A 94,913-nucleotide genomic window follows, 5' to 3' on the forward strand; every position below is an offset into this window, starting at 1 on the left:
CTACGGGGCCCTGCGTCTGGAACCGAGCCGGGCCGCCCGCATCGACCGTCTGGCCATTTCACAGGAACACGGCAACGGCGTCTCGGTCACGGTCGGGGTGCATACGACCCATCACGATGGGCCGGTCACGGTCGCGATGGCCGGTCAGACCGCGACGGCGGATAGCCGGGAGGGGTTTTGTCAGCTGACAATCGCGGTCTCTGAACCGGTCCTGTGGTGGCCGGCGGGTCTCGGCGACCAGCACCTCTACGATCTGACCGTCACGGCAGGCGATGCCACCGCCGCGCGCCGCATCGGCCTGCGCCGGATGGAACTGGTCGCGGAACCCGACGCCGCCGGTCTGGGCTTCAAGATCCGCGTGAACGGACACGACACCTTCTGCAAGGGTGCCAACTGGATTCCCGCCGACGCGCTGCCGGGCCGGATCACAGAGGCGAAGACCCGCGACCTGCTGCAATCCGCCGTCGATGCGAACATGAACATGATCCGCATCTGGGGCGGCGGTCGATATGAGCCCGACAGCTTCTACGACGCCTGCGACGAACTTGGCCTGCTGGTCTGGCAGGACTTCATGTTCGCCTGCAACCTCTACCCCTCCGACCCCGCCTATCTGGCGAACGTGCGGGCCGAGGTGCACGACAACGTCGCCCGGATGCACCACCACGCCTGCCTCGCCCTGTGGTGCGGCGACAACGAACTGGTCGGCGCGCTGGGCTGGTATGACGTCAGCCGCAACGACCGCGACCGGTATCTGGTGAACTATGACCGCCTGAACCGCGCTATCGAGGATGCGCTGCGCGAGACGGACCCGGGGGCCAACTGGTGGCCGTCCAGCCCGTCCACCGGGCCATTGTCCTTCGGCGACGCATGGCATGACGATTCGTCCGGAGACATGCACTTCTGGTCGGTCTGGCATGAGGGGCGCGATTTCGACCACTACCGCGACGTCTCGCCCCGGTTCTGTTCCGAGTTCGGATTCCAGAGCTATCCGTCGATGGACGTGGTCCGCCAGTTCGCCGACCCGGCGGATTTCAACATCGCCGCCCCGGTGATGGAGGCGCACCAGAAGAACGACGGCGGCAACGCCCGCATCGCCGAGACGATGTTCCGCTATTTCCGCTTTCCGGTGGACTTCGAGAATTTCGTCTACGTTTCACAGGTCCAGCAGGCGCTGGCGATCAAGACCGCCGTCACCCACTGGCGCGGCCTGAAACCGCATTGCATGGGCACGCTGATCTGGCAATTGAACGACACCTGGCCGGTGTGTTCATGGGCCTCACTCGACTACGGCGGCGGGTGGAAGGTGCTGCACCACCTGTCCCGCGACTTCTATGCGCCCGTCACCGTGGTCGTGATGCCCGACGGCGAAGACTTGGTGCTGCGGGCCGTGAACGACCGGCGCGAGTCCGTGACGGTGAACGTCACCGCCTCGGCCTGCGCCATGGACGGGGCGACCCGCGATCTGGGGCAGGGCGGGGCAGAGGTGAGGGAAAGTGCAGTGGACCTGCTGCGCATCCCCAAGGCCGCGCTGGACCAGCAAGAGATGCTGTCCTTTGGCTGGACCGCCAGCGACGGCACCAAGGGCGGCGACGTCTTCGCGCCACGACCCTACAAGGCCTATGACCTGCTGCCTGCCAACGTGACTCATGAGATCAAGCGCGACGGCGACGCCCATGTGCTGCACCTGACCGCGCAGGCGATGGCCTTCTTCGTCACCGCAGAGGCCTCCGCCCCCGGCCGGTTCGACCGCAACGCCATCCACCTCGGCCCCGGCCATACCGCGACCCTGCGGTTCACGCCCCATGATGCCGCTGCCACCCCCACCTTCACGCTGCGCGACCTGCACAGCGCCACCCACATCACCTGAGGACCCCCAATGACCGACTTTTCCTACCAGCTCTACAGCTCCCGCAACTTCGGCCCGCTGAGCGAGACGCTCGGCATGCTGGCCGCCCTGGGCTATGCCCATGTCGAAGGCTACGGCCCGGTCTATGAGGATCTCGACGCCACGAAGAAGGCGCTGGACGAGACCGGCCTGACCATGCCGTCGGGGCATTTCGCCATGGACCTCGTCGCCGGTGACGCGACGCAGACGATGAAGATCGCCCGCGCGCTGGGCATCAAGAAGATCATCGTGCCCTTCCTGATGCCCGACCAGCGCCCCACGGATGCGGAGGGCTGGACCAACTTCGCCAAGCGCCTCTCTGCCGCCGGCAAGCCGCTGCAGGACGAAGGCTTCGACTTCGGCTGGCACAACCACGACTTCGAGTTCAAGGCGCTGCCCACGGGCGAGCTGCCCATCGACCTGATCCTCGCGCAGGACAACATCGGTTTCGAGTTCGACGTCGCCTGGGCCGCCGTCGCCGGCAAGGACCCGGCGGAGGTCATCGCGCAATACGGCGACCGCATCATCGCCGCCCACGTCAAGGACCGTGCGCCGAAGGGCGAGAACGCCGACGAGGATGGCTGGGCCGACGCGGGCCATGGCACGCTGGACTGGCCCGGGTACTTCAAGGCGCTGAATGCGGCCGGCTGCGACCTCTTCGTGATGGAGCACGACAAGCCCGCCGATGACAACCGCTTCGCCAGCCGCGCGCTGACCTACATGCAATCCCTGTAAGAAAGACGTCCCATGACCACCCTGAACGTCGGCCTGATCGGCTGCGGCAACATCTCGACCGCCTACCTGACGCTGGCGCCGACCTACAAGAACATCCGCTTCGTCGCCGTGTCGGACATGAACGAGGACGCGGCCTTGGCCAAGGCCAAGGAGTTCGGCCTGAAGGCCCGGACCGTCAGTGACCTGCTGGCCTCGGACGACATCGACATCATCGTCAACCTGACGATCCCCGATGCCCACTACGACGTGACCAAGCGCATCCTCGACGCAGGCAAGCACGCTTACACCGAAAAGCCGCTGGTCCTGACGCTGAAGCAGGCGAAGTCGCTGGCCGACCTTGCCGCGGCCAAGGGCCTGCGCATCGGATCGGCCCCCGATACCTTCCTCGGCGGGGCGCACCAGCAGGCGCGGGCGATCATCGACGACGGCGGCATCGGCACCGTCACCTCTGGCACCGCGCATTTCATGGGGCCGGGGATGGAGATGTGGCACCCCAACCCCGACTTCTTCTTCAAGCCCGGCGGCGGCCCGGTGCTGGACATGGGGCCCTATTACATCACCAACCTCGTGCAGCTGCTGGGGCCGGTGAAACGGGTCGCCGCCATGTCGAACAAGGCGCAGACCACCCGCACCATCACCTCCGAACCCCGCGCGGGCGAGACGCTGCCGGTGCAGGTCGCGACGACGATCCACGCGCTGCTGGCGTTCGAGAGCGGGGCCGTCATCACGCTGGGCACCAGCTGGGACGTGAAGGCGCACGATCACAACAACATGGAGCTTTACGGCACCGGCGGTGCGCTCTTCGTGCCGGACCCGAACCACTTCGGCGGCGTGCTGCGGCAGGCGGATGCCGCAGGCACCGTGACCGAGTTGGCCGAGTGGGAGCATCCCTTCAACGTCATCAACTGGGATCTGCACAAGCCGGTCCACCGGGCGAACTATCGCACTGCCGGACTGGCCGACATGGCCGCCGCCATCGTCGAAGGCCGCCCCCACCGCTGCGCGCTTGACCTTGCGGTGCATGTCACCGACGTCATGACCTCGATCTTGAAATCCGGCGAGACGGGCCAGTTCGTCGACATGACGACAACCTGCGCGCGGCCGGAGGCCCTTGGCCCCGACGCCGCCCGCGCCCTGCTGAAGGACGACGCATGACCTACCGCCCCGCCGACGACCGCTATGACAAGATGACCTACCGCCGCTGCGGCGCATCGGGGGTGAAGCTGCCCGCCGTGTCGCTTGGCCTGTGGCACAACTTCGGCGGGGACAGCCAACACGAGAACAAGCGCGCGATGTGCCGCACGGCCTTCGATCTGGGCATCACCCACTTCGATCTTGCCAACAACTACGGGCCCCCGCCGGGCAGCGCGGAGGATGCGTTTGGCGAAATCCTGAAGACCGATTTCGCGGGATACCGGGACGAGCTGATCATCAGCTCCAAGGCCGGTTACGGCATGTGGGCCGGGCCCTACGGCGAGTGGGGCAGCCGGAAGTACCTGATCGCCTCTTGCGACCAGTCATTGAAGCGGATGGGCCTCGACTACGTCGACATCTTCTATTCCCACCGCTTCGACCCCGACACCCCGCTGGAGGAGACGATGGGCGCGCTGGCCGACATCGTGAACTCCGGCAAGGCGCTCTACGCAGGCATCTCCAGCTACAACACGGAGAAAACGCGCGAGGCGGTCGCCATTCTGGACGACATGGGCGTGCCGATGCTGATCCACCAGCCGAGCTACAACATGTTCAATCGCTGGGTGGAGACCGACGGGCTGAAGGACACGCTGGCCGACCTCGGCATCGGGTCGATCGCCTTCACGCCGCTGGCGCAGGGGATGCTGACGACGAAATACCTGAACGGCATCCCCGCCGACAGCCGCGCGGCGCAGGACAAGTCGCTCGACAAGTCGCTGATCACCGACCGCGCGATCCAGTCGATCCGCGCCCTGAACGACATCGCGCAATCGCGCGGCCAGACGCTGGCGCAGATGGCGATTGCCTGGGTGCTGCGTGATGGCGGGATCACGACGGCTTTGATCGGGGCCAGCAAGCCTGCCCAGATCGAGGATTGCGCGGGGGCCGTGGGCAACCTCGACTTCACGCCAGAGGAACTCGCGGCCATCGACGAACACAGCGGCGATCAGGCGATCAACCTCTGGGCCAAGTCCAGCCAATCCGACAACGCACCGGAGTAACCGATGATCCGCAATCCGATCCTGCCCGGTTTTAACCCGGACCCGTCCATCTGCCGGGTGGGAGAGGACTACTACATCGCCACCTCCACCTTCGAATGGTATCCCGGCGTCCAGATCCACCACAGCCGCGACCTTGCGAACTGGACGCTGGTGGCGCGGCCGCTGAACCGGGCTGCGCTGCTGGACATGCGGGGCAATCCCGACAGCGGCGGCATCTGGGCGCCGTGTCTTTCCCACGCGGACGGGAAGTTCTGGCTGGTCTACACGGACGTGAAGCGGCTGGAGGGCGACTGGAAGGACGCCCACAACTACATCACCACCTGCGAGACGATCGACGGCGACTGGACCGATCCCTGGTACGTCAATTCCAGCGGCTTCGACCCGTCGCTGTTCCACGACGACGATGGGCGCAAGTGGTTCGTCAACATGCAGTGGAACCACAGGCAACAGGGCTCTGGCGTCAATCCCGCCAATGACCGCTTCGACGGCATCCTGTTGCAGGAATGGTCGCCGGATCGCGGGCTGTTCGGTCCCGTCACCAATATCTACGCCGGCACCGACCGGGGCCTGACCGAGGCGCCGCACCTCTTCAAGCGCAACGGCTGGTATTACCTGACCACGGCCGAGGGCGGCACCGGCTATGACCATGCCGTCACGCTGGCCCGGTCCCGCCGGATCGAGGGGCCCTACGAGGATCACCCGGAGAAGCACGTCATTTCCACCAGGGGCGTGCCGGGGCATCCGGTGCAGCGCACCGGGCATGGGCAGTATGTGGAAGCCCCCGATGGCACCGGCTGGCATACTTACCTGATGGGCCGTCCGCTGATGCACGATGGCAAACCCTTCTGCGCCACGGGGCGCGAGACCGGCATCGCCCGCGTCGTCTGGCGCGACGACTGGTTGTATCTGGAGGATGGTGGTCTGCTGCCGCCCGAAATGGTGGACGGCCCCGACCAGACCCCGCGCGGGCCGGTCGCTCATGACCGCTTCGACCGCCTGCCCGACGAGTTCCAGTGGCTTCGCACCCCGCACCCCGACCGCCTGTTCCGGGTGGCGGATGGCGCGCTGATCCTGACCGGGCGCGAAAGCATCGGCAGCTGGTTCGAGCAGTCGCTTGTCGCAAGGCGGCAGGAGGATGCGGGTTACGACGCCAGCACGACGCTGGATTTCGCGCCCGTCACCTACCAGCAGGCGGCGGGCCTCGTGACCTATTACAACCGACACAAGTTCCACGGTGCGTTTCTCACGTTCGAGGATGGCCAGCGCTGCCTGACCCTGATGTCATGCAACGGCGACTGGCCGGCGGGGCGGCTCGATCACCCCATAGCACCCGTGCCCGTGCCCGATGGCCCGATCACCCTGTCGGTCGAAGTGCGCGGCGCGACCCAGCAGTTCTTCTGGGATGCAGGGCAGGGGCGTCAGCCCCTCGGCCCGGCGCGAGAGGCGCATCACGTGTCGGACGAGGGCGCGCAGGGGGAACATGCGTCGTTCACCGGGGCCTTCGTCGGCATGATGGCGTTCGACACCTCGGGGCAGGCGGCGGAGGCGCGGTTTACAACCTTTGCCTATACGCCAGCGGCGCCGCAACGGGAAAAATGATTGACGTTCCTCATTCGCTCTCGCTATGCAAGGGCAGGGAGGACCGGATGACAAGACCGACGATCCACGACGTGGCACGCGAAGCGCAAGTCAGCCTTGCGACCGTCGATCGCGTGCTGAACAACCGGGGAGGCGTCGCGGCCAAATCCCTTGAAAAAGTGCAGCGGGCTGTCGACAAGACGGGTTATGTCCGCGACCAGTTCGCCGCCAACCTGTCGCGCGGGCGGGGCTACCGCTTTACCTTCCTGCTGCCCGCCGGACAGTCGTCGTTCGTCCGCAGTCTGACCACGGCCATCGATGCGGAATCCACCCGGATGCGCAAGGATCGGATCGTCGTTGATGTGCGGTCCTCAAAGACCTTCGATCCCGCCGCGCAAGTCGCCGCCCTGCGCCGGATCGACCCTGCCGAGACCGATTGCGCCGCCGTCATGGTGTCCGATGTCGCGCCGGTGCGGGCCGAACTGGCACGGTTGCGGGCCGCCGGTGTCCGCATCCTGTCGCTGGTGTCGGATGTCGGCGCGGGTCACCGCGACATCTATGTCGGCCCCGACAACGAGGTCGCGGGCCGCATGGCCGGCAGCTTCATGGGTCGCTTCATGCGCAACCCGACCGGCCCGGTTCTGGTGATCGCGGGCTCGCTCGCCGCACGCGACCACGCCCAGCGGCTGCTGGGCTTCCGGCAGGTTCTGGCGGCAGAGTTTCCGGGCCTGACCCTGCTGCCCGTCGTCGAGGGGTTCGATGATCCGCAACGGATCGCGACGCTCGCAACGCAGGCGATGACCGACGCGCCGCTGATGGGTCTTTATGCGATCGGTGCGGGCAATGCGGGGCTGCTGGCTGCCATGGGCCAGGCCAATGCGGTGTTTCGCCCCGTCACCATCCTTCACGAATTGACCGACACCACCCGCGCCGGTCTGCGCGACAACCTGTTCGACCTCGTGATCGATCAGGACCCCGCCCGTGCCGTGACGCGGGCGATGAGCATCATGCGCGATCTGGCGGACGGGCAGACCGTCACCCCGGATCGCGGCGATATCCCCCTCAACATCTTCATCAAAGAGAACGTCCAATGACCGAATTCTTCAAGGGCATCACCCCCGCCAAGTTCGAAGGTGCCGACAGCACCAACCCGCTGGCCTTCCGCCATTACAACCCGGACGAAATGATCATGGGCAAGCGGATGGAAGACCATTTGCGCTTTGCCGTCGCCTACTGGCACAGCTTCGTCTGGGAGGGCGGCGACCCCTTCGGCGGTCAGACCTTCGAGCGACCGTGGTTCCCCGCCGACACGATGGACCTGGCAAAGCAACGCGCCGATGCGGCCTTCGAGATGTTCCGTATCCTCGGCGTGCCCTACTTCTGTTTCCACGATCACGACGTCCGCCCGGAAGGCGCGACGCTGGCCGAGAGCCGCGACCGCCTGAACCAGATCGCCGATTACTTCGAGACGAAGATGGCCGACGGCGGGCCGAAGCTGCTCTGGGGCACGGCGAACATGTTCTCGAACCGCCGCTACATGAGCGGGGCCAGCACCAACCCCGATCCGGATGTCTTCGCCTATTGCGCCGCGACCGTGAAGGCCTGCATGGACGTGACGCACCGCCTGAATGGCGAGAACTATGTGTTGTGGGGCGGTCGCGAGGGCTACGAGACGTTGCTGAACACCGACCTCGATCGTGAATTGCAGCAAATGGGCCGGTTCCTGCAGATGGTCGTCGACTACAAGCACAAGATCGGCTTCAAGGGCGCGATCCTGATCGAGCCGAAGCCGCAGGAGCCGACGAAGCACCAGTACGACTACGACGTCGCCACGGTCTACGGCTTCCTCAAGCGGTTCGGGCTGGAGGACGAGGTGAAGGTGAACGTCGAGCAGGGCCATGCGATCCTCGCCGGTCATTCCTTCGAGCATGAGCTTGCCATGGCCCGCACCCTGGGCCTGTTCGGCAGCATCGACATGAACCGCAACGATTATCAGTCCGGATGGGACACCGACCAGTTCCCGAACAGCACGCCGGAGGCGGCGCTTGCCTATTACGAGGTTCTCAAGGCGGGCGGTTTCACCACCGGCGGCACGAACTTCGATGCCAAGCTGCGTCGTCAGTCGCTGGATGCGGAGGACCTGATCGCGGCCCACATCGGCGGCATGGACATTTGTGCGCGCGGGCTGAAGGCGGCGGCGAAGATGCTGGAGGACGATGCGCTGGAAGGTCCGCGCCGCGCGCGCTACGCTGGATGGGAGAAGGTCGATTATCTGGACGAGGGCCAGACGCTGGACGGCATCGCCGCCCGTGCCGAAGGTCTGGACCCGCAGCCCGTCTCGGGCCGGCAGGAGAAGCTGGAAAACATCGTCAACCGTTACGTCTGACACGAAAGTCTGGGAGGACTGCCCATGAAGACCATCAAGGGACCGGCGCTGTTTCTGGCGCAGTTCGCGGGGGACGAGGCCCCGTTCAACAGCTGGGACAGCATCACGAAGTGGGCCAAGGAGGTCGGCTATGACGGCGTGCAGGTCCCGAGCTGGGACGCGCGGCTGATCGACCTCGACAAGGCGGCGACGTCGCAGACCTACTGCGACGAATGGAAAGGTCAGGCGGCCGACAACGGGATCGAAGTGACGGAGCTGTCCACGCACCTCCAGGGGCAACTCGTTGCGGTGCACCCGGCCTATGACCTCGCCTTTGACGGCTTCGCTGACAAATCCGTCCACAACGACCCCAAGGCCCGGCAGGCCTGGGCGGTCGATCAGGTGAGGAAGGCGATCGATGCTTCCGCGAACCTTGGCCTGACGGCGCAGGCGACATTTTCGGGCGCCCTGGCCTGGCCTTACGTCTATCCCTGGCCGCAGCGGCCTGCGGGTCTGGTGGAAGCGGCTTTCGACGAACTGGCGAAGCGCTGGCGGCCGATTCTCGATCATGCGGACAGCAAGGGCGTCGACCTCTGCTACGAGATCCATCCGGGCGAGGACCTGCACGACGGCGTGACCTTCGAGATGTTCCTGGAGCGAACGGGCAACCATGCCCGCGCCAAGATGCTCTACGATCCGTCGCACTACGTGCTGCAGTGCCTCGACTATCTGGACAACATCGACATCTACAAGGACGTGATCGGCATGTTCCACGTCAAGGATGCGGAGTTCAATCCGACGGGGCGGCAGGGCGTCTACGGCGGCTATCAGTCGTGGGTGGACCGGGCGGGGCGGTTCCGGTCGCTTGGCGACGGTCAGGTCGATTTCGGTGCGGTCTTTTCCAAGATGGCGGCGAACGATTTCGACGGCTGGGCGGTGGTGGAATGGGAATGCGCGCTGAAGCACCCCGAGGACGGGGCCCGCGAAGGCGCGCAGTTCGTCCGCGACCATATCATCCGCGTGACGCCCCATGCCTTCGACGACTTCGCCGCCGGCGGGACCGATGATGCGATGAACCGCAGGATGCTCGGGCTTTCCTGATTTCGATCGCCGGACCGGGGCCAGCCCCGGACCCCGAGGTATTTTCGACGAGAAGAAGACTGAAAGGTTTTGCGATGACACGGATCAGGTTGGGCATGGTAGGCGGCGGCAAGGGCGCCTTCATCGGAGCGGTGCATCGCTATGCGTCGCGACTGGATGACCGTTACGAACTGGTGGCCGGCGCGCTGTCGTCGACACCCGAAAAGGCGCGGGAGTCCGGATTGGAACTGGGGCTGGCCGAGGATCGCATCTACGACAGCTTCGAGGCGATGGCCGAGGCGGAAGCATCGCGCGACGACGGGATCGAGGCGGTTGCCATCGTGACGCCGAACCACATGCACGCCCCGGCAGCCAAGGCGTTCCTGTCCCGTGGAATCCACGTGATCTGTGACAAGCCGTTGACGGCGACGCTGGAAGAGGCGCGGGAGCTGACCCGGGTCGCCGAAGAGGCGAAAGCGCTTTTCGTGCTGACCCACAACTATACCGGCTATCCCCTGATGCGCCACGCGCGGCAGATGGTGAAGGACGGCAAGCTGGGCACGATCCGTGTCGTGCAGGTCGAATACGCGCAGGACTGGCTGACCGAGGATGCCGATCCCGACAACAAGCAGGCAGACTGGCGCACCGATCCCGCCCGTTCCGGCGCCGGCGGATCGACCGGGGACATCGGCACCCACGCCTACAACCTGGCCTGCTTCGTGACCGGGCTGGAGCTGGAGAGCCTTGCCGCGGACCTGCAGTCCTTCGTCCCCGGCCGACGTGTCGATGACAACGGTCATGTGCTGCTTCGCTTCAAGGGCGGCGCGCGGGGGATGCTGTGGTGTTCTCAGGTGGCGCCCGGGAACGAAAACCGGCTGACGCTGCGGGTCTATGGCGACAAGGGCGGTCTGTCGTGGGGGCAGGAAAATCCGAACGTCATGGAATTCACGCCCTTCGGCGAACCGACCCGGATCCTGACGCGCAACGGGGCGTCCGGTGCCACCGATGGCGTGCGGATCCCGGGCGGGCACCCCGAAGGCTATCTGGAAGGGTTCGCCAACATCTACAGCGCGGCGGCGGATGCGATCGAGGCGGCACGGCGCGGGGCGCGTTCCGATGCGCTGTTTCCGACGGTGCAGGACGGTCTGGCCGGTGTCGTCTTCGTCGATGCCTGTGTCAGGTCGTCGGCGGCCGATGCGGCCTGGATGACCGTCTAGGCCGGGTCAGACGCACTTTTCACGCTCTGCCGCGAAAGCGGCAGAGATGTCGGACAGCTGGAACGGCTTCTCGATCAGCTGGAACGACTCGATTTCCGCGATTTCGTTGCGATTGTAACCGGACGCAAACACGACGTGCGTCCCTTTTTGGGCCAGTCGCAGCCCCAGCGCCAGACTGTTCTCTCCGTTTCCGAGATTCATGTCCAGAAGGGCATATTCGAAGGACATGCGATCGCATTTTTCCATCGCCGTGCGAAGATTGTGCGCCATCTCGACCTCGAACCCGAGCTCATGCTCCAGCCCGTCCGATACATCCAGCGCCACGATCACCTCATCTTCGACATAGAGCAGACTAGATTTCGAGGGTACTGGAATTGAAGAGTGATTCATGCGGGATCTCGATAAGCGCGGACACAGGTATGTTCAAAACGCACGACAGGCCGTCCGGTTCCCAATCAAATGTGACATTTCCATTGAGGCTGCCGGTGATGGTCGACCGGATCAGCTGCGTGCCGAAACCGTCGTCGCCGGCGGTCGTGGGCGTCGGGCCCCCCTGCTCTTTCCAGCGGAAGATGTACATGTCGGATTCGCCGTCGTCCTGACGCACCCATGACAGGCGCACCGCGCCGTCCGGCACGGAGAAAGCGCCATACTTGGCGGCATTGGTCGCAAGTTCGTGGATCGCCATGCCCAGCGACAGTGCGGCGCGGGCGTTGACGACGATTTCCGGCCCCTTCAACTGGATCCGGTCGGCGCCGTAGATCGCGGTCAACTCCGGATCCAGTATCTGCCGCAGGTTGGCGGACGACCAGTTCGACTGGGTCAGCAGCTTGTGGGTCTGGGCAAGGGCCTGAATGCGCTTGGACAGGGCCGAAAACACGTCGCGGTCGCTCGTCGCGTCGCGGCGGGCGCGCGACACCAGGGCTAGCACGTTGGCCAGCATGTTCTTTACCCTGTGCTGCAGTTCCTGCATCACCCGCCGCAGTTCGTACTGCATCTGGATCTGGTCGGTGATGTCCCGGACGTTCACGCCGACACCGGCCACGGCGCCATCGTGAAAGACCGGATACCAGTCGGTTTCCCAGACTCGGTCGTCCTGCGGCCTGTCGCGCATCCGGCCCCTGATCTGTCGGTTCTCGATCCGCGTCCGGTTTTCCAGAACGTCGCGGGCCATCGGCTCGATCTCGTCCCGCAAGCCCACCGCCATTGCGCCAAGGGGACGGCCGATCAAATCGTGGACCGAGGTTCCGCACAGGTCGGCCAGCCTGCGATTGGCCCTGACATAGCGCAGCTCGCCGTCGAGCATTCCCATCGCTTGCGGGCTGACCGCGTAGAGATCCTCGATCTCGGTCAGGCGCTGTTCGGACAGGCTGCGTTGTTCTTCGGCCTCGCGGGCGTAGCGACGCAGTTCGGTCACGTCGAAGATCGACAGGACCACGCCGCCGCCGATCGACGGGTCGCCGTCGAAGGGCACGATGCGCGCACGGTAGATGAGACCGTCGCGGCTTTCGTATTCGGACTCCATCATCTTGTCGGTCCGCATGACCTCTCGGCAATCGTCGAGGATCTGGGCCACATCCAGTTCGGACCCGATGTCGTCGAGCGGCCTGCCGATGTCGGAGGTCACGAACCGGAACTGGTTGCGAGCCTCGGGCGTGAAGCGGCGCAGGCGCAGGTCCTCGTCCAGAAAGACCGTGCTGATCTTGTTGCTCTTGATGAAGTTCGACATGTCCGCATTGGCGTCGCGGATTTCGGCGATCTTGGAATTCAACTCGTCGTTGGTGGTCGTCAGTTCCTCGTTCGCCGATTGCAACTCCTCGTTCATGGACATCATTTCCTCGTTGGAGCTCTTCAGCTCCTCGTTGGATGTCTCGAGCTCTTCCATGATCGTGCGCAACCGGTCGCGGGTCGCGTCGAGTTCGGCCTCCAGCTCTCGCGTGTAGCGGCGGGTTTCAGCGCCATCCGCCGCGAATGCGAGGACCGGGGCGTCGTCGTCGATGACCTGATCTTCAAGCACGACGAGGGTGTTCTGGTCCGCGATCCGGCGTCCGCTGATCCGCAGGCGACGCCGCTTGCCGTCGAGGTTGCCGTCGAAGACGATGCTTTGGGTCTGGTCCGCCCTCTGCTCGAACCGCAGCAACCGCGACATGGCGGGTTCCAGTTCCGGACGCACCATCTTGAGGACCGAGATTTCCGGCCGTCCGGCGCTGACCTGCAGGAACGCGGTCGCGGCCGTCGACGCGTAAACAAGGTCGTACTGCGGTGTCAGCACCATGTAGGGCGGCGTGAAATGGGCGACGACGTCGGCCGCATAGGGCTGTTGCGGCAGACTGTCGTCCTCCTGCGCCGGCGCACGGGATACGGAGTTGAACGTACGATCGGCCGGCCGCAGGTCGAGACGGGCCGCCGGACCCGGCCTGCGCTTGAAGATCCGCAGGTGCCGCGAAATCTCCTCGAACAACCCGTCGCCCTTGTTGATCGCCTCGCTGTTGCCCAGCACCAGCGTGCCGCCTTCGCGCAGGCCGTAGTGGAACGAATTCACGACGGCCGTCTGCAGCGGCTTCTCGAAGTAGATCAGGACATTGCGGCAGCAGATCAGGTCAAGCTGAGAGAACGGTGGATCCTTGATCAGACTCTGGTTCGAGAACCGGATCATGTTGCGCAGGGCGTCGGTCACGACGTAACCGTCGGCACGCGCACGGAAATAGCGCTGCAGGGTGGCGGATGACATCCGGCCTGCGATCTCGTCGCCGTATTCGCCGCGCCGGGCGGTGCGCAGGGCGTCCTCGTCGATGTCCGTGGCAAAGATCGACACACGGGGCCAGATGTTCTGACGCTCCATCACTTCCGACAGGATGATGGCGATGCTGTAGGCTTCCTCGCCGGTCGAACAACCGGCCACCCAGATCCGCAGGTCGCCCCCTGCGCCGACGGTTCCGACCAGATCGGGAATGAGGGTTTCGCGCAGTGCATCGAAGACATCGTCGTCGCGAAAGAAGCTGGTGACGTTGATCAGGATGCTGCTGAAAAGCTTCTCCGCCTCGTGCGAGTCGTTGATCAGGTGGTGCAGGTAGTCGGTCGATTTGGCGAGGCCGAGGATCGACATCCGTACGGCGATGCGTCGCAGCAGGGTGCCGGGCTTGTATTCGGAAAAATCGTGGCCGGTGCGGTTGCGGAGGTGCCGGGCGACCCGCTGGATCAGCTCGCCATCGGTGATGTTGCTGGAGGTCAGATCGCCGACGCGGTGAAAGAAGTCTTCCAGCGCGGGGACGATTTCCGCGACGGGCACGATCAGGTCGCAGGCGCCGCTGGCGATCGCGGCGCGGGGCATGCCGTTGTACTTGGCCTCTTCCGGACGCTGCACCAGCACGAGGCCGCCGTTGTTCTTGACGTCGCGCACCCCGTGGCTGCCGTCGCTGCCGGTCCCTGACAGGATGACGCCGACGGCATTCAGGCCGGAATGCCGGGCCAGCGATGTCAGGAACACGTCGATCGGTCGCCGGACGCCGCGGGGCTGGGCGAATTTCTCGGTCCGCAGGGTAAAGTCCTCGATCGTCAGCAAGTCGCCCGGCGCAATCAGGTAGATATGGCCCGGTTCGACCTTGCAGCCATCGTAGGCCGTGACGACCGGCGACCGGGTGCGACGGTTCAGCAGTTCCTCCATCAGGCTGTCGTGGTCCGGATCCAGATGCTGGACGATGACGAAGATCAGTCGATGTTCATCCGGCAACCGGTCCAGAAAGCCCTGGATTGCTTCCAGCCCTCCTGCGGACGCGCCGATCCCGACGATGATCTGATCATCACCGCCGGTAGAACTGGTATCGGTCGTCGTCATCAAAGGCTCCGTTTGCCGTATAGTCTTACGCTCGCAAATTAATGCGTATAGGCATGTGGTCGAGGGTTGTCAGAGGATGTCATGCCGAAGCTGAACATGGAAGAAGTGGCGCAGCGGTTGCACCAGTCCAACATCTCGTTGTCGATCGCCGATGCGACCCTCGAGGACATGCCTCTGGTCTACGCGAACCCGGCCTTCTGCAACGTGACCGGCTACGATGCTGATCAGATGCTGGGGCGGAACTGCCGGTTCCTGCAATCCGACCTTTACAACGAGTCCCCCCGCGAGGTTATCCGCACGGCCCTCAAGAAGGGGACTGCGGCGCAGGCCGTCTTTCAGAACCGGCGCCTCGATGGGACGCCGTTCAACAACCTGCTGATCATCGAACCGCTGCACAGCCGTGAAGGGACGCTTGCCTACGTCGTGGGGTCGCAGTTCGTCGTCAAGGAGGACACCCGTATCGCCGCCGCCGAGGCCCACGGCAACCAGATCGTGCGCGAGATCGACAAGCTGCTGGATCTGAACGAACGTCTTCGCGCCACCTCGCGGCAGGCGCTGGCCCGGTCGATGGCTGCGTCCGTTCGGCTGTGGATGGATCACTAGAGCTTGTAGGTCGGCAGCGACACGAAGGCTTCGCGCAGCGCATTCCCCCAGCCGGAGGAAATCTGGTGATAGACCGGATCGTCCGCCTCGACCCGCGCGCGCTTGTGGATCTCGAAAGAGTCCTTTTCATACAGCACGATGTCGAAGGGCAGTCCGACGGACAGGTTCGACTTCACCGTCGAATCGAAGGACACCAGCAGCAGCTTGACCGTATCCTCGAAGGTCATGTCGGCATCGTAGGCGCGCACGAGGATCGGCTTGCCGTATTTCGTCTCGCCGATCTGGAAAAACGGGGTTTCCTCCGTCACCTCGACGAAGTTGCCTTCGGGATAGACCATGAACACGGTCGGCACGCCGCCCTTGATCTGGCCGCCGACGATGACCGTCGCGCGGAAATGCTGGCCGGAGGTGTCGCCCAGCGGCGAGGAGTAGGCGATGACCTCTTGCAGGGTCGCACCGACGAGGCGGGCGACCTGGAACATCGTGGGTTCGCGCATGATGCTGGGGTCGCGGTCCGCAGCGGACTTGCTCCGCTCCTCCAGCAGGGAAATCAGCGACTGGGTGGTGGCGAGGTTGCCGGCGGTCATGATGGTGATCATGCGGTCGCCGGGCGCCTGCCACGTGAACATCTTGCGCGTCATCGAGAAGTTGTCGACGCCCGCGTTGGTGCGGGTGTCGGACATGAAGACAAGGCCGCGGTTCAGACGCAGGCCGACGCAATAGGTCATGAGACTTCTCTGATTTGGGTCAGGTCGCTTCTACTGCTGGACCTGCAGAGTGACAATCAGCGATTCGTCCCCCGGTCCCATCCGCACGCCCTGAATCGGCGCGGCATCCCGCGCATCCCGCCCGATAGCGATCCGGACATAGCGCATGTCGGGGCTGATCCCGTTGCTGACGTCGAAGCCGACCCAGCCCAGCGTGGGCAGATGCACCTCGGCCCAGGCGTGGCTGGCATCCTGATCGATGCGGTCGTCCAGCAGCAGATAGCCCGAGACGTAGCGTGCCGGCATCCCCGCCGCCCGCGCCGCCGCGATCATGATGTGCGCGTGGTCCTGACAGACTCCCGCCCCACCGGCGAGCGCCTCGTCCGCCGTCGTTTCTGTGTAGGTCTGGCCGGTGGCGTAGGGCACGGCGTTCAGGATGGCGGCAGAGGTCCCATGCAGGTCGCGCAGCGGATTGTCCGACGTCTTCAGCGGCCTGGCCAGCGCCCGGATCGCCTTGCTGGGTTCGGTCAGCCGGGTCTGCTGGGTGAAATGCCACAGCGGCGCAGCGCCATAGACCTTGCCCATGACGCCCGCCTTGTCCTGCGTGCGCACGGTGCCGCTGGCCGTGACCTTCAGCTCTGTGGCGCCGCGGGTCGTGTTCACCAGATCCATGATGTTGCCGTGGTGGTCGTCGCAGGTCAGCTCCACCACGCCGCCCTCGACCTCCAGCGACCAGTCCAGCACGGTCTGCATCACATTGGACTGCGGCCTCAGGTGCAGCCGCTGCAAGGCATAGCTGACCGGCTGATCGTAGGCATAGGTCGTGGTGTGGGTGATGCGCAGATCCAAGGCTCTATCCTAGTTGTAAAACTTGTAGTCGCGCTCGATCAGCAGGCCCAGCGCGTTGTTGTCGTGGATGAAGCCGGTGATGAACTCGTGCAGACCCTCGTCGAAGATCGACTTGATGTCGCGCTCGCGCAGGTTCTTCAGCATCTGGTCGGCGTGGTCGTGGCAGGCATGCCGCTCGCCGTACTCCTCGGCCAGATAGTTCAGGTTCTCGACCGTCGTCTTCATCGAGAAAACCAGCGACCGGGGCAGGCGGGGGTCGAGGATCAGGAACCGCGCGACGCTCGACGCGGTCATGTCTTCCTCGTCCAGCCAGCGGAAGGCCCGGTGCGCCGAGACCGAGCGCAGGATCGTTTCCCACTGCACGTTGTCCAGCGACGAGCCGACGAAACTGGTGGACGGCAGCAGCGTGTAATACTTGACGTCGATGATCCGCGCCACGTTGTCGGCGCGCTCGATGAAGGTGCCGATGCGGGCGAAGTCGTAGATGTCGTTGCGCAGCATCGTGCCATGCAACGCACCGCGCACCAGCGCCGATTGCGACCGGATCACATCCAGCACGCGGGGCAGGTCGGTTTCCTTGATCGGCCGCTTCAGCAGCTCCTGCATGGTCATCCAGTTGTCGTTCACCGCGGTCCAGACCTCGACCGTCAGCGCGGTCCGGACAAGGCGCGCGTTGTCCCGCGCCGATTTGATGACGGAATAGACCGAGGACGCGTTGTCCTTGTCGCGCAGCAGGTAGTCGATGACATTTGCGGCGGTGAAATCGTTGTGCTTCTTGCGGTAATGGTCACAGACACCGGCCGTCGTCACCACGGATTCCCATTCGCTGGACGAATCCTGGCTGCGGGTCAGGGCGATGCGAAATCCGGCCTCGACCAGACGTGCGGTGTTTTCGGCGCGTTCGAGGAAGCGGAACATCCAGAACAGGCCACCGGCGGTTTTTCCCAGCATGGTCTAGTCCTCCAGCACCCAGGTATCCTTGGTGCCGCCTCCCTGGCTGGAGTTCACGACAAGCGATCCCTCGGTCAGCGCCACGCGGGTCAACCCGCCAGGCGTGATGTTGATGCCCTCCGGGCTGACCAGCACATAGGGGCGCAGGTCGACGTGGCGCGGGGCGAGGCCCTTCTTGACGAAGATCGGCACTGTCGACAGCGACAGCGTCGGCTGCGCGATGTAGTTGCCGGGCCGCGCGCGCAGCTTGTCGGCAAAATCGGCCAGCTCCTTCTTGCTGGCGGCGGGGCCGACCAGCATCCCGTAGCCGCCTGACCCGTGAACCTCTTTCACGACGAGGTCGGCAAGGTTGTCGAGCACATACTTCAGGCTGTCCGCCTCGCCGCAGCGGTGCGTTTCCACGTTCTTCAGGATCGCCTTCTCACCGGTGTAGAATTCCACGATGTCAGGCATGTAGCTGTAGATCGCCTTGTCGTCGGCGACGCCGGTGCCCGGCGCATTGGCGATCGTGATGTTGCCGGCCCGGTAGACGTCCATGATGCCGGGCACGCCCAGCATCGACTTGGGGTTGAAGGTCAGCGGATCGAGGTATTCGTCGTCGATCCGGCGGTAGATCACGTCGATCTGCTTGTAGCCGCGGGTCGTGCGCATCGCGATATGGCCGTCGACCACACGCAGGTCGTGGCCTTCCACCAGTTCCGCCCCCATCTGGTCTGCAAGGAACGAGTGTTCGTAATAGGCGGAATTGTAGATGCCCGGTGTCAGGACTGCGATGACCGGCTTGCCGTTGCAGGACTGCGGCGCCGTGGCCGCCAGCGACCGGCGCAGGTTCTTGGGATAGTCACTGACCGGCTGCACCTTGATCCGGCTGAAGAGTTCCGGGAACATCTGCAGCATCGTCTCGCGGTTTTCGAGCATGTAGCTGACGCCCGACGGCGTGCGGGCGTTGTCCTCCAGCACGAAGAAATCATCCTCTCCGGTGCGGACGATGTCGGTGCCGACGATATGGGTGTATATGTTGCCGGGGGGCGAGAAGCCCATCATCTGCGGCAGGAACGCCTCGTTCCGGGCGATCAGGTCGACAGGGACGCGCCCGGCCTTCAGGATTTCCTGCCGGTTGTAGATGTCGTGCAGGAACGCATTGATCGCACGGACCCGCTGCTCGATCCCGCGTGACAGCTTGTTCCATTCGCGGCCGCTGATGATGCGCGGAACAAGATCGAATGGAATCAACCGTTCTTGCGCGGCCACCTGGCCATAGACGTTGAACGTGATGCCGGTCCGCCGAAAAAACGCCTCGGCCTCTTTCGACTTGCGCGCGAACCGTCCCGCGGGCTGTTCGTCGAACCAGCGCTTGTAACTGTCGTAGGGGCTGCGCACCGCGTCGTCGCCGACCCGCATCTCGTCGAAGTGTTCTGGTTTTGTGTTCATATCAGGGAGGTTAGCGCTTTCTGACTGATCTGCAAATAATTCAGGCAGAAATCTGTGCAACGCTACCCTGCAGTGACAGATACCGCCTGTTCATTCAGCGTCGCCGTTCCGAAGGCGGTCAAAAAAGCGACGTCGGCCGCATCGCGGCCCACACCGACCACGACCATCCGATCCGGCGTCGTCATGCCGGTCGGGTCGATCAGGTGCCATCCGCCGTTCAGGTAAACCTCTGCCACCGCATGGAAATCCGGCGGAGAAACATCGGGGCTGTAGACGCTGGCGATGCGCGCGGGAATGGCGCTCGACCGGCAGAAGGCGATCAGCAGATGTGCGTAGTCGCGACAGACGCCGCGCCGTGCCGCAAAGGTGTCCTTGGCGGTCGTGTCGCTGTCGCTGCTGTCGTTGTCGTAGGTCAGATTGTCGGTGATCCATTTCGACATGGCCAGCACCTTGGCGCCGCCCGACAGCTGCCCGAAAGTCTCGGCCAGGAAATCGGCGAAGGCATCGGCCGTGCAGTAGCGCGAGGCCATCAGATATTTGATGGTCGGCGCGTTAAGCTGATAGAGCGGCGTTTCCTGCAACGTGTCCATCCGTGCGACGAACCGGTTGACGCTGACCTGCGCCGAATAGGTCAGGATCAGGTCGCCGTTCGTTTCCAGCCAGATGCGGTTGCCGATACCTTCCTCGGCCGGCATGTCGCGGAACGATCGGTAGGCCGCGATCTCGGTATTTTCCCAGGTCACGGTCTGGCTGGCGTCGGTCATGGCGCGGATCTGCAGCAGCAAGGTGCAGGGCTGCGGCACGCCGTAGTTCAAACGCACGGTGATCTGGCTGTCCAAGTCGTTCATCCTGTCTGGAATTGTCGCCTGTCCCCGGTCCGGGGGCGATGTCCTGCGTCCTATGTCACACCAGTTCCAACCCGCCAAGGCCCGCGATGCGGGCCACGATGGGGTCCAGCCCCTGATCGTGACGCAGCGCGGTAAAGCACACGGTGCCGTCGCCGCGCATCCGCGCCGCATCCCGCGCCATGACGTCGAGTGACGCACCCACATGCGGCGCAAGGTCGGTCTTGTTGATGACGAGGATGTCGGACCGCGTGATCGCAGGCCCGCCCTTGCGGGGAATCTCCTCGCCCGCCGCCACGTCGATGACGTAGATCGTGAGATCGGCCAGTTCCGGGCTGAATGTCGCCGACAGGTTGTCGCCGCCGCTTTCGATCAGCACCACGTCAAGGTCCGGATGGCGCGACCGCATCTCGGCCACGGCGGCGAGGTTGATGCTGGCATCCTCGCGGATCGCCGTGTGGGGGCAGCCGCCGGTTTCGACGCCGATGATGCGGTCCTGCGGGAGAATCTGCATTCGCATCAGCGCCTCCGCATCCTCTTGCGTATAGATGTCGTTGGTGATGACTCCGATCGACAGCTGGTCCTTCATGCGTTGCGCAAGCTTTGCGGTCAGGGTCGTCTTGCCGGCGCCGACGGGGCCGCCGATCCCGATGCGCAGGGGGCCGTGTGGGGATGTCATGAGCGAAAGATCCTCGGTTGCAGGGTTTCGTGGCGCATCGACGCGATCTCGGCCATGAAGGCGCTGCTGCCGATGTCGTCGAGCGTCTGCGTCAGCGCCGCTGCCGCAAGCGTCGCACACAGGGGCGCCACCGCGGCCAGCACGCGCTGGGCCTGCACCTGTCCCAGCGGCATCGCGCGCTGGGCGGCGGACACGAGGCCGGCGGCGAAGGCATGCAGATAAGCCTGAAGCACCTGTTCCAAGGCCATCCCCCGCGCCCGCGCCGCCGCCCCGACCGCGACGGGCAGCGACAGCGGCGGCAGGTCAAGGTTCCATACGGCATTGACGGTGGTGCAGAAGGCCTCGCCCTGAGCGGTGGTTTCCAGCAGCCGCTCCCGCGATGCGGCGAGCGCCCGAGCCAAGGCGTCGACCTCCGCCGGTCGGTCGCCCCGATAGCCTTCCGCCAGCAGGATGGCATCGTTGCGCCCCGCGCCGTCGGTCAGAACCGTCGTCAGCCAGTCCTGCAAGTCGTCCGCCGTCGTGACCGCACCATCTGCGACCGCCTGCTCCAGCCCATGGGAATACCCGAAGGTGCCCAGCGGAAAGCCGGGCGACAGCCACTGCATCAGGGTCAGCAGGCCGTCAGTGGGCATGGGGCAGGGTGCGGCCGTGGCCATAGGCGCCGCCTTCGGGGACGAAGGGGGCCTCCACGTCCTCCACCTGCGCGCCAAGATGATCGGCCAGCATGTGGCCGATGACCGGATCGCGCAGGATCAGCAGATGATCGCCCGCGAACTGGCAGGGCATGTGGCGGTTGCCGATGTGCCAGGCCAGCCGGGCCAGATCGCCCGCGACGCGGTAAAGAGGTTCCGCCGCCGCCGTCACGCGGACATGCCGCCCGTCGTCGAGCACCAGAAGATCGCCGTCGTTCAAAGAGGTCGTCTGTTGCAGGTCGACCAGAAAAGCGGTGCCGCCGTCGCTGGTCAGCACCCTGCGCCGCATCAGGCGCTGGTCGTAGGTCAGCGCGCAGGTGTCGAACACCGGCGCGCTGTGATCGTGTATGACGTGATGGACAACGGGCTGCGTCATGCGCTGGCCCCGCCCGTCCGCGTCGAAAAGGTCAGACGTAGAACAGGTCGCGAAAGACGTGGTGCACGATCCGGTCGCGCCGGATGCCCATCTTGGCGAGCTCTGCGTCGGTCTTCGCTTCCAGAGCCTGGATTTGACCCATCCGCGACCGACGCTCCATATAGGCGTTCATGCCCTGACCGATCGTGGCGAAGAAGGCATCGACCTTCTCGCGGATTGCGACGTTGCGCGGTGCGTTGAGTGTTTGCGTAGCCATTGGAAACCTTATCTGCGGCCCTTGCCGCCGTGGTGAATATCAGGTCTCCTCCCTTGCCACCGAATATAAGGTCAGCACTGCTGACTACAAATGCGTTCTGCGCAACCCTGCTGCCCATCTTCAGAACAGGAAGTAGCGCTGGGCCATCGGCAGCACCTCGGCCGGCTGGCAGGTCAGCAGTTCGCCGTCGGCGCGCACCTCGTAGGTTTCCGGGTCCACTTCGATCTGCGGCAGGGCGTCGTTCAGGATCAGGTCGCGTTTGCCGATGTTCCGGGTGTTCCTGACCGCGACCGTCTCCTTCGACAGCCCGAGGGTGCCGCGAATGTCCGCCGCCTGCGCCGCCTCGGATACGAAACTGACGCTGCCGTGGCGCAACGATCCCCCATAAGCCCCGAACATGGGCCGCGAATAGACCGGCTGCGGCGTGGGAATGGAGGCGTTGGGATCGCCCATCTGGGCAACGACGATTGACCCGCCCAGCAGCACCATCTCCGGCTTCACGCCGAAGAAGGCCGGGTTCCACAGAACCAGATCGGCGCGCTTGCCTTCCGTGATGGAGCCCAGCTCATGGCTCACGCCATGCGCAATCGCGGGGTTGATCGTGTATTTCGCGATGTAGCGGCGAACACGGAAATTATCGTTGTCGCCGGTCTCCTCAGCCAGACGCCCGCGCTGCTTCTTCATCTTGTCGGCGGTCTGCCATGTGCGGATCAGCACCTCGCCCACGCGACCCATCGCCTGACTGTCGCTGGCGATGATGCTGAACGCGCCCATGTCGTGCAGGATGTCCTCGGCGGCAATGGTCTCGCGCCGGATGCGACTTTCGGCAAAGGCCACGTCCTCGGGGATCGACTTGTCAAGGTGGTGGCACACCATAAGCATGTCGAGGTGCTCCTCGATCGTGTTCACGGTAAAGGGCCGCGTCGGGTTGGTGGACGACGGCAGGACGAACTCCTCGCCGCAGATCTTGATGATGTCCGGCGCATGGCCGCCGCCCGCGCCTTCGGTGTGGAAGGCGTGGATCGTGCGGCCCTTCATCGCCTTCACCGTATGCTCGACGAAGCCGGATTCGTTCAGCGTGTCGGTGTGGATCATCACCTGCACGTCCATGTCGTCGGCGACCGAGAGGCAGCAGTCGATGGCGGCGGGCGTGGTGCCCCAATCCTCGTGCAGCTTGAGCGAACAGGCCCCGGCCTTCACCATCTCGACCAGCGCGTCGGGCTGGCTGGCGTTGCCCTTGCCCGACAGGCCGATGTTCATCGGGATGCCGTCAAAGGCCTGCAACATACGCCCGATGTGCCAGGAGCCCGGCGTGCAGGTCGTGGCCAGCGTGCCATGCGCCGGCCCGGTGCCGCCGCCGAAACAGGTGGTGACGCCCGAATGCAGCGAATCCTCCATCTGCTGCGGCGCGATGAAGTGGATGTGGCTGTCGAACCCGCCGGCGGTCAGGATGCGCCCTTCGCCGGCGATGATCTCCGTCCCCGGCCCGATGATGATGTCGACGCCCGGCTGCGTGTCCGGGTTGCCCGCCTTGCCGATCTTGTGGATGCGTCCGTCCTTCAGGGCGACGTCCGCCTTCCAGATGCCCGCGTGATCCACGATCAGCGCATTGGTGATGACCGTGTCGACGGCCCCGCCCGCGCGCGTGACCTGCGACTGCCCCATCCCGTCGCGGATCACCTTGCCGCCGCCGAACTTCACCTCTTCACCGTAGGTGGTCAGGTCGCGTTCGACCTCGATGATCAGGTCGGTGTCGGCAAGGCGCACCTTGTCCCCTGTCGTGGGTCCGAAGGTGGCGGCATAGTTCGCGCGGCTGATCAGGGCTGGCATCGGCTCACTTCATCAAGGTGGGGCCGCGCTTGCCAAGACGCTTGGCATTGGCGCGGGTTTTCTGGCGCAGGGGCTTCACAGCGGCATTGACGATCTCGTCGGGCCGTTTTCCCGTCATCGCCGCCAGCGCAGCACCCTGCACCGACTTTGCGATGGCTTCGGTCTTCTCGCTGACCATGCGGTCGTTTTCGGACTTGGTGACGGACCACAGGCCGCCCCAGCCCATCATGCGCATGGCAATGACGCTCTGTGCCTCGGCCAGCATCATGCCGAGTTCCATATTCGTCCTGAACAATTCCAGCGGGGTCGCATTTCGGGCCATGTCACAATTCTCCCATGACGGCTGCATTGAACCCATAGATATGCCGCCGCCCGCCGATTGCGATCAGGTTGACCTCGCGGCGTTGCCCGGGCTCGAACCGCACGGCGGACCCCGGGGCAACGTCCAGCCGCATCCCCCGCGCCGCAGCGCGGTCGAAATCCAGCGCCGGGTTCACTTCCGCAAAGTGATAGTGGCTGCCGACCTGCACCGGCCGGTCGCCGGTGTTCGCCACCATCAGTGTGACCACCGCGGCGCCTGCGTTCAACGCGATCTCGCCGTCGGCCGGGAAGACTTCGCCTGGGATCATCGCGGACCTCCTGTCCTCGCTTTTTCAGAAATACTCAAATTTCAACGGATCGGCTGGTGAACCGTCACCAATTTAGTGCCGTCCGGAAAGGTCGCCTCCACCTGCACTTCGGGCAGCATCTCGGCGATGCCCTCCATGCACTGGTCGCGGGTGATGACCTGGGCCCCCGCCTCCATCATGTCGGCGACGCTGCGCCCGTCGCGGGCCCCTTCGACCACCGCATCGGTGATCAGGGCGATCGCCTCGGGATAGTTCAGCTTCACGCCGCGCGACAGGCGCTTGCGGGCGACCTCGGCCGCCATGGCGATCAGCAGCTTGTCTTTCTCGCGGGGGGTCAGTTGCATCTTACATCGTCCAGGTCGGGGGCAGGGGGCCGCGCAGGGCAGTCAGGATCGGGATCAGCACGCGGCGCATGGCGAAACTGTCGCGCGCCAGCAGCCGGGCAAAGATCACGCCGTCGCGGATCAGGCTGACGCCGCCGGTCACGGGCATCAGGGCGCGCAGGGCGGCAAGGTGGCTTTCGGCCTCCGGCGCGACGAAGGTCACGCTGGCGACGCAGCCCGCATCGCCGCCGCACCACGCCGCGGCCATCCGGTCGGACACGGCGCCGTCCAGCGCCACGGCGTCGGCAAAGATCAACGCGCCACCGCGGGTGACGCGCACATCGTCCTTCAGATGTCCCGCCGCGATCCGCTCGCCCATCAGGGCCCGGCCAAGCACGACGGTCTCGACCCCCAGAAACCGGGCATCCGCGGCCATGGCGACGTTCAGCCGGCGGTGCAGGCGGCAGCGGTCGAACAGGATCGTCTCCTGCGGCAGCCAGTCAAGCCGCCCGCCCGACGCGATCGTGACATCCGTCCGCATCCGCGCGGTCTGCCCCGGCTGCGCCTTGTAGATCCGTTCCGCCGTCTGCGTCGTCAGGGTCAGCCGACTGTCCGCCCCGACCTCTGCCGCCAGTGCGAAGCGGTCGCCCCCCGTCACGCCACCGGCGGTGTTCAGCGTGACGGCCAGCAGGTCACGCCCCGCATGGCGCGGGAACATGGCCTTGGATGCGCCGGACTGCCGCAGCGTCCCCAGCCGGTTGCCATCACGCACGCCGATCCGCAGCCCCCCCTGCGCCCGGGGCGTCAGGCGGTGCGGGTCGTCGACGGGATGGCGCAGCGTCAGGTTCATGACCGAAGCTTGCCCAAACTTGGCGGACCGAGGCAACAGCAGCACGCAAGACGGCCGGAGATTCATCTTCCACCGCCTAAAAAACGGGCGCTGGCCGCAGCAGGGGACCCGGATCTACCGTGCGACCAGCGTGTCCGGAATCTCCATCCCGATCTCGCGATAGTAGCGTGCGGCGCCCGGATGCAGCGGCACCGGCAGCCCGTCGAGCGCCTTGTCGACGGCCAGCGCCTGCGTCGCCGCGTGGATGGCCTGCAGGAAGGGCAGGTTCTCGTAGATCGCCCGGGTGATCCGATAGACATTCTCTTCTGATACATCCGCATTCACGGCCAGAAAGTTCGGTTGCGCGATGGTCGTGATCTCATTCGCCTGTCCCGCATAGGTCTCGGCCGGGACGGTATAGGCGGACCACAGCCCGCGCCCGGCATCGGCGGCCTGCGCCTCCTCCTCGGTGAAGCTCAGCAGCGTATAGGCGTCCCGTTCGGACGCGAAGAGTTCGGCCAGCGCTCCGACCGGGTCGCCGCCGGGCAGGCTGACTGCCTTCACCTCGCCCGCTTTCAGCGCCGCGACGGCGGCGCCGTAGTCGGCCTCGGACAAGGCATCTGCATCCTTCACCGGCGCCCCAAGCGCATCGAGTAGCGAGAGGGTAGAGCCGCGGGTGCCCGACTCTGGCGCGCCGAGGGCCATGGGTTGCCCCACCAGCGCCAGCAGATCGGCCATCGTGCCGGTCTTCGCATCCGCGGTCGGGATGACGAAATGCTCGACGTTGGGCCACAGGACGGTCATCGACCGCAGGTTCGGCTGCGGTCCGGCATCGGCCATGATTCCGGTGCCGGCCGCCGCATTCTGCCCGTAAAGCGCTTGCAGGATGGCGAACTGCGCCTGCCCGTCGTGCAGAAGGCGGATATTCTCGGCCGACCCGGCGGTGGTCAGGGCCGACATGCCGATGCCGTCGTCGGGCTGCAGCTTGACCTTGACCATCGTCGCCAGCGCCACGCCGACGGGATAATAGGTGCCCCCGGTCGATCCGGTGGCCAGAACATAGTCCGCCGGTTCCGCCGTCACGGGGGCGGACAGGCCCGTCACCAACCACAGGGCGGCTGCCATCGCATGTTTGAAATGGGTCATGGGGTCCTCGCGTGGGGCAGCAGGCGATCTGCGTATGAAGGGAAACTATGGCAGACAGGGCCCGCCGCGCCTACGGCAAATTTCCGCGCCGCGGCCCGCTGTGCGGCCTTTTGCCCCTTTCACACCGACGCCGGTCCCCATAGGTCGGGCCAACTGACCGCATATCCGGAGAACACCCATGTCGTCCCTGACCCGTCTGATGATCGCCCTGTCCGTCGGACTTTTGCCCGGCTTTGCCATGGGGCACGACTACAAGGTGGGTAATCTGCATATCGAGCATCCCTTCGCCAGCGCGACGGCGGCGTCCGCCATGGCGGGGGCGGGCTATGTCTCGATCATGAATACCGGGACGGAGGACGACGCCCTGATTGCCATCGAGGCCGACTTTCCCCGCGTGACGATGCATGACAGCGTGATGACCGACGGCGTTGCCAGCATGACGCCCATGGACCGCGTCGTCGTCCCCGCCGGCGGCACCGTCACCTTCGCCCCCGGCGGCCTGCATGTCATGTTCATGGGACTGGACGGCGACCCGCTCGAAGCCGGTGAAAAAGTGCCCGCCACCCTCGTCTTCGAAAAGGCCGGTCGCGTGGATGTCGTATTCAATGTCGAGGCCGCCGATGACGCGATGGATCACGGCACCATGACGCACACGATGCCCGCGACCAACTGACCGGTCAGTCGTTGGTCTCGCGGTCGATCAGGCCGAACTTGCGCAGCTTCACGTAAAGCGACTGGCGCGACAGGCCCAGCATCTCTGCGGCTGCGACGCGGTTGTTCATCGTCAGGGCGATCGCCGTCTCGATGCACATCTTCTCGACCACGTTCGTGGTCTCCGACACGATGTCCTTCAGCGTCGCGCTGCCGACCAGTTCCTTGACCGATCCCAGCCCGTCGTCGCGCGGCTCGCCCCGGCCGCCGTCGCCGGCCCCGACCTCGCGGATGACGAAGGCATAGACCGGCGCGTGATCCGCCTGAAACCGGGTCACGGCGACTTCGACGTCGCGCGGACTTCCGTAATCGCCGGCGATCCGGGTCGCATAGGCGCGCAGGCGTCCGGTCTGGTTCGCGTTTTCCGTCATCACCTTGAAGTCGACGAACCCGCGCTGCAGCATGTCGGGCAGCGGCTGGCCGCGGACGCTGACATCATGGGCCGCGCCGATCAGGTTCAGAAAGCTGTCGTTCGCCGAAAGGATGTCGCCGTCCGCACCGGCAAAGACGATGCTGTCGGGACCCTGGGCATACAGACCGCGCAGGTTCTGATCCAGACTGTCGCCCGACGGCTCGACCGTCTCGCGGGTTTCGATGTGGCACAGCAGGATCCGCTCACCCGCCGCGCGAAAGATCGTGGGACGCAGAAGGACCGTCTGTTCGCGTCCCTTCAGGTCGACCGGAACCGGGGCGAGCGTGCCGGACAGGGCCTGCGTCGTCAGCCGATCGATCAGGTTCGCCCCCTGCCGCGCGTCGAACAGGGCCAGCATCGGCTGGCCCAGTATGACGTCGCGGGGCTTGCCAAACAGGTCGGCGGCGGCCGGATTGGCCTCGGTCACCAGACCGGTCTGCATGGTCATCATCAGGACGCCGCCGGGCGCGTTGTCAAGCAGGACCCGAAACCGCATCTCGTAGTCGCGATGCGCCTCGTAGTCCCGTTCCAGCGCCATCTGCGCCGAGACGAGCTGCTGCTGCATCTCGGCCACCGGGCGCAGGTCGCGACCGAGCAGCAGGATCGCGCCCGCGGTGCCGATGCGGTGAAAGCTGTAGCGGACCGGCAGTTCGCGTCGCCCGCCCGTGCCCGTATGGTTCACCTCGATGGGCCGGACGTCGCCTTCTCCCGTCAGAAACGCCGCAAGGCGCTTGGCGAACTTGATGCGGCTTTCGGAATTGAGCGAGTCGGCGACGTCGCTGCCGTCCAGCGCCTCGAACCGGCCGCGGTCGCCGAAGGCCGGATTCACCAGCACGGACAGGATCTTTCCGGTGTCGGAAATCACGAGCCCGACGTCGGCGACCGCGGTCAGGATGTGACCCAGAATATCGGGGCCGATCAGCGGGATGTCACCGCTTTTCCAGTATTTCGTCCCGCGCGGCGTCAACGGGGACCGTCCGGAAGACGCTGGGCGCGTGACATTCACGTCATCATTTCTGCGGCCGTCATCTGCGGGGCCGTTCTGTTCAGTCCGCATCGTGTCAGCGCCTCTTCGAGATCCGATGTCGCGTGATCGGCGCCGGTTGTTCTGCACGCCTCGGACCCTTCCGTCAGGCCCGGTCCACCCACCACGACGCGGACGCCGGGCTGGGCCTCGCGCGCTTCTGTCACGACCGGACGCAGATTGACAAGTCTTTCGGTATGGTCGCAGGACACGAAGACCGCATCGGCCGGCGCACGCCGCAAATATGTGCGCACGGCACCGGGCGCAGCCGCCAGCAGCAGCCCGACGGAATAGCCGCGCTGTCGCAACTGTGCGGCGACCAGACTGGGGCCAAGGGTGTGCTGCGTCCCCGGGGCAGAGACCACCAGCAGGGTCGCCGCCTCGCCGCGCCGCGCATCGTCCGCGCGCCACGTCCGGCACAGGGTGCGCAGCAGGCCCTGCAGCCGCGCCGCGGCGATGGACACGTCGACGAAGCACAGCCGGTCCTCGACCCAGTCCGTGCCAATCCGCCGTGCGGCCTGCACGATGCAGACGTCGATCAGACAGCCATCCTTGAATCCGGCCAGTCTGGCCTGTGCGACGACACCGGCACAGGCGGCCGGATCCGTCGACAGCGTGGCGACGCACAGCGCTGCCGTCACGTCGTCAAGCGTTTGCAGCGCCGCGCCGGTATCCCTCGGCACATGATAGGTCAGATCGTGCGCCATCAACTGACTCATGTGCCGATGTCCTTTTTCCGACAAAGACGCTGCGTGAAAATCCGCCGTTCCGACCATAGTCGAAAATGGCGGCGCAAATGTCAAAGAAAATTGACACCCGCCGCCATCGTTGCGCAGAGCCAGTCGTTAATGCTTTGGGACATAGACGAAATTGATCCACGCGCCACGCCAGAACCTGTCAGGCGACTTTGCGCCAATGTGTAACGTCTAGTTGACACATGGCGAGAATCGCTCTTAATCTGGTCAGGCAAGGTGTCAGGGGGCGAGCCATGTCAGCAACGATGCAGCAGACCGCAAGCGTCCTGCCCGCCGCGCGTCCGCTCTATTCGCCGCAGGAACGGGCCCGCCGCGACGCGACCCGCTGGACGCTGGTCCAGGGTATCCTCGCACCGCTGCAGTTCCTCGTCTTCCTGGTGTCGCTGGTCCTCGTGCTGCGCTACCTCGCCACCGGCGACGGCTACGCGGCGGCCAATGCCTCCGTCATCGCCAAGACAGCCTGCCTCGTCCTGATCATGGTGACCGGCGCGATCTGGGAAAAGGTGGTCTTCGGACAGTATCTCTTCGCGCCTGCCTTCTTTTGGGAGGACGTGTTCAGCTTCGCCGTCATCGCCCTGCATGCAGCCTATGTCTGGGGTCTCGTCACCGGATCGATGCCGCCGGAGACGCTGATGCTGACGGCGCTCGCGGCCTATGCCACCTACTTCGTCAACGCCGGGCAGTTCGTCCTGAAGCTGCGGCGCGCCCGTCTGGATGCGGCATCATGAACGACCTCGCCCCCATCGGCGGCGGCTGCCGCACGGCTCCGGTCCTGAAACAGCGCGGCCAGCGCGAAGTCTTCTGCGGTCTGACCGGCATCATCTGGCTCCACCGCAAGATGCAGGACGCCTTCTTCCTCGTCGTGGGGTCGCGGACCTGCGCCCACCTGCTGCAATCCGCCGCCGGTGTGATGATCTTCGCCGAACCCCGCTTCGGCACGGCGATCCTCGAAGAGCAGGACCTGGCCGGCATGAAGGACGCCCATGCGGAACTCGACCGAGAGGTTGCCCGCCTGCTGGCCCGCCGTCCCGATATCCGGCAGCTGTTCCTCGTCGGGTCCTGCCCGTCAGAGGTCATCAAGATCGACCTCGCCCGCGCCGCCGAACGGCTCTCGCAGCTCCATGCACCCCACGTCCGCGTCCTGAACTACTCCGGTTCGGGGATCGAGACGACCTTCACCGAAGGTGAGGATGCCTGCCTGGCCTCCATGGTGCCGGTGCTGAAGGACACGACGGCGCGTGAACTGCTGCTGGTCGGGGCATTGCCCGATGTGGTCGAGGACCAGATGCTGTCCCTGCTGGGCCAGATGGGGATCGACAACATCCGCCTGCTGCCCGCCCGCCGCATCGACGGCACGACCGCCGTCGGCCCGAATACGGTCTTCGCGCTGACGCAGCCGTTCCTGGGCGAAACCCACGCCGCATTGGAACGCCGCGGCGCCCGTCATATCGCCGCCCCGTTCCCGTTCGGAGAGGAAGGCACGACCCTCTGGCTGCAGGCCGTCGCCACGGAATGTGGCGTCAGCGCCGACACCTTCGCCGCCGTCACCGACGCCCCCCGCGCCCGCGCCCGCAAGGCCATCGCGCAGGCCTCCGAGCATCTCAACGGCAAGTCCGTCTTCTTCTTCCCCGACAGCCAACTCGAAATCCCACTCGCCCGCTTCCTGACCCGCGAATGCGGCATGACCGCGATCGAGGTGGGCAGCCCCTACATCCACGACGCCCTGCACGGTCCCGACCTCGACCTGCTGCCCGCCAATGACAGATGGGGACCGCAGATCAGCGAAGGACAGGACGTCGACCTGCAACTCGACCGCGCCCGCGCCGCCCGTCCGGACCTGACGGTCTGCGGCCTCGGCCTCGCCAACCCGCTGGAGGCGGAAGGTCTGACGACGAAGTGGGCGATCGAACTCGTCTTCACCCCTGTGCATTTCTACGAACAGGCGGGTGACCTCGCAGGCCTCTTCAGTCGCCCCGTCCGCCGCAAGTCCCTGCTGAAGCTGGAGGCTGCGGAATGATCCTCCTCGCTTTTTCCGAAATACTCCGGGGTCCGGGGCAGCGCCCCGGGACGTCGCCATGAAGCTGACCGTCTGGACATACGAAGGCCCGCCGCACGTCGGCGCCATGCGCGTCGCCACCGCGATGAAGGGGCTGCACTACGTCCTGCACGCGCCGCAGGGCGACACCTACGCCGACCTCCTCTTCACGATGATCGAGCGGCGCAACCATCGCCCGCCCGTCACCTACACGACCTTCCAGGCCCGCGACCTCGGCTCCGACACGGCGACGCTGTTCAAGACCGCCTGCCAGGACGCGGTCGACCGCTTCGACCCGCAGGCGATCATCGTCGGCGCCTCCTGTACCGCCGAACTGATCCAGGACGACCCCGCGGGTCTGGCCGAGACGATGGGTCTGACCATTCCCGTCATCGCGCTGGAATTGCCGAGCTATTCCCGCAAGGAGAACTTCGGCGCCGACGAGACCTTCTACCAGATTGTCCGCGCCCTGGCGCAGCCACAGGACCGCACGACGCGGGTGACCTGCAACATCCTCGGCCCCACGGCGCTGGGCTTTCGCAACCGCGACGATGTGGAGGAGATCACCGGCCTCTTGGCCGACCTCGGCATCGACGTAAATGTCGTAGCCCCGCTGAATGCCACGCCCGCCGGCATCGCCCGCCTGCCCGCGGCGCATTTCAATGTGCTCCTCTACCCCGAGACGGGGGAGGCCGCCGCGCGCTGGCTGGAAAAGACTTATGGCCAACCCTTCACCAAGGTCGTCCCCATTGGCGTCCGCGCCACTCGCGATTTCATCGCCGAGGTCGCTGCGATCACGGGCCTGCCGTGCAAGGTGGACGAGAGCCGCCTGCGCCTGCCGTGGTGGACCTCATCGGTCGACAGCACTTACCTGACCGGTAAGCGTGTCTTCCTCTTCGGCGACGGCACCCATGTTTGCGCCATGGCCCGCATGGCCCGCGACGAGATGGGGTTCGAGGTCGTGGGCCTCGGCTGCTACAACCGTGAACAGGCGAAGGCAGTGCGTGCGATGGCGAAGGCGCTGGGGCTCGCGGCGCTGATCACCGACGACTACCTCGACGTGGAGGCCGCCATCGCCGCCGCGTCACCCGAGATGATTATGGGCACCCAGATGGAGCGCCACATCGGCAAGCGGCTGGGCATCCCCTGCGCCGTGATCTCGGCCCCCGTCCACGTACAGGATTATCCCGCGCGCTATTCGCCGGTGATGGGGTTCGAGGGGGCGAACGTCGTCTTCGACACGCTGATCCATCCGCTGGTCATGGGGCTGGAAGAGCATCTGCTGACCATGTTCCGCGAGGATTTCGAGTTCAACGATGCGGCGGGGCCGAGCCATCATGGCGGGGCCGCGCCGGTTGCGATGCCGGATGCCTCCGGCGGGAGTATTTCGGAAAAAGTGAGGACGGAGGGTGCTTCCGAAGATTTGATGAACGGCAATGTCATCTGGCTGTCGGATGCGGAGCGGGAACTGAAGAAGATCCCGTTCTTCGTGCGTGGCAAGGCGCGGCGCAACACGGAGGCCTTTGCGGTACAAAAGGGCCTGCAGCAGATCAGCCTCGACACGTTGTACGAGGCGAAGGCCCATTATGCGCGATAGTGGTCCCGATCCCTTCCGTTTCGTGATCGTCACGCTGGACAGCCATACGGCGGGACCGGCGGCACGGGTCCGCGACCGTCTGGCGACGGATTTTCCGGGGCTCGAAATCAGCATCCATGCCGCGGCCGAATGGGGCGAGAATCCCGCAGCGCTGGCCGATGCGCAGGCTGCCGTCGCGCAGGGTGACATCATCGTCACCAACCTGCTGTTCCTTGAAGAACATACCGCCGCGATCCTGCCGTCGCTGATCGCGCGCCGGGCCGGTTGCGCCGCGATGATCAACGTCATCGCCGACAGCGAGATCGTCAAGCTGACAAAGATGGGCGATCTGGACATGCAGCGTCCGGCCTCCGGCATGATGGCATTGATGAAGAAGCTGAAGCCGCAGGCGAAGGCCAGCACCTCCGGCCAGTCCCAGATGAAGACCCTGCGCCGCCTGCCGAAGATCCTGCGGCTCATCCCCGGCCGCGCGCAGGACCTGCGCAACTGGTTCCTGTCGATGCAGTACTGGCTGGGCGGGTCGGATGAGAACATCGAGCAGATGATCCGGATGCTGGTCGGCCGCTACAGCCGGGGCCGCGGGTGGGATGGCGTGAAGGCGCGGCCGCCCGTCGACTACCCCGATTGCGGCGTTTATCACCCGGACCTGCCCGGCACCCACATCAGCGAGGATGCGGCAGACCTGCCGCGTCCCGCCACGCCCGTGGCCACCATCGGCATCCTGATGCTGCGGTCCTACATCCTGTCCTCGGACACTGCCCATTACGACGCCGTCGTGCGGGCCTTCGAGGCGCGGGGCGTGGCGGTCGTGCCCGCCTTTGCCGGCGGTCTGGATGCGACGCCCGCGATCCAGCGTTATTTTCAGGGCCGTGTCGATGCGATGGTGTCACTGACCGGCTTCAGCCTCGTCGGCGGTCCGGCCTATAACGACAGCCCCGCAGCGATCGCACTGCTGGGCGCACTCGACGTGCCCTACATCGCGGCACAGCCGCTGGAGTTCCAGACACTGGCGCAGTGGGGGGCCAGCGCACAGGGGCTCGGCCCGGTCGAAACCACGATGCTGGTCGCCCTGCCGGAGATCGACGGCGCGACGGCACCTACCGTCTTTGCCGGTCGCCACGGGGCGGAGACCTGCACCGGCTGCCCGCTGGCCTGCACCGGCGCGCCCGGCGACAAGTCCATGGCGCCTTGTCCGGAACGGATCGACGCGCTGGCGGACAAAACCCTGCGGCTGGCAATTCTGCGGCGCAAGCGCAACGCGGACAAGACCGTGGCCATCGTGCTTTTCGGCTTTCCTCCCAACGCGGGCGCGGTCGGCACCGCTGCATATCTGAGCGTCTTCGAGAGCCTGTTCAACACCCTGACCCGCATGAAGGCCGACGGCTACGACGTCGAGGTTCCGGCCAGTGTCGACGACCTGCGCAAGATGGTCCTGCAGGGCAATGCCGCGCAGTTCGGGCAGGCGGCGACTGTCGCCGCCCATGTCAGTGCCGACGACATCGTCGGCGGGACGCCCTGGCTGCGCGAGATCGAAGCGGTCTGGGGGCCCGCGCCGGGCAAGGTGCAGTCGGACGGGCGCGGGGTTTTCATCCTCGGTCAGCGCTTCGGCAAGGTCTTCGTCGGCGTGCAGCCGACCTTCGGCTACGAAGGCGACCCGATGCGCCTGCTGTTCGAGCGGGGCTTTGCGCCGACCCATGCCTTCGCCCAGTTCTACCTGTGGCTGCGCAACACCCTGCGCGCCGACGTGGTGCTGCATTTCGGCATGCATGGCGCGCTGGAGTTCATGCCGGGCAAGCAGGCGGGGCTGGGTGCGCGGGACTGGCCGGATCGGCTGATCGGCGGGATGCCCAATGTCTATCTTTACGCCGCCAACAACCCGTCCGAGGCGACGCTGGCCAAGCGCCGCAGCAACGCCGTCACGATCACGCACCTGACGCCGCCCCTGGCGCAGGCGGGGCTCTACAAGGGTCTTCTGGACCTCAAGGACAGCCTGACGCGCTGGCGCGGCATGGCGGCGAACGATCCCCAGCGGCGCGACCTGCAGGTGATGATCGTGCAGCAGGCCGAAGGGCTGGACCTGAACGCGGACGATCTGAACCGCCTGTGGCTGACCGTGCTGGAGACCGAAGGATCGCTGATCCCCGATGGCCTGCACATCGTCGGCCGCCCGATGACCGACGCCGCGCGGGCCGAGATGGTGGCGTTGATGGGCGACACTGACGCCGCCCGCGACGCGGACCGGCTGCTGCGCATAGACCACGAACTGCCCGCCCTGATGCGCGCCCTGTCGGGCCGCTTCATCGCGCCCGTCCCCGGCGGCGACCTGATGCGCAACCCCGGCATCCTGCCGACTGGGCGCAACATCCACGCCTTCGACCCGTTCCGGATGCCCACCGCCTTCGCGATGGCCGAGGGTGCGAAACAGGCCGAAGTGCTGCTGCGCACCCACCCGACGATGCCGCGCACCGTGGCGCTGGTGCTCTGGGGGTCCGACAACATCAAGTCCGACGGCGGCCCGATCGGGCAGGCGCTGGCGCTGATGGGGGCGGTCCCGCGCTTCGACAACTATGGCCGTCTGGCGGGGGCCGACCTGGTGCCGCTTCCGGTTCTGGGGCGTGCGCGCATCGACGTGGTGATGACGCTGTCCGGCATCTTCCGCGACCTGCTGCCGCTGCAGACGAAGCTGCTGGCCGAGGCCGCGCTGAAATGCGCGATGGCGGACGAGCCCGCGCATCTGAACTTCATTCGTGCCCATGCGCTGGCCCATATGGCCGAGACCGGCTGCGGGATCGAGGAGGCGGCGCTGCGCGTCTTCTCGAACGCCGAAGGGGCCTACGGGTCGAACGTGAACCAGCTGATCGACAGCTCTGCCTTTGGTGACGAGGACGAGTTGGCCGACGCCTTCGAGGCACGCAAGAGCTTTGCCTACGACGCGCGCGGCAAGGCCAGTGCCAAGGCCGGATTGCTGCAGAAGACGCTGAAGCACGTTGATCTGGCCTACCAGAACCTCGAGTCGGTGGAACTGGGCGTCACCTCGGTCGATCATTACTTCGACACGCTGGGCGGTATCGCCCGCGCGGTGAAGCGGGCCAAGGGCGGCGTCGATACGCCGGTCTACATCGGCGACCAGACCCGCGGCGGCAACAAGGTGCGGACGCTGAAGGACCAGGTCGCGCTTGAAACACGCTCGCGCAGCCTGAACCCGAAGTTCTACGAGAGCCTGCTGAAGCACGGCCACGAGGGCGTGCGCCAGATCGAGGCGCATGTGACCAACACCCTCGGTTGGTCGGCCACCACCGGGGCCGTCGACCCATGGGTCTATCAGCGGCTGTCAGAGACCTTCGTGCTGGACGCCGCGATGCGCGAGCGGCTTGCGGCGCTGAACCCGCAGGCCTCGATGCGGATGGCGAACCGGCTGCTGGAAGCCTCCGACCGGGCCTACTGGGCGCCGGATGCGGCGACGCTGGCGGCGCTGCAGGATGCTGCGGATGCGATCGAGGACCGGATGGAAGGGATTGCGGCGGAATGATCATGCTGGCGACATTCGCGACTCTGGCGGAGCGGGCAGGGGGGCCAGCCCCCCGTCCTTCGGACTCCCCCCGAGGTATTTTTGACGAGAAGAAGCAGGGGACCTGTGCCCCGACAGAAAGGAGGCTCTCATGAGCCCCAGAGACGAGATACCGAACCTGCGCGGCATGGACGGCGAAGGCTCCGTCCAGGTGCATCAGGACGAGGACGCCAGGATCGAGGGGGCGAAGGTCTTTGCCGTCTACGGCAAGGGCGGTATCGGCAAGTCGACGACGTCGTCGAACCTGTCGGCGGCCTTTTCCATGCTGGGCAAGCGCGTGCTGCAGATCGGATGCGACCCCAAGCATGACAGCACCTTCACCCTGACCGGCACCTTGGTGCCGACGGTGATCGACATCCTCAAGGACGTGGATTTCCATGCCGAGGAGCTGCGGCCCGAGGATTTCGTCTTCGAGGGTTTCAACGGTGTGAAATGCGTGGAGGCCGGCGGACCGCCCGCCGGGACGGGGTGCGGCGGTTACGTCGTGGGGCAGACGGTGAAGCTGCTGAAGCAGCATCACATGCTGGAGGACACCGACGTCGTGATCTTCGACGTGCTGGGCGACGTGGTCTGCGGCGGCTTTGCCGCCCCCCTGCAGCACGCGGACCGGGCGCTGATCGTGACGGCCAACGACTTCGACAGCATCTACGCGATGAACCGGATCATCGCCGCGGTGCAGGCGAAGTCGTCCAACTACAAGGTGCGGCTGGCCGGTTGCGTGGCGAACCGGAGCAAGGATACCGACGAGGTGGACCGCTATTGCCGCACCGTCGGCTTCAACCGGCTGGCGCATATGCCCGACCTCGACGCGATCCGGCGGAGCCGCCTGAAGAAGAAGACCCTGTTCGAGATGCCCGACGACGAGGAGGTCGTGCAGGTCCGCAAGGAATACGTCCGACTGGCCGAGACGCTGTGGAACGGCACCCTGCCGATGGCACCCGAATGCCTGCCCGACCGCGAGATCTTTGAACTGCTGGGGTTCGACTGATGTCCCACTACGCCGCCACCCGCGACCGGGTCGAGGATTACTTCGACCGCTCCGCCACCCAGGTCTGGGCGCGGCTGACCTCCGACGCGCCGGTCAGCGGCATCCGCGCGACCGTGCGGGCGGGGCGCGACCGGATGCGCGAGGTGCTGCTGGCGCAGCTGCCCGATGACCTGACCGGCGCGCGCGTGCTGGACGCGGGGTGTGGGACAGGCGCGATGAGCGCGGCCCTGGCCGAGCGAGGAGCGCATGTCGTGGGGGTCGACATCTCGCCTGCGCTGATCGAGATCGCGCGGCGGCGGATGCCGGTCGATCTGGCGGATCGGATCACCTGGGTGGCGGGCGACATGATGGAGGCGGCGAAAGGCACCTTCGATCATGCCATCGCGATGGATTCGCTGATCTATTACGGTGCGCCCGACATTGCCGCCCTGCTGGGTCGGGCCGCCCCCCGGGTCACAGGGCGCTTCGCCTTCACCCTCGCCCCCCGCACGCCGCTGCTGATGGCGATGTTCCGTGCTGGCAAGTTCTTTCCCCGCGCCGACCGCAGTCCGCAGATGGTGCCGCACACCGCCCGTGGCATCGCGCAGGCGCTGCGGGACGCCGGCGTGGGTGGTCACCTGCGCGAGGTCGAGCGCGTGACCTCGGGGTTCTACATCTCTACCGCCTATGTGTTCGAGGACGCATGATGATCATCAAGGCCAACGCGCTGAAGAAACTGTCGCTGAAGGCGCTGCCCTTCGCCGACGCCGCCAGCCCCGATCTGCCGCTGCGCCAGCTGCTGCGGCTGAGCCTGTTTCAGGTTTCCGTCGGCATGGCGAGCGTGATGCTGCTGGGCACGCTGAACCGCGTGATGATCGTGGAACTGGGCATCCCCGCGATGCTGGTCGCGCTGATGATCGCGATCCCGGTGCTGGTGGCGCCGTTCCGGGCGCTGGTCGGCTTCAAGTCCGACAACTACCGCTCCGCCATCGGGTGGAAGCGCATTCCCTACTTGTGGTTCGGCACGCTCTGGCAGTTCGGCGGCCTCGCGATCATGCCGATGGCGCTGCTGGTGCTGGCGGGCGACCGGGCGATCGACGCGGACTGGGCCGGATACCTCGGCGCGGGGCTGGCGTTCCTGATGACCGGCCTCGGCATGCACATGACCCAGACCGCGGGGCTTGCCTTGGCCGCCGACCGCGCGACCGAGGAGACGCGGCCCCGCGTCGTGGCGCTGCTTTACGTCATGCTGCTGGTCGGCATGGCGATCTCCTCCATCATCATCGGCACGCTGCTGCGCGACTATTCCGCGCTGCGGCTGGTGCAGGTGGTGCAGGGCACCGCCGTCGTCACCATGCTGCTGAACGTGACCGCCCTGTGGAAGCAAGAGCATGTGCAACCGATGAGCAAGGCCGAGCGTGACGCCGAGGGGCCGACCTTCCGCGATGCTTGGCTCGACCTGACCAAAGGCGGCGACGCCGGGCGGCTGCTGGCGGTCGTCTTCTTCGGGACGCTGGCCTTCAACATGCAGGATGTCCTGCTGGAGCCCTACGGCGGAGAGATCCTTGGCCTCTCCGTCTCTGCCACGACCCTGCTGACGGCCAGCTGGGCCTTCGGCGCGCTGGCGGGTTTCACCATGGCCGCCCGTTGGCTGGCCAGCGCAACCGATCCGATGCGGATGGCGGGACGCGGCATCCTCGCGGGGCTTGCCGCCTTCTGCTGCGTCATCTTCGCGGCCCCCATGGGCTCGACGGTGATGTTCTTCGCGGGGGCGGCCCTCATCGGCTTCGGCGGCGGCCTCTTCGGCATCGCCACCCTGACCGCCGCCATGACCATGCCCGCCGTCGGCGCCGCCGGTCGCGGACTGGCGCTGGGCGCCTGGGGGGCCGCGCAGGCCACCGGCGCGGGGCTGTCCATCTTCATCGGGGGCGCGATCCGCGACCTCGTCAACCATGCCGCCGGGAACGGCATGCTGTCCGAGGCGCTCGCCACGCCTGCCACCGGCTACTCGGTCGTCTACCACACCGAGATCGGCCTTCTTTTCCTCACCCTCATCGTCCTTGGCCCGCTGGTGCGCGCCCGGGCCATGACACCGGAAGGCACGGGCAAGCTGCAGCTGTCCGACTTCCCCACCTGAAAGGATCATTCCCATGCTAGGCGTCACCTTTTTCGGACATGTCGATCTGGCGCAGGTCGCGCTCTACCTATTCTGGGTCTTTTTCGCGGGCCTCGTGATCTATCTTCAGCGCGAGAACATGCGCGAGGGCTATCCCCTGCGCAACGACAAGGACGAGATCCCCGCGAACGAGAGCCTCTGGCCCCTGCCCAGCCCCAAGACCTTTCACCTGCGCGATGGCCGGGGCGAGCTGACGGTGCCGAGCCTCGCCTACGAGGCCGAGCATATGCGCAGCGATCTGGCACTTGCGCCCTCCGCCATGGCGACGGGTTCGCCCTGGGTGCCGACCGGAAACCCGATGATCGACGGCGTCGGCCCCGCGGCCTGGGCGCCGCGGCGCGACGTGCCGGAACTCGACGCCTTTGGCCATGCCAAGATCCGCCCGATGTCGACCCTGCCCGAATTCCACATCTCGATGGGCCGTGATCCGCGCGGCCTGCCGGTCGTCGGCGGCGACGGAGAGGTCGTGGGCCGCGTCGTCGACATGTGGGTCGACGTGCCAGAGGCGCTGATCCGCTACCTCGTCGTCGATCTGAACCCGGAAGGGTCGGGTCAGACCCGCCTCGTGCCGATGACCATGTCCCGCGTCATGTCGGACCGGGTCCGGGTGCGTGCGCTGCATGCCCACAACTGGGCGGACATTCCGTCGCCCAAGGGCGGTGACCAGATCACCCTGCTCGAGGAAGAGAAGATCATGGCCTACGTCGCCGGCGGCACGCTCTACGCGTCGGAGACGCGCGCCGGCAACGTCCTGTAACACGACCGGCGGCGTGGTCAGCCACCGCGCCGCCCCGCACGAGGGGGAAGTCACCATGCACGACGATTTCAAGTTCGAACCGGTCAGGGGCCTGCCCGAGGCCCTGCCGCGGGATGAGCACATCATCTGGCAGGGCAGCCCGGTCGCCCGCCGGCTGTGGATCGAGGCGTTCAAGGCCCGCTGGGTCGCCGGCTATTTCGGCCTGCTGGCGGTCTGGCGGTTCGGTGTGTCGGCGGCGGACACATCGATCGCGGGATCGATCGTGCTGGCCACGCCGTTCCTGATCGCCGGCGCCTTCGTGCTTGCGCTGCTCTACGGTCTGGCATGGATCCAGGCGCGGGCGACGGTCTACACGCTCACCAACAAGCGCGTCGGCATGCGGATCGGCGCCGCGCTGACCATGACGCTGAACCTGCCCTATCCCCAGATCGAGGCGGCGCAGCTCGATCTGCGGCGCGGCGGCACGGGCACGCTGGCCTTTCTGCTGCCGCGCGACACGCGGCTGTCCTACCTGATGACATGGCCTCACGTCCGGCCCGGTCACATCAACCGCACCCAGGCCGCCCTGCGCTGCATTCCTGCCGCCGCCGACGTCGCCCGGCAGTTCACCGAAGCCGCCGAGACGCGGCTGAGCCAACCCCAGATCGCAAGGCGCCCGGCTGACATGCCCCACGCCGTCGCGGCGGAGTAAGCGTGATGACCCGGACCGCCACCCGCATCCACAATTCCACGGCCGAAGAGATGGTGCCCCGCGGCCTTGTCGTCGCGATGTTCGCCCTCATGCTGGCGTCGCTGACGCTGGTCACCGTCTCTCGCCTGACCGATGCGCCGCACGCGGGTGTCGTGCCGGTCTCTCCGGTCGTCAGATCGCTGGACATCGCGCTGATCGGCGACCGCAGCGGCGCCTATGCGGCAGAGGCTGCCGACGGCACCGTGCTGGCCATGTCCGATCGGGACAAGGCCGGTTTCATCGGCGTCATGGGCCGCGTCGTCGAACGCAAGCGCGTCACCGCCGGGCTGCCGGTCGCCGACCCGGTCACCCTGCAACTGCACGAAAACGGCACCCTGTCGATCGTCGATCCGTCCACGGGAATGGACATCGCCCTGATCGGCTACGGTGACGACAACGTGGCCGCCTTCGCGCGGCTGATCGACTGAACCGAAACCCCCAGCCCTGCGGGTCAGCCACCCGCCCGGGCCAGATGTGAAAGGGAATGCACATGGGATTCTTCACGAGGACACGCGAAACCGCCCCCTGCACCGTGACGATCAGTCACCGGTTCGAGGAACTGTCGGCCCACGTCCGGTTCGACAACGGCACCACCGTCAATCCCGGCGACGAGGTGCAGGTTCAGGGACCGGAGATCATGGCCGCCTTCGGCGAACGGGTCGAGGAGAAGCGGGTGGCCGTCATCACCCGCGCCAGCAAGCTCGAGCAGATCTGGACCCGCGCCACCGGCGATTTCGAATTCATGGAACTCTGCGAATTTTCATTCAGCGAGGAGGCCCTGTCATGAACATGCATTCATCCGAAGCCGCGACCGCCGAGGAGGCCATCGCCGCACAGGAGGCCCTGCCGCCCCTGACCAACGAGGACGCGACCGCCGTCGCGATGCAGAATACCCTGCTGACCCCGCGCTTCTACACCACCGATTTCGACGAGATGGACGCCATCGACGTGACCTCGGTGCGGGGCGAATGGGATGCGCTGATCGCGCGGATGAAATCGGACCCCAACAAGGGCCATTTCAAGAAGAACGCCGACTGGGACGACGTCGACTGGGACGGGATGGAGCCGAAGCTGAAGGCGGAGTTCATCGACTTCCTGATCTCCTCCTGCACCGCCGAATTCTCGGGCTGTGTGCTCTACAAGGAGATGAAGCGCCGCGGCAGCAACCAGGACATCACCACGCTGTTCCAGCTGATGGCGCGGGACGAGGCACGTCACGCGGGTTTTATCAACGACGCCCTGCGCGAGGCAGGGATCGCCGTGAACCTCGGCTTCCTGACCCAGTCGAAGAAATACACCTACTTCAGACCAAAGTTCATCTATTACGCGACCTACCTGTCCGAGAAGATCGGCTATGCCCGCTACATCACCATCTTCCGTCACCTCGAGGCGCATCCCGAGAAGCGGTTCCACCCGATCTTCAAGTGGTTCCGCGAGTGGTGCAACGACGAGTTCAGTCATGGCGAGGCCTTTGCCCTGCTGATGAAGACCGATCCGAAACTGACCGAGAGCTTTCAGAACCGCATGTGGATCAAGTTCTTCCTGACGGCGGTCTTCGCCACCATGTGGGTCCGCGATCACCAGCGGCCCGCGTTCCATGCGGCCTTGGGTGTCGATCCGGCGTGGTATGGGCAGGAGGTGTTCCGCAAGACCTCCGAGATCACCCGTCAGGTCTTCCCCATGACGCTCGACATCGACCACCCGCGCTGGGTCCCGACGCTGAACCGGATCCAGGCCGCGAACGTCCAGATCGCCGCCGGCGAAAAGCGCGGCGGGATCGCCGGAAAGCTGGCGGCGCTGGGCGGACGCATCAAGGCGGGGGTGAACTTCATCGGCCTGCTGACGATCCCGGTGCAGCGCAACGCGGTCCCCGCCAGCCCCCGGCTGGAGCCGGTCTATTGAGCGCGGCGCTGCATCCGGGCGCGTCTCCGAATTTTCTAGAAAATTCGGTGGGGGGGCCAGCCCCCCGTCGCCATGGGCGACTCCCCCCGAGGTATTTGGGACGAGAAGAAGCATGATGGACGCGCCCTGGATCGCCGCCCTGTCGGCCGTGTTCGTCTGGTGGTTTTCTACCGGGGTGATCCTGCTGGTGGTGCGTCTGGCCGACCGGCTGGGCGGGGCGGCGCATCTGTGGGCGACACTGGCGGGCCTGCCGCTGCTGGCGGTGGGCGGTGGCCTCGTCGCGGTCTCTCTGGGCAGCCATACGGTGGGTGGCGTCTACCTGTCGTTTCTCGGGGCGCTCGCGATCTGGGGCTGGATCGAGCTGGCCTTCCTGACCGGCGCCGTCACAGGCCCGGTCCGCGAGGGCTGTCCCGCGGGCCTGACCGGCTGGGCGCGGTTCCAGCGCGCCTTCGGCACCGTGGCCTGGCACGAATTGGCATTGGTTCTGGGACTGCTGGCGCTGGTCCTGGCGTCCAAGGGGTCGGTGAACCGCATTGCGCAGGCAACCTATCTGGTGCTGTTCCTTGCCCGAATCTGCGCCAAGCTGAACCTCTATTTCGGCGTGCCGCGGATCAACACGGAATTCGTACCCCTGCGGCTGGCGCATCTGAAATCCTACTTCACCCGCGGCCCGGTGACGCTGGCCTTTCCCGTGGCCATCACCGCGCTGACCGCCCTTCTGTCCGTCTGCGCAGAGCGGTTGCTGACGACCGAGGTGCCCGCCACCGCCACGGGCTATGCACTGCTGACGGCCCTCGCGGCGCTGGCGATTCTCGAACACTGGCTGATGGTCCTGCCGCTGCCGGATGCGAAACTCTGGCGGTGGATGCTGCCCCGTACGAAACCTGTTGCAGAAAGCGAGACCCATGGATTTTGACGCCCTGTTCACCGACCAGCTCGACCAGCTCAAGCGCGAGGGCAACTACCGCTATTTCGCGGAACTGGAGCGCAAGTGCGGCAAGTTCCCGCGCGCGGGCAACTACAAGGACGGCGAGGTGCGCGACGTCACCGTCTGGTGTTCCAACGACTACCTTGGCATGGGCCAGCACCCGGCGGTGATCGCCGCGATGTGCGAGGCCGTGCAGCGCACCGGCACCGGGGCAGGGGGCACGCGCAACATATCGGGCACCAACCATGACCACCTGCTGCTGGAGGCGGAACTGGCCGACCTGCACGGCAAGGAGGCGGCACTGCTCTTCACTTCCGGTTACGTGTCGAACTGGGCGGCGCTCTCGACACTGGGCAGCCGGCTGAAGGATTGCGTGATCCTGTCGGACGCGGGCAACCACGCCAGCATGATCGAGGGCATCCGCCATTCCCGCGCGACCAAGGTGATCTGGCGCCACAACGACGTGAAGGACCTGGAGGCGAAGCTGGCCGCGCTGCCCGCCGATGTGCCCAAGATCGTCGCCTTCGAGAGCGTCTATTCCATGGACGGCGACATCGCCCCGATCCGCGCCATCGTCGATGTGGCCGAGAAATACGGCGCCATGACCTACCTCGACGAGGTCCATGCCGTCGGCCTCTACGGCCCGCGGGGCGGCGGTGTCAGTGAACAGGAAGGCGTGGCCGACCGGATCACCCTGATCGAGGGGACGCTGGGCAAGGCCTTCGGCGTGGTCGGCGGCTACATCACCGGCTCCGCCGCGCTTTGCGATTTTATCCGCAGCTTTGCCAGCGGCTTCATCTTCACCACGGCCCTGCCGCCCGCCGTTGCGGCGGCGGCGCGCACCTCGATCGCGCATCTCAAGGTGTCGGACGCGGAACGCATGCAGCAGCGCCGGCAGGTGGCGCGCCTGCGCGACGCGCTGGACCGCGCCGGCATCCCGCACATGATGAACGACAGCCATATCGTGCCCGTCATGATCAAGGACCCGGTGAAGACCCGGATGCTGGCCGACTACCTGATGCAGGAGTGGGACATCTACGTGCAGCCGATCAACTATCCCACCGTGCCCAAGGGGACGGAGCGGCTGCGCTTCACCCCCTCGCCGCTGCACACGGACGCGGACATCGACCATCTGATGGCGGCGCTGCGGACGCTCTGGCGGCAGTGCGCCCTGTCCCATGCCGTGGCATGATCACGCGGGCGTATGTCGGGGGGACTGGACGTGGCACCGCGCAGTGCTAGGTTGAACGAGGACTGGGGCAAACGGTCTACTTTGCTTTGATTTGGGAGAGAACAATGAAATTCACGACACTTGCCGCCGCCATGACGTTGCTGGCCGCGCCCGCCTTCGCAGAAAGCCACATGACGGCCACCGACACCGCCATGGCCGCACCCACGGGTGACGCCGCCGCCGGCGAGGAGCAGTTCAACAAGCAGTGCGTGGCGTGCCACGTGGTGCAGGACCCGGCGACTGACGAGGTTCTGGCGGGGCGCAATGCCAAGGTCGGTCCGAACCTCTATGGCACGATGGGCCATCAGGCCGGCGCCGTCGAAGGCTACAACTTCGGCGATTCGCTCAAGGCCTGGGGCGAGGCCGGCGGCACACTGACCGAAGAAAACTTCGTGGCCTACGTGCAGGATCCGACCGGCTTCCTGCGTGAGGTGCTGGACGACAAGCGCGCCCGTGGCAAGATGGCCTATCAGGTCCGTGACGAGGCGCAGGCCCACGACCTGTTCGCCTTCCTGTCGACATTCGGCGGCGAAGACGATGCAGCCACCGATGGTGGCGAGGCGCCGGCCGCGACCAACTGAACCGGCCTGGATGAAGACAAGGGGCCGTCGCACGCAGGTGCGGCGGCCCTTCTCATTCAGGCCATGTGATCCGCGATGATCCCCGCGATCAGGTCCGGCGCCTCCTCGTGCGCCAGATGACCCAGCGGGCCAAGGCTGCGGTGTGTGGCGTGGGGAATCCTGCGCGCGGCATCTGCGCTGGTATCCGGCGGCACGGCGGTATCGTCCTCTCCGGTCAGCAGCAGGACCGGGACCGGCACGGCGGGCAGGCGTCGCGACAGCCCCCGCAGATCCCACTGCGCCATCATCCGCAACGTTCCGTCGACATGGTCAGGATCGGACGCAAGCCGGGCGTAAAGCGCCTGCCCCCGCGCATCGATCCGCGAACCGGTGCCAGCCAGCAACTGCCCGACGCGGGACGGGGTCGTCGTCGCGGCAAAGATGCGGGCGGTCAGCGGAACCGCCGCCATCGCCTTGGCCATCAGGGGAAAGAACAGGCCCGCCGCCCCTTCGAACGTCGCGAGGGCCGCGTTCAGCCCGATCACGCCGCGCGCGGGGTGCAGGCCGTCCAGCGTCATCTGCAATGCCACCGGCACCCCGGCGGAGTGTCCGACGATCAGGTCCGGCACCCAGCCTTCCTGTCGGCACAGGGCATTCAGGTCGGCGGCCATCTCGGCCACGCCGTGACGCCCGCGGCGGGTGGTGCGGGTGAAACCCTGACCCGGTAGATCCACGGCGACCACACGAAAGTCTTTCGACAGCAGGGGGAAGACGCCACGCCAGCTTTGCGTCGCACCCCCGGCCCCGTGCAGCAGCAGGATCAGCGGGCCGGTCCCCTGCTCCTGCACATGCCAGCGGTGCGGCGCGACATTCACCTGTCGGGACGCGTCGGCCATGGGCCAGTCCGGCGGCGGCGGCCAGCGCATCAGTCCGCCAGCGCCGCGCCGACGGTGGCGGACAGGCGGGCCGCATCGGCGCGCGGCATGGCGTAGTAGGGGGCCGCCAACGTCGTGGCGAGGTGCCGCAGGGCCTCGCTCGGCCGGTTGCCCGTGTCGATCACCAATGCCGCGTGTCCGGCGGCACGGATCAGGCGGGCGGCGGTCTTGGCATCCGCCCCGGCCCGCTGGCGGTCGGCCGTGCCGTCGCGCGCCATGTTCGCGCGGCCATCGGTCAACAGGCAGACCGTCGGCGTCATGCCCCGCCGCGCCGCCTGACCCGCCAGCAGCAGCGCGGCGTCCAGCCCGGCGGCCAAAGGCGTGCCGCCACCGCCCGGCAGGGCCGCCAGCCGTCGCTTGGTCTGCACCAGGCTGCGGGTCGGCGGCAGCAGCACGTCTGCCCCCGTCCCGCGGAACGCGATCAGCGCGACATGGTCCCGCCGGGCATAGGCCTGCGCCAGCAGCAGTTCGATCGCCCCCTTCGCCTCGGCAAGGCGGGCAAGCGCGGCAGAGCCGGAGGCATCGACGGCGAAGATCAGCAACCGCTCCGACCTTTCGGCAAAGCAGCGGATGTGAATGTCCGAGGCGCGAATGTGCAGGCCGTCGCGTCCCGTCTCGTCGCGCCTGATCTTCTGCCACGGGGCCGCCGCGCGCAGGGTTGCCACGACGTCGATGCGCCCCCCGCCCTGCAGCCGACCGGGACGAGAGGGCAGGGGCCTGCCGCGCGACATGCCCTTGCGCTGCGCACCGGTGCCGTCGCCCCGCCCCGCCCGCGCCTTTTGCGCCGCAAGACGTGCCAGCAGATCGTCGGGGATCAGGGCGCGGACCGCATCCAGCAGCATCTCTTCGGGGATCTGCAGGGTCGTATCGTCACTGTCGGGCTCCGCCTCGGCGCTTTCCCGTTCAGGCGGTGGGTCCGCCGCGGAGTCCTCGGACGACGCCTCCGGCATGCGGGTCGCGCGGTGCGACAGGGTCAGGGCGCAGGCCACGGCAAGATCCTCTTCCGTGACCTCTGCATGGCCCTTCAGGACCGCGTGCGCCCGTGCCGCCCGCAGGGCAAATCCTGCCGCCCGGGCACTGTCGATTCCGCAGGCGGCGCAAAGATGGGCGATCTGCGCGATCCGGTCCGCGTCCACGGTCACGGGATAGGGCTTCACGTTCTTTATCGCCGCGGTCACCGCGTCCGTCACGGCGACCTCCGTCAGATCCGCGTGAAAGGCGAGCCGTTCGGTCAGGGCGGCGGGCGGCGCCTCGTCCTCGGTCCCTTCGTCCAGCGCAATCAGGACGCGGGGCGTCAGGTCCAGATGCAGACACAGCCTGGCCGCAAGATCCACGGGGCAACGTTCCGCCATGGCCAGCTGCAACGGCCCCGACCTGTCCAGCACGCCGCCGCGCTGCACCAGTGTGCCGGTCGCCAGCGTCGCCGTCAGGTCCAGTCCGCCGTGCAAGGCATCGTCGCCCATCGCCGGGTGCAGGCGCAGGGCATCCGGCAGGGGCAGGGCGTCGCGCACCGGCCCCGACCTGGCCCTGATACGGATGCCGCCCAGCGCCGGGTCGATCGCCAGCAGGCGCAGGGCCAGCAGGGCGTTGTCCCAGGCCTCAGCCAAGGGTTTCCTCCACGATCCGCCCCACGCGGGCGCCGGTTCCGGCCTCGTCCAGCGGATCGCGGCGCAGGCGATGGCGCAAGGCCATCGGTGCCACGGCGCGGATGTGGCTGCGGGTCAAAGCGGTGTCGTCGCGCCATGCCGCATGGGCGCGGGCGGCCTTCAGCAGCGTCAGCTCGCCCCGCAACCCGTCCGATCCCAGCGCAAGGCACAGGGCAGCCACGTCGCGCAGGTTCGCCTCGCTGGTGGTCAGGTCCCTCAGGGCCTTGCGTGCAGTCACGATCCGGTCGCGGATCGTCGCATCCTCGGCCTGCCAGCGCAGCATGAAGGCCGTATTGTCGTTTTCGTAATCGTCGCGGCGGCGGATCACCTCGATCCGGGTTTCGATGTCCTGCGGGCTCGTGACCTCTACCGACAGGCCGAAACGGTCCAGCAGTTGCGGCCGCAACTCGCCTTCCTCGGGGTTGCCCGACCCCACCAGCACGAACCGCGCCGCATGTCGCACCGACAGTCCGTCGCGTTCCACGACGTTGACGCCCGATTGCGCCACGTCCAGCAGCAGGTCGACGATGTGATCCTCCAGCAGGTTCACCTCGTCGATATACAGATACCCCCGGTTCGCCCGGGCCAGCAAACCGGGCTGGAACGCCCGCTCGCCCTGCGCCAGTGCCCGCTCGATATCGAGGGCGCCGGTCACGCGGTCCTCCGACGCGCCCAGCGGCAGGTCGATCACCGGGGTCGGCACCTCTTTCAGCTTCCGCCCGGCCCTTGCCCAATCCGGTACATCGGCAACCTTGGCAGAGTTCACCGGGCAGCCGTCCACCATCTTGATCGGCGGCAGCAGGGCCGCCAGTGCGCGGACCGCGGTCGACTTGCCCGTGCCCCGATCGCCGAACACCAGCACGCCGCCGATGCTCGGGTCGATGGCGGTCAGGATCATCGCCTGCTTCATTTCGTCCTGTCCGACGATGGCAGAGAAGGGGAAGGGTGCGGTCATGCGGCCTCCTTGCGTGGTAATGACGTCAATGGCGACTGGCCGCCCCATGTGCCGTGGTCCGACAGCACGGTGAAGCGGGCATAGAGTTCCTCGGCGAACCAGCCTTCGCGGCGCACAGCGCGGATCGCCTCGGCATGGGGGCCGGTGCGGGCGAAGGCGTCCATCGCAGCCTGATCCGGCCAGATCGAGAAGGTGACCTGATGCAGCATCGGCACTTCCCCGATCCCGATCTTGAAGGTCACGTTGGGATCGCTGCCGATCGTGTCAGAGATGCGCGGCACCCGTGCCCAGAACCGCCGCAGGATACCAGGCCGGATCGTGGCGCGGGTCAGGGCCGCGAGGGGGCCGATCTCTGTGCGCTGCGTGACGAAGAAGGGAGACTGTCCCGACCATTGCCCTCTGACCGCGGTGGGGCACAGGAACACCGTCCAGGATTCGCAGGCCCGTGCGGCATACCGCGCAAAGATCGTGCCCTTGGTCCGGTTCTGCGCCGTCGTGGCATCCGGCCAGACCGCGAGAATCGCGATGACAGCAGGATTCGCCGTCGGCGTGAAACCGTGCCCGACCCCCGCGCCGCACAGCTTCCAGAAGCCGATATCGGGCGTGCGTGCCAAGGGGCTACGAGCAAGTGCCATCATGCCAAGCGCCCACGCCCGGGTGCGGAACCCGGCAAAGCGGTAAAGGCTCAGGCTGACGGTCTGGCTCATCGTGTCCTGCTATGATGTGTCAACCTATCCTGACACAGTTTACGAATGGATCAACCCCGACTGCGCCTGTTGCAGCGATCATCAGAATTATATTGTCAACTTTGATTGACACACGTAGCCTGAAGCCATGATGCAGGACGTTCCAGACACCGCTGCCGACACCCGCGCCATCGTCATCGGCGCCGGCCTTGGCGGCCTGTCCGCCGCCATGCGTCTTGGCGCCAAGGGCTATGCGGTCACGGTGATCGACAAACTGGACCGCGTCGGCGGACGCGGCAGCTCGATCACGCAGGGCGGCCACCGCTTCGATCTCGGCCCGACCATCGTCACCGTGCCGCAGGTCTACGATAAGCTCTGGGCCGCCTGTGGCCGCGATTTCCACGCCGACGTCGATCTGCGCCCCCTGACGCCCTATTACGAGATTCGCTGGCCCGACGGTTCCGTCTTTCGCGTGACCGGCGATACAGAGGAGATGGCAGCCGAGGTCGCCCGCCTCTCGCCCGGCGACGTGAAGGGCTACCGGGCGTTCCTGCGCGACAGCCATGCCCGCTACAAGCTCGGGTTCGAGGGGATGGTCGCCCGCCCCATGCACAGCATCTGGGAAACGGTGAAGGTTCTGCCGCAGTTCGCCAAGCTGCGCGCCGACCGGTCGATCCTCGGCCTCGCCAAGGCGCGAGTGAAGGACGAGCGACTGCGCATGGCCCTTTCGTTCCACCCGCTCTTCATCGGCGGCGACCCCCGCAAGGTGACGTCGATCTATGCGTTGGTCAGCTACCTCGAAAAGGAATTCGGCGTGCATTACGCCATGGGCGGCGTGCAGGCGATTGCCGACGCGATGGCGCATGTCGTACGCGGGCAGGGCGGCACGATCCGGTTGAACCAGCAGGTCGACCGCATCACGGTTGCCGGTGGCGCGGCGCAGGGCGTCACGCTGAAGGACGGTCAGACCCTCGCCGCCCCCTTGGTCATCAGCAACGCCGACGCGGGCCACACCTACGGCACCCTGTTGAAGGATGCACCGCGGCGGCGCTGGACCGACGCCAAGCTGAAGCGGCGACGCTGGTCGATGGGCCTTTTCGTCTGGTATTTCGGCACCGCGGGCACGCGGGACCGATGGGCCGATGTCGGCCACCACACGATCCTCTCCGGCCCCCGCTACGATGGCCTGCTGCGCGACATCTTCCACCACGGCAAACTGGCCGAGGACATGTCGCTCTACGTCCACCGGCCCTCCGTCACCGATCCCTCCGTCGCGCCGCCGGGCGGCGACACCTTCTATGCGCTGTCGCCGGTCCCGCATCTGGGCCACGCCAATTCCATCGATTGGCAAGCCGAAAAGCTGCGCTACCGCGACAAGGTGGCCAAGGTGCTCGATACGCTGATCCCCGGCTTCCGCGACCACCTCACGACCGACCTGATCTACACGCCGGAAGATTTCCGTGACCGCTACCTCTCGCCCCACGGCGCCGGGTTCTCTCTCGAACCGCGCATCCTGCAATCCGCGTATTTCCGCCCCCACAACATCAGCGAGGAGGCGCGTGGCCTCTACCTCGTCGGTGCCGGCACCCATCCCGGCGCGGGCGTCCCCGGCGTCGTTTCCAGCGCAGAGGTGCTGGGCCAGCTGATCCCCGACGCCCCCCCATGTCCCCGCCCTCAAGATGGCCGCCGAATGACCGCCCACGGAATCACGCCCGCCGACCTCGACCATTGCCGCCGGGTGATCCGCACCGGATCCCTGTCGTTTCATGCCGCCTCCCGGCTGCTGCCTACCTCCGTCCGCGATCCGGCGCTGGCGCTCTATGCCTTCTGCCGCCTTGCCGATGACGAGGTGGACGAGGGCGCCGACAAGACCTCCGCCGTCCTACGCTTGCGTGACCGCCTCGACCTCGCCTATGCCGGGCGCCCCCGCAACGCGGCAGAGGATCGCGCCTTCGCCGCCATCGTCGCCGCCTACGACATGCCCCGCGCGCTGCCCGACGCCCTGCTCGAAGGGCTGGCATGGGACGCGCAGCACCGCCGTTACGCCACCCTCTCGGACGTGCGGGCCTATTCCGCCCGCGTCGCGGCGGCGGTGGGGGCGATGATGTGCGTGCTGATGCAGGTGCGCTGCGCTGACACGCTGGCACGGGCCTGCGACCTCGGGGTCGCCATGCAGCTGACCAACATCGCCCGCGACGTGGGCGAGGATGCGCGCGAAGGCCGCCTCTACCTGCCAACCGACTGGCTGGCAGAGGCGGGGCTGACTCCCGCCGCCTTCCTTGCCGACCCGCGGCCCGGCCCGGCGCAGCGCCTCATGGTGCGCCGCCTGCTGGCAGAGGCCGATCACCTCTACCGCCGGTCAGAGGCGGGGATCGCCGGCCTGCCGCGCAGGGCGCGCCTCGGCATCTGGGCCGCGCGGCTGATCTACGACGGGATCGGCGGGCAGGTCCGGCGGCAGGACTACGATTCGATCAGCCGCCGCGCCCGAACCTCGCGCCTGCAAAAGCTTCTCTGGATCGGGCAGGCGACCGGCCTGACCGCCGCGACCTTCGTGATGCCGCGCCCCGCCGTGATGTATGCGCCGCCGCTGGCAGAGGTCGCCTTTCTGGTAGATGCCGCGGGCCGCCAGACCCGGCCCGCCCGTCGCTCGACCGCCGTGCTCGACACGCTGGCAGAGCTGTCGCGCCGCGAGACGGGGCATGGACAGGGCCGTCAAAGCGCCTAGATAGAGGGGCATTCGCCTCCGAAAGGCCCGCCCCATGTCCGTCACGCTGTTCCTTATCTTCCTCGCCGCGACCTTTGCCGCCGGTGCCACCGGCGCGCTTTTCCCCACCGGCGAATGGTACAAGCGCCTGAACAAGCCCGCGTGGACGCCGCCGAACTGGGCGTTCCCGATCATGTGGACCACGATCTACGTGCTGATTGCGATCGCGGGCGCGCGGGTGGCGCCGCTTGCGGGCAATCAATACGCGATGGGATTCTGGGCGGTCCAGATCGCGCTGAACGCGCTCTGGACGCCGGTCTTCTTCGGCCTGCGCCGCCTTGGGGCATCCCTGCCGGTCATGGCCTTCCTCTGGCTGGCGGTGCTGGGGGCCACCATCACGCACTTCAGACTCGATTTCTGGGCCGGGCTCGCCTTCGTGCCCTACCTGGCCTGGGTCACGGTCGCCGGGGCGCTGAACTGGTCGGTCTGGCGCCTGAACCCGCATCAGAAGCCGCTGGAAATCCACAAACTGCCGTAAGGCGGCTTGAAGCGGGCGTGCCTTTGGTGTCACGTTCGCCCATGTCGCATCCCATCCCCACCTGGGCCGAAACCGCCCCCCGCCTCGTCGCCGTCGCCGCCGGTCGTGACGCAGCCGACCTCGTCGTCCGCAACATCCGCCTCGTCAACGTCCAAAGTCGAGAGATCCTCGACGGCTGGCAGGTCGCCGTGGCCGCTGGGCGCTTTGCCTACGTCGGCCCCGACGCCACCCATTGCATCGGCGCGGAGACGCAAGTCATCGACGGTCGGGGCCGCTATCTGATCCCCGGCCTCTGCGACGCACACATGCACATCGAAAGCGGGATGCTGACCCCGGCGGAGTTCGCCGCTGCCGTGATCCCCCACGGCACGACCAGCATGTTTACCGACCCGCACGAGATCGCCAATGTGCTGGGCCTCGCCGGCGTGCGGATGATGCACGACGAGGCACTGATGCAGCCCGTCAACATCTTTACCCAGATGCCGTCCTGCGCCCCCTCCGCGCCGGGACTGGAGACGACGGGTTACGAGATCACCGCCGCGGACGTGGCCGAGGCCATGCAATGGCCCGGCATCATCGGTCTGGGCGAGATGATGAACTTTCCCGGCGTCATCAATGGCGACGCGCAGATGCTGGCAGAGATGGCGGCAACCATGTGCGCCGGCAAGACCGTGGGCGGCCACTACGCCAGCCCCGACAAAGGCATCCCCTTCCACGCCTATGCCGCCGGCGGCGCCGCCGACGATCACGAAGGCACCGCCGAAGCCGACGCCGTGGCCCGCGTGCGGCAGGGCATGCGCTCCATGATGCGCCTCGGGTCGGCATGGTACGACGTCGAAAGCCAGATCGCCGCCGTCACAAAGCGCGGCCTCGATCCGCGGAACTTCATCCTCTGCACCGACGACTGCATGGCCGGCACGCTGGTCAACGACGGCCACATGAACCGCGTTGTCCGCCACGCGATCAGTTGCGGCTGCGACCCGGTGGTGGCGCTGCAGATGGCGACGATCAACACCGCGACGCACTTCGGGCTGGAACGCGAACTGGGTAGCATCGCGCCGGGACGCCGCGCCGACATGATCCTGACATCCGACCTGACCACACTGCCCATCGAGCATGTGATCGCGCGGGGACGGACGGTGGCAAAGGACGGACAGATCACGGTGGACTGCCCGCACTACGACTGGCCCGATACCGCACGGGCGACGGTGCACCTTGGCAAGGCGCTGGACGCCGACGCCTTCGCCGTCAAGGCGCCCCACGGCGCCAATGCCGTCACTGCCAAGGTGATCGGCGTCGTGGAAAATCAGGCCCCGACGAAAGCGCTGACCTTCGAACTGCCCGTGACCGAAGGCCGCGTGCAGGCAAGCGGCGAGGTCTGTCAGATCGCCCTCGTCGAACGCCACCGCGGCACCGGGGGTGTCACCAACGGCTTCGTCTCGGGCTTCGGCTACACGGGCGACATGGCCATCGCCTCGACCGTTGCGCACGACAGCCACCACATGATCGTCGTCGGCACCGACCGGGACTGCATGGCGCAGGCCGCGAACCGGTTGCAAGAGGTCGGCGGCGGCATCACCGTCTGGAAGGACGAGGCAGAGATCGCCCTCGTCCGCCTGCCCATCGCCGGCCTGATGTCCGACCGCCCGGCGGCCGAGGTCGCCGCCGACGCCGAGGCGATGGTCGCCGCCATGGCCGCCTGCGGATGCACCCTCAACAACGCCTACATGCAGCATTCCCTGCTGGCCCTCGTCGTGATCCCGGAACTGCGGATCAGCGACCTCGGGCTGGTGGACGTCACCGCATTCCAGCTCACCCCGCTGTTCGAGGGCCAGCCATGACCGACATCCGCCCCCTGCGCTGCCCAGACGTGCCCGCACCCGAAGCCTTCGACGATGCCGCCGCCGCGGTCGCGCGCCTGTGCGACCTCTACGATGCGGCCACGGCCTTTCTGACCGACCATTTCAGCGAGGTGCTGCGCACCGGCAGGTCCGACGCCAGCTATCGCGCCTATTACCCCGAGGTCCGGCTGACCACGACCAGCCATGCGCCGACCGACAGCCGCCTGTCCTTTGGCCACGTCCCGCAGCCCGGCACCTATTCCACCACGGTCACCCGGCCCGATCTCTTTCGCCACTATCTCGAACAGCAGATCGGCCTGCTGATGCAGAACCACCGGGTGCCGGTGACGATCGGCGCCTCCACCACGCCGATGCCGGTGCATTTCGCCGTGGCGAACGACGCCACCGTCACCGTTCCGCAGGACGGCGCCGCCGATTTCCACCTGCGCGACATCTTCGACGTGCCGGACCTGTCGACCACCCACGACGACATCGTCAACGGCCACGGCTTTCTCTATCCCGACGGCGCCGCACCGCTCGCCCCCTTCACCGCGCAGCGGGTGGACTACTCCCTGGCGCGGCTGTCGCACTACACAGCGACCGACGCCGCGCATTTCCAGAACCACGTCCTCTTCACCAACTACCAGTTCTATATCGAGGAGTTCGAGGTCTTCGCCCGCGCCATGCTGGCCGACCCCGACAGCGGCTATACCGCCTTCGTCGGGCCGGGCAATCAGGTCATCACCGATGCGGACGCGCCGATGCACACGCCGGCAAAGCTGCCGCAGATGCCGACCTACCACCTGAAGCGCGAACAGGGCGCCGGGATCACGCTGGTCAACATCGGCGTCGGACCCAGCAACGCCAAGACCGCCACCGACCACATCGCCGTCCTGCGCCCCCACGCCTGGCTGATGGTCGGCCATTGCGCTGGCCTGCGCAATTCCCAGCGCCTCGGCGATTTCGTCCTCGCGCACGCCTACCTGCGAGAGGACCACGTCCTTGACGACGACCTGCCGGTCTGGGTGCCGATCCCGGCGCTTGCCGAAATCCAGATCGCTCTCGAGGACGCGGTCGAGGCCGTGACCCGTCTGGAGGGCTACGAGCTCAAGCGCATCATGCGCACCGGCACCGTCGCCACCATCGACAACCGCAACTGGGAACTGCGCGACCACTCCGGCCCGGTGCAACGCCTGTCGCAGTCCCGCGCCGTGGCGCTCGACATGGAAAGCGCCACCATCGCCGCCAACGGCTTCCGCTTCCGCGTGCCCTACGGCACGCTCCTCTGCGTCAGCGACAAGCCCTTGCACGGAGAGCTGAAATTGCCGGGCATGGCCTCTGATTTCTATCGCAGTCAGGTCGCGAACCACTTGATGATCGGCATCCGCGCGATGGAGGCGTTGCGCGAAATGCCGCTGGAACGCATCCACAGCCGCAAATTGCGTAGCTTTGAAGAGACAGCTTTCCTGTGAACCCCGAAAAACAGGTGTTTTTGCACGATTTGGGGCTTGCGCGACCTCGCAAAGCGTTGTGGTGTCACGCAACATGACGTTAAATGACCGACAATCGGCCCCATAGACGGGGCGCCACCTTCAGGGAGACACGACCAATGGCAACCAAACCGATGACCAAGGCAGCACTCGTCACGGCGCTGGCCGAAAAGACCGGCATGGACAAGAAGTCCGCAGGCGCCGCGCTGGACGCAGTGACCGAGATCATCACGGACGAAGTGTCCGGCGGCGGCGCAGTGACCCTGCCGGGCGTCGGCAAGATCTACTGCCGCGAGCGTCCCGAGCGGATGGTGCGCAACCCCGCCACGGGCGAGCAGATGAAGAAGGACGCCGACAAGGTCGTCAAGATGACGATCGCCAAGGCGCTGAAGGACAGCGTGAACGGCTGATCTTGCATCTTGCAGGGAATAGGGAAAGGGTCGCCGCGGGCGGCCCTTTTTTTATCGAGGTGATATGGATTTCAAGGCTTTGTTCATGGGCTTCGCCTTCGCGGCGATGTGGTCCTCGGCCTTCACCTCGGCCCATGTCATCGTGGAATACGCGCCGCCCTTGACGGCGCTTTCGCTGCGGTTCCTGATCTCGGGCCTGCTGGGCTGCGCCATCGCGCTGGCGCTGGGCCAGTCGTTCCGCCTGACCCGCCGCCAGTGGACCGGGGTGCTCGTCTTCGGGCTCTGCCAGAACGCGCTTTACCTCGGGTTGAACTTCATCGCGATGCAGACGGTGCAGGCCTCTCTGGCCGCGATCATCGCCTCGACCATGCCGCTGCTGGTGGCGCTGTCCGGCTGGCTGCTCTTCGGCACGAAGGTGCGGCCTCTGGGTGTCGCGGGCCTCGTGGCCGGTGTCGTGGGTGTGACGCTCATCATGGGCGCGCGGCTGACCGGGGGCACCGATGTCGCGGGGCTTCTGCTGCTGATCGTGGGCGTCGTGGCGCTGACGGCGGCGACGCTTGCGGTCATGGGGGCCTCGTCGGGGGGCAACGTGCTGGCCATCGTGGGCCTGCAGCTGCTGGTGGGCTCCGTCCTGACCGCGATACCGGCCGTGCTGACCGAACCCTTCGTCGTGGACTGGAACGCCCACCTGATCATCGCCTTCTTTTACACGACGTTGGTCCCCGGTCTGGCAGCGACATGGGTCTGGTTCCTCTTGGTCGGCCGGATCGGCGCCGTCCGCGCCAGCACCTTCCACTTCCTGAACCCGTTCCTCGGCGTGCTCATCGCCGCCGGCTTTCTGGGGGAAAGGATCGGTCCGCTGGACGTCGTCGGCGTGATCGTCATCGCCGGCGGCATCCTCGCCGTGCAACTCAGCAAGCAGGTTGCCCCATCACCCTAACGTGATCTATATTTGAACGGCAATGGAACCAGTCCCGCAATGGACGGTTAACCTTGCGCAAACAGGGAAGGTTTCGTCATGCGCAGCGTTATTTACATCATCGGTCTCGTCGTCGTGGTCATTTTCGTTCTGAAGATCGCCGGCGTCTACTAAAACGACGACCGTTCAAGGTGTAGTGGCCGCGCCGATCCAACCCGATCGCGCGGCCTTTTTCATGGACCCAGCTTCTGATCATGCAGAAACGCCTCGAACGCATCCAGATCCATGCCTGCGATCTGGCCGAAGGCCTGCATCCACACGGCGGCATCGCGCAGGGCATCGGGCTCCAGCTTGCACCACTTCACCCGCCCCCGCTTTTCCTGCGATATGAGCCCGGCCGCCGTCAGCACGCCAAGGTGCTTCGAAATGGCGGCCAGCGACATCCGGAAAGGTTCGGCCACGTCCGTCACTGCCATGTCGTCTTCCAGCAGCATCGACAGGATCGCCCGACGGGTCGGATCCGCAAGGGCGGAAAAGGTGCTGTCCAGATCGGATGTCATCGGTCCATTAGGCAACAGGTCGATGAAACGTCAACCAAACGGTTGAATGACAAGAGGCCGATCGCAGGTGTCAAAACGCGCGCCAGCAGGTCATACCACCAGTAAATTCCACAACTAAATCAGCGCCATAGCATCTCGCCACCCCTGCTTGACTCGCAGCCCCGTGCCGCATAGACCCTCCAGAGTTATTTACGGGGCCTTCACCACGTGTCAGACCGCCCGGACCCAGACGATCCCGCCGCCCGCATGAGGGCGCTCGAGGAAAAGCTGGCCGCCCGCAGGCAGACGACGCAGGGCGATGCCCCGAAGGACGGTCACTATCAGGGTCAGCTGGCCTGGCGCATGGTGATCGAGCTTGTGGCCGGTCTCGGGATCGGTTTCGGCATCGGATACAGTCTGGACCGGGTCCTTGGGACCCTTCCGATCTTTCTGGTGCTGTTCGTCTTTCTGGGCCTCGCGGCCGGTGTGAAAACCATGCTGCGGTCGGCCCAAGAGGTGCAGAGACAACAGATGGCGGGCCAGGATGGGCCGACCGCCAGGAACGAGGGTGACAGACGTGGCTAGTCATACGGCAACCGAAACGACAGACGCAGCGACCCACGGTGCGGGCGAAGCCGTGATGCACGCCGACGCCGTCGGCGCCGGTGATGCAGCGGCCGACGGTGCGGCGGCCGGCCACGATGCCGGCGGCCTCGTGTTCCACCCGCTCGACCAGTTCCTCGTCCGGCCGATCTTCGGCGAGGGCGGCATCTTTCACCCGACGATGCCCGTCCCCGAAATCCACTGGTACACGCCGACCAACGTGACGCTCTGGCTCGCCCTTGCCGTCTTGTGCGTCGTGCTGCTTTTCGTCGTCGGCTCCCGCGGTCGCGCCACGGTGCCGACCCGCACGCAATCGGTGGCGGAACTGTTCTACGGCTTCACCCACAAGATGGTCGAAGACGTCTGCGGCAAGGAGGGGCTGAAATACTTCCCCTACATCATGACGATCTTCGTCTTCATCCTTTTCGCTAACTTCCTCGGCCTGCTGCCGATGTCCTTCGCCACCACCAGCCACATCGCCGTCACTGCGATCCTCGGCTTCGGCGTCTTCTTCGCCGTGACGATCCTCGGCTTCGTGCTGCATGGCGCATCGTTCCTGAAGCTTTTCTGGATGACGGATGCCCCGCTGATCCTGCGCCCCGTCATCGCGGTGATCGAGCTGATCTCGTACTTCGTGCGTCCGGTCAGCCACTCCGTCCGTCTGGCGGGCAACATCATGGCCGGTCACGCCGTGATCAAGGTCTTCGCGGGCTTCGCCGCGATCGCCCTGATCAGCCCGGTGTCGATCCTCGCGATCACCGCCATCTACGGGCTCGAGGTGCTGGTCGCCGGCATCCAGGCCTACGTCTTCGCAATTCTGACCTGCGTGTATCTGAAAGATGCGCTGCATCCCGCACACTAGGGTCCGTTTCCTCACCATCCCTCAAATTCCATCGTAAGGAGAAAATCATGGAAGGCGATATCGCAAACATGGGTCAGTTCATCGGTGCCGGTCTGGCTGGCATCGGTTCGGGTGCAGCCGCCATCGGCGTCGGCACCGTGGCAGGTAACTTCCTGGCTGGCGCACTGCGCAACCCCTCTGCCGCCGCTTCGCAAACCGCGACGCTGTTCATCGGCCTGGCCTTCGCAGAAGCTCTGGGGATCTTCTCGTTCCTCGTCGCTCTGCTGCTGATGTTCGCAGTCTAAGACCGCACGACATCCTTACGACTTTCCGGTGCGGGGCAGCCCCCGCACCGGACGGTTGAAACGAAACGGTAACCGGGGACCAAGATGGCAACTGAGAACGTCGTCGCTACGGAAGTCGAAAGCGGAATGCCGCAGCTCGATTTCTCGACATTTCCGAACCAGATCTTCTGGCTTCTGATCGCGCTTGTCGTGATCTATCTGGTCCTGTCCCGGGTCGCCCTGCCGCGCATCAGCGGTGTTCTGGCGGAACGGTCCGGTACCATCTCCAACGATCTTGCCGCCGCAGAGGACTACAAGCTGCGCGCGACCGAGGCAGAGGCGGTCTACGAAAAGGCCCTTGCCGACGCCCGCACCGAATCCAACCGGATCGCCGATCAGGCCCGTGCCGACGCGCAGGCCGAACTGGACGCCGCCCTTGCAGAGGCCGACGCCCGGATCGCGGCCCAGACCGCAGAGGCAGAGGCCAGCATCGCCGAGATCCGTGCCAGTGCCACCGAGAACGTCGCCATCGTGGCGAAGGATGTGGCAGAGGCACTCGTCGCCGCGATGGGGTCCACCGCCGATCAGGCGACCATCGACGCCGCCGTCAACGACCGGATGAAGGGTTAAGCCATGCGTTATCTGATGATCCCGCTCTTCGCCGTTCTGGCCTCGCCCGCGATGGCGGCCACCGGGCCCTTCGTCTCGCTGCACAACACGAACTTCATCGTGCTGCTGGCTTTCCTGCTCTTCGTCGGCATCCTGCTCTTCATGAAGGTGCCTTCCAAGATCGGAGAGATGCTGGACAAGCGCGCCGACGGCATCCGCGCCGATCTGGACGAGGCCCGCGCCCTGCGCGAAGAAGCCCAGTCCCTGCTGGCGTCCTACGAGCGCAAGCAGAAAGAGATGCAGGAGCAGGCCGACCGCATCGTCGCCAACGCCCGCACAGAGGCAGAGCGTTCCGCGCAGGCTTCCAAGGACGACATCGCGGCCTCCATCGCCCGGCGTCTCGCCAGCGCGGAAGAGCAGCTTGAAAGCGCCCGCGCCGCTGCCGTCAAGGATGTGCAGAATCGCGCCGTGACCGTTGCCGTGGCCGCCGCCAAGGACGTGATCGCCAAGCAGATGGATGCCGGACGGTCCAACGCGCTGATCGACGAGTCGATCGCCACGGTCAAAGCCAAGATGCACTGACACCGACCACACGGTCGACGATTTATAGGGCCCCGGCATCTGTCGGGGCCTTTTGCCATCAGCGCTGGTGTTCGATGTCCAGCCGCTTGCGGGCAAAGCCCTCGTTCTGGTCGGCCTTCCGCTGGTCGTTCATCGCACCCTCGACGTAGTCCATGTGCGCGTTGATCGCGGCCTTCGCGGCCGCCGGGTCCCGTGCCTGAATGGCGACATTGATCGCCCGGTGCTGGCCCAGCAGATCCCCACGCGTCAGCCGCTGCTGGAACATCACGGCCCGGTTATAGAACACCCCCTGCCGCAGCAGGTCGTACATCGACCGCATCATGTGCAGCAGGATGATGTTGTGGCTCGCCTCGATCACGGCAAGGTGGAAATCCGCGTCAAGCTGCGCCTCCTCCGTCGGGTCGGACTTGCGGTGCGCGGCCTCCATCTTGCGGAACACCGTGTCGATCACCGCAAGGTCGGTATCCGTTCCGTGCCGCGTCGCCCGTTCAGCCGCCAGCCCCTCCATGTCGCGGCGAAAGCTGATGGTGTCGTGCAGGGCGATCGGGTGGTCCGCGAACAGCCGGATCAGGGCAGGGGCAAAGGCGCTGCCCAGCACATCCGCCACGAAGACACCCGCCCCCGCGCGCGCGGTCAGCAGCCCGCGCGTCTGCAGATCGGCCAGCGCCTCGCGCAACGACGGGCGAGAGACGTGCATCCGCTCGCTCAATTCGCGCTCCGACGGTAACCGCTGGCCGGGTCGCAGGATGCCGCGCAGGATCAGATCCTCGATCTGGCGCGCGATGCCGATGGACAGCTTTTCCTGTGTGACGGGCTCGAAGGGCATGCGGCAAACTCTGTGGGGTGGCGGGACGATAGGATCAATCGATGGGGCGGACAAACGAAAAGGGGCCGCCCGCACGGGCAGCCCCTTCCGCATATCGAAGGATCCGACGCTTAGTTCGGCGTGATGACGATGTCCACGCGGCGGTTCTGCTGACGGCCTTCGGCGGTCAGGTTGGTCGCCACCGGCTGGTCCTCGCCACGGCCGATCGACCGGATACGGGCCGAAGACACGCCGTTCGCGATCAGCACCGACGCGACAGACTGCGCACGACGGGTCGACAGGTCGGCGTTGAAGGACGCGGCACCCACATCGTCGGTGTGACCGATGACGTTGACGGTCGAATTCGGGTACTGCTGCAGCGACTGCGCCAGCGTCGACAGGTTGCCCTGTGCAGAGGCGGACACGGTGGTGGAATTCGTGGCGAACAGGATGTCCTGCGGCAGCGTCACGGTCAGGTTCTGGCCGTTGTTCACGATGCCCACGTTGCCGCCCATCTGGTTGCGCAGTTCCTGTTCCTGCTTGTCCAGCGCGTTGCCGACCGTGGCACCGGCTGCGGCACCCAGCGATGCACCGATCAGACCGTTGCGGATCCGCTCGGATTTGTTGTCGCCGGTGGCGGCACCGGCCAGCGCACCAAGGCCAGCGCCGATGGCGGCGCCCTGACCGGTCATGCGGTTGTCGTTCGGGCCGCCGGTGCCGGCACAGGCGGTGGTCAGGGCCAGCGCAGCGGTGGCCAGCGTCAGGTTCAGGCGTGTCAGGGTGATCATGTGATTCTCTCTCTTCATTGGACCCGGTAACATGGGTGAGTCTCTGGCGCGGTTATGTCGCAACGCACGGCGCTATCCAATAACGCTGAAAAGTCAGGCGATGTTCCGCCGAATATCACCTTTTTGTGACTCTTCCCGCGCCGACTCCCACGCCAGCAAGGTCCGCTTGACCGGCAACCCCCAATGATAGCCCCCCAGCGCCCCCGACTTGCGCAGGGCGCGATGGCAGGGGATCAGCAGGCTGACCGGATTGCGCCCGACGGCGGTGCCCACGGCACGCACCGCCTTTTCCAGCCCGATCGATCGCGCGATTTCCGAATAGGTCGTGACCTGCCCGCTGGGAATACGCAACAGCGCCTCCCAGACCTTGATCTGCAGGGGGGTGCCGATCATGTGCAGCCGTGCCTCGCCCGTGCCGGTCAGCGCTGCTTCCGTCCAGCCCGCCACCGCGTCCCGATCCTCGGTGAAGGTGGCCAATGGCCAGCGCCCCCGCAGGTCCGCCATGGCGGCGGCACGCCCGGTCTCTGCCGCAAAGGCAAGCCCGCAAAGCCCCCGCTCCGTCGCCATCGCCAGCACCGGGCCGAAGACGCTGTCGCACCAGCCCCAGCGCACCGTCAACCCCTCGCCCTGCCGGGCGTATTCGCCGGGGGTCATCGCCTCCCACCGCAGGAACAGGTCGTGCAGGCGGCTGCTGCCGGACAGCCCGACCGCATCCGCCACCGCCAGCGTGGTGAAATTCTCGCGCAGCATCGTTCGCGCATGATCCAGCGCCAGAAACTGCTGATACCGTTTCGGCGAGACGCCGACCCATGTGGTAAAGACCCGCTGCACGTGACTGGCGCTCATCCCCAGTGCATCGGCCAGATCGGCCAGCGACAGGGGGTCGCCCCGGTGGGTGTCGATCATGTCGATGGCGCGGGCCATGACGGCGTAATGATAAGGTGCGTGTTCCATGCGACCAATCTAGGCGACGGCGCGTGCTGCGGCGACCCGGAACTTGCGCATCCGCCGCTGCCCAAGGCACAAGGGCGCATGGCAAGACAACTCGACTATCCCACGATCCGCGAAATCTTCACCCGCTTTCAGGCGGCGGAACCCGAACCGCAGGGAGAGCTGGAGCATGTCAACGCCTTCACCCTCGTCGTCGCGGTCGCCCTGTCCGCGCAGGCGACCGACAAGGGCGTGAACAAGGCGACCCGTGGGCTCTTTGCCGTGGCCGACACACCGCAGAAAATGCTGGACCTCGGCCTCGACGCGCTGACCGACCACGTCAAGTCCATCGGCCTCTACCGCCAGAAGGCGAAGAACGTGATGAAGCTCAGCCAGATCCTCGTCGACGACTACGGTGGAGAGGTCCCCAATTCCCGCGCCGCCCTGCAGTCGCTGCCCGGCGTCGGGCGCAAGACCGCGAACGTCGTCCTGAACATGTGGTGGGCGCATCCCGCCCAGGCCGTCGACACCCATATCTTCCGGGTCGGCAACCGCACCGGCATCGCGCCCGGCAAGGACGTGGACCAAGTGGAGCGCCGGATCGAGGATCACGTCCCCGCCGATTTCCAGCGCCACGCCCACCATTGGCTGATCCTCCACGGCCGTTACACCTGCGTCGCGCGCAAGCCGAAATGCGCCGCCTGCCTGATCCGCGACCTTTGCGGGTTCGAGGACAAGACGCTCTAGACCGCCCCCAGCCACAGCGCATCCAGCGCGTCGATGGCGGCGGCATCAAAGCGATGCGCCTCCTTCCAGTATTTCCCGCTCGGCACGCGGTAATCCAGCCGCGCCTCCTCGGCCAAGGCCGTGCCCACCCTGTCTTCGTCGAAGGCCGCAGGCCGCACCGGCAGATCGCCGGGTGCTGCGCGGGGAAAGACCAGCCGGCTGTCCTCCGTCGACAGGTTCACGCAGGCGCAACCGGCCCGGGCCGCCATCACCTGCAACCGCGCCGATTTCGCCGGCAGTGACCGCAGCGTCACATCCGCCCGCAACGGGTCCGCCGTCCCAGTCCCGTAGAAATGCGTCGCCCCGCTGGCGGGATAGACCATGTCGCAACCCAGGAACGCCATGACGCTGGGTTGCAGCGCCCCCAGCGCCCAGTAGCCCGCGGTAAAGGCCATCGTCCCGCCCGCATAGACGAAGCCGCCGAAGTCGTTCTGCACCGGCACGTAGTCGCCGGCCGTCACGATCCGCTGCCCGTCGCGCAGGGCAGGGGGCCGCCGCTCTACGGGGAAGTCCGAGGGATGGATCAGGTCGTCCCAATCCGCCCGCACCCGCCAGGCATTGTTGATCGCCACGATCCGGTCGAACGGCGCGCGCGGCCAGTTCGCGCAGGTGACCACCGAGGGGCCCGATCCGAGGATCAGGACGACGCTCACCGCCCTTCCGCCGTGCGCGGTGGGGCGGTGCGATAGCGTCCCGTGGCCTCGAACGCGGCACCGATCGCCAGCAACGCAGAATCGTCGTAGGCCCGCCCGGCAAAGGTCAGTCCGACCGGCATGCCGGTATCCGCCATTACGCCCATCGGAACCGTCACGGTCGGGATCCCCAGATGCCGGATCGCCAGATTGCCGTTGGCGACCCAGACCCCGTTGCGCCACGCGCAATCGGCGCTGGCCGGGTTCACGTCCGCATCCGCAGGCCCCACGTCCGCCACCGCCGGAAACACCACGGCGTCCAGCCCATGGCGGTCCATCCAGTCCTCCAGATCGACCCGCCGCGTCTCCTCCAGACCGCGCAGCCCCTCGGCCAGCGTGGGAATGTCGTTGAAATCCGTCACGCCATGCTGCCGCGCATGCGTGGGATAGTCGGCGATATCGTCCTCGAACCCGGTATAGCGGTCGGGCAGGCTGCCGGGCGGTCTGGGAAAGATCAGCGTGCCGTCCACATCCGCGACCCGCAACAGCGCCGGGTCGCCGTTGTCGCGCAGGAAGGTGTCCCAACCCCAGACCGACAGCTCCACGATCTCGCGCTTCAGATACCCCTCCGGCAGCAGCCCGCGCGTGGCGATGGTCGGGCAGCCGGGCCGGTCTCCCTCGTAGTGCGACACCACCGGAAAATCGACCGTCACCACCTCGGCCCCCGCTGCCTCCAACGCGGCCCGCGCGGCCTCCCACAGCGCCATGACTGACGCGCGCGTCTCGATCCGCTGCCCGGTCGGCCCGCCGATGCCGGGCCGCACCGCCGTTCCGGCCTTGGGGTCGGCGTTGATGTACATTGCAGGCACCCCGAACCGACGCCCCTTCAAGGACGCCCCCGCAAGGGCCGCATAGGACGCAGGCCGTACCTCCGACGCCCGCGGCAGGGTGATCCAGGGCTGGCTGCGCCACAGGTCGCCCGTGGTCTCGGGATCGTCGGCGACGATTACCTCCAGCACTTCCAGCATGTCGGCCATCGTGCGCGTGTGCGGCACCACCACGTCCATCGTCGGCACCAGCGGCCAGTTCCCCCGGACAGAGATCACGCCGCGGCTGGGCGTATAGGCGCAGAGCCCGTTGTTCGACGCCGGCGCCCGCCCGCTCGACCAGGTCTCCTCGGCCAGCCCGAAGGCGGCAAAGCTCGCCGCCGTCGCCGTCCCCGACCCGTTGGAGGAGCCGGAGGCGAAGGCCGCCGTCAGCCAGTCGGCGCTGTAGGGCGACTCCGCCCGGCCATAAAGGCCGCGCTGCATCCCGCCGTTCGCCATCGGCGGCATGTTCGTCAGCCCGATCAGCACCGCCCCCGCCGCCCGCAGCCGGGCGATGGCAAAGGCGTCATCCGTCGCCACCAGATCGGCAAAGGCGGGCGAGCCCGCCGCCACCGTCAATCCGCGCACCTTGTAGCTGTCCTTGGCGGTATAGGGGATGCCGTCCAGCGGCCCCCGCACCGCCCCCGCCGCCCGCCGCGCGTCCGACGCCTGCGCTTCGGCCAGCGCGGCGGGGTTCAGCACCGGCACCGCGTTCAGGCACGGCCCCGCCCGGTCGAACCGCGCGATGCGGTCCAGGTATAACTCCACCAGCCCCACGCTCGTCACCGCGCCCGCCTCCAGCGCGGCGCGCAGGTCGGCGATCCCGGCCTCGGCCACGTTCATCGCGGGCTGGGCTGCTGCTGGGTGATGCAATGGATGCCGCCGCCACGGGCAAACAGCTCCCGCGCATCGACACCGACCACCGCGCGCCCCGGATAGGCCTGCCCAAGGATGTCCCGCGCCTGCGCATCCGCCGCATCCTCGCCGAAGGTGCAGGCGATCACCGCCCCGTTGATCACCAGATGATTGATGTAGCTGTAGTCGACGAAGCCGTGCGCATCGGTCAGCGCCGCGGGCGCCGGAATGTCGATGATCTCGAACCGGCGGCCCTGCGCATCGGTCTCGCCCTCCAGCTGTGCCCGGATCGCCTGCATGACGGCGTGATCGGGGTGGGACGCATCGCGCTGCTGGTGCAGCAGGATCACCCCCGGCTGCGGCAGACAGGCGACGATGTCCACATGCCCCCGCGTGCCGAAGGCATCGTAATCCCGCGTCAGCCCGCGCGGCAGCCAGATCGTCTTCTCCGCCCCCAGCGTCCGCGCGAACTCCTCCGCCACGCGGCCCGCGTCCGCATGGGGATTGCGCTCCACCCCCAGTTGCACCGTCTCCGTCGCCAGCAAAGTGCCCGCGCCGTCCACATGGATGCCGCCGCCCTCGTTTACCAGCAGCGACGGTACTAACGGCACCCCGGCGATCCCGGCGATGAAGCGCGCCAGATCGCGGTCGTGCGCCGCACTCGTCCAGTCCGCACCGCCCCAGCCGTTGAAGATCCAGTCGACCGCCGCCAGCCCGCCCTGCACATCATGCACGAAGGTCGGCCCCGAATCGCGCAGCCAGAAATCGTCGATCCGCCGCTCCACGATCTCGATCGCGCCGTCCAGCATTCGCCGCGCGCGCACGACTTCCGTCGGGTCCACGATCATCGTCACCGGCTGGCGCGCCGCAATGGCGTTCGCCACCGCCGCCCAGGCCGCATATCCCGCCTCGCGCGCGGCAGAACCCTCGCCCAGCGTCGCGCCTTCGCGCGGGAACGCCATCCAGACCCGGTCCTGCGGCGCCGTTTCGGCCGGCATGTGCCACGTCATCGTCTCGTCTCCTGCATTGATCCTGTGCAGGTTAGGCGGGAAAATCCGGCGCATCCAGACGCGTCACGTCGCGTTCCGTCGCAAATGCCGCAATCCCGTCTTTCCGGGCGATCATACCCCGCGTATGACACCCGCGATCAACAGCAAGAAGCCCGCCATGCCCAAAGTCCCCTTCAGCGTCCCCCACAATCTGCCCGTGCCCGAGGCGGCGGCCCGCCTGCTGGCCGGTGTTCCCAAGCTGGAAAGGGCGCTGCCCCCCGGCGGCACCGTCACGGCGGAACAGATCGGCGCGGACGGCATGCGGCTCGACATCGGCGTCATGGGCCAGACCATCACGGTCGATTCGCAACTGACGGATGACGCGGTGCAGGGCACCGTCGCCGTCCCGATGATGATGACGATGATGAAGGGTCAGATCCTGCAGATCGTCGAAAGCTCCGTCGCGAAGATGCTGGCCAAGGGCGCTGCCTAATCCTCCGACCGGGTCGCCCAGACCTTGTCGGCGGGCGGCGGCGGCAGGTCCGGCACGTCGCGGCAGCGATGCAGATGCACCTTTGCGATGAAATTCGCGGTGATCGGCGCGGTGACGAACAGGAACGCCATCACCAGCGCCTCGTGCAGCGACGGGCGCCCCTCGGCAAAGGCCGCGACCATGGATGCCAGCAGCAGCGACCCCACCCCAAGGGTAGAGGCCAGCGTCGGCGCATGCAGGCGCGACATCGGGTTGTTCAGCTTCAGCAGGCCCAGCGACCCCGCCAGTGTGAACCCCCCGCCGGTGATGAGCAGCACGGCCAGCACGATATCCCAGATGATCGGCAGTTCGGTCATTCGATGATATCCCCCCGCAGCACGAAGCGGCACAGCGCCACGGTGGACACGAAGCCCAGCATGGCGATGATCATCGCGCTTTCGAAATAGATCTGGGTGCCCCAGAGGATGCCCGACAGGATGATCAGCCCGATCGCGTTGATGACCATCGTGTCCAGCGCAAGGATGCGGTCGCCGACGTGCGGCCCGCGCAACAGGCGCACCATGGCCAGCACCTGCGCAAGGCTCACGGCACCAATGGCGAAGTAAAGGGCGATTTCGGTCATGCGAAGATCTCCTTCAGGCGGCTTTCGTATCGGGCCTTGATGTCGTCGCGCACCGCGTCCGGGTCCGGCGCGTGCAGCGCATGGACCAGCAGGGCGGTGCCGTCGGCGCTCAGGTCCGCGGACAGGGTGCCGGGGGTCAGGGTGATCGACCCCGCAAGGATCGTGATCGCCTCGGGCTTGCGCAGGTCCAGTGGCACGGTGATCCACGCGGGCTGCAGGCTGTCGTTGCCGCGAAACAGGATCTGCAGGGCGACGGTGATGTTCGACTTGATGATGTCGAAGATCACGATCACGCAATAGACGATCATCCCGAAGGGCCGCGCCACCGGCGGCCGGTCGGGCCAGTAGGCAGAGGTCAGGATCGGGATCAGCAGCCCCAAAATCGTGCCGAAGACCACCGTCCCCAGCGTCAGGCTGTTGTTCAGCAGGCACCAGACGACCACCAGCAGCAGCGTCAGAAGCGGATGCGGCAGCAGCCTTCGGGTCAGTCGCAGCGGCATCTCAGTGACCCTCCTCGGTGGTATCGGTCGCGGCGTCGTCATGCGCGTCCGCGTCGCCGTGATCGTCCTTGATCTCCTTGCCCGGCATCGACAGCACCGCGGCGATATAGGGCTGCGTGTTGAACAGTTGCGCCGCGGTCGCGTTCAGATGTCCCGTCACAGGCCCGGCAAAGACCGTCAGCGCGACCAGCAGCCCCAGCAGGCTGCCGATGGCGACCATCGGCAGGGCCGGCTCCGGCGCGTCGTGCTCTTTCGTGTTGGCCTCGCCCGCCTCGGACTCGGGGTCCTCCTCACGCTCTGCCGCGACCTGATGCGACCGCCAGAAGATCTGGCTGCCCGCCCGGCCAAAGCCCACGACGGCGACCAGCGACCCGGCCAGAACCGTCCCCCAGACCCACCACACCAGCGCCGATCCCCGCGCCGCGTCGAGGATCAGAAGCTTGCCGACGAAGCCCGACAACGGCGGCAGGCCGGTCATCGCGATGGCCGCGACAAAGAACATGCCCGCCACCAGCGGCCCGCCCGCGACGGGCACCGCGTCGCGCAGCCAGACGCCGACGCCTGTGCGCCGGTCGCGCAGCACGTCGACCAGCAGGAACAGCGCCGCCGTGGCAAAGGTGGAGTGTATCGCGTAGTAAAGCGCCGCAACGATGCCTGACGCGGTAAAGACCGCAACCGCCGACAGCAGCATTCCCATCGACCCGATGACCGAAAAGGCGACCAGCTTGTCGATCCGGCGCGACCCCAGCACGCCGATCATGCCCATCGCCAGCGTCAGCAGTGCGGCCGGCAGCAGCCAAGTATCGAACAGGCCGCGGGTGATCTCCAGCTCCGGCGGAAAGACCAGCGTGTACATGCGGATGATGCCGTAGGCGCCGACCTTGGTCATGATCGCGAACAGCGCGGCGACCGGGGCGGGGGCTTCGGCATAGCTGCCGGGCAACCAGAAATGCAGCGGCAGCACGGCCGCCTTGACGGCGAAGACCAGCAGCAGCAGCACCGCGGCGACCCGGATGCCCGCACTGTTGGCGGCATCCAGCGCCGCGACGCGCATCGCAAGGTCCGCCATGTTCAGCGTGCCGGTCTTGGCATAGATCGTGCCCAGCGCGAACAGGAACAGGGTGGAGCCCAGAAGGTTGTAGAGCACATACTGCGTGCCCGCCCGCAACCGCCGCTGGCCGCCGCTATGGATCATCAGACCGTAGGACGCGATCAGCAGCACTTCGAAGAAAACGAAGAGGTTGAAGGCGTCGCCGGTCAGGAACGCCCCCATGATCCCCATCAGCTGGAACTGATAGAGTGGATGAAAATGCGCGCCCCGGCGGTCCCAACCGGACCCGACCGCATAAAGCAGCACCAGCGGCGCCAGAATGGCCGTGACCAGCACCATCAGCGTGCTCAACCGGTCCGCCACCAGAACGATGCCGAAGGGCGCCTGCCAGTGGCCCAGCTGGTAGACGCTGATCGTGCCGTCACGCGCCTGCCAGAACAGGCCCAGCGCCACGGCCAGCAGGGCAAAGGTGCCGGCGACGGACAGCACCCGCTGCAGCGACAAATGGAACCGCGCGACCAGCACCAGAATGGCAGCCAGCATCGCCGGCAGAACGACAGGAGCGACGAGCCAATGGGTCATTCGACGGCCTCTCCGCGCAGGGCATGCGGGGCCGTCGGAATCTCCGCATCGCGCGCGGGCACGTCGACCAGATCCTCGCCGGCGCTCAGGTAGGACCCCAGCGCCATGATGACGACCACCGCCGTCATCCCGAAGGAAATCACGATCGCCGTCAGCACAAGCGCCTGCGGAATCGGATCGGTATAGACCTCTATCCCGTCGCGCAGCACCGGCGCCGCGTTCAGCGCCAGCCGACCCGAGGCGAAGAGAAACACGTTGACGGCATAGCTCAGCAGCGAGGTGCCGATGATGACCGGAAAGGTGCGTAGGCGCAGCACCATGTAGATGCCGGCGGCGGTCAGCACGCCGATGGCGGTGGACATGAGGAATTCCACGGTCAGCCCTCCTGCTTGACGGATGGACGGGACGGGTCGATGTCCATGGCGTGTTCGTTCGTCTCGGTCCCGGCCCTCCGGCCAAGGCGAGAGAAACTTTCCAGCGACAGCATTACCGCCCCCACGACGGCGAGGAAGACGCCAAGGTCGAAGGCCGCAGCCGTCGCCAGCTCGAACTCGTTCATCGGCGGAATGCGGAAATAGCCGAAGGCGGACGTCAGGAACGGTTCTCCTGCGAACCACGACCCGATGCCGGTCAGCCCCGCGACAAGCACGCCCGCCCCGATGATCCCGTGATAGGGATAGCGCTGGCGGCTGTCCGCCCAGGCAAAGCCCGACGCCATGTATTGCATCACCACGGCAATCGCCACGATCAGGCCCGCGACGAAGCCGCCGCCGGGCTCGTTATGGCCGCGCAGGAAGATGTAGACGCCGACCATCAGCACCACGGGCATCATCACCCGGGTCAGCACGACCATCATCAGCGGATGCGCGTCACCGGCGCGCGCCTCCTCGAAATCGCGGTTCAGCAGTTTCGCGCGGACCTCGCCGTTCAGCAGCGCCTCGGTCAAGGCATAGATCACCAGCGCGGCGATCCCCAGCACGATGATCTCGCCAAAGGTATCGAAGCCCCGGAAGTCCACGAGGATCACGTTCACGACGTTGTCGCCGCCACCGCCCTTGTAGGAATTGGCCAGATGATATTCCGACATGGATGTCATCGGGAAATCGCCCATCAGGATCGTCCATGTCAGCGCCGCCACCGCGACGCCGCCGCCGATGGCGATCACCGCATCCCGCGTGCGCCGCCCGGCGGTCGATTCCGCCGGTGTGCGGTTCGGCAGGAAGTTCAGTGCCAGCAGCAGCAGGATGATCGTCACCACCTCGACCGAGATCTGCGTCAGCGCAAGATCGGGGGCCGAGAAGTAGTTGAAGCTCATCGAGACGATCAACCCGATGATCCCCATCAGGATCAGCACCGCCAGCCGGTTGCGATGATAAAGCACGAGGAACCCCGCCGCCGCGATCAGCATCGCCCACAGCGCCACGCCCACCGGTGTGATCGGCAGCATCGCCCGCGTCGGGGCAACGGCGTCGCCGGTGAACCACGCATGCGCGCCCAGCCCAACCACCGTCACCACGAAGATCGCCGCGTAGCGGGTAAAGCTGCCGTCATGCAGCCGGTGGCTGAACCGCGCCGCGCCGTTGGCCAGCGCCTTGATCAGGCTGTCAAAGATGTCCTTCGCCTCTGGCCGCGGCATCGCATGCCAGACGCGGGCCAGGGGACCGAACAGCGCCAGCCAGATCAGCCCGCCTACGACCGCGATCGCCGACATCGCCAGCGCGGGCGTCAGGCCGTGCCACAGGGCCAGATGCTCTTCCGGCATCTCTGCCACGCCGCCGACGACGGCCCCGGTCACCAGCCGCACGAAGGGTTCCGCCAGGAACGGTGCGATGCCAAGGCCCACGACGGGAATCATCAGCAGGGCAGGGGGCAGCCACAGACCCGGTTCCGGATCATGGGGATGCGCCGGGTAATCGTGCCGCTCCGCCCCCAGAAAGGTGTGGCTGATGAAGCGGAACGAATAGGCGGCGGAAAACAGCGCCCCCAGCGTCGCCACGACGGTCACCAGCAGCGGGCTGTTGAACAGCGTCGTGTGCAACGCCTCCTCCAGCATCATCTCTTTCGACACGAAACCGTTGAACAGCGGAATTCCCGCCATCGACAGCCCCGCCAGCGTCGCGATCAGGAAGGTCAGCGGCATCAGGTGCCGCAACCCGCCCAGCTTCTTCATGTCGCGCGTATGCACCCCGTGATCGACGATCCCCGCCACCATGAACAGCGCCGCCTTGAAGCTCGCATGGTTCAGGATGTGGAACACCGCCGCCATCGCGCCGAAGGTCGTGCCGGTCCCCAGCAGGAAGCAGATCAGCCCCAGATGCGATACGGTCGAAAAGGCCAGCAGCGCCTTCAGGTCGTCCTTGAAGAAGGCGATGAAGGCCCCGATCACCATGGTCAGCAGGCCCACCGAACAGACCAGCGTGACCCAGACCTCCGTCCCGCTCAGCACCGGCCACAGCCGTGCCATCAGGAACAGACCCGCCTTCACCATGGTCGCGGAATGCAGATAGGCCGACACCGGCGTCGGCGCGCTCATCGCGTGCGGCAGCCAGAAGTGGAACGGGAACTGCGCGGATTTCGTGAAGCACCCCGTCAAGATCAGCAGCAGCGCCGGCAGATACAGGGGCGAGGCCTGGATCAGCTCGCGGTTCTGCAGGATCACCGTCAGGTCATAGCTGCCGACAATCTGGCCAAGGATCAGCATGCCGCCGATCATCGCAAGGCCACCCATGCCGGTCACGGTCAGCGCCATCCGCGCACCCTGACGCCCCTCCGGCAGATGCTTCCAGAAGCCGATCAGCAGGAAGGACGACAGCGACGTCAGCTCCCAGAAGACCAGCAATATCAGGACGTTGTCCGATAGCACGATGCCCACCATCGCGCCTTGGAACAGCAGCAGATAGCTATAGAATTCGCCCATGTTGTCGTCGCGCGACAGATACCAGCGGGCATAGGCGATGATCAGCAGTCCGATCCCAAGGATCAGCCCCGCGAACATCAGCCCCAGCGGGTCGAGGAACAGGTCGAGGTTCATCCCCAGCCCCGGCAGCCAGTCCAGCCGCGCGGTCGGAACCTCTCCGCGCCAGACGCCGGGCAGATGCGTCATCAGCCCGATGAAGGCCAGCGCCGTCACGGTAAAGGTGGTGACGAAGCACACCTGCCGACCGGCCCTGATCATCAGGCCGGGCAGCAGCGCACCGAGGAAGGGCAGGGCGACGATGAGAAACAGTGACATGGCGGTATTTATCGCGGACAGGAACCGGAACGACCAGCCCTTGAAATCCGAATAATGCTTCCTTACCCGCTCTCGGGGCCGTGATGACGAAAAATTCAGAAGCAATCGGGCATTCGCCCGCCGTCTCAGGCCAGATGATCCGCCACCGCGCGCAGGATCGCGCGCCCCTCCGGCGTCGCCGCGGGCCAGAGGTGCCACATGTGAAACAGGTCCGGCAACACCTGCAGCGTCAGTCCGACCCCAGAGCGGGCCGCACGGGCGGCGAACAGCAGCGTGTCGTCCAGCAGCACCTCTGTCGTCGTGGCCGCCATCAACAGGGGCGGCAGGCCAGACGTATCGCCCAGCAGCGGCGAAGCCTTCGGATCATCGTCCGGCAGATGCCCCAGCGCCATGTCCGACAACCGCCGGTCCTGTGCATCGTCGTTCATCAGGTCGGTGTCGGAATTGCGCGTCCGCGTCGTGCTCTGCCCGCTGCGGTCGGTATTGGGTGACAGCACCGCCAGTCGCCGCATCTGATGCGGTCGGGACATGCCCAGCACCAGCCCCAGATGCCCACCTGCGCTGTCGCCCACCACATCGGGCCGGTCCAAAGCCGTCAGGACCGCCAGCGCCGCGTCGCGGGGTGCGGGCCATGGATGCTCTGACGCCAGCGGATAGTCGGGCACGAAGACCGGCCGCCCGGTCAGGTCCGCCAGCACCCGCGCCGGGGCGGCATGGCTGTCCGACCCGCCAAAGACGTAGCCGCCACCGTGCAACCAGACGATCGGCCGCCCGCCGGTGCCGAACCAGCGCCCGTCGCAGCCGCCGACCGAGTCCACCGGGGGCAGGTCGGGCGGTCCGCCCGGATGCGCCAGTCGCAGAAAGGCCGCCCGCATCTCTGCGGGCGACCCTTCCACCGGATTGGCACGGATGTGATCCTCCAGCCCGGCGCGATCCATCAGACGTTGATCGACCCGACCGCACCGCCGTCGATGCGCCAGTTGGACCCCGTGACGAAGGACGACAGCTCGCTGCACAGGAAGGCGATCACCGGGGCGACCTCCTCGACCTTGCCGCGCCGCTTTAGCACAAGGTAGGGGCGCTCTTCGTCGAGGAAGCTTTCCACCGCCTCGTCGAAAGAGCAGTTCTCTTCCTCCGACCGCTTCTCCATCATGCCGTCGGTCATCGGCGTCTCGATGAACGCGGGCGCGATGCAGTTCACCAGCAGGCCCTTGCCGGAATGCGCCATTGCGATGCTCTTGGCATGGCTCAGCAGCGCCGACTTGGCAGAGTTGTAGACCGTCTCCTCGGGGTAGGGCTGTGCGACGTTTTCCGAGGTGACAAAGACCACGCGGCCCCAGCCGCGGTCGATCATCGGCGGGCACAGGTGCCGCGCCAGCCGGACGCCCGACAAGAAGTCGATGTTCAGCGCGTCGTCCCAGTCATCCTCTGACATCTCCAGCGGGTCGCCCTTGGCGCCCGTCACGCCGGCGGCGTGCACCCAGATGTCGAAATCGGTGCCGGCTTCCTTCACGAAGGCGTCGACGCCCTCCTTGCTGGACAGATCGCCGGCGATGCAGGTGATCCCGAATTCCTCGCGCACGGGGGCAAGGTCCTCTTCCTTCAGGTCCGTCGCGGTGACGGTCACGCCCGCCTCGATGAACCGCTTGATCGTCTCGATGCCCATGCCGCCCGAACCGCCGGTGATCAGCGCGCGTCTGCCCTTGATGCCAAGATCCATGTCCTGCTCCTCAGATGAAAGTATCGGCGCTCAACAGGGGGCGGGGCAAAGTTGTTCCGCTGCACGCGCATTGTCGCAGGCGGGAACAACGCTGCACCGCGGCAGTTGTCGCGGGAACCTCGATAAAAGGAACGCCCCATGACGGATGCCCCCCATATTCCCGCCCAGCATCAGGATTCCATGCCCGCGGACGAATACAAGATGGACCCCGCCCCCGACTACATGCCGCGCCATCCGGGTGTGGGCAAACTGACGGGCAAGGTCGCCCTGATCACCGGTGGTGACAGCGGCATCGGTCGCGCCGTCTCCGTCCTCTTTGCCCGCGAGGGTGCCAAGGTCGCCATCGCCTACCTGAACGAGGACAAGGACGCAGAGGAAACCAGACGTCTGGTCGAGGCGGAAGGGTCAGAGGCCCTGCTGATCGCCGGTGACCTCGGCGTGAAAGAGCACGCCACCGATGCGGTGGAAAAGACCGTCGCCCGGTTCGGCCAGCTCGACATCCTCATCAACAACGCCGCCATGCAGTGGATCGACGAGGACCTGACCGAACTGTCGGAAGAGCGTCTGCGCCGCACCATGGACAGCAACGTCATGTCCTACTTCTTCTGCACGCAGGCAGCGCTGCCGCACCTCAAGGAAGGCGCCTGCATCGTGAACACGACCAGCGTGAACGCCTTCAAGGGCAACGATTCGCTGATCGCCTACTCCACCACCCGCGGCGCATCGCTGGCCTTCAGCCGTTCGATGGCCTCGAACCTCGTGGACAAGGGCATCCGCGTGAACGCCGTGGCCCCCGGCCCGGTCTGGACGCCCTTCATCCCCGGCTCCATGCCCGCCGACATGGTCGAGGATTTCGGCTCCTCCTCGCCCATGGGCCGCGCCGGCCAGCCGTGGGAAATCGCCACCGCCTTCCTCTTCCTCGCGTCCTCAGACGGCAGTTTCTTCACCGGCCAGACCCTGCACCCGAACGGAGGCATGATCGTTGGCGCGTAAGTCCGCGCCCGCGATCTACCAGATCTACCCGCGCTCGTTTCAGGACACGACCGGCAACGGTGTCGGCGACATTCAGGGCATCATCCAGCGCCTCGATCATGTCGCCGGCCTTGGTGTCGATGCGATCTGGTTGTCGCCGCTTTACGTCTCGCCCTGGATGGACGGCGGCTACGACATCGTCGACCACACCGCCATCGATCCGCGCTTCGGCACGATGGCGGATTTCGACGCGCTTGTGGAAAAGGCGCATGGCCTCGGCCTGCAGGTCTACATGGATCAGGTGCTGAACCACACCAGCGATCAGGCACCGTGGTTTCAGGCCGCCATCGCCGGGGATGACGAAAAGGCCGACTACTACCTCTGGCGCGATCCCAAACCCGACGGCAGCCCGCCCAACAACTGGCTGGCCCAGTTCGGCCTGCCCGCATGGACGTGGAACCACAAGCGGCGGCAATACTACCTGCACCAGTTCCTGCCGCAGCAGCCCAGCCTCAACCTGCGCAATCCCGCCGTGCAGGACATGATCGCCCGGCAGATGAAGGGCTGGCGCGACCGTGGCGTCGACGGCTTCCGCTTCGACGTCGTTACCGCCTTCCTCTGGGACGACAGCCTCAGCGACAATCCCCCCGCCACGCCAAAGGTGCACCGCAAGGTCGCAGGAGAGGTCTTCAATCCCTACACCTATCAGGACCATGTCTACGACATGCTTCCGGGCGACGGTGCGGCCTACGCCGAAAACCTGCGCAAGTGGGCGGGCGACGACGCCTACCTGATCGGAGAGAGCACCTCCGGCAACAAGTCCATCGAACTCGCCATGGCCTTCACCGAGCCGGGCCGCCTTGATTGCGTCTATACCACCGACCTGCCGGAAGAACGCGGCAGCCCTGCAATCGTCACGGACATCATCGACCGCGCCGACAGCCTGCAACGCCTTGCCGGCTGGCTGTCCAGTCACGATCAACCGCGCCACGGTCGCGGCGATTCCTCTGACCCGGTGCTGGCGCTGCAGATGGCCTTCCTGCCCGGCCCCTGGATCATCTACCAGGGCGAGGAATACGGCCTGCCGCAGCCGAAACTCAAGAAAGAGGACGTGACCGACCCCCTCGATCTGCTTTACTGGCCCGACGGGCCGGGCCGCGAAGGCGCGCGGGTGCCGATGCCGTGGGACGCCGTGGCCGACAGCTACGCCTTTACCAAGGGAACGCCCTGGCTGCCGATGACCTGGGACCGGGCCGCCATCCAGCGGGCACAGGCGCAGCTTGCGCCCTTCTATCGCCAGATCATCGGCCTGCGCCGCGATCTGGGCTGGGCCACGGCCAAGGTCGTGGATTGCTCCGCCCGCGACGACCGGCTCGACCTGTCGATCCGCACCGCAGAGGGGCGGACGTTTCGCGGGCTGTTCAGCCACGGCGCCGGCGATTTTGCTGACCTGCCCGCCGGCGATCCTGTGGTGACCGCCGATGCCCTCTGCCCGACGCTGGCCCCGAACGGCTGGTTCGGCGCCGTCTGGTCGGTGTAAGGCAAAGGCCCCGCCGGCCGGCATGCGCCGGCGGGGCCTTCGCGTCATTCCTCGGGCGCGTAGTCCTGCGTCAGCACCACGACCGACTGCCAGTCCACGGTCAGCGAACCCTCGTGCGTGGCATCGGCCGCCGGATCGTCCGCGCTGGTATCCAGCCGCTGCACCCATTCGCCGTCCGGCAGGGTGAACTCCGCCGGATCGCCCGCATTGAAGATCATCAGGATATCGCAATCCGACGCCGTGGTGATGCGCTTGGCCAGACAGCGCAACCCGCCGTCGTGCCAGTCGTCCTCGGTCATCTCGCGCCCTTCGGGATGATGCCAGCGGGTCGCCTTGCCGTCAGACAGGTCCGCATTGCCAAAGTTGGTGTCGACGAAACCTTCCAGATCGCGCCGCAGGGCGATGGCCGCGGCGGCGGACCGCGTCAGGCTGTCGTCCGCCTCTTCCCAGTTCAGCCAGGTGATCTCGTTGTCCTGGCAATAGGCGTTGTTGTTGCCGTCCTGCGTCTGTCCGAACTCGTCGCCCGCAAGGATCATCGGCACGCCCTGCGCCAGCAGGACAGTGGCCTGCGCCGCCTTCACCCGGCGCCGACGCGCCTCCATGATGTCTGCGTCATCCGTCGGCCCTTCGGCGCCAAGGTTGTCGCTGAGGTTGTTGTCGTGGCCGTCGCGACCGTCCTCGCCGTTTGCCTCGTTGTGCTTGTCGTTGTAGGCGGTGGTATCCCACAGGGTGAACCCGTCGTGCGCCGCGACGAAGTTGATGGACGACGTTGCCGGCCGGTTGTCGTGGTCGAACTGCACCGGCGATCCCGACAGCCGCTCGCTCAGCGGCCCGGTCATGCTGTCGTCGCGCCGCCAGAACGCGCGGATGTCGTCGCGCGCCTTGTCGTTCCATTCGCGGAACGGCCAGACGAAGCCGCCGACCTGATAGCCGCCGTCGCCGATGTCCCAGGGTTCCGCGATCAGCTTGACCGCCGACAGCACCGGGTCCTGCCGGATCGTGGCAAAGAAGTTGCCGCTGCGGTCGAACCCGTCCGAATCCCGCGCCAGCGTGGATGCAAGGTCGAAGCGGAAGCCGTCCACATGCATGACCTCGACCCAGTAGCGCAGCGAATCCATCACCATCCGCAATACCATCGGATGCTGCACGTTCAGCGTGTTGCCGGTCCCGGTGGTGTCGTAGACGTGCCGCTTGTCCTCGCCGGTCATGTAGTAGGATTCGTTGTCGATCCCCCGGAACGACAGCGTCGGGCCCATCTCGTTGCCTTCGCAGGTGTGGTTGTAGACCACGTCGAGGATCACCTCGATTCCCGCCGCGTGGAACCGGTCGATGGCCGTCTTGACCTCCTGGATGTCCCAGCTTTTCAGATAGCCCTGATGCGGCGCAAAGAACGACAGGGTGTTGTAGCCCCAGTAGTTGCTCAGCCCTTTCTCGATCAGATAGTTGTCGTTGGCGAAGGCGTGGATCGGCAACAGCTCGATCGCGGTGACGCCCAGCTTCGTCAGATGTTCCAGCACCGGGTCGGCCGACAGGCCGGCAAAGGTGCCGCGGTCCGCCTGCACGATGCCCGGGTGGCGCATGGTCAGGCCCTTGACGTGCGCTTCGTAGATCACGGTCTGATCCCAGCGGGTGCGCAGCGCGTCCGACCGGTCCCAGGCATAGGAATCGTCCACCACCACGCCTTTGGGCATGAAGGCCGCGCTGTCGCGCTCGTCGAACGTCAGGTCGTCTTCGCCCACCTTGTAGCCGAACAGGGAATCGTCCCACTGGATGTTGCCCATCAGCGCCCGCGCATAGGGGTCCAGCAGCAGCTTGTTGGGGTTGTAGCGATGGCCCTTCTTCGGCGCATAGGGGCCGTGGACGCGGTAGCCGTAACGCTGCCCGACCCCGACGCCGGGGATGAAACCGTGCCAGACGCCGCCTTCCATGCAGGGCAGGGTGATGCGCGCGGTCTCGTGCTGGCCGCCTTCGTCGAACAGGCACAGTTCCACCTTGTCGGCGCTGTTGGAAAACAGGGCAAAGTTCGTGCCGCCGTCGCGGGGATCGGCCCCCAGCTTGTCGGGGCGTGCCAGCGAAAGGTCGAACGTCACATCGACCGGCGTTTGGTCCGTCATGGTCTATAATCCTTCAAGCGACACGGTGGTCGCGCATTGGGGCATCCGTAACGGGCGCCCGTTTACCTCGGTCAACGCTGCGCCGCGGCGGCTGTTCCGGTCGCACCGGGCATTCCGTTGACGCCCATTGCCGTTCAGCCCGTCCTGCCCGGTTTTGCGGCAGGCGCGGCACTGTCGTCCCACGTGACGACCGGATCGTCACCGGTGTCGCAACGCAGCGTCAGCCGGCGGTTTCCGTCGTCCCGCGTCAGCGCCACCGCACCGCCCGCGTCACGCGCGATCGTGCAGCCGGCGGTATCGAAGAACGCAGGGTCCGCAGATCGCAGCAGCAGCAGATCCCGCGACAGCCGCGCCTTGTCGCCCGCGAAACCACCCGCCTCCGTCAGGTGCATCAGCGCATCCAGATCGACCGGGCGCCGGTTGTCGGGGTCGGTCAGCGCAAAGTGCGGCCCGAGGCAGCCGCGATAGATGTCCGGCACGCCGGTCATCGCGATCTTCAGCGCGGTCTGCACCAGCGACAGCCGCTGTCCCAACGCGATCAGCCGGTCCAGTGCCGCCGGTGCCGTGTCGCGCCACTGCGCCGTCAGGTGGGGGATCAGGTTCAGCACCCGCGCCTCCGCCGCCTCGTCCGGATGGGTCCAGTTGGTGACGCGCTTGGCCTCGCGCATCGCCTTGGTCATGTGATCCCGCAACCGCGTGTCCAGATCGTCCTCGCCCCAGATCGCAAGCGCGCTTTGCACCATGTACCACCGCGTGTTCGGCCGCACGGCGTCCGCGCCCTTCAGCGTCGCCACCCCATCGACCAGCGCGATCAGGTCCGCGGGCAGCCGGGAACAGGCCACCAGCCGCATCCGCGCATCCTCGGACCGCTTGGTATCGTGGGAAGAGGTCAGCGTGATCGCCATTGGCAACCGGTCCGCCAGCCAGTCGTTCATGGCGTCGTCGATGATCGTCACGTCGTCCGGATCGGCCCCCACCTCGTTCGCGGCGATATAGGCGTTCCAGCGGAACCCGGCGGTATCCTCGTGCGATTTCGCCAGCAGCGCGCCGGTCACCTGCTGGAAGCGCACCTGCAGCCGTGCGGCTTCGGGCGTCTGGGGCGACAGGATGCAGTCGGTCAGCAGCCGAACGACATGATCGCTGCGCAGTCCCTCCGCGGCCTCGTCCGCCACCCGGTGCATCAGCGCCACGTCGTCCTCGCGGTTGTCTGCCCCTGCCAGATAGGTGCGATAGCGTGGAAACGCGACCAGCAGCGCCACGACAGCCTCGCGCAGCGCCTCCTGCCCCTGCTCGTCGCCAGCGGCGACCGCCGCCGCGTCCGCCAGCACGATCATCTGTTGCAGCTCCGCCGCCAGATCCTGCCGGATCACCTCGTTCTTGGCGGCGATCAGCGCCTTGTGAAAGCTGCCGCTGCGCCCGGTCTGTTCCTGCCACGCCGCCATCAGCCGCGCGTGACCGTCCGCATCCGTCAGCAGCCGCGCGATCTGGCGCGCCGCCTCGTAACCCGTGGTGCCCGCCAGCCCCCAGTCCGGCAATGCCTCGTCGCCGGTCAGGATCTTCTCGACCCAGATCGGCGTGTCCGGCAGACGCGCCTTCAGCGTCTCCAGATAGGCGGCGGGATCTGCCAGCCCGTCGATGTGATCCAGCCGCAGACCCTGCACAAGGCCACCGTCCACAAGGTCAAAGACCTTGCGGTGCATGTCCTCGAACACCGCGTCATCCTCCACCCGCATCCCGATCAGTCCGGTCACGTTGAAAAAGCGCCGGTGCGTGATGCTGTCACGCTCACGCTGCCACGGCACCAGCCGCCAGACCTGCGCATCGTGCAGCGCGCCCATGTCGGTCTCGTCGCCGACCGTCGCCGGGTCCAGCGGCACCGCCAGATCGCCGACGCACAGCACCGGCCCGTCGGCGGCCCGGTCGAGCGTGACCTCCCCCCGCTCCACCAGCGCGTCGAAACCGTCGGTCAGAAAGGGCAGCATCAGCCGCTCCGACCAGTCGATGTCGAAGTGCGGCGCAAAGGCGCTGTCGGTCCCGTGCCGCAGCAGATCGCGCAGCCACGGATTTTCCAGCGAGAACGCCGTGTGGTTCGGCACGATGTCGAGGACGATGCCGATCCCCGCCGCCTGCGCCGCCTGCGCCAATGCGGCAAAGCCCGCATCGCCGCCCAGATCCGCCTCGATCGCGTTCGGGTCGATCACGTCGTAGCCGTGCGTCGATCCCGCCTGCGCCGCAAAGATCGGCGACAGGTACAGGTGGCTGATCCCGTTCGCGGCCAGATGCGGCAGGTAGTCCTGCGCCGTGGCAAAGGTGACACCTTCGCGCAGTTGCAGGCGGTAGGTGGCAGTCAGTGAAATCATCTTGTCTCTATCCATGTGCAGAATGCAAAATTATCCTCGGGCGCGCCCAGTCGCAGCCCGGTCGCGTCGCCGCCCCACAGATCCGGCGGCACGGCCTGACCCAGTTGCACGACGCAGTTCAGGTCGCCGGTCTCAAAGCGCCAACAGACCCGCAGCGCCCTGGGCCCGATGATCCAGACGTCGGCCCCGGTCTGGCCGCTGTGCAGCAGCGGCACGACATGGCTGCGGCGCCAGTCCAGCAGCCGTCGGGTCAGCGCCCGCCAGTCGTCCGCATCGTCTGGCGGCGTGTCATAGGGGCGCGCGTCCGTGAAGGTCGACAGCGCCATTGGATCGGGCAGGTCGCCGCCAAAGCCGCCGAAGGCGCTGAACTCCTCCAGCCGCCCCTTGCGGACGATATCCGCCAGATCGCCCTCGAAATCGCAGAAGAACGGGAACGGCGTGCGCGCGCCGATCTCTTCGCCCTGAAACAGCATCGGCACGAAGGGCGCGGTCAGCAGCAGCCCGTGGGCCACGCGCATCGCCTCCGGTCCCGCCAGCGCGATCAGCCGTTCGCCAAGCGCGCGGTTGCCGATCTGATCGTGCGTCTGATTGGCGTTGACGAAGGCCTCGGGCGGCAGGTGCCCGCTCGGCGCGCCGCGTGTGTCGGCCCGGTCGTTGCGCGGCGTCCCCTGCGCCACGTGACCTTCGGTCAGCGCGACCGCCAGATCGGCCATCGGATCGACGGCGAAGGGCGCGTAATAGCCCTCGTCCTCGCCCGTCAGCAGGCAGTGCAGGCTGTGGTGATAATCGTCGTTCCACTGCGCGTCCGTCACACCGTCGTCGCGATGGTCCGGCAGGTTGCGCTCGTCTTCGGCGATCAGGTGCAGGGGGCGGTGCAGGTCCAGTGCCCGCAGCCGCTGCGACAGGGCCTTCAGGAATTCCGGGGTCGAGGGGTCCTGCAACTGGTGCACCGCATCCAGCCGCAGGCCGTCCACGCCGAACTCCGCGATCCACATGATCGCGTTCGCGATGAAGAACTCCCGCACCGGTCCTTGCGTGAAATCGATCGCGGGGCCCCAAGGGGTCGTGCGGTTGGCGTCGAAGAACGCGGGGGTGACGCCGCCCAGATAGGCCCCCTCCGGCCCGAAGTGGTTGTAGACGACGTCGAGGATCACCGACATCCCCAGCCCGTGCGCCGCCGTGACGAAATCCGCGAAATCGCCGGGCGTGCCATAGGCCGGATGCACCGCGTGGGGCAGCACGCCGTCGTAGCCCCAGCCGCGGTTTCCCGCGAACTGCGCGATCGGCATGACCTCGACGGTGTTGATGCCAAGGGCCACCAGATCCGGCAGGCGGCGCGCGGCGGCGGCAAAGGTGCCTTCGGTCGTGAAGGTGCCGATGTGGATCTCGCTGATGACCGCCTCGCACCAGGGCCGGCCGGTCCAGCCGTCCTGCACCCGGCGCGGCAACGTCAGCAGCGACGGCCCGTGGACCGTGTCCCGCTGCCGGCGAGAGGCGGGGTCGGGCAGGGTCTGCCCGTCGATGGCAAGGCGATAGGGCGTGTCCGCCTCCGCCGCGATCTCTGCCCGGAACGTGCCGTCGGCACCCTTCGCCATCGCCTGTGGCGCACCATCGCCGACGATGACCGCGGCCTCTGTCGCATCCGGCGACCAGATCGCGACGGACCAGCGACCATCCCCGACGGGGCGCGCGCCCCAGTGTTGCGGCGCCTCTGCCTCCATCGTCGTCGACTCCCATTGGCCTGTTCGCAAATCAACGCGACATTGTATGCGGCGGTTCCGTCGACGCAGGCCCGCTGCGACGATGAAAGCCTTTGTCCCGCGGAAAACACGGTCTAGGTTGCGGCAGATCAGCAAGGGGCCTCAGGTGACGGACGAAACGACGCCGCGGACACGCAGCAGTGCGGCGACATGGGTCGGTTTTGCCGCCATGTGTCTCGGCATGTTCATGGCGATCCTCGACGTGCAGATCGTCGCCACGTCCTTGCCCGACATCCAGTCCGCGCTCGGCATCGCCCCCGACGCGATGAGCTGGGTGCAGACCGCCTACCTTATCGCAGAGGTCATCGCGATCCCGCTCACGGGCCTGTTGATGCGCGCCCTGTCGATGCGCTGGCTCTTTGTCATCGCGACAGGCGTCTTCACCGCGGCCTCCGTCGGCTGCGCCGCGTCGCAGGGCTTCAACAGCCTGATCGCATGGCGCGTGCTGCAGGGCTTCGCCGGCGGCACGCTGATCCCCGCCGTCTTCGCCGCCGTCTTCCTGCTGTTCCCCCTGCGGCAGCAGGCCTTCGCCACCACGCTCGCGGGCGTCGTCGCGGTGCTGGCCCCGACCGTCGGCCCCATCGTCGGCGGCTGGATCACCTCGACCTACTCGTGGCACTGGCTCTTCCTCGTGAATGTCGTACCCGGCATCGTCGCCGTGGCGCTGGCCGCAGGACTGGTGCCCGCCACCGCGGCCAACCTGAAAGAGGTCCGCCGCGTCGACTGGCTCTCGCTCGCCTTCATGGCGCTGGCCCTCGCCACGCTGGAAATCGCGCTGAAAGAGGCGCCGACGCGGGGCTGGCTCTCGCCCCTCGTCATCGGCCTCTTCGCCGTGGCGGTGGCCAGCGGAAGCGCCTTCGTCCGCCGCAGCCTGACCCACGCTGCCCCCATCGTGGCCCTGCGCAGCTTTGCCGACCGGCGCTTCACCATCGCCTGCATCCTGTCCTTCGTCCTCGGCATCGGCCTCTTCGGCTCCACCTACCTCATGCCGGTCTTCCTCGCCTTCGTCCGCGACCATTCGGCGCTGGAAATCGGGACGATCATGCTCGTCACCGGTGTGGCGCAACTCGTCGTCGCCCCCATCGCCGTCCTCGCGGAAAAGCGGGTCCCCGCCCGCATCCTCACCGCCGCCGGCTTCGCCTTCTTTGCCGTGGGCCTCGGCATGAGCGTGTTCCAGACCCCGCGCACCGACTATGATCAGATGTTCTGGCCGCAGGTCGTCCGCGGCCTCGCCATCATGTTCTGCCTGCTGCCGCCCACCCGCATGGCGCTGGGCCACCTGACCGAGGCAGAGGTGCCGGACGCCAGCGGCGTCTTCAATCTGATGCGCAACCTCGGAGGCGCCATCGGCCTCGCCCTGATCGACACCGTGATCTACGCCCGCGGCCCCGGCCACGCCGCCGACCTGACCGCGCGGCTGGCGGCGGGCGACGCCGACGCCGCGACCTTCATCGGCATCCCGCCCGCCCTGCTGACGGGCGGCGCGCCCACACCTGCGCAGCAAGCCTACCTCGCGCCGCTCATGGAAAAGGCCGCCACGACGCTGGCGATCAACGACGCATGGCTGATGATGGCTGCCCTGACCGCAGCGGCGCTCCTGTGCATCCCCTTCGCCCGCCAGCGCTAGGCCGATGCTGATCGTCACCCACGCCACCCTGCGCAACCCCGCCGTCCTCGCCGTCAAGCAACTGCCGCGCAAGTTCTTCGGCCGCGTCACCCCGTGGCCGCGCCGCGCCGGCCTGAAACACCTCGCCCGCATCGCCATCGAGTTCCAGGGCATCCGTTACATGCTGGCCCTCCTGCCGCTCCTGATCATCGGCATCGTCTGGACAGAGGCCGCGCTGCCCCTCGCGCAGGCCCCCCTGCTGATGATCATCCTGATCTACGTGGTCGAGATGCGCGTCATCCGCGTGCCCGCCAAACGCCGCGCCGGCCTCATGGACCCCGCCGCCGCCGACCGCGGCCTCGACCTGTTGCGCGCACAGGCCCGCGCCGCCCTGACCCGGATCGCGGCTCTGCGCGGTCTGCGCGCGGGCCAGCTGCACCTCGTCATCGAACAATCCGACCTGCGCGGCCTGCCGCCGCTCACCTATGTCTCGGTCCAGTCCGACGACGGCCCGCAGGTCCTCGACCTGACCGAAGCAGAGCGCGCGATCCTGCAGGACACCCTCTTCAAGGGCGACATGACCGAGCGCCTGCTGCACCGCATCAACGCCAGCCAGAACGTCTTCCTGCGGGACATCACCCTCGACGCCCGCGGCGTTTCGGCCCACGCGAGGCTCGCCGCCGCCCTAGCGTGACAGGTCGACCAGCCGGCCGAAGGGCGCCGCGACCCCCGCGGCATCCGGCACCGCCCAGATCACCGGGAAACGCGGGGCAGGGCCGGCAGGCCCGTCCAGATCGGTCAGCACGACCAGCGCGCTCGCCCCCAGCCGCGCCGCATGGGCCACCACCGGCGCGAAATCCGTGCCGCCGCCGCGCGGCATCTCGGGCAGCACCGGCCGGCTCTCGGTCGGCGCCAGCCGCGCGACGTGGCGCAGCCCGTCGTCGAAGACCGCCACATGCAGCTCCACCGCCATCCGCCGGGCGATGCCCGTCACCTCTGCCCAGAACAGCCCCAACCGCACGTCGTCGATGCTGCCAGAGGCATCGAGCCCCACAACCACCCGCGCCACATCGGTCTGCGACCTGTAACCGGCCTCGAACCCCGGCACCGGTGTCCCAGCCCGCTCCGCCTGCGCCGCCGCCGCGATCCAGCGCCGCGCGGGCCTTTGGGACGAGGGGCGCCGCTCCGGCATCACCGCTCGCGTCAGCAACCGCCGCAGGATCACGTTCCACGGCGTCTGCGGTTCCGGCAGATCCGCCAGCCGGTGCAGCGCCGCGCCCACACCGCGCCCGGCGGCGCGCCCCGCCTCCACCGCCCGGCTCAGGTGCTGCTGCCAGCGCGCGGCTTCCTCCGCCGCGCCACCGCCGCCCGTCGCGTCGCCGGGGTCCACATCCGGCACGAACCGCTGGCGCTCCGCGTAGTCCTCCACCGCCGCCCCGCGATCCCCCTCATCGCCCCCTCGTGGCAACAAGGCGAAGTAAAGCCGCTCCACATCCCACTCCGCCAACCCGCCCTCGGCCTGACCCAACCCCTCTCGCAAAAGCCCCTCCAGCGTCACCGCAGGCCGCGGCAACGCGTGATCCGCCGCCAGCAGCACCGTGTTCACCAGCGCATCGGCGGCGAGGTTGAACAGGTCCGGCCGGAATGCGTCCCCGTGCCGCGCCTGCAGATCGCCCATCCGCGCCGAATGGCGCAGCGCGACATGCAGCACGTGATGCGCCGCCAGTCCGATCTGCACATGCCGGGGCAGGGCTTCGAAGTCGGGGCCATAGGTGATGACCGTCCCCGCCGTGCCCGTCGTCGCCCCGTCGCGATGATCGCACCACAGCGCCAGCGCGGCCAGCGCCGGGTCCGCCTCGGCCAGATCGACCAGCGCGGGCCGGGCGCGGGCGGAATGCCGCCCGCTCACCGCTCCGCCACGTAGGCGGCATAGGCCTCCGAACCGCGGAACGCCTCCTGCCAGCCCTGCGCCAAGCTGCGCTCGATCAGCAGCTCCATGCCATGGGTCGTCAGCTCCGCCAGCGGCAGCCGCGCGAAATCGCCGCCGCGCCGGTCCGCCAGATGCCGGATCCCGGCCATGATCGCGATGACCTCCGGCAGCGTCTCGCGCTCCGCCAGCGTGACCAGCGCATAGACCAGCGCCGTCAGCCCGTGCAGGCTTTCGGGATACAGCGCCACCCGCTCGCGCGGGTCTGCCGCGATCATGTCCGCCACCTGCACCGTCGCCGCGATCTCCTGCTCCAGCAGCACGAACTCCGCCGCCGGCGCCTCGCCCAGCGTGCCCGCGATCAGCGTATCGCGCAGCACCCGGTCCGGCACCGCCCGCAGGATCGCGCTGACCCGCGCCCAGCTGCGCGGCGTGCAGGCGATCATCCGCCCCCGCAACAAGGCATCCGCCGTCGTGTCCAGCAGGTCCGGCCGCGTGCGGACAAAGGCGATCACCGCCGGATGCAGCCCCCGCGGCACCGCATAGCGCGCAATCCAGTCCGCGGCTTCGGCCACCACGTTCAGATGGATCAGCCGGTCCGACAGCGCCGTCCCCATCTCATAGGCCACGGCCCCGTCGTCGACCGTATTCCCCGCCGCCACGATGAAGGTGTTGGCCGGCAGCACATGCAGCCCCACCCGCCGCTCCTGCAGCAGACCGTAAACCGTCGGCTGCAGGGCAGGGGCCGCCGCCGTGAGTTCATCAAGGAACAGGATCGCCGACTGGTCCGGGTCATCGGGCAGATCCTCCGGCGGATACCAGACCGTGCGCTTCGCCGCATGGTCATAGAAGGGCAGGCCGCGCAGGTCCTGCGGCTCGATCGTCGTCAGCCGCAGGTCGAACAGGCGGCTGCCGGTTTCTTCGGCCAGCTGGGCCACGATCTCTGTCTTGCCGATGCCGGGGCGGCCATGCAGCATCCAGGACGCGGTCAGATCGCCGCGCATCTGCGCCGCATGGCCCAGCCGCAGCGCCTCCAGCGCGCGGCCGGCGGAAATCGGTGGCGTGTTCACGGACATGGCAATCCTCCCGATACGCGAAATGGACCGCCCGCGCCGGTCATCCAGCCTCAACCCTTTATCAGGCCAAACGATTCTTTTACATAATATGTATCGCATGCGAAACATTTGCTTTTTGAAATGTATTTCCCGGCGCCCTGCATCGCCTTTGACACTGCGCCCCGGCCATGCTCAGGTCGGCCCATGCGCATCCTCTGCCTTCTGCTCCTTCTGCTGTTCCCCGCCGCCGCCATGGCCCAGACCCGCGCCGCGGTCGAGGCGCAGTTCCGCACATGGCTCGACCAGACCGTCTGGCCTCGCGCCAGCCGCGAAGGCGTCAGCCGCGCGACCTTCGACACCGCCTTCCAAGGCGTCACCCTGAACTGGGACCTGCCCGACCTCGTCCCCCCCGGCATGGCCCCGCCCGCGCGCCAGGCGCAACGGCAAAGCGAATTCGGCCAGCCCGGCAAGTACTTCAGCCGCGGCAGCCTCGACGGCGCGACCGCCACCGGCCGCCGGATGGCAAGGCAATACGCCCAGACCCTCGCCGCCGTCGAACGCGCCACCGGCGTCCCGGGCCGCATCATTCTCGGCATCTGGGGCCGCGAAAGCGGCTACGGCCGCGCCGACATTCCCCATGACGTGTTTCAGGTGCTGGGGACCAAGGGCTTCATGTCGACCCGCGCCCCCTATTTCACTGACGAGCTCGTGGCCGCCCTGCAGATCGCGCAACGCGGCGCCGCCCCCCGCGCCATGCGCAGCAGCTGGGCCGGTGCGTTGGGCCAACCGCAGTTCATGCCCTCGAACTACCTTGGCTATGCCGCCGACGGCGACGGCGACGGGCGCGCCGACATCTGGGGCTCCGCCCCCGACACCATCGCCTCGATCGGCACCTACCTCACCCGCCACGGCTGGCAGCCGGGCCGCGACTGGGGGTTCGAGGTTACGGTTCCGGCAAACGTCTCTTGCGCCCTCGAAGGCCCCGATCAGGCCCGCCCCATCGCCGACTGGGCCGCCATGGGCATCGCCCGCGTCGGCGGCAAGGCCTTTCCCGCTGCGGAACTGCGCCAGCCCGGTTCGCTTTTGATGCCGGCGGGACGCTACGGCCCGGCCTTCATCGTCACGCCGAATTTCTACGTGCTCAAGGACTACAACACCTCGGACCTTTACGCGCTCTTCGTCGGCCACGTCGGCGACCGGATCCAGTACGGCACGCCCGACTTCGCCGCCCCCTGGCGTGGCACCGACAGCCTGCTGCGCTCCGACGTCGCCGCCCTGCAGCGCGGCCTCGAATCCCGCGGCCTCGACGTGGGCGGCGCCGACGGCCTCGCCGGCTTCAGGACCCGCCGGTCCATTGGCCAGTGGCAGGCGGCGCAGGGGCAGGCCGCCACCTGCTTTCCCGACGCGACCCTCGTCCGCGCGCTGGCCCGCTAGCGATAAAGCCGCACCCCGGCCACGGCGACCTCGGCCGCGAATTCATGCCCGATCGCCACGATCCCGATCCGCCGCAGCCCGGCAGGGTCGAAGGGCACATCCGTCCGGTGCGGCTCGAAATCGGCAAAGGCGAAACGCCGCGTCACCCAGTCCTCCGGCGCCCTGAAATCGACACGATAGGACTGCCACGGCCGCGTCAGATCCACCGTCCGCAACCGCAGATCGTACCGCTCGCCGTTTCCTAGGACGTCGATCTCGATCCCGGCAAATCCGCCGGCATCGTATCCGCCGCCTCCGGGCGCCAGATCCGCCGCCATCTGCACGAAGCCGCCGTCGTTCTCCAGCGACACATCGCCGGTCAGCTGCATCGCCCGCCGGCCGTCCAGCGTCACCGGCGCGATCCGCCCCCGCGACACGCCGCCCATCACCGTGTCGGCCACGAATTCCCAGTCCAGCGTCAGGTCCATCACCACACTCCCCTTGCCCACCAAGCACCTAGCGCCCGGGCGCCGTGGTCCAGTCTCATCTGACAAGAGCAACTTTCGCCGGATGCCCGGCCCCGATCACACCGCGCGCCACAGCCCACCCTTGGCGCGCGCCCGGCACGGGTCTATCACGAACCCTCAATCGCAAGGAGCAGACCCCGTGGACCCCGTCACAGCCCGCATCAGCCGCACCATCGCAACCGAGATCGGGGCCCGTCCCGATCGGGTCAACGCCGCCGTGGCCCTGCTGGACGACGGCGCCACCGTCCCCTTCGTCGCTCGCTACCGCAAGGAGGTGACGGGCGGTCTCGACGACACGCAGTTGCGCACCCTGAACGACCGCCTCGCCTACCTGCGCGAGCTGGAAAAGCGGCGGGCGGCGATCCTGGGGTCGATCACGGAACAGGGCAAGCTGACCGACGACCTCGCCCGCGCGATCCAGTCCGCCGATACCAAGGCCACGCTCGAGGACCTCTATCTGCCGTTCAAGCCCAAGCGGCGCACCAAGGCGATGATCGCACGAGAAAACGGCCTCGACCCGCTGCTGCGGGCCATCATCGCGGACCGCGCGGCCGATCCGCAGCAGCTGGCGCAGGCCTATCTGTCCGAGGCCGTCGCCACACCGAAGGACGCCCTGACCGGCGCCCGCGACATCCTGATCGAGGAACTGGCGGAGGACGCGACCCTGCTGGGCCGTCTGCGCCAGATCATGCAGGACGAGGCGGAGATCACCGCCAAGGTGATCGCCGGCAAGGAGGAGGCGGGGGCCAAATTCTCCGACTACTTCGATCACCGCGAGAAGTGGGCGAAGATCCCGTCGCATCGTGCCCTCGCCATCCTGCGTGCCTCGAAAGAGGAGATCGTGACCGTCGACATCGCCCCGGACCCCGATACGGTCCTGCCGCGCATCACCGACGCCATCGCGTCCCGCATCGGGATCCGCGGTCAGGCCCCCGGCGACATCTGGCTGCGCGACGCCGCCATCTGGGCGTGGAAGGTCAAGCTGAGCCTGACGATGTTCATGGACCTGATGGGCGAGTTGCGCAAACGCGCCCATGACGCCGCGATCGAGGTCTTCGCCCGCAACCTGCGCGACCTGCTGCTGGCCGCCCCCGCCGGGGCCAAGCGGACGCTGGGCCTCGACCCCGGCATCCGCACCGGCTGCAAGATCGCCGTGGTGGACGAGACCGGTAAGCTGCTGGACACCGCCACCATCTATCCCTTCCAGCCGAAGAACGATCTGCGCGGCGCCTCCGCCAAGCTGACCGAGATGATCCGGCGCCACGGTGTCACCCTGATCGCCATAGGCAACGGCACCGCCAGCCGCGAATCCGAACGCCTCGTCGATGCAGTCATCACGGCGCTGCCGGGGGGACCGAAGCCCGCCAAGGTCATCGTCTCCGAAGCAGGCGCCTCGGTCTATTCCGCCTCGGAACTGGCGGCGAAAGAGTTTCCCGCCCTCGACGTCTCGCTGCGCGGCGCCGTCTCGATCGCCCGTCGCCTGCAGGATCCGCTGGCCGAACTGGTCAAGATCGCGCCAGAGGCGATCGGCGTCGGCCAGTACCAGCACGACGTCGACCAGCGCCGTCTGGCCCAGTCCCTCGACGCGGTGGTGGAGGATGCGGTGAACGCCGTCGGGGTGGACCTGAACATGGCCTCCGCCCCGCTGCTGGCGCGGGTCGCGGGCGTGGGCCCGACGCTGGCGCAGGCCATCGTCGCGCACCGCGACGCGCAGGGCGCCTTCCCCTCGCGCAAGGCCCTGCTGAAGGTCGCGGGCCTCGGCCCCAAGGCATTCCAGCAAAGCGCGGGCTTCCTGCGGGTGCAGGGCGGGGCTGAACCGCTCGACGCGTCGGCCGTCCACCCCGAGGCCTATGGCGTCGCCCGCCGGATCGTGCAGGCCTGCGGTCGCGACATCCGCGCGATCATGGGCGACGGCGCCGCCCTGTCCGGTGTGCGGGCAGAGGATTTCGTCGATGACGCCTTCGGCCTGCCCACGGTGCGCGACATCCTGAGCGAGCTGGAAAAACCCGGCCGAGATCCGCGCCCCGACTTCAGGACCGCGACCTTCGCCGAGGGGATCGACAGCATCACCGACCTGAAGCCCGGCATGTCGCTCGAAGGCACCGTGACCAACGTCGCGGCCTTCGGCGCCTTCGTCGACATCGGCGTGCATCAGGACGGGCTTGTCCACGTCAGCCAGCTGGCGGACCGCTTCGTGAAGGACCCGCACGCAGTGGTAAAGGCCGGCGACGTCGTCCGCGTCCGCGTGACGGAGGTCGACGTCCCCCGCAAGCGCATCGGCCTGACCATGCGCAAGGACAATGCCGGGGAGGCTGCGCCGCAGGCTCGTCCGGGCGAGGCGAAGTCCGGCCGTGGGACGCCGAGTCGGGGCAAGGCGACGGCGACTGCCGCGGATTCGGGGAACAACGCCCTGGCAGAGGCGTTGAACGCAGCGCTGAAGGGGAAGAGCTGACCGGAACGGCCCGGCGGCCTGCCGCGAAAACCGCCTGTTTTCAGGGCGTTTCGTAAAACCGTCACAAAAATCGCGGACACAGCGCATTTTTCGGTTGCGCCCCTCCTGCACTGACCGTAGAAGCCCCCTCACCGGAGACGCAGTGATGCAGACACGGGGCGGCGGACGGAACGGACGGTCGAAAGATCAGGAAGTTCGGGAAGCTGGGAAAATTCTTTGAGGTTTGAGTGGGGCGCGCTTTTTTGGCGCATCTTGTTTCTTTTGGCCTCTACGCTGTTTGAAATTGTTATATCTGAAGAGATATGTGGGCGGTTTGGTTCGGTTCGATGGATCAGACGTCTGTATATCGCGCTCTTAGGGTTTCG

At 66.8% G+C, this 94,913-nt stretch carries 90 protein-coding genes and 1 pseudogene (1 of these 91 running past the window's edge); 46 read left to right on the forward strand and 45 right to left on the reverse strand.

Annotation, left to right across the window (positions count from 1 at the left end):
- From BUA54_RS16585 to BUA54_RS16625, 9 genes are all read left to right on the forward strand, one after another.
- Positions 1-1,867: the 3' portion of a beta-mannosidase gene (locus BUA54_RS16585; protein WP_072858383.1), read on the forward strand. It extends 518 nt beyond the left edge of the window; only the last 1,867 of its 2,385 coding nucleotides appear in the window; the start codon falls outside the window, past its left edge; the stop codon is at positions 1,865-1,867.
- Positions 1,868-1,876: 9 nt separating this feature from the next.
- Positions 1,877-2,620, forward strand: a complete 744-nt coding sequence (locus BUA54_RS16590) for a sugar phosphate isomerase/epimerase family protein (protein ID WP_072858384.1) — start codon at positions 1,877-1,879, stop codon at positions 2,618-2,620.
- Positions 2,621-2,632: 12 nt separating this feature from the next.
- Positions 2,633-3,775, forward strand: coding sequence for a Gfo/Idh/MocA family protein (locus BUA54_RS16595; protein WP_072858385.1), 1,143 nt, complete (start codon positions 2,633-2,635; stop codon positions 3,773-3,775).
- Positions 3,772-4,815 (forward strand): L-glyceraldehyde 3-phosphate reductase, encoded by a 1,044-nt coding sequence (gene mgrA / locus BUA54_RS16600; protein WP_072858386.1) that lies wholly within the window; start codon positions 3,772-3,774, stop codon positions 4,813-4,815. The genes BUA54_RS16595 and mgrA overlap by 4 nt, the downstream gene beginning before the upstream one ends.
- Positions 4,816-4,818: 3 nt before the next feature.
- A complete protein-coding gene (locus tag BUA54_RS16605; protein ID WP_072858387.1) occupies positions 4,819-6,414 on the forward strand; it encodes a glycoside hydrolase family 43 protein in 1,596 nt (531 codons plus the stop codon).
- A 47-nt stretch (positions 6,415-6,461) separates the two neighbouring features.
- On the forward strand, positions 6,462-7,487 hold the full coding sequence (locus BUA54_RS16610) for a LacI family DNA-binding transcriptional regulator (RefSeq protein WP_072858388.1): 1,026 nt from the start codon (positions 6,462-6,464) through the stop codon (positions 7,485-7,487).
- On the forward strand, positions 7,484-8,779 hold the full coding sequence (gene xylA, locus BUA54_RS16615) for a xylose isomerase (protein WP_072858389.1): 1,296 nt from the start codon (positions 7,484-7,486) through the stop codon (positions 8,777-8,779). Before BUA54_RS16610 ends, xylA begins: the two co-directional genes overlap by 4 nt.
- A 24-nt stretch (positions 8,780-8,803) precedes the next feature.
- A complete protein-coding gene (locus BUA54_RS16620) occupies positions 8,804-9,859 on the forward strand; it encodes a sugar phosphate isomerase/epimerase family protein (RefSeq protein ID WP_072858390.1) in 1,056 nt (351 codons plus the stop codon).
- A 74-nt stretch (positions 9,860-9,933) separates the two neighbouring features.
- Positions 9,934-11,055, forward strand: a complete 1,122-nt coding sequence (locus tag BUA54_RS16625; RefSeq protein WP_072858391.1) for a Gfo/Idh/MocA family protein — start codon at positions 9,934-9,936, stop codon at positions 11,053-11,055.
- Positions 11,056-11,061: 6 nt separating this feature from the next.
- Here BUA54_RS16625 and BUA54_RS16630 read toward each other — a convergent pair whose 3' ends face one another.
- Positions 11,062-11,445: a response regulator gene (locus tag BUA54_RS16630; protein WP_084114490.1), complete on the reverse strand. Its 384-nt coding sequence runs from the start codon at positions 11,443-11,445 to the stop codon at positions 11,062-11,064.
- A complete protein-coding gene (locus BUA54_RS16635) occupies positions 11,408-14,890 on the reverse strand; it encodes a chemotaxis protein CheB (RefSeq protein ID WP_072858393.1) in 3,483 nt (1,160 codons plus the stop codon). The genes BUA54_RS16630 and BUA54_RS16635 overlap by 38 nt, the downstream gene beginning before the upstream one ends.
- An 81-nt stretch (positions 14,891-14,971) precedes the next feature.
- On the opposite strand from BUA54_RS16635, the gene BUA54_RS16640 reads away from it, so the two are divergent.
- Entirely contained in the window at positions 14,972-15,493 is a 522-nt protein-coding gene (locus tag BUA54_RS16640; protein WP_072858394.1) for a PAS domain-containing protein, read from the forward strand.
- Here BUA54_RS16640 and BUA54_RS16645 read toward each other — a convergent pair.
- The 15 genes from BUA54_RS16645 to BUA54_RS16715 all read right to left on the reverse strand — a co-directional run bounded on the left by BUA54_RS16645 (position 15,490) and on the right by BUA54_RS16715 (position 27,036).
- On the reverse strand, positions 15,490-16,221 hold the full coding sequence (locus BUA54_RS16645) for a proteasome-type protease (protein WP_072858395.1): 732 nt from the start codon (positions 16,219-16,221) through the stop codon (positions 15,490-15,492). The two genes, BUA54_RS16640 and BUA54_RS16645, sit on opposite strands and share 4 nt — an antisense overlap.
- Positions 16,222-16,251: 30 nt before the next feature.
- Positions 16,252-17,049, reverse strand: a complete 798-nt coding sequence (locus BUA54_RS16650; RefSeq protein WP_072858396.1) for a transglutaminase family protein — start codon at positions 17,047-17,049, stop codon at positions 16,252-16,254.
- A gap of 9 nt (positions 17,050-17,058) precedes the next feature.
- Positions 17,059-18,000 carry an alpha-E domain-containing protein gene (locus tag BUA54_RS16655; protein ID WP_072858397.1) on the reverse strand — a complete coding sequence of 314 codons (942 nt, stop codon included), beginning with the start codon at positions 17,998-18,000 and terminating at the stop codon, positions 17,059-17,061.
- A 3-nt stretch (positions 18,001-18,003) separates the two neighbouring features.
- Positions 18,004-19,431 (reverse strand): circularly permuted type 2 ATP-grasp protein, encoded by a 1,428-nt coding sequence (locus tag BUA54_RS16660; protein ID WP_072858398.1) that lies wholly within the window; start codon positions 19,429-19,431, stop codon positions 18,004-18,006.
- A 62-nt stretch (positions 19,432-19,493) separates the two neighbouring features.
- Positions 19,494-20,270 carry a transglutaminase-like domain-containing protein gene (locus BUA54_RS16665; RefSeq protein WP_143155473.1) on the reverse strand — a complete coding sequence of 259 codons (777 nt, stop codon included), beginning with the start codon at positions 20,268-20,270 and terminating at the stop codon, positions 19,494-19,496.
- Between the two features lie 64 nt (positions 20,271-20,334).
- Positions 20,335-20,955: an urease accessory protein UreG gene (ureG, locus tag BUA54_RS16670; protein WP_072858400.1), complete on the reverse strand. Its 621-nt coding sequence runs from the start codon at positions 20,953-20,955 to the stop codon at positions 20,335-20,337.
- Positions 20,952-21,611: an urease accessory protein UreF gene (locus tag BUA54_RS16675; RefSeq protein ID WP_425434983.1), complete on the reverse strand. Its 660-nt coding sequence runs from the start codon at positions 21,609-21,611 to the stop codon at positions 20,952-20,954. Before BUA54_RS16675 ends, ureG begins: the two co-directional genes overlap by 4 nt.
- A complete protein-coding gene (locus tag BUA54_RS16680; protein ID WP_072858401.1) occupies positions 21,577-22,023 on the reverse strand; it encodes an urease accessory protein UreE in 447 nt (148 codons plus the stop codon). Before BUA54_RS16680 ends, BUA54_RS16675 begins: the two co-directional genes overlap by 35 nt.
- A gap of 31 nt (positions 22,024-22,054) precedes the next feature.
- Entirely contained in the window at positions 22,055-22,279 is a 225-nt protein-coding gene (locus BUA54_RS16685; RefSeq protein WP_072858402.1) for a hypothetical protein, read from the reverse strand.
- Positions 22,280-22,399: 120 nt separating this feature from the next.
- On the reverse strand, positions 22,400-24,109 hold the full coding sequence (ureC, locus tag BUA54_RS16690) for an urease subunit alpha (protein ID WP_072858403.1): 1,710 nt from the start codon (positions 24,107-24,109) through the stop codon (positions 22,400-22,402).
- 4 nt (positions 24,110-24,113) lie between these two features.
- On the reverse strand, positions 24,114-24,431 hold the full coding sequence (locus BUA54_RS16695; protein ID WP_072858404.1) for a hypothetical protein: 318 nt from the start codon (positions 24,429-24,431) through the stop codon (positions 24,114-24,116).
- Between the two features lies 1 nt (position 24,432).
- The gene (locus BUA54_RS16700) at positions 24,433-24,738 is read right to left on the reverse strand and encodes an urease subunit beta (RefSeq protein ID WP_072858405.1); all 306 of its coding nucleotides are present in this window, start codon (positions 24,736-24,738) and stop codon (positions 24,433-24,435) included.
- A gap of 41 nt (positions 24,739-24,779) precedes the next feature.
- Positions 24,780-25,082: an urease subunit gamma gene (locus BUA54_RS16705; RefSeq protein WP_072858406.1), complete on the reverse strand. Its 303-nt coding sequence runs from the start codon at positions 25,080-25,082 to the stop codon at positions 24,780-24,782.
- Position 25,083: 1 nt separating this feature from the next.
- Positions 25,084-25,911 carry an urease accessory protein UreD gene (locus BUA54_RS16710; protein WP_084114492.1) on the reverse strand — a complete coding sequence of 276 codons (828 nt, stop codon included), beginning with the start codon at positions 25,909-25,911 and terminating at the stop codon, positions 25,084-25,086.
- A gap of 114 nt (positions 25,912-26,025) precedes the next feature.
- Complete coding sequence (locus tag BUA54_RS16715; protein WP_072858407.1) at positions 26,026-27,036, reverse strand: TAXI family TRAP transporter solute-binding subunit; 1,011 nt, start codon at positions 27,034-27,036, stop codon at positions 26,026-26,028.
- 178 nt (positions 27,037-27,214) lie between these two features.
- On the opposite strand from BUA54_RS16715, the gene BUA54_RS16720 reads away from it, so the two are divergent.
- Positions 27,215-27,709, forward strand: a complete 495-nt coding sequence (locus BUA54_RS16720) for a copper chaperone PCu(A)C (RefSeq protein WP_072858408.1) — start codon at positions 27,215-27,217, stop codon at positions 27,707-27,709.
- 4 nt (positions 27,710-27,713) lie between these two features.
- Here BUA54_RS16720 and ppsR read toward each other — a convergent pair whose 3' ends face one another.
- Together ppsR and BUA54_RS16730 are read right to left on the reverse strand one after the other, a co-directional pair.
- Positions 27,714-29,126: a transcriptional regulator PpsR gene (ppsR, locus tag BUA54_RS16725; protein ID WP_072858409.1), complete on the reverse strand. Its 1,413-nt coding sequence runs from the start codon at positions 29,124-29,126 to the stop codon at positions 27,714-27,716.
- Positions 29,127-29,161: 35 nt separating this feature from the next.
- Complete coding sequence (locus BUA54_RS16730; RefSeq protein ID WP_072858410.1) at positions 29,162-29,902, reverse strand: cobalamin-dependent protein; 741 nt, start codon at positions 29,900-29,902, stop codon at positions 29,162-29,164.
- A gap of 281 nt (positions 29,903-30,183) precedes the next feature.
- Between BUA54_RS16730 and bchF the strand changes: the two genes are divergently transcribed.
- The 15 genes from bchF to BUA54_RS16805 all read left to right on the forward strand — a co-directional run bounded on the left by bchF (position 30,184) and on the right by BUA54_RS16805 (position 46,410).
- A complete protein-coding gene (gene bchF, locus BUA54_RS16735; RefSeq protein WP_072858467.1) occupies positions 30,184-30,666 on the forward strand; it encodes a 2-vinyl bacteriochlorophyllide hydratase in 483 nt (160 codons plus the stop codon).
- Complete coding sequence (locus tag BUA54_RS16740; RefSeq protein WP_072858411.1) at positions 30,663-31,955, forward strand: ferredoxin:protochlorophyllide reductase (ATP-dependent) subunit N; 1,293 nt, start codon at positions 30,663-30,665, stop codon at positions 31,953-31,955. Before bchF ends, BUA54_RS16740 begins: the two co-directional genes overlap by 4 nt.
- Positions 31,956-32,013: 58 nt before the next feature.
- Positions 32,014-33,570: a ferredoxin:protochlorophyllide reductase (ATP-dependent) subunit B gene (bchB, locus tag BUA54_RS16745; RefSeq protein WP_072858412.1), complete on the forward strand. Its 1,557-nt coding sequence runs from the start codon at positions 32,014-32,016 to the stop codon at positions 33,568-33,570.
- A complete protein-coding gene (locus BUA54_RS16750) occupies positions 33,560-37,099 on the forward strand; it encodes a magnesium chelatase subunit H (protein ID WP_072858413.1) in 3,540 nt (1,179 codons plus the stop codon). Before bchB ends, BUA54_RS16750 begins: the two co-directional genes overlap by 11 nt.
- A 130-nt stretch (positions 37,100-37,229) precedes the next feature.
- Positions 37,230-38,126 (forward strand): ferredoxin:protochlorophyllide reductase (ATP-dependent) iron-sulfur ATP-binding protein, encoded by an 897-nt coding sequence (gene bchL, locus BUA54_RS16755; RefSeq protein ID WP_072858414.1) that lies wholly within the window; start codon positions 37,230-37,232, stop codon positions 38,124-38,126.
- A complete protein-coding gene (gene bchM, locus BUA54_RS16760; RefSeq protein WP_072858415.1) occupies positions 38,126-38,812 on the forward strand; it encodes a magnesium protoporphyrin IX methyltransferase in 687 nt (228 codons plus the stop codon). Before bchL ends, bchM begins: the two co-directional genes overlap by 1 nt.
- Positions 38,812-40,242 (forward strand): PucC family protein, encoded by a 1,431-nt coding sequence (locus tag BUA54_RS16765; protein WP_072858416.1) that lies wholly within the window; start codon positions 38,812-38,814, stop codon positions 40,240-40,242. Before bchM ends, BUA54_RS16765 begins: the two co-directional genes overlap by 1 nt.
- Positions 40,243-40,255: 13 nt before the next feature.
- Complete coding sequence (gene puhA, locus BUA54_RS16770) at positions 40,256-41,038, forward strand: photosynthetic reaction center subunit H (protein ID WP_072858417.1); 783 nt, start codon at positions 40,256-40,258, stop codon at positions 41,036-41,038.
- Positions 41,039-41,093: 55 nt separating this feature from the next.
- Complete coding sequence (gene puhB / locus BUA54_RS16775; protein WP_072858468.1) at positions 41,094-41,729, forward strand: photosynthetic complex putative assembly protein PuhB; 636 nt, start codon at positions 41,094-41,096, stop codon at positions 41,727-41,729.
- Between the two features lie 5 nt (positions 41,730-41,734).
- Positions 41,735-42,196, forward strand: coding sequence for a photosynthetic complex assembly protein PuhC (gene puhC / locus BUA54_RS16780; RefSeq protein ID WP_072858418.1), 462 nt, complete (start codon positions 41,735-41,737; stop codon positions 42,194-42,196).
- A gap of 62 nt (positions 42,197-42,258) precedes the next feature.
- Positions 42,259-42,555: a hypothetical protein gene (locus BUA54_RS16785; RefSeq protein ID WP_178352773.1), complete on the forward strand. Its 297-nt coding sequence runs from the start codon at positions 42,259-42,261 to the stop codon at positions 42,553-42,555.
- Complete coding sequence (gene acsF, locus BUA54_RS16790; RefSeq protein ID WP_072858419.1) at positions 42,552-43,670, forward strand: magnesium-protoporphyrin IX monomethyl ester (oxidative) cyclase; 1,119 nt, start codon at positions 42,552-42,554, stop codon at positions 43,668-43,670. The genes BUA54_RS16785 and acsF overlap by 4 nt, the downstream gene beginning before the upstream one ends.
- Positions 43,671-43,785: 115 nt before the next feature.
- Positions 43,786-44,586 carry a putative photosynthetic complex assembly protein PuhE gene (gene puhE / locus BUA54_RS16795; protein ID WP_072858420.1) on the forward strand — a complete coding sequence of 267 codons (801 nt, stop codon included), beginning with the start codon at positions 43,786-43,788 and terminating at the stop codon, positions 44,584-44,586.
- Positions 44,576-45,790, forward strand: a complete 1,215-nt coding sequence (gene hemA, locus BUA54_RS16800; protein WP_072858421.1) for a 5-aminolevulinate synthase — start codon at positions 44,576-44,578, stop codon at positions 45,788-45,790. The genes puhE and hemA overlap by 11 nt, the downstream gene beginning before the upstream one ends.
- 104 nt (positions 45,791-45,894) lie before the next feature.
- Entirely contained in the window at positions 45,895-46,410 is a 516-nt protein-coding gene (locus tag BUA54_RS16805) for a c-type cytochrome (protein ID WP_072858422.1), read from the forward strand.
- A 56-nt stretch (positions 46,411-46,466) separates the two neighbouring features.
- Here the strand turns inward: BUA54_RS16805 and bchO are convergent, their stop codons facing one another.
- From bchO to crtA, 4 genes are read right to left on the reverse strand one after another with little or no spacing between them, the layout of a single operon-like run.
- Positions 46,467-47,285, reverse strand: a complete 819-nt coding sequence (gene bchO / locus BUA54_RS16810) for an alpha/beta fold hydrolase BchO (RefSeq protein WP_245810746.1) — start codon at positions 47,283-47,285, stop codon at positions 46,467-46,469.
- 29 nt (positions 47,286-47,314) lie between these two features.
- On the reverse strand, positions 47,315-48,931 hold the full coding sequence (locus BUA54_RS16815) for a magnesium chelatase subunit D (RefSeq protein ID WP_072858424.1): 1,617 nt from the start codon (positions 48,929-48,931) through the stop codon (positions 47,315-47,317).
- A complete protein-coding gene (gene bchI, locus BUA54_RS16820; RefSeq protein ID WP_072858425.1) occupies positions 48,924-49,925 on the reverse strand; it encodes a magnesium chelatase ATPase subunit I in 1,002 nt (333 codons plus the stop codon). The genes BUA54_RS16815 and bchI overlap by 8 nt, the downstream gene beginning before the upstream one ends.
- Positions 49,922-50,632, reverse strand: coding sequence for a spheroidene monooxygenase (crtA, locus tag BUA54_RS16825; protein WP_072858426.1), 711 nt, complete (start codon positions 50,630-50,632; stop codon positions 49,922-49,924). Before crtA ends, bchI begins: the two co-directional genes overlap by 4 nt.
- Positions 50,633-50,840: 208 nt before the next feature.
- On the opposite strand from crtA, the pseudogene BUA54_RS21825 reads away from it, so the two are divergent.
- The 7 genes and pseudogenes from BUA54_RS21825 to BUA54_RS16860 form a co-directional block, all read left to right on the forward strand.
- Positions 50,841-52,208 (forward strand): annotated as a pseudogene (locus BUA54_RS21825) (phytoene desaturase); the annotation flags it as partial.
- Positions 52,209-52,301: 93 nt separating this feature from the next.
- A complete protein-coding gene (crtB, locus tag BUA54_RS21830) occupies positions 52,302-53,336 on the forward strand; it encodes a 15-cis-phytoene synthase (protein ID WP_218588300.1) in 1,035 nt (344 codons plus the stop codon).
- A 34-nt stretch (positions 53,337-53,370) separates the two neighbouring features.
- Positions 53,371-53,853 (forward strand): tryptophan-rich sensory protein TspO, encoded by a 483-nt coding sequence (gene tspO, locus BUA54_RS16840; protein WP_072858427.1) that lies wholly within the window; start codon positions 53,371-53,373, stop codon positions 53,851-53,853.
- Positions 53,854-53,894: 41 nt separating this feature from the next.
- Positions 53,895-55,694, forward strand: a complete 1,800-nt coding sequence (gene ade / locus BUA54_RS16845; RefSeq protein ID WP_072858428.1) for an adenine deaminase — start codon at positions 53,895-53,897, stop codon at positions 55,692-55,694.
- Positions 55,691-57,166: an AMP nucleosidase gene (locus BUA54_RS16850; RefSeq protein WP_072858429.1), complete on the forward strand. Its 1,476-nt coding sequence runs from the start codon at positions 55,691-55,693 to the stop codon at positions 57,164-57,166. Before ade ends, BUA54_RS16850 begins: the two co-directional genes overlap by 4 nt.
- Positions 57,167-57,303: 137 nt before the next feature.
- Positions 57,304-57,594 (forward strand): HU family DNA-binding protein, encoded by a 291-nt coding sequence (locus tag BUA54_RS16855; protein WP_072858430.1) that lies wholly within the window; start codon positions 57,304-57,306, stop codon positions 57,592-57,594.
- A 64-nt stretch (positions 57,595-57,658) separates the two neighbouring features.
- On the forward strand, positions 57,659-58,534 hold the full coding sequence (locus BUA54_RS16860; RefSeq protein WP_072858431.1) for a DMT family transporter: 876 nt from the start codon (positions 57,659-57,661) through the stop codon (positions 58,532-58,534).
- A gap of 212 nt (positions 58,535-58,746) precedes the next feature.
- Here the strand turns inward: BUA54_RS16860 and BUA54_RS16865 are convergent, their stop codons facing one another.
- Positions 58,747-59,073, reverse strand: a complete 327-nt coding sequence (locus tag BUA54_RS16865) for an ArsR/SmtB family transcription factor (protein WP_072858432.1) — start codon at positions 59,071-59,073, stop codon at positions 58,747-58,749.
- A 246-nt stretch (positions 59,074-59,319) separates the two neighbouring features.
- Between BUA54_RS16865 and BUA54_RS16870 the strand changes: the two genes are divergently transcribed.
- From BUA54_RS16870 to BUA54_RS16890, 5 genes are all read left to right on the forward strand, one after another.
- Positions 59,320-59,637 carry an AtpZ/AtpI family protein gene (locus BUA54_RS16870; RefSeq protein ID WP_072858433.1) on the forward strand — a complete coding sequence of 106 codons (318 nt, stop codon included), beginning with the start codon at positions 59,320-59,322 and terminating at the stop codon, positions 59,635-59,637.
- 55 nt (positions 59,638-59,692) lie between these two features.
- The gene (locus BUA54_RS16875; protein ID WP_072858470.1) at positions 59,693-60,517 is read left to right on the forward strand and encodes a F0F1 ATP synthase subunit A; all 825 of its coding nucleotides are present in this window, start codon (positions 59,693-59,695) and stop codon (positions 60,515-60,517) included.
- Positions 60,518-60,564: 47 nt separating this feature from the next.
- Positions 60,565-60,801 (forward strand): F0F1 ATP synthase subunit C, encoded by a 237-nt coding sequence (locus BUA54_RS16880; RefSeq protein WP_072858434.1) that lies wholly within the window; start codon positions 60,565-60,567, stop codon positions 60,799-60,801.
- A gap of 84 nt (positions 60,802-60,885) precedes the next feature.
- Positions 60,886-61,410 (forward strand): F0F1 ATP synthase subunit B', encoded by a 525-nt coding sequence (locus BUA54_RS16885; protein WP_072858435.1) that lies wholly within the window; start codon positions 60,886-60,888, stop codon positions 61,408-61,410.
- A gap of 3 nt (positions 61,411-61,413) precedes the next feature.
- Entirely contained in the window at positions 61,414-61,971 is a 558-nt protein-coding gene (locus tag BUA54_RS16890; protein WP_072858436.1) for a F0F1 ATP synthase subunit B, read from the forward strand.
- A gap of 58 nt (positions 61,972-62,029) precedes the next feature.
- On the opposite strand, the gene BUA54_RS16895 is transcribed toward BUA54_RS16890, so the two are convergent.
- From BUA54_RS16895 to BUA54_RS16905, 3 genes are all read right to left on the reverse strand, one after another.
- The gene (locus BUA54_RS16895; protein ID WP_072858437.1) at positions 62,030-62,797 is read right to left on the reverse strand and encodes a FadR/GntR family transcriptional regulator; all 768 of its coding nucleotides are present in this window, start codon (positions 62,795-62,797) and stop codon (positions 62,030-62,032) included.
- Positions 62,798-62,907: 110 nt separating this feature from the next.
- Positions 62,908-63,564, reverse strand: a complete 657-nt coding sequence (locus tag BUA54_RS16900; RefSeq protein WP_143155475.1) for a YiaD family glycine zipper/OmpA-like lipoprotein — start codon at positions 63,562-63,564, stop codon at positions 62,908-62,910.
- 93 nt (positions 63,565-63,657) lie between these two features.
- On the reverse strand, positions 63,658-64,518 hold the full coding sequence (locus BUA54_RS16905; RefSeq protein ID WP_072858438.1) for a methylated-DNA--[protein]-cysteine S-methyltransferase: 861 nt from the start codon (positions 64,516-64,518) through the stop codon (positions 63,658-63,660).
- 78 nt (positions 64,519-64,596) lie between these two features.
- Between BUA54_RS16905 and nth the strand changes: the two genes are divergently transcribed.
- Complete coding sequence (gene nth, locus BUA54_RS16910) at positions 64,597-65,241, forward strand: endonuclease III (RefSeq protein ID WP_072858472.1); 645 nt, start codon at positions 64,597-64,599, stop codon at positions 65,239-65,241.
- Here the strand turns inward: nth and BUA54_RS16915 are convergent.
- From BUA54_RS16915 to BUA54_RS16925, 3 genes are read right to left on the reverse strand one after another with little or no spacing between them, the layout of a single operon-like run.
- Positions 65,238-65,933 carry a hypothetical protein gene (locus BUA54_RS16915; protein ID WP_072858439.1) on the reverse strand — a complete coding sequence of 232 codons (696 nt, stop codon included), beginning with the start codon at positions 65,931-65,933 and terminating at the stop codon, positions 65,238-65,240. The two genes, nth and BUA54_RS16915, sit on opposite strands and share 4 nt — an antisense overlap.
- Positions 65,930-67,651 carry an amidase gene (locus BUA54_RS16920; protein WP_245810748.1) on the reverse strand — a complete coding sequence of 574 codons (1,722 nt, stop codon included), beginning with the start codon at positions 67,649-67,651 and terminating at the stop codon, positions 65,930-65,932. The genes BUA54_RS16915 and BUA54_RS16920 overlap by 4 nt, the downstream gene beginning before the upstream one ends.
- Positions 67,618-68,643, reverse strand: coding sequence for an agmatine deiminase family protein (locus tag BUA54_RS16925; RefSeq protein WP_072858441.1), 1,026 nt, complete (start codon positions 68,641-68,643; stop codon positions 67,618-67,620). Before BUA54_RS16925 ends, BUA54_RS16920 begins: the two co-directional genes overlap by 34 nt.
- A 157-nt stretch (positions 68,644-68,800) precedes the next feature.
- Here BUA54_RS16925 and BUA54_RS21275 point away from each other — a divergent pair, with 157 nt between their 5' ends.
- The gene (locus tag BUA54_RS21275) at positions 68,801-69,115 is read left to right on the forward strand and encodes a polyhydroxyalkanoic acid system family protein (protein ID WP_072858442.1); all 315 of its coding nucleotides are present in this window, start codon (positions 68,801-68,803) and stop codon (positions 69,113-69,115) included.
- Here the strand turns inward: BUA54_RS21275 and BUA54_RS16935 are convergent.
- The 8 genes from BUA54_RS16935 to BUA54_RS16970 all read right to left on the reverse strand — a co-directional run bounded on the left by BUA54_RS16935 (position 69,112) and on the right by BUA54_RS16970 (position 76,822).
- Complete coding sequence (locus tag BUA54_RS16935) at positions 69,112-69,471, reverse strand: monovalent cation/H(+) antiporter subunit G (RefSeq protein WP_072858443.1); 360 nt, start codon at positions 69,469-69,471, stop codon at positions 69,112-69,114. The genes BUA54_RS21275 and BUA54_RS16935 overlap by 4 nt on opposite strands.
- Positions 69,468-69,737, reverse strand: coding sequence for a K+/H+ antiporter subunit F (locus BUA54_RS16940; protein ID WP_072858444.1), 270 nt, complete (start codon positions 69,735-69,737; stop codon positions 69,468-69,470). The genes BUA54_RS16935 and BUA54_RS16940 overlap by 4 nt, the downstream gene beginning before the upstream one ends.
- Entirely contained in the window at positions 69,734-70,237 is a 504-nt protein-coding gene (locus BUA54_RS16945) for a Na+/H+ antiporter subunit E (protein WP_178352774.1), read from the reverse strand. Before BUA54_RS16945 ends, BUA54_RS16940 begins: the two co-directional genes overlap by 4 nt.
- A 1-nt stretch (position 70,238) precedes the next feature.
- Positions 70,239-71,870: a monovalent cation/H+ antiporter subunit D gene (locus BUA54_RS16950; RefSeq protein WP_072858445.1), complete on the reverse strand. Its 1,632-nt coding sequence runs from the start codon at positions 71,868-71,870 to the stop codon at positions 70,239-70,241.
- On the reverse strand, positions 71,867-72,244 hold the full coding sequence (locus tag BUA54_RS16955; RefSeq protein ID WP_072858446.1) for a Na+/H+ antiporter subunit C: 378 nt from the start codon (positions 72,242-72,244) through the stop codon (positions 71,867-71,869). The genes BUA54_RS16950 and BUA54_RS16955 overlap by 4 nt, the downstream gene beginning before the upstream one ends.
- A 2-nt stretch (positions 72,245-72,246) precedes the next feature.
- Positions 72,247-75,102 carry a monovalent cation/H+ antiporter subunit A gene (locus BUA54_RS16960; protein ID WP_072858447.1) on the reverse strand — a complete coding sequence of 952 codons (2,856 nt, stop codon included), beginning with the start codon at positions 75,100-75,102 and terminating at the stop codon, positions 72,247-72,249.
- A 125-nt stretch (positions 75,103-75,227) separates the two neighbouring features.
- Positions 75,228-76,040 (reverse strand): alpha/beta hydrolase, encoded by an 813-nt coding sequence (locus tag BUA54_RS16965; RefSeq protein WP_072858448.1) that lies wholly within the window; start codon positions 76,038-76,040, stop codon positions 75,228-75,230.
- Positions 76,040-76,822 carry an SDR family NAD(P)-dependent oxidoreductase gene (locus BUA54_RS16970; protein ID WP_072858449.1) on the reverse strand — a complete coding sequence of 261 codons (783 nt, stop codon included), beginning with the start codon at positions 76,820-76,822 and terminating at the stop codon, positions 76,040-76,042. The genes BUA54_RS16965 and BUA54_RS16970 overlap by 1 nt, the downstream gene beginning before the upstream one ends.
- 138 nt (positions 76,823-76,960) lie before the next feature.
- Between BUA54_RS16970 and BUA54_RS16975 the strand changes: the two genes are divergently transcribed.
- Together BUA54_RS16975 and BUA54_RS16980 are read left to right on the forward strand one after the other, a co-directional pair.
- Positions 76,961-77,815, forward strand: coding sequence for a glucose 1-dehydrogenase (locus BUA54_RS16975; RefSeq protein WP_072858450.1), 855 nt, complete (start codon positions 76,961-76,963; stop codon positions 77,813-77,815).
- Positions 77,805-79,334, forward strand: a complete 1,530-nt coding sequence (locus tag BUA54_RS16980; RefSeq protein WP_072858451.1) for an alpha-amylase family glycosyl hydrolase — start codon at positions 77,805-77,807, stop codon at positions 79,332-79,334. The genes BUA54_RS16975 and BUA54_RS16980 overlap by 11 nt, the downstream gene beginning before the upstream one ends.
- 44 nt (positions 79,335-79,378) lie before the next feature.
- Here the strand turns inward: BUA54_RS16980 and glgX are convergent, their stop codons facing one another.
- The 3 genes from glgX to treZ all read right to left on the reverse strand — a co-directional run bounded on the left by glgX (position 79,379) and on the right by treZ (position 85,559).
- The gene (gene glgX, locus BUA54_RS16985) at positions 79,379-81,448 is read right to left on the reverse strand and encodes a glycogen debranching protein GlgX (protein ID WP_072858452.1); all 2,070 of its coding nucleotides are present in this window, start codon (positions 81,446-81,448) and stop codon (positions 79,379-79,381) included.
- 134 nt (positions 81,449-81,582) lie between these two features.
- Positions 81,583-83,808: a malto-oligosyltrehalose synthase gene (gene treY / locus BUA54_RS16990; RefSeq protein WP_072858453.1), complete on the reverse strand. Its 2,226-nt coding sequence runs from the start codon at positions 83,806-83,808 to the stop codon at positions 81,583-81,585.
- Positions 83,805-85,559, reverse strand: coding sequence for a malto-oligosyltrehalose trehalohydrolase (gene treZ / locus BUA54_RS16995; protein ID WP_245810749.1), 1,755 nt, complete (start codon positions 85,557-85,559; stop codon positions 83,805-83,807). Before treZ ends, treY begins: the two co-directional genes overlap by 4 nt.
- 115 nt (positions 85,560-85,674) lie before the next feature.
- Here treZ and BUA54_RS17000 point away from each other — a divergent pair, with 115 nt between their 5' ends.
- Together BUA54_RS17000 and BUA54_RS17005 are read left to right on the forward strand one after the other, a co-directional pair.
- On the forward strand, positions 85,675-87,195 hold the full coding sequence (locus BUA54_RS17000) for a DHA2 family efflux MFS transporter permease subunit (RefSeq protein WP_072858455.1): 1,521 nt from the start codon (positions 85,675-85,677) through the stop codon (positions 87,193-87,195).
- A gap of 4 nt (positions 87,196-87,199) precedes the next feature.
- Entirely contained in the window at positions 87,200-87,868 is a 669-nt protein-coding gene (locus tag BUA54_RS17005; protein ID WP_072858456.1) for a hypothetical protein, read from the forward strand.
- Here the strand turns inward: BUA54_RS17005 and BUA54_RS17010 are convergent.
- Complete coding sequence (locus tag BUA54_RS17010) at positions 87,860-89,083, reverse strand: vWA domain-containing protein (RefSeq protein ID WP_072858457.1); 1,224 nt, start codon at positions 89,081-89,083, stop codon at positions 87,860-87,862. The two genes, BUA54_RS17005 and BUA54_RS17010, sit on opposite strands and share 9 nt — an antisense overlap.
- On the reverse strand, positions 89,080-90,177 hold the full coding sequence (locus tag BUA54_RS17015; protein WP_072858458.1) for an AAA family ATPase: 1,098 nt from the start codon (positions 90,175-90,177) through the stop codon (positions 89,080-89,082). The genes BUA54_RS17010 and BUA54_RS17015 overlap by 4 nt, the downstream gene beginning before the upstream one ends.
- A 183-nt stretch (positions 90,178-90,360) precedes the next feature.
- Between BUA54_RS17015 and BUA54_RS17020 the strand changes: the two genes are divergently transcribed.
- The gene (locus tag BUA54_RS17020) at positions 90,361-91,590 is read left to right on the forward strand and encodes a lytic murein transglycosylase (RefSeq protein WP_072858459.1); all 1,230 of its coding nucleotides are present in this window, start codon (positions 90,361-90,363) and stop codon (positions 91,588-91,590) included.
- On the opposite strand, the gene BUA54_RS17025 is transcribed toward BUA54_RS17020, so the two are convergent.
- Entirely contained in the window at positions 91,587-92,057 is a 471-nt protein-coding gene (locus BUA54_RS17025; RefSeq protein ID WP_072858460.1) for a CIA30 family protein, read from the reverse strand. The genes BUA54_RS17020 and BUA54_RS17025 overlap by 4 nt on opposite strands.
- Positions 92,058-92,139: 82 nt before the next feature.
- On the opposite strand from BUA54_RS17025, the gene BUA54_RS17030 reads away from it, so the two are divergent.
- Positions 92,140-94,548 (forward strand): Tex family protein, encoded by a 2,409-nt coding sequence (locus BUA54_RS17030; protein WP_084114500.1) that lies wholly within the window; start codon positions 92,140-92,142, stop codon positions 94,546-94,548.
- Positions 94,549-94,676: 128 nt separating this feature from the next.
- Here BUA54_RS17030 and BUA54_RS21400 read toward each other — a convergent pair.
- The coding region (locus BUA54_RS21400) for a hypothetical protein (RefSeq protein WP_218588299.1) at positions 94,677-94,913 on the reverse strand (237 nt) is incomplete at its 5' end.

Source organism: Loktanella atrilutea (assembly GCF_900128995.1).
GTDB classification, from domain to species: Bacteria; Pseudomonadota; Alphaproteobacteria; order Rhodobacterales; family Rhodobacteraceae; genus Loktanella; species Loktanella atrilutea.

Coding starts and splice junctions, on each gene's coding strand:
- BUA54_RS16590 (WP_072858384.1), top strand. CDS start 1,877: ATGACCGACTTTTCCTACCAGCTCTACAGCTCCCGCAACTTCGGCCCG.
- BUA54_RS16595 (WP_072858385.1), top strand. CDS start 2,633: ATGACCACCCTGAACGTCGGCCTGATCGGCTGCGGCAACATCTCGACC.
- mgrA (WP_072858386.1), top strand. CDS start 3,772: ATGACCTACCGCCCCGCCGACGACCGCTATGACAAGATGACCTACCGC.
- BUA54_RS16605 (WP_072858387.1), top strand. CDS start 4,819: ATGATCCGCAATCCGATCCTGCCCGGTTTTAACCCGGACCCGTCCATC.
- BUA54_RS16610 (WP_072858388.1), top strand. CDS start 6,462: ATGACAAGACCGACGATCCACGACGTGGCACGCGAAGCGCAAGTCAGC.
- xylA (WP_072858389.1), top strand. CDS start 7,484: ATGACCGAATTCTTCAAGGGCATCACCCCCGCCAAGTTCGAAGGTGCC.
- BUA54_RS16620 (WP_072858390.1), top strand. CDS start 8,804: ATGAAGACCATCAAGGGACCGGCGCTGTTTCTGGCGCAGTTCGCGGGG.
- BUA54_RS16625 (WP_072858391.1), top strand. CDS start 9,934: ATGACACGGATCAGGTTGGGCATGGTAGGCGGCGGCAAGGGCGCCTTC.
- BUA54_RS16630 (WP_084114490.1), bottom strand. CDS start 11,445: ATGAATCACTCTTCAATTCCAGTACCCTCGAAATCTAGTCTGCTCTAT.
- BUA54_RS16635 (WP_072858393.1), bottom strand. CDS start 14,890: ATGACGACGACCGATACCAGTTCTACCGGCGGTGATGATCAGATCATC.
- BUA54_RS16640 (WP_072858394.1), top strand. CDS start 14,972: ATGCCGAAGCTGAACATGGAAGAAGTGGCGCAGCGGTTGCACCAGTCC.
- BUA54_RS16645 (WP_072858395.1), bottom strand. CDS start 16,221: ATGACCTATTGCGTCGGCCTGCGTCTGAACCGCGGCCTTGTCTTCATG.
- BUA54_RS16655 (WP_072858397.1), bottom strand. CDS start 18,000: ATGCTGGGAAAAACCGCCGGTGGCCTGTTCTGGATGTTCCGCTTCCTC.
- BUA54_RS16660 (WP_072858398.1), bottom strand. CDS start 19,431: ATGAACACAAAACCAGAACACTTCGACGAGATGCGGGTCGGCGACGAC.
- ureG (WP_072858400.1), bottom strand. CDS start 20,955: ATGACATCCCCACACGGCCCCCTGCGCATCGGGATCGGCGGCCCCGTC.
- BUA54_RS16675 (WP_425434983.1), bottom strand. CDS start 21,611: ATGGCCACGGCCGCACCCTGCCCCATGCCCACTGACGGCCTGCTGACC.
- BUA54_RS16680 (WP_072858401.1), bottom strand. CDS start 22,023: ATGACGCAGCCCGTTGTCCATCACGTCATACACGATCACAGCGCGCCG.
- BUA54_RS16685 (WP_072858402.1), bottom strand. CDS start 22,279: ATGGCTACGCAAACACTCAACGCACCGCGCAACGTCGCAATCCGCGAG.
- ureC (WP_072858403.1), bottom strand. CDS start 24,109: ATGCCAGCCCTGATCAGCCGCGCGAACTATGCCGCCACCTTCGGACCC.
- BUA54_RS16695 (WP_072858404.1), bottom strand. CDS start 24,431: ATGGCCCGAAATGCGACCCCGCTGGAATTGTTCAGGACGAATATGGAA.
- BUA54_RS16700 (WP_072858405.1), bottom strand. CDS start 24,738: ATGATCCCAGGCGAAGTCTTCCCGGCCGACGGCGAGATCGCGTTGAAC.
- BUA54_RS16705 (WP_072858406.1), bottom strand. CDS start 25,082: ATGCAACTGACCCCCCGCGAGAAAGACAAGCTGCTGATCGCCATGGCG.
- BUA54_RS16710 (WP_084114492.1), bottom strand. CDS start 25,911: ATGAACCTGACGCTGCGCCATCCCGTCGACGACCCGCACCGCCTGACG.
- BUA54_RS16715 (WP_072858407.1), bottom strand. CDS start 27,036: ATGACCCATTTCAAACATGCGATGGCAGCCGCCCTGTGGTTGGTGACG.
- BUA54_RS16720 (WP_072858408.1), top strand. CDS start 27,215: ATGTCGTCCCTGACCCGTCTGATGATCGCCCTGTCCGTCGGACTTTTG.
- BUA54_RS16730 (WP_072858410.1), bottom strand. CDS start 29,902: ATGAGTCAGTTGATGGCGCACGATCTGACCTATCATGTGCCGAGGGAT.
- bchF (WP_072858467.1), top strand. CDS start 30,184: ATGCAGCAGACCGCAAGCGTCCTGCCCGCCGCGCGTCCGCTCTATTCG.
- BUA54_RS16740 (WP_072858411.1), top strand. CDS start 30,663: ATGAACGACCTCGCCCCCATCGGCGGCGGCTGCCGCACGGCTCCGGTC.
- bchB (WP_072858412.1), top strand. CDS start 32,014: ATGAAGCTGACCGTCTGGACATACGAAGGCCCGCCGCACGTCGGCGCC.
- BUA54_RS16750 (WP_072858413.1), top strand. CDS start 33,560: ATGCGCGATAGTGGTCCCGATCCCTTCCGTTTCGTGATCGTCACGCTG.
- bchL (WP_072858414.1), top strand. CDS start 37,230: ATGAGCCCCAGAGACGAGATACCGAACCTGCGCGGCATGGACGGCGAA.
- bchM (WP_072858415.1), top strand. CDS start 38,126: ATGTCCCACTACGCCGCCACCCGCGACCGGGTCGAGGATTACTTCGAC.
- BUA54_RS16765 (WP_072858416.1), top strand. CDS start 38,812: ATGATCATCAAGGCCAACGCGCTGAAGAAACTGTCGCTGAAGGCGCTG.
- puhA (WP_072858417.1), top strand. CDS start 40,256: ATGCTAGGCGTCACCTTTTTCGGACATGTCGATCTGGCGCAGGTCGCG.
- puhB (WP_072858468.1), top strand. CDS start 41,094: ATGCACGACGATTTCAAGTTCGAACCGGTCAGGGGCCTGCCCGAGGCC.
- puhC (WP_072858418.1), top strand. CDS start 41,735: ATGACCCGGACCGCCACCCGCATCCACAATTCCACGGCCGAAGAGATG.
- BUA54_RS16785 (WP_178352773.1), top strand. CDS start 42,259: ATGGGATTCTTCACGAGGACACGCGAAACCGCCCCCTGCACCGTGACG.
- acsF (WP_072858419.1), top strand. CDS start 42,552: ATGAACATGCATTCATCCGAAGCCGCGACCGCCGAGGAGGCCATCGCC.
- puhE (WP_072858420.1), top strand. CDS start 43,786: ATGGACGCGCCCTGGATCGCCGCCCTGTCGGCCGTGTTCGTCTGGTGG.
- hemA (WP_072858421.1), top strand. CDS start 44,576: ATGGATTTTGACGCCCTGTTCACCGACCAGCTCGACCAGCTCAAGCGC.
- BUA54_RS16805 (WP_072858422.1), top strand. CDS start 45,895: ATGAAATTCACGACACTTGCCGCCGCCATGACGTTGCTGGCCGCGCCC.
- bchO (WP_245810746.1), bottom strand. CDS start 47,285: ATGGCCGACGCGTCCCGACAGGTGAATGTCGCGCCGCACCGCTGGCAT.
- bchI (WP_072858425.1), bottom strand. CDS start 49,925: ATGACCGCACCCTTCCCCTTCTCTGCCATCGTCGGACAGGACGAAATG.
- crtA (WP_072858426.1), bottom strand. CDS start 50,632: ATGAGCCAGACCGTCAGCCTGAGCCTTTACCGCTTTGCCGGGTTCCGC.
- crtB (WP_218588300.1), top strand. CDS start 52,302: ATGACCGCCCACGGAATCACGCCCGCCGACCTCGACCATTGCCGCCGG.
- tspO (WP_072858427.1), top strand. CDS start 53,371: ATGTCCGTCACGCTGTTCCTTATCTTCCTCGCCGCGACCTTTGCCGCC.
- ade (WP_072858428.1), top strand. CDS start 53,895: ATGTCGCATCCCATCCCCACCTGGGCCGAAACCGCCCCCCGCCTCGTC.
- BUA54_RS16850 (WP_072858429.1), top strand. CDS start 55,691: ATGACCGACATCCGCCCCCTGCGCTGCCCAGACGTGCCCGCACCCGAA.
- BUA54_RS16855 (WP_072858430.1), top strand. CDS start 57,304: ATGGCAACCAAACCGATGACCAAGGCAGCACTCGTCACGGCGCTGGCC.
- BUA54_RS16860 (WP_072858431.1), top strand. CDS start 57,659: ATGGATTTCAAGGCTTTGTTCATGGGCTTCGCCTTCGCGGCGATGTGG.
- BUA54_RS16865 (WP_072858432.1), bottom strand. CDS start 59,073: ATGACATCCGATCTGGACAGCACCTTTTCCGCCCTTGCGGATCCGACC.
- BUA54_RS16870 (WP_072858433.1), top strand. CDS start 59,320: ATGAGGGCGCTCGAGGAAAAGCTGGCCGCCCGCAGGCAGACGACGCAG.
- BUA54_RS16875 (WP_072858470.1), top strand. CDS start 59,693: ATGCACGCCGACGCCGTCGGCGCCGGTGATGCAGCGGCCGACGGTGCG.
- BUA54_RS16880 (WP_072858434.1), top strand. CDS start 60,565: ATGGAAGGCGATATCGCAAACATGGGTCAGTTCATCGGTGCCGGTCTG.
- BUA54_RS16885 (WP_072858435.1), top strand. CDS start 60,886: ATGGCAACTGAGAACGTCGTCGCTACGGAAGTCGAAAGCGGAATGCCG.
- BUA54_RS16890 (WP_072858436.1), top strand. CDS start 61,414: ATGCGTTATCTGATGATCCCGCTCTTCGCCGTTCTGGCCTCGCCCGCG.
- BUA54_RS16895 (WP_072858437.1), bottom strand. CDS start 62,797: ATGCCCTTCGAGCCCGTCACACAGGAAAAGCTGTCCATCGGCATCGCG.
- BUA54_RS16900 (WP_143155475.1), bottom strand. CDS start 63,564: ATGATCACCCTGACACGCCTGAACCTGACGCTGGCCACCGCTGCGCTG.
- BUA54_RS16905 (WP_072858438.1), bottom strand. CDS start 64,518: ATGGAACACGCACCTTATCATTACGCCGTCATGGCCCGCGCCATCGAC.
- nth (WP_072858472.1), top strand. CDS start 64,597: ATGGCAAGACAACTCGACTATCCCACGATCCGCGAAATCTTCACCCGC.
- BUA54_RS16925 (WP_072858441.1), bottom strand. CDS start 68,643: ATGACGTGGCACATGCCGGCCGAAACGGCGCCGCAGGACCGGGTCTGG.
- BUA54_RS21275 (WP_072858442.1), top strand. CDS start 68,801: ATGCCCAAAGTCCCCTTCAGCGTCCCCCACAATCTGCCCGTGCCCGAG.
- BUA54_RS16935 (WP_072858443.1), bottom strand. CDS start 69,471: ATGACCGAACTGCCGATCATCTGGGATATCGTGCTGGCCGTGCTGCTC.
- BUA54_RS16940 (WP_072858444.1), bottom strand. CDS start 69,737: ATGACCGAAATCGCCCTTTACTTCGCCATTGGTGCCGTGAGCCTTGCG.
- BUA54_RS16945 (WP_178352774.1), bottom strand. CDS start 70,237: ATGCCGCTGCGACTGACCCGAAGGCTGCTGCCGCATCCGCTTCTGACG.
- BUA54_RS16950 (WP_072858445.1), bottom strand. CDS start 71,870: ATGACCCATTGGCTCGTCGCTCCTGTCGTTCTGCCGGCGATGCTGGCT.
- BUA54_RS16960 (WP_072858447.1), bottom strand. CDS start 75,102: ATGTCACTGTTTCTCATCGTCGCCCTGCCCTTCCTCGGTGCGCTGCTG.
- BUA54_RS16965 (WP_072858448.1), bottom strand. CDS start 76,040: ATGGATCGCGCCGGGCTGGAGGATCACATCCGTGCCAATCCGGTGGAA.
- BUA54_RS16970 (WP_072858449.1), bottom strand. CDS start 76,822: ATGGATCTTGGCATCAAGGGCAGACGCGCGCTGATCACCGGCGGTTCG.
- BUA54_RS16975 (WP_072858450.1), top strand. CDS start 76,961: ATGACGGATGCCCCCCATATTCCCGCCCAGCATCAGGATTCCATGCCC.
- glgX (WP_072858452.1), bottom strand. CDS start 81,448: ATGACGGACCAAACGCCGGTCGATGTGACGTTCGACCTTTCGCTGGCA.
- treY (WP_072858453.1), bottom strand. CDS start 83,808: ATGATTTCACTGACTGCCACCTACCGCCTGCAACTGCGCGAAGGTGTC.
- BUA54_RS17005 (WP_072858456.1), top strand. CDS start 87,200: ATGCTGATCGTCACCCACGCCACCCTGCGCAACCCCGCCGTCCTCGCC.
- BUA54_RS17015 (WP_072858458.1), bottom strand. CDS start 90,177: ATGTCCGTGAACACGCCACCGATTTCCGCCGGCCGCGCGCTGGAGGCG.
- BUA54_RS17020 (WP_072858459.1), top strand. CDS start 90,361: ATGCGCATCCTCTGCCTTCTGCTCCTTCTGCTGTTCCCCGCCGCCGCC.
- BUA54_RS17025 (WP_072858460.1), bottom strand. CDS start 92,057: ATGGACCTGACGCTGGACTGGGAATTCGTGGCCGACACGGTGATGGGC.
- BUA54_RS17030 (WP_084114500.1), top strand. CDS start 92,140: ATGCCCGGCCCCGATCACACCGCGCGCCACAGCCCACCCTTGGCGCGC.